The sequence below is a fragment of the Gracilibacillus phocaeensis genome (assembly GCF_900626275.1).
Taxonomy (GTDB): domain Bacteria; phylum Bacillota; class Bacilli; order Bacillales; family Amphibacillaceae; genus Gracilibacillus; species Gracilibacillus timonensis.
In genome coordinates this window covers 749345-864687 of sequence record NZ_LR131145.1, presented here as the reverse complement: position 1 = coordinate 864687, position 115343 = coordinate 749345, and the positions used below count along the sequence as shown (strand labels likewise).

Sequence of the window (115343 nt, the reverse complement as noted above, 5' to 3'; positions counted from 1 at the left end):
TTATCACAGGAGACGCTGCTGTAAAAGAGCAACATGAATTAGCCATCGCTAATCCAGAATTTTGTTTGGATCTGGAGCAAGCAGAACACTCTTTAGTGAAGCTGAAAAATATGCGAGCAGAGCATTATTATTGTTATCATGGCGGGAGATCAAGCGAATGAATAAAGAGTAACAAATAGGAGATAGCACTAATTCTGATAACAAACCAACTTCTAGGTGATCATTACTTTGTTGGCTTGTACCGGAGTGTTCTTTTCTCCTGTTATAAACCGGCAGCACATTTCCGCATTGAAATATTTGTGTTTCTATTGGGTTCAGCCTTTTGAACTTTTCATCTTTCCAATAACCAATTATAATGAAAGAAAAGGAGTTATTCCAAACCTAAGAGGAGCGTCTTATAATGGAAGTTGGAAGAAATGACCCATGCCCATGTGGTAGCGGGAAAAAATATAAAAAGTGTTGTATGAAAAAGGACAATCTGGTCTCATTACAAAAAATCAAGGAAGAAAGATTATATGCGGCAAAACATGAACTTTTAGAGCAGCTAAAGGATTTTGTGTCGGGATCGTGCTTGTCATCAAGAGAGTACTATACTTTAGAATCTGAATTTAAAAAAAGAACACAACATACAATGGATAGGGGATTTTTTCAGTTTTGGCTTTACTTTTTCCATCGTTTCGAGAACGGTAAACGTGGTATTGAATATTTTCTATCAGAGATGGGGGATCAGTTAACATCAGCCGAAAAAGTAATGGCTGAGCGGTGGGCAGCATTACGCCCGCAATTTCTGCAAACTATTAATGAAACAGAACGATCTGTTGTGTTTGAAGACTATCACACCAAGCAAACGTATCATGTGCCAAAACGGACAGAAAACTTACCAGTTGTTTTGCCGTGGATGAGTACAATTGCCTTCTTAGAGCCAATCGAGGACGTCTATTATTTTAATGGCGTAAGAATGCTCGTCAGCCCCGAAAAGTATCAAGAGTCGATTGATTATGTCGAAAGAGTGGCCGAAGAGCAACAAATAGATAGGGAGCAAGTAATGTGGGACTACTTCCCTGAAATTCTGCTCTCACAAAAGGATTTACCAAAGGATAAACAGGAAACACAAGAAGTAGTCTATTATACGTATAAGTTCACAATTGGTAAACCAGAGGCGATGGCGGAGAGTTTGTATCATGACCCTGATTTTGCTATTGAGAAATGGGATGATACCCATAAGAAGCTTTCGTGGGTGAGGGGAGGTAGTATCTATCGAGATAGTGAATGGCCGGAAGACATTACCTTGTATAAAGTAGACGCAACCATTCAACTCGACGGCGATGTCATCACCTGTACGACAACTAAACAAGAGTATTATAATAAATTATTAAATAAGATAAAAAAAGTAAACCATTCCTTTTCCTTAATCGATGAGCAGGAAGAGGTATCTAATGTTCCTAAGAATATCGTACTTGATCAATACTTGGTGCAATCAGCAGAGGAATTTCCGGAATATTTAAGCACCTACGCTTCATTCAGGATTGAATTTATGCTGGATCAGCCTTTGCCTCAGTACGATCATCAATCCGTCCATCAACTTGTGGCTAATGGGGATACCAAATTGGCAGAAACTTGGCTGAAGCATTCTGAATTTGAACTAAATAGAATCGTGCAACAAGACTATGGACAGGTAGAAATTAAGCCAGACTATAATACAGCTCGAAAAGAATTAGACTTTCCGTTATCACCATGGGTAACAGGAGGAGAAAACCGCCAAAGTTCCATCACGCCGATGGCACAAGTGAGTGTATCAGAGAAAGATATCTACGCGTATGAAAGGTTAGGTTTTACCCCAGACACAATCGATGCTTTTTATGTTAAGGATATTGTCGATTTTTATCAAGAAAAAACGAGCGGTAAATCAAAAGGAACCGAAAGAAAGTATCGAAATAGTTTGTATGACATTCGAGAAATAATGGAAATCAAGTCATTGCACAGCTGGACGGAGTGTGAGGAGACATTCTGGAAGCAGTTGTTAACCAACGATATTTATGCCCTTTTTGGTGGAAAGCAACACGTGAGCAAAACCCAACATCAGCATTTACTGACAACCGTTCGGGCGTTTGTACAGTGGCTGTCACTGCAAGGAAAGCTGCATTTGCAACAAGACATCACCACTATTATTCAAGAGGCGGAAAGGGATAGAAACGCATAGGATGATTCCGTCAAACTGCTTGCTGCCATTGGATATTTAAAAAATAGGCCCTTAAGATTGTTATAGAGACATTCCTTCTATGTGATATGAAAGGAACAAGCAATAGGTGGATGAAAAGAAGCAACCTATGGAGTGAGCATTAGTGATAGGCAGTAACGAACCATTCGCTAAAATGACAGGTGGAAAGTATGGGATGGAGGGATTGATGCAATGAACTACCGTGATTTCATGGATCGGATAGATCAACACTTAACAGAGATGTCAGAACAGGAGAAAAATGAGTGGATTCTTCATGTAGCAAGAACAACGAAGGAATCGCAACGTGGAGCCTTTTTAGACTTATTCACCACGAATGAAATAAAAGCAGATTATCCAAGTTTGTCCAGAATTAAAGAAATAGAAACATGGCGTGATGAGGTAGAATCTCAAGATATTTATTTGGAATGTTCCAGCTATCAGATCTATGATGGAGATTTCTGGAGTGATGATTGGGAATATGAATATGAAGATACGTTTGGCATGATCGAGGAGCTGGAAGATGCTTTTCAGTTAGCGAACGATTTGATGTTTCAAAAGAAATACACAGAATCCTATACTTTATTCGAACGGTTATGCAGCCTATCTTTTGCAGTTATTGAAGAGGAGACAGGCGAGTCATTTGAGTTAACATTGGAGGAGCTTGTCGATGAAGGTTTAATCCATTTGAATATAGAACAGACCTTTCTCCATTTGATGTACACTATTTATCAATGCTTTGAAGGGAAGGAAACGGCAAGTATCTTTTATCGGTATTTCACTACTTGGAATCTAGCACGAAATATGAAAGTAGAAGATATATTTGTCGTAGGTCCAGAGGCGTTAAGTGGATTGGATCTATTCATGGAAGACTGGATTGCCTTTTTAATCGAGCAGGATGGAGATTTGACTGGGAAACTGTTGAAAGAAGCATGTATATATCAAGGAGGTAGTGCTCGTCTGATGGAAATGGCCTCTCATGTTTGGAGTAAGCACCCCGTGTTGTATGAATATGCATGTCAACGCCTGTTTGTGGAAGAAAACTGGGAGGAGTGTAAACGATTTGGTTTGGAGGCAATTCGTACATTACCTGAAAAACTGGTAGTCAGAGGGCGTATTGCCGATCTAACAGCAGGAGCTGCTCAGCAGTTGGAAGATGCAGATGCATTAAATGAATGTTATGAATCCGCCTTTTATGCGGAATCCACACTAAATCATTATTTACGATTATTTGAATTGTCAGACTATCAAGCGATCACAGACCAGGCGGCGAAGTTTGCGGAGACATTGCCTGAAGTAGAAGCATGGCAGGGAAGATCTCCAGCGGTGCAATGGCAAACGAATAGGCTCTCTGATCAGCGTAAAATAACGATTCGATTTTTTAATGGGGCATTTGATGAGGTTATGGAGATATGCGTCAAGGATCGAACAACATTAGGATGGAGCAGTAATGTGAAAGGGGCAGTCGTACCGTTGTTTATATTGTTGTTGGACAAAAGTAATCAATTGTCTACAGCTGGCAAACAACTATTAGACAGTGTGGAGGACCGAATTGGATACCAAAAAGAAGAGAAAAGTTTAGCAGAACGGTTATTAGATTGGAAGGAAAAAATAGAAATAACGGACAAACAACGAGAAAGCTATCTGGCTTGGCTGCAAAAAGAAGTGGATAAGCGGACAGAAGCTGTTGTGGGAGGTAAGTATCGAAATAGCTATTATAAGGCTGCTAGACTAATCACGGCTTTGGGCGAAGCCATGGAATCGAACGGCTATACGAACGGGCGAGCGAATCTGATCGCTTATTATCAGAAACAACATTCCCGTAAAAGAGCTTTTAAAGCTGAATTTGCAAGTTTATAATTTGAATACTCCAACCAACTTGTCCTTTTGTCTTCTTTGAACCCTTATGCTATGATAGTGAAGGAAAAAACAGCTTGTGAATGAAAGGAAGCAAAATATGAGTACCAATTTTTGGCGTGATTTACCACGACCATTTTTTATATTAGCACCAATGGAGGATGTGACAGATGTCGTCTTCCGTCATGTCGTAAGTGAAGCAGCCAGGCCGGATGTGTTTTTTACGGAGTTCACTAATTCGGAGAGTTATTGTCATCCTGATGGACGCAATAGCGTGCGCGGCCGCCTGACGTTTACAGCGGATGAACAACCGATTGTTGCTCATATCTGGGGAGATAAGCCGGAATATTTTCGGCAAATGAGTATTGGTATGGCGGAACAAGGGTTTAAAGGTATCGATATTAATATGGGCTGTCCCGTAGCCAACGTGGCAGTGAAAGGAAAGGGAAGCGGCTTAATTCAGCGACCAGAAGTGGCAGCGGAATTAATTCAAGCGGCAAAAGCAGGTGGCCTGCCGGTTAGTGTCAAAACGAGGCTGGGTTACACGGATATTGAGGAGTGGCATGATTGGTTGAGGCATGTCTTTGAGCAAGATATTGCTAACCTCTCGATCCATCTGCGCACCAGAAAAGAGATGAGCAAGGTCGAAGCGCATTGGGAATTAATTGCAGAAATTAAGGCATTGCGTGATGAAGTTGCACCTGACACCTTGTTAACCATTAATGGGGATATTCCTGATCGTCAAACAGGCTGGGAACTTGTTCAGCAATTCGGTGTGGATGGCGTGATGATAGGTCGCGGAATTTTCGCCAACCCTTTTGCCTTTGAGAAGCAGCCGCAAGAACATGACAGCCAAGACTTGTTGGATCTGTTAAGGGTGCATCTTGATCTTTACGATAAATATTCTGCAATGGAACAACGTCCATTTAAGCCGCTCCGTCGCTTTTTTAAAGTATATGTCCGGGGCTTTTATGGTGCTAGCGAGTTAAGAAATCAATTGATGAGCACATCAACAACCGATGAGGTACGTGCCATGTTGGATTACTTTGCTGAAAAGAAGGCGGTTGAGTCAGCTCATTCAGAGTAGAATAATCAATAATCCTTAGAAGTAAGCGATGACGACTATTGTTTATAATAATGGTCGTCACTGCGCTTATGCTTCTATGGTAAGGTATGAAAAAATAGAAATATCGAAGATCCTATCAAACCTTCATTTCAACTAAGGAATGCCATGGAGCCATATATTTGTGGTGGATAAGTATGGCATAAAGATTAGACAATGAAGAAACAAATAGTTCGATAAAAGAAAGCGCATACAAAGTGTGTTTGATTATAAACGCAGCGTCAAATATAAGCGAATCGATTGTTTGGATAAGCGACGACATGTATTTGGAACCTATAGTCTTTTGGATTTTATAGTAGGAAGTGATCATAATGTGGGGGAACTTTCAATCTCATTATTTTAGTAGATGGTTTCTAGTGTTGCTCTCTTTAGGGATTATAATGAGTTTGATATGTGACGATGCATATGCAGAGCGAGAGGCCAAACATAACTTGTACGCCATTAATTATTCTATTGAGATGGATTCAATTTTTAAGGAATATGCAGACCAGACAATCAATAACAGTCAATTAATGGAGTCTGACTATCGAACCAATTCCGTATATGTTTCCAATCCAAAAACGGGGTTCCAAGAAAATATAGATGATAAGATGGCATTTTCCGTTTATACATTTGAAAATACTCATTCTATTGAACCGAGATATGACACGTTTATTGACTATTATTTTACAGATCCTATGGAAGTTTATCATAGAGACAAATTAATGGTTGAAATCAGCGATTTTTTACGTCCGGTTAGTCCAATAAATAGTATAATGTTTACAAAATCGCATCCTGATGATAATTGGGAATTTGTAAAGGAGCTCATTCCTGTTATGAATTCACTCCAAAATTTTACGCTTGAAGGAGATCAACTATCTAATCAGGATGGCTATTCTCGCGTTATCATTCATTTTTCTTCCTATGCAAATGATGATTCTCCAAATAGTGAATTGCCAGAGTATGATATACAGTACACACATGATACAAGTGGTTATATTGCATTTTCGTGGACAACGATCATTACTTTATTTCTAACCTGTCTAATCTTTGTATACTTTTTCATGGTGAGGAAAGGGTTAATAAAAAATCAAATGAATCGTTACGAATGGTAAATAAACGAAAGTTGAAGTTGACAACCATTTCTTCTTCAAAGAATTTACTGGTATAATACATAGTAAAATAATTGCTAGAGAAGAGGCTGATCTCATTGTCTATTAAAGAATACAAAAACGTTGCTTATGGTCTACATGGTAGAAATAAGCTGGACGCTTATATTGTGAAAAACGAGACTGCCCCGTCACCACTCGTGATTTTCTTCCATGGCGGTGGTTATGTGGGTGGCGAGAAAGAAACAGCCGTGTCAACGGAGCTGATGCATGATTGTTTAGCTGCTGGGATCTCCTTTGTCACATGTAATTATCGCTTTATTACTACCGATCCATACCCGGCCCCGATGCAAGATGGCACGCGGGCGATTCAGTTCGTACGGAGTATGGCGAAGGAATGGGGATTTGATGGCCAGCGCATCGCCTCCGCCGGATCATCGGCTGGGGGACATATTGCTTTGTGGAATGCATTAAACGGAGATTTGGCTGACCCAGCAAGTCCAGATCCGATCGAGCGTATTTCTTCTGATGTGACGGCATTCGTAGGGCATGCGACACAAGTCTCTAAAGATCAACGGTTTTACGAGCCAATCTATGCAGGTCCTCATATCCAACCTAATTTAACCCTATTTTATGGGATGTCTAGCCTGGACGAACTCAAGCAACCCGACATTCTTCAGTTGGCGGAGGAAGCATCGGCCATTACGTATATGTCTGAACATGCACCTCCTGCTTTTATGGCCTATGATTTTCCACTAGAAGGGACGACTATTCCAGCGGATGCTTCGGTAGATAAAGTCATTCATCATCCCATGCATGGTTATCTATTAAAACAAAAATATGATCAGTTAGGCATTCCCTTCACATTACGACATGCCGGTGATCCTGTTCAAAAGGGTGAAATCACTCGGTTTTTATCAAACTCCGACAGAAGACTCCCACCTCAAGGAATGTGAAGGGCATAGCCCAATGAGTAGGTGGGAGATGAATGTCGGTAGTATCCTAAATAGTTGAAAACAGCGAACATTTGTGCTATAATATGATTGTAAGTTGCTCTTTGAAAACTGAAGATAGGAGGTTGTTGCAGGAAAATCGTCTGCAACGTAAAATCTTCAACGTTCAGTCGCCCCACACGACCCGAAGTTGCGAAAATCAAGCTAAAGTAGGACGTGTGGCGAGTCGGGCGTACAAGATATAAAGCACGAACCGTTGGGATGACGGGGTTAGCCTGCTTAAAAACTGGTGGATGCACCGGTGTTCGCAGGAATCTCCCACTTCAAATTTTCATTAGAAAATTAAGTGGGGGTAGTTCAAGTTGGTCTGACAGTGGTGCAGGGTATCCCAAACTTTATCTTTTTCCCACAGAAGACTCTTTCCTCCATCGTGTGAAGGGCGAAGCTCAGGCGATAGGTGAGATGCATGTCGGTTAGGCGATAGCCCAAAGGCTTTTTTGTCGCCCGCTTCATACCTTAATGATATAATCCGTCTTAGATAAGAGAAAGGCTGATGTTGTAATGAAATTAGATAATAATCATCATTCTGTATTATCCATGTATTACCATCTTGTGCTCGTTGTGAAATATCGTAGAGAAGTCTTTGATGATAAGGTATCTGACTATGCTAAGGATATGTTTGTAAAGTTAGGCGAGACATATAATATCTCTTTAGTTGAATGGAATCATGATAAAGACCATGTCCATATCCTGTTCCAAGCACATCCTAATACAGCATTATCAACGTTCATCAATGCTTATAAAAGTGCCAGTTCTCGTCTGATAAAATGTGACTTCCCACAAATAAGAAAAAAGCTATGGAAAGAAATGTTTTGGTCAAGAAGTTTTTGCTTACTAACTACTGGCGGTTCTCCCATCCATATTGTAAAAAAATATATGGAAAACCAAGGAATGAAGTGAGGTGAAAACCATGTTAGTCAACAAGGCATACCAATTCCGGATCTATCCCACCAAAGAACAGGAAAGTCTAATTGCTAAAACAATCGGATGTAGTCGTTTCGTATTCAATCACTTTTTAGGGCGATGGAACGATGCCTATCAAGAAACAGGCAAAGGATTAACCTATCATTCTTGTTCTGCTGCATTAACAAAATTGAAAAAGGAATTCGTATGGTTAAAAGAAGTGGACAGCGTTGCCCTTCAATCCTCACTAAAAAACCTTGCTGATTCCTATACACGATTCTTCAAGAAACAAAACAAAACACCACGCTTCAAGTCTAAAAAGAACAAGGTGCAATCCTACACGACTAAAGAAACAAATAACAATATTGCCATTGTAGACAGCAAAATCAAATTGCCGAAACTTGGTCTTGTTCGCTTTGCCAAAAGTCGTGAAGTCGAAGGGCGTATTCTTCATGCAACCGTTAGACGAAATCCTAGTGGCAAATACTTTGTAGCCATTCTAGCCGAAACAGAAGTACAGCCATTGGAGAAAACGGAATCATCTATCGGTATAGACTTAGGTATCGCTGACTTCGCCATTCTTTCTGATGGTCGCAAGATGGACAATAATAAGTTCACATCAAACATGGAAAAGAAACGAAAACGTGAACAGCGAAAGCTTTCAAGACGAGCATTACATGCCAAAAAGAATGGTATTAACCTTCTGGATGCAAAAAACTATCAGAAGCAAAAACGCAAAGTTGCTAGATTACACGAAAGAGTAATGAACCAGCGTGCCGATTTCCTTAACAAGTTAAGTACAGAAATAATCAAAAACCACGATATTATCTGTATCGAAGACTTGAATACCAAAGGAATGTTACGCAATCATAAGTTGGCAAAAGCCATCTCCGATGTATCATGGTCTGCTTTTGTATCGAAATTAGAATACAAAGCGAAATGGTATGGTAAAACAATCGTGAAAATAAGCAGATGGTTTCCGTCTAGTCAGATATGTTCCGATTGTGGACATCAAGATGGCAAGAAATCTCTTGAAATAAGAGAATGGACATGCCCTATTTGTCATGAACATCACGACAGAGATGTAAATGCCAGCAAAAATATCCTAGCTGAAGGCTTGCGAACATTAGTTTTGGCTTAAACAAAAATATGGAACCGTAGGAATCTACGGGGATAGCTTGGTCCATAAGAGAAACCTCTGTTGGTAAAGAAATACACAAACAAGTGCGCTCTGTTCCCAAGAATCTCCCACTTCAAACAATCCGTAAGGGTGTTAAGTGGTGAGTAGTTCAATTCTGATGAATCCGGCAGCAACCCAGCAATCAGGCAACTGCAGCTTTTCTACAGCTTCTAAAATCGACATGATATAATTGTCTTGTTGGAGAATAGAGATTAATCTATCTTCAAATTTCATCATATATATCCCACTCCCACCTTTATTTTATAACATAATAAAGCTGAATGAAATGAGAATGGTAAGATAGAAGTATTGAAAACATGCTTATTAGTAGGCATGCTTCACGACATGGAGGCCGTATACATATAGCCTCCATACCAGAAGTTGATTTGAATCTCTGGCAGGAAAAAGATCAGGAGATGATTCAAAACTTGGAAGCAAAGTATGAGAGCATGGAGTCTTCTGAAGAATGGATCAAGGCGATGAAAGAAGGTTTCCATTTATTCAAGACGTATATGCAGTCCTTATCAGACGAAGATTTTTTGACCAAGAAAACAAAGCCTTTTTATTTAGAAGAGGGAGAGACACAGGCACATTGGCTTGTGGAAGAGGTTTCTCATTTATTTCATCATCGGGGACAATTCTTTAACTATCTAAAGCAGCTTGGCTACGATGTTAATATGTTTGATTTGTATGTGTAAGAATTGTCAGAGTTCATAAAAAACGTGTATCTGGCTGTCAAACTTACCATGGAGTTTGACAGCCAGATACCATAATTGGTTTAGTGGGGGGAGACAAAGCAGTTTCGCGTAGACAATTATTACATCTACATAAACACATTCACGAACAATCCCAGTTATACAACACCTTGCTAAAGTCTCTCTTTTCCAAGTCCTCTTTGGAAATGAAGAAATTGGCTACCCCTACATCGCCCCACATAATATCGTCATCACTATCGAGTTGCAGCAGCAGGGTAGTTGACTCTTGGAAATCGCCGAAGTCACGCGGATCCCCTTGGATGAAGAAAGGATACCCACCAATTCGGTGACCTGAACTATCGAACGTCTCGTAGAAAGCATCCTCTAATGCATCATTTCCATCCAGTTCCTCTAGGATTGCTGCATAGGTCTCACGACTGCGGAAATCGCCGGTGGAGAGGGGTTCAAAACCCGGTTCAAAGGACAAAGCCAGTTCAGCTTCAACGGGAAACATGTCGCTATCTTGTTGGTCTAAAAATGAGAAATTCTGTAGCAATGCTTCCTCGCCCTCTATCACATTGTCATGAAACAGCACACGATAGCCTGATTGATTTAAGTCGCCATCGATGTCAAGGCCGAGCATATCATCAGAGCCATCAATATAGAATTGCAGTATGCCTTTAGGAGGGAAGGAAGGTAATGGCTCTGGTAGGTCTGCAAAATTAATTTGCGCCAGTAACCGTAATGGGTGTCCTTTGGGAGTCTTAGGGTATTCCATCGTCAAAGGGAAATAAGGATTGCCGCCGAATTTGCTCTCCCATAATGAGGTTTTTCTTTCTGTCGTTTGAATGTGGAGCACAGGCTCTAAGGTGCTTTCTAAGATGGGGCGATAGGCTTCGAGTTCTTTAGGAATGACAAATGATGTGTTCGCTGACATGTTGAAACCTCCTCTTATTTTGTTGTTTCTTTAATAATATAGCACATAGTGGGGAATAATCCTACAAGCAACTAGGGTGTCGATAAAAAGTTGAATGAGATATAATAAGGCTTGTCACTATCAATTGCAGAGGAGTAGGTGAAATGGGAAATAATGCATTTAACAAACAGCATGCAAAAAGGTATGATACAGAAGATAGAAGAAAACTCGCCACTATTATTGCGGATAAAGTTAAAACGGTGCTACCTGACAAGAAACAGCACTCCCTATTAGATTATGGTGGGGGAACAGGCCTGGTTACCTTACCATTAGCAGGACATTTTGATAATGTCCTCTTGCTTGATGCCTCACAAGAAATGATTCATGTGGCCCAAGATAAATTGGCTCAAATACCGTACCATCATATCGAAGCAAGGAAGCTTGATCTAATGGAAGATGATCAGTTGGATGTTAACGCTGATGTCATCCTTGTATCATTGGTTTTAATACATGTGCCAGACGTAAAAGCCTTGTTACAAAAATTAAAAAATCGATTAAATGAAGGAGGTCTTTTTCTAATTGTTGATTTTGACAAAAATGAACGAGTAGATCATCCAAAGGTGCACAATGGTTTTACTAGGGAAGAAATAAACGAGCTATTAACGAATATTGGTCTACATGATATCGAAATAAATACGTTTTATCATGGGAAGAACCTATTGGTGAACCAAGATGCTTCGTTATTTATCGCAACAAGCAGGGGATAAATCATTTTTCTTTATAAAAGCCCAACAGAAGCAGATAACCTACCATTAACGCTCGTTATCTGCTTTTGTAAAGGATAAGGCTTGGTGTAAATAAGCGTACAAATCTGCTTCCAACCCTGTTTTTGCGGCAAGATCAGGATTATCGGCATAGAATTTTTCGGCTTGCTGTTGCAATTCATTGTTTTCAGGTAAGAAGCTATTCATCATGCTTTTCCACTTGGTGGCGATTTCGATCACGGATGGATCAGATGGAGGGTAGTGCTTCTCCTTTTTGTCTCTCAATCTGGTTAACAGCTTATAAAACGCCAACTGACTATGCTGTAAGGTAGTTTTATCCATGGTGTGAAAATGGTCCCGCATCCAGTCTAGCTGAGCTTGGTTGAAATACTTGGAACGATCAGCTCTCATGGCATCAAATAGCATGGTTAAACTTTGTAAAGAGATCATGTTATCTGGCGAACTGGAAAACTCTTGCTGCACCTCTTCCAATTGTGTTAAAAGCTGCTGCTGGGCTTCCATGTCTGCCTTTATTCGCTCGGTGTGCATAGCTAAAGTTTCTCTAACAGTGGAGGGAGCCTGTTGTTCTTGGAGCTGTTTGACTTCTTCTAGAGAAAACCCCATTTGCTTTAATGAAAGAATTTCCATCAATGTCTGCAGAGCTTTCAGCGAATATCGGCGGTGTCCTGCCTCGGTGTACAGGGAAGGGCTTAGCAAATTAATTTGATCGTAATATCGTAACGTTCTAATCGATAATCCTGTTATCTCGGCAATTTCTCCGATTTTCCAATATTTATCCATTTCCGTCCTCCTGTAGATAGGTTCTCAACTCTTCCGTGGTGAACAAGTAAGTTTTACCACATATATTGCATGATGCTGGCATTGGTTGTCCTGATTGTATCTGATTTTCTATTTCGCCTTTATTCATGGCATGTAACAAACCAAAAAACATTTCTTTCGAGCAGTCACAGAAAAATTGGACCTCATCATAACCTATTATAGAGAATTCGCCAAAATATTTCCTTAATGTAGCTGCCAACTCGGTTTCCGTCATATTAGATAGCTTACTTAACACAGAGGTTAGCACATCAAAAGCTTCCCCTACATACATTAATAGCTCTTTAGAGGCCTGTGGAAGCAATTGGGCGTATAAACCGTAGCTATTAGCGATCGTATTCTTTTTTGTCCAGTCGATGTTTGTCTTGAACAACGTATCCGTCTGTTCACTTTGTTGGAAATAATGAGAGAAATCTTTGTCAATATCCTGATAAGGCATATCGGTGATTCCGGTAAATTGGTTCATGTTAGAACTTTTTATCATTCTGATCGATCCCTTTTGACCAATTAGCTGTTTAACAGAGGTTGGCTCTTGTGCTAGTAAATGATCATTAGCATAACCACGCAGATTACCCTGGGCGTCTACATCGATATGCATCTTGTTTTTCGGCTGGCTCATAAGCAGGGTCGTGCTCAATCGTTGCTTCTCCTTAAGTGTAGCAGATAACAGGCTGACAACAGAAAGAGAGTTAGCTAGCGTCGCTTTGATAACGTGGTTAGCCTCTTGGTGTATCGGAATGATTTCATTGAGTAATCCTGTGTTATTCGTCAAGTAGAGGCGGACTTGCTTGTCGAAAATCAATGTTTTGATGATGGAAGTGGACATCTATATTCTCTCCTTATGTGATCCTTGTATGGTTAGTATAAATCATGACGTGACGTAAGGTTCAAGAGAGAATCATATGTATCGTGAGGATTTCAAGTGATGGAATCGAGGTAAAATGTAATTACGATTTTCTTTTTGTGATAACATATAAGTACATGCTTTAGAATACTGCAAAAAGATAAGAGGGATACATATGTTTACTTATTTAATAGATCAATTGCAACTACCTGAAAGATTCACACCTTCCGAAAAAATGTTTTGGCAAGATTCGCATATCTCCACATACTTGTTAGTGGCACATCTGGATCCAGGTCATGAAGGTGCGAGCAGAACGGCTAATTTTATCGATCAATCGGTGGCGTTTATCACTCAGACAGCAGCTCAAGCAGACACGGAGACCATCATTGATTTTGGCTGTGGACCAGGGTTATATTGTGAACGATTAGCTGAGGCGGGCTATCAAGTAACCGGGATTGACTTTTCGGAGAGATCCATTCAGCATGCCAAAGCATCTGCACTGGAAAAGGGGCTGAATATTACCTATCGTTATGACAATTATTTGACGGCAACCGTTGATCGACAATATGATTTAGCGACACTGATTTACTGTGATTATGGGGCGCTTAGTCCAGGTGACCGCAAGCAATTATTGCGCCGTATTTGGAACAGCCTGCAAAAGGGTGGAAGACTACTTTTCGATGTATTTACTATAGCTAAATATCAACAGTTTATCGAAGGAAAAGACTGGATGGTCCATGAAGGCGGTTTTTGGTCTCCGCAGACACATGTGAAATTGACGCAAAATGTAAAATACGATGAGGATGTTTCACTGGAACAGACCACCATTATCACCAATGAAACAGTTGAAAGCTATTACATTTGGCATCAATATTTCGCAAAAACATGGGTTATACAGGAAATAGAGGATGCAGGTTTCACACTGATAGATGTTTATAATGATGTAACGGGTGCACCGTATCAAGCGGGGAATGAAACACTCGCCTTGTTGGTAGAAAAAGATGGATAGTACGAAGCTCACTCTTTTTCATCATCCGTTAACATTCGACTGGCATTACATCATCGAATTCTTAACCTAACAAAATAACAACAAAAGCTAACATGAAGCTATTTCAATGGATATCGTTTTCTTTTAAAATAAGAACCAAAAGGAGGTATTAACTAGAATGAACAAACCAAACATTTTACTAATCACTAGTGATCAGCAGCATTGGGACACATTGGGGGCATTTAATAAAGAGATATCGACGCCAAATCTGGACCGGCTGGTGAAGGAAGGAACGACGTTTGATCGAGCTTACTGTCCGAACCCTACTTGTACGCCTACACGAGCATCGATTTTAACAGGACAGTACCCTAGCCAGCACGGGGCATGGACACTCGGAACTAAATTGCAGGAAGATGCCCATACCTTGAATGATGATTTGAAAGAGGTAGGCTATCAAACATCGTTAATTGGTAAAGCTCATTTCCAGCCATTACATAGTACGGAAACATACCCTTCTTTGGAGTCTTATCCGATTCTTCAAGACCTTGATTTTTGGAAAGGGTTTCATGGGCCGTTTTATGGTTTTGATCATGTGGAGCTGGCGAGGAATCATACCAATGAGCAGCATGTTGGTCAACATTACGTGAATTGGTTAGAGGAGAAAGGCTGCACGAACTGGAAGGATTACTTTGCGCCGCCAACTGGAAATATGGATCCGGATACTCGGCACACATGGGATATACCGGAGGAATTTCATTATGACAAATGGATTGCGGAAGAAACGAATAAAAGACTGGAAATCTATAAGGAGCAGGAGGAACCTTTTTTTCTCTGGTCCAGCTTTTTCGATCCGCATCCACCGTATTTAGTCCCAAAACCGTGGGATACGATGTATAATCCAGATGATTTGACGATACCAGAAATGGTGCCAGGCGAACATGATCAAAATCCACCTCACTTTGGGCAGACACAAGAGGAAAATCCGGATTTTTCACACTTACAGGAAACAGGAAAGGCGATTCATGGTTATCTTTCTCACCGGAATATTTCGGAGTATGATCGCAAACAATTGGTTGCCACGTATTATGGCATGATCAGCTTAATGGATAAATATATCGGGAAAATACTAGATAAGTTAGATGAACTTGGTTTAGCCGACAATACGCTGATTGTATTTACCACCGATCATGGCCATTTCTTCGGTCAGCATGGACTGCAATACAAAGGTGGCTTCCATTACGAAGATTTAATCAAGCTTCCCTTTGTTGTAAGGTATCCCAATCATGTGCCAGCAGGTGCAACATCTTCGTCCATTCAATCATTAGTGGATCTGGCACCGACTTTTCTCTCTTTTGCGGATGCGGATATTCCCATTCACATGACTGGCGTGGATCAGAAAGAAGTCTGGCAGGGCGATCAAAACAGGGCTCGAGATCATGCCATTTGTGAGTTTCGCCATGAACCGACCACGATTCACCAAAAAACATTGATCACGGAGAGATACAAAATGACGGTGTATTATCAGCAAACGTATGGGGAAATATTTGATCTGCAAGAAGATCCGTTGGAGTTAAATAATCTATGGGATGGTAAGGCGCATCAAGAATTGAAACAGCAGCTGCTCATGCAGTATATTTGGGCAGAATTAGGCAAGGAACCACTAGCAATGCCACGTGTGTCGCATGCTTAGTAAATAAATCCCAAGCACCAGTGTTGTGATTAACGGCTGGTGCTTGGGTTATTGCCATTCGCTCTATTTTGAAAATGATCGACAACCTCAGATATGCCAATACAGGCAAGGATCACGCCAAAGGTTTGGAATAGTACCAAGGTGCTTTTGAAGGGATCAAATACGAGCACTGCCCCTCCAATGATGAGCAGGATACAAAAAATAATCCAACCCGTACTTTTCATGTTCAGGGCGACGATCAATTGCATCAGACCATTGATGATAATCGCCAAGCCTAATAAGAATGGTAAGATGGAGAAAATATTTGGCGCAAAATAAAGGAAAACAGCAGCTAATAATATTAAAATAATACCACCTGCCAACCCCATTCCATACGTACCAATTTGTTGTTTTATTTTGTGGTCTTGGTAGATCTTTATAATACCTAACAAGGCTAAATACCCTGCGATGATATAACCGATAAAGCGAAGAAAACCCTCTGGATTGATAATAATGGCGGCGCCAATTAATATAAAAATAACCGCACGGAGCAGCGCATGGCGCCGAAAGTTTTCTTTAAAGTTTTTGAACATTCAAGATTCCCTCCTGTCGCACGCATTTTGTTCCGTTGATATTGAAGAAATGAGTGGTTACGTGTCTATCCATTATTTACCCTGAATTTTGTAGATTAATCTTCTTTTGTATGCTGAGCCTATGGTACGATAAAAGATATACAGCTATTATCATACGGAGGAGATAATATAGAATGAAAAAAAACTTAGAAAAAAGGTTAGTATATTTGTATTCGGGTGAATTAGCGGCAGCCATCCTCTTTGCTTTTTTGAGTTATTTAGTACAGAGTAATTATCCGAGCTTACAATTATATTTTTTGATCTCTTTTTGGTGTTCTTTCCTTTTATTGGAGATGATACTACTTCAAGGTGTTTATTACTGGTATGCTAAATTAAAACGATATAGATTAGAGGGTAATTTCAACACTTCTCTCAAAACCGTCCAAATATTAGAAAAGGCAAGAATCTTCAATATCGTAGTCTTTATTACTGCGTTATCTGCGTTCATAATAGATATTTATAGGTGGTTTTCTCATTTACCAATAAGTGGGTTGATGTGGTCTGGGTTTATCTTGCTATTTGCTGTTTTAGAATTTATTAATTATTTTTATCGCCAATTGAGTTATGGTAACAAAGCGGACCTGCAATTTTTACGAAAAACCAAGAAGTTAAAACAATCTTGCTTAAATAAGGATCTTGATCGTTTATTGCGTTAATTGTTTATTTAATTATTTTTCTAGCAAAACGATCGAATATATAATGACTTAATTATTGGAAAAATTATAACCTCATCCATTAATTATATTTACATTAGGTTATAATGGAGATGAAAAGAGGTGTTAGGTTTGGCTTCTATTTGAAAGAAACAAAATGAAGTACGAATTATAAATGAAAACGAGGTGTATCATGAAAAAACATCGTATCTATGCTATGAGCTTTGCCAGTGTCTACCCGCATTATGTGACAAAAGCGGAGAAAAAAGGACGTACCAAAGCAGAAGTGGATGAGATTATTCACTGGTTGACGGGATATAGTCAAGCAGAGTTGGAAGCAATATTGGAAAACGAGAAAGATTTTGACACGTTTTTTGCGGAAGCTCCACAAATGAACCCTGCACGGACCATGGTCAAAGGTGTGATCTGCGGTGTGCGGGTGGAAGACATAGAAGAAGCCCTTATGCAGGAAATTCGCTATCTGGATAAACTTATCGATGAGCTAGCCAAAGGAAAAGCGATGGAGAAGATTTTGCGGAAGGCATAAAGAGTTCCCCAGGCATGCCATCATGCAAGCCAAGGGAAGGAACACTTCTACATATCGTGGGAGGCGTTCTTTTTTTGTCGGGAATGGTTTTTATTTTTCACTTTATGGGAGCCTGCCATTGGCTCGCCGTAGGGTTGTTGAACACTGTTTGGCAAGTCTGGCTGTTCTTGTTGCTTTGGTCCTTTGCGATTCTTATGCTTAGACATCGTCATACCTCCTCCGTTTGCTGTTTAGGGTGTTTTGGCATAGTTTATAAAGGCATTTTCATCTTCAATCAAGCCGCAAACGCCACACTGTATTCTCCTGTCCGGTCCATTATAAGCAAGGTGGAAAACCTCTAATGGTTCATCTTGATAATCATGGACGACAGCGCCCGTATTTGCATCTAATTTTACTGATCTAACCACTTGTTCGATGACATTAAAGCGGGATTTGTTCGTTTTACACTTGGGACAAAGGTAAGGTTGACTCACATAGACCACCTCCAATGGTTTTCACTTACCTTTATCTTTTCAAGTTTATGCTAAATTATACGAACGTTTTACAACTTGGAGATTATTTAACGCCAATAACACGCAATCTTTTATAATCTGCCACCCATTGACCATCTTGATATAGAACTTCTCGCAAGCTTTGTTCGACTTGTTGAATAAGCTGTTCTTTTAGAGTATCTGGTTGCTTTGCTAAAATACTGCCAGCAAACATCTCGATCCAATTGCGTAAGCCATCCTCTCCGGCTAAAGGGGTTGGCCGATCAAAATGATGGGCAAAAGTTACGGTGAACCCGACTTCCTCCATTAATGAGGTGTATTCACCAATGCTTGGGAAATACCAAGGGAATTGTTCTTGCGTATAAGGAATATCCATACGCTCTATTTGCTGAATAATGGCGTCCGTAATCAGCTGAACATTGCCCTTTCCGCCAAGTTCTGCTACCAACCTGCCGCCCGTATGCAGGCTGTTATAGATGGATTGAAGTGCTTGTCTAGGCTGTTTGATCCAGTGGAGTGTAGCATTAGAAAACACGGCATCGAAGGTATCGTGATATGCTAACTCCATCATATCCTGGACTTGAAATATTATATCCGGGTATTTATGTTGTGCTTGGTGTATCATATTTTGGGATTGGTCAATCCCTATGACATGGGCACCGCGTTGATACAGTTGATTTGCCAAATCTCCTGTACCGCAGCCTGCATCAAGGATTTTCTCTCCTTTCTTTGGTGCTAAAAGGTCTATGACACTTTCCCCGTATTGCGATACAAAGGCATGATTCCCATCATATAAATTGGCGTTCCAGTTATCTTTTGTTGGACGTTTCATACGTATTCCTCCTTCGGTGGTGTTAATTGCATTATAGGGGATAAGTTATATAATTGAAATTAAAATAAATATCATATATTAATAACTATTCGTTATTAATGTCAGATGGAGGAGTAGACAATGAATATAAAATGGTTGAAAACCTTTCTTGTTGCGGCAAAATGGGAAAATTTCAGAAAAGCTTCCGAAGAATTATTTCTCACGCAGCCAGCTGTTACTAAACATATCAAACAGCTGGAAAGTCATCTGGATAGTAACTTGTTCGAACGGAGTGGAAAAACAGTAACATTAACTCCGGCAGGCTATCAATTTCTTCCTGTTGCAAAAGAATGGCTCTCCAAATATGAACAAGGAATGGACCGTTTTGAGTCATGGAAGCAAGGATATCAGCGTAAATTAACAATTGCAGTTGCTCCACAGATTGCTTCGTCTTTTTTACCATCGTTATTAAGGACGTTTATTAAAGAAAACAGTGATATAGAAGTATTAATCCATGTAAGTAGCTCTTTCGAAATCGGAAATGAAATTGCGGCAGGGAAGGCAGATCTAGGTTTGAGCCGATTGCAGCCTTCACAAGTGAATCTTAAGGTGGAGAAAATCCATGAAGAATCTGTTATCTTGGTAGGGCCCTGGGGTACACAAAACTGGAATGAACGGGAGGCGTTGTCTACTCACCGTCTCATTACCTATAACCATCCTGATTACTGGGATTCGTTATTGCATGAAGTGAAAAATCATTACCCAAAAGTTCGAACCATGACGGTTAATCAGATGGAAGTGACGAAAAAGTTTATTGCGCAGGCTTTAGGAGTTTCTTATCTACCTGTTTCCACGGTTAAAGAAGAGGTAATGAATCACACCTTATTAGAAATACTACCTGAGAGAGTGATGGCTCCCATGTCTGCTACTTATTTGCTTACAAGGATAGAGACTAGTGAGGTGAAGAGTTTTGTAGCTTTTTTCAAGGAGGCTTTATTGACCATTTAAAGCTTTTGTTTAAATAAGTTATGTTAAATCAAAGAACCTAGATATATAGGTTATTGCATGCAATAATGCTGGAAGAAGTGACATTTTACTTAACAAGACAAGTGTTATTGATCATTCAATCGTTAAAACAATGGATAATCAATTTCAGCAGTACATTCTTCATAAAATTAGTACATATTTTATCGTAGCTATTCCTACTAAAAACCAACTTATATATATGCCAGAGTGGTTCTTTGTCTAATAATTATGTTTTAATGAAAGTGGGAAATAATCGAAATATTATAAAGAACTACCTTTAGCAAAAAGGAGCAGCCAAAATGACACAAACAGATCAGGTAAAGAAATTGTGGGGGAACTTGGATAAGGAGCAACATCAGGAAACGATAGCCTATTTAACAAAAGAAGCAGCGTACTTTCTTTCTCAGCAATCCAGTTTGACTTCTTTTCAAACTTTTCGCCAGTTTCAAAGAGACGGTGAACGCAGTACATACGAGAAGGCTTATTTTGAGCGCAGAAAAAGGTTAACAACATTTGGATTATTAAGCTCTATAGAGCCAGAAAATAAGCAGTATCTGCAGGCGTTAGAAAATGAGATATGGCAAATTTGTCAGGAGTTTACGTGGTGTCTTCCTGCTCATATCGATCAACAGAAGGAGGAGCAAATCTATGTCTCGTATCAACAATCACAGACATTAGAATACACGATTGATTTGTTTGCAGCGGAAACCGCTTTTTCACTCGCAGAAATAATTTATTTACTAGAAGACCACTTGGACCCGTTTTTGATAGAGAAAATAAAAATAGAGATTGATCGCCGTGTACTAAGTAATTTTATCAATAATGGGCCATTCCATTGGGAGAGCGCCAGTCACAACTGGGCCTCTGTATGTGCTGGATCAGTGGGGGCGGCTGCTATTTATATGTTAGAAGACCAAGAGCAGCTGGCGAAGATAATAGATCGAGTTTTAGACAGTATGGAACACTATCTGAGTGGCTTTAAAGCAGATGGGGCGTGCACGGAGGGTTATACTTACTGGCAATATGGTTTTGGATATTTTGTTTATTTTATGGATTTGTTAGAACGAGTGACAGGTGAAAGGTATAAGCTATTTAATTCCAACAAGATACGCAAAATTGCGCAATTTCAGCAGCATATCTTTCTATCCGGAAACCATCTGATCAATTTCTCGGATGCGCCGTCATTTGCTCAGCCAATGCTAGGGTTCACCCACTATCTTCAGCAAAAATTCCCTGAGGTACATCTACCAGTTAAAGAAATTGGTCAAAAAGAGATTGTCGATCATTGTGGGAGATGGGCACCAGCTTTTCGTGAACTACAATGGTATGATGTAGGCAAACAAGGATCGAATTGGCGAGATGCTAATGTCTTATGGGAGCCATCCGCGATTTTGATGACGCGATTCCAGTGTAATGAGGAAACCTATGCGTTTGCTGCGAAGGGAGGACATAACGATGAACCCCATAACCATAATGATATCGGACACTTTCTATTATTCGGCGGAGAAGAAGTATTTTTGAAGGATTTAGGTGCGGGACAGTACAATCAGGCGTATTTCAGTGAGCAGCGCTATGATTTCATCTGTAATAGCAGTTATGGTCATTCAGTCCCCGTCATTAATGGACAGACTCAATTTGCTGGGAAAGAATATCAGGCAACAGTTCAACAGGCAGATCATTGTAGGAATCAAACGATATTTCAATTACATATGCATAAGGCTTACAACGATCCAACTTTATTACGTTTGAATAGAACGTTTATTTTTGATAGAGACCGACACCCTGCCTTAACGTTAACCGATCGATTTCGTTTCACTGATGAGCCATCCTCTCTGATAGAACATTTTATTTTGCTGGATATGCCTTATGTGATAGAAGATAGCCAAATTGTGTTAAAAGGGGCAAAACAATCTCTAAAGATTGTTTATGATTCGAATATGATACCGCAGATAAGGCGTAAGACCTTTACCAATCATCAAGGAAAAGAAGAGGCTTTTCTACAGTTGCAGTTATCTCTAGAGGATCTTAAAACGGAAATAGCTGCAACGATTGTGTTCCAATTTTGTTAGTGCAAGAGTCCATTTAGAAATGATTCACACATAAAGAAACGGGTAAATACCTCTCTTCAAGAATCGCTGCAGCAATCCTGGTAAATGGATAAGATTTTACAGGTGGAGAAGGGCCTTTTATCCTTCCGATAGCATCGGCAAATACTTATTTGATCAGTTAGCGCAACTGACAGAAAGGGGTGAGTTAGTTACTTGCTCTTTTTTTGTGCAAATTAGGTTTCACTATCAACGCAATACATGCCAACCTTGCCATTAGTGGAGACAGTGAATCCCACTAATGGCCTAAGAATACAGAGTCTTTGGTTGAACATGGGGAATCAAGCGCTGTCTTCTTTTCAATCCATCTCCGGATAATAAGGCTGATAAACAGGTCTAGTATAATATGGAGGTCTGATCATAATAGATGGCGTGCTCCATTCATCGTCCAAATAATGCATCTCCAGTTCCTGTCTGCTATTTTCTAATAAACGTACTACTTGCGGGTGAAATTCGATTTCCAATTTAGTTCCTCCTTATAATTGCTGAAAATGGCTTTTGTAATAGGAAACAGCATCACATATGCACTTGCCTAATCATAATCTATGAAAAGGAAGGGGAAATCGTTATGGAAAATCAAAATAATGATCATTATCGACAGGTATCGGCAGAAGTACTGCAACAAATTCGAGCCTATCAAAAATGGTTTGAAGATAATAAAATAGAAGATCCTTATCCATATTATCCGATATACGGAAAAATCACGCGTTATCAAGAGGTACCGCTGACTCAGCCTGAGCAAAGACAACTGGTTCAACCAGGGCTGGAAAGCTTGATGGTGCCCAAGCCGATCATTGAGAACCCGCATTATCAGGGTAGTGGAAAATTAAACGGTAAAGTGGCGCTAATTACTGGTGGTGATAGTGGAATGGGGGCAGCAGTGGCGATAGCTTTCGCCAAAGAGGGTGCCGACGTTGCGATTGCTTATTTAGATGAACACGAAGATGCCAATCGAACGAAAAGGCGAGTGGAGGAACTTGGCCAGGAATGCCTACTGTTGCCAGGAGATCTCCGCGAAAAAAGTCAGTGCGAACATATTGTGACTGAAACGTTAGCCGCATTTCAGAAACTGGATATTTTGTGCAACCATGTTGGTATCCAATTTCAACAGGATGAACTTACAGATATTACCGATGAACAATTTGATCAAACTTTTAAATTGAATGTATATTCTCACTTCTACACAACGAGAGCGGCACTGCCCCATTTAAAGGCAGGAAGCTCGATTATTGGAACCGCATCTGTGGTGGCATATGCCGGGGAACCATTATTAATGGACTATTCAGCTACAAAGGCAGCAATCGTTGGATGGACCCGTTCTCTAGCCAAAAGTATCGCCAAACGTCAGATTCGAGTGAATGCTATCGCTCCAGGAAGAGTCTGGACACCACTTACTCCATCCAGCCTATCTGCCGATCTCAATGCTTTGCATGGCGTGAATCTATTTCACAGGATGGCTCAGCCTTTTGAAGTAGCACCGACTTTTGTCTACTTGGCCTCTGATGATTCCAGGCATGTCACCGGGCAAGTGCTTCACGTAGATGGTGGGGAATCAACCAGTTCTTAACCGTTTGCTCGACATATCATATAAACCATCAGTTCCCATACTGGTGGTTTTAAAATGGAATTGTACTCCAAACAGGAAGGCAGAACAGCGCTACATTTTTTGTGCTTCATTTGCTAACTGTCCTTTTTCTCGTTCTATAGAATCACTAATGGTAATCCGATTTCAAGAAGATCAGCAGTGGATTTGTTCCTGATCTCTTTCAAGGTGGCAATATCCACATTTTTACGATGGTGTTGTCCATTGTATTATCGCTGGTGTTAATCTATATGGAATTTAGTAAAAGGAAAAATCAGTTACAATACAATCTCCAAGTGTTGCCGTTATGGGTTAGCATTGTGAAAATTGGTTTATTACTACTGGTGATTAACTGGTTTGCTTATCAGCTGGCCTTGAATAAAGGGATTCCTACCGTTTTAGTGATTGCCTTGGTTCTCATTATGGTGTATACCTTTATTATGAAAAAGACGGTAATGGGTCGCCATATCTATGCAACAGGTGGTAATAAAAAAGCGGCCGATTTGTCTGGCATCAAAACCAAACGAGTAGTGTTTTGGGTATTTGTCAACAATGGTGTACTGGCAGCACTTGCTGGTCTGATGTTTGCGGCACGTCTCAATTCTGCAACACCTGCAGCTGATAATATGCTAGAGTTGGACGCCATTGCTGCAGTATTTATTGGCGGTGCGTCCATGGCTGGTGGTGTTGGTACGGTGATTGGAGCGATTGTTGGCGGTCTTGTTATGGGGGTTATGAATAATGGTATGTCCCTGATTGGGATCGGTATTGACTGGCAGCAGGCGATTAAAGGTTTGGTACTGCTGATCGCTGTAGGATTTGATGTCTATAATAAAAATAAAGGATAAGTGAAAAATAGAGAGTGTGTTTGTTATCTAAGCACTATTTTATGATATAATAGACCTATCAATAGACTGGCTTCACATGAGGGGTTAGGGTGGCACTGTCGTCCTGTCGGTAGTCTTTAAGTTGGAGACTTCCAAGGGAGGAGGTGACGCCCATGGATTTAGAAGGCACATTGATGTTAATGGTATCCTTTGGGATGCTAATAGCATTTATAATGGCTGATAAGAACCATAAAAAATAATCCCTCATGCAACTGTAGCAGGTAAGTGAGGGATTATTTTCTCACGCCACCTAGCCCCTCTTGTTGGGGTTCGGCCTATTGTGACCGTTCATGTACCAGCATGAGCAGTCTTTTTAGTTATATGTCTTTCTTATAATGATTATACCCTATTTACAGGATTAAAAACAATGGAAAAATATTAGGAGTCGATTCCAAATCAATGTTAGTAGCACTTAGCTGTGAGGTATCTGAATGAATATTTTTGAAAGGAAGTTCTTTGTATGCAAATTGCGATGAGTTATTAGACCTATTTTATAATATAATAGACTTATCAATAGACTGACTTCACATGAGGGGTTAGGGTGGCACTGTCGTCCTGTCGGTAGTCTTAAGTTGGAGACTTCCAAGGGAGGAGGTGACGCCAATGGATTTAGAAGGCACATTGATGTTAATGGTATCCTTTGGGATGCTAATAGCATTTATAATGTCTGATAAGAACCATAAAAAATAATCCCTCATGACACTTTAGCAGGTAAGTGAGGGATTATTTTCACTCGCCACCTAGCCCCTCTTGTTGGGGTTCGGCCTATTGTGACCGTTCATGTGACTGCATGAGCGGTCTTTTTATTATATGTTTCTATATCGTTATTATACCCTATTTGCAGGGTTAAAAACAATGAAAATGTAAAAATCTGCTGTGGGACATATTTTTATCCTTGTGCTAACCGTCCGTAAATTCCGCTATTCATTAGTGGGAGGGGAAGAAAATCTCCCTTTATGAAAAGGCAAGAAATATTAGGATTATCGTAGCATGAGGTGAAAAAATAAGAGATAATAGCAAACAGATATCCATTTATGCCACACGAGAAAATAATGACGAGCTTAGCAACATACAAAAGATCTTAGGGGGAAACATAATGGCTATGGAAATTGAACAGATTTATCAAAAGTTAATTACGGCATGGAATAACCGTGAGGCCCAAGGAATGGCGGATTTATTTGCAGAACGCGGCGTTCAAATCGGCTTTGACGGCAGTAAAATAATTGGGCCAAAGAATATTTTGACGCATTTGCAGCCAATCTTTGCCCAACATCCTACCGCCCCTTTCGTAACAAAAATAAAGGAATGGCGGCCACTGGGAAAAGACTCTGCTATTTTATTTGCGATTGCAGGCATGGTCCCACCTGGAGAAGAAAAGCTTGATCCGGCGTTAAATGCCCATCAAACCATGGTCGTATCCAAGCAAGCCAACGATTGGAAAATTGAGCTTTTTCAAAATACACCTGCAGCTTATCATGGAAGACCTGAACTGGTGGAACTAATGACGGAAGAATTAAGGGAAATAAATGCATAAAAGAAGCTTACCTATTTAAAAACATCAGAAGCACCCCCTATGTTCCTTGATAACATGAAGTATAAGGAGTGCTTTTGTAAAGTGGCTCTCTATTCGGTACTGTTTGTTGTGTCTGTTTCTTTTGCACTCGAACGATAAACCATAAATGACATAATGACGGCAATGAGCGCGATGGCGAAGGCGATGAAATATACTAGCTCTACCCCAGCAACCATCGCCTGATTGATGGTTACTGGATTTTCTGGATTACTAGCATTTTGCAAAAAATGAAGCTGGCGGGCGTTCATAATACTGATGAACACCGAAACACCTATCGCACCAGCAACCGGTTGAAGGGTAGTCATCACAGCTGTCCCATGGGGGTATAATGCCTTGGGAAGTTGGTTCAACCCGTTCGTTTGTGCAGGCATCATAATGGCAGAGACACTCAACATTAATAAAATATATCCGATAATAATAACCCAGACGGGGGTGTCAGCCGTAAGCCTGCTCATCATAAACATCGTCCCGCTTAAAACGAAAGTAGCTGGTATCATCAAAACACGGGGGCCGAATTTATCAAATAGATGCCCCATAAATGGTGACATTGCACCATTAAGGATACTCCCAGGTAATAGTACCAATCCGGCAGCAGCGGCTGTTAATGCTAATGGTCCCTGCATAAAGATTGGTAATATTAGTTCAGAAGCGAACATCGCCATAATGATAATGAGAAACATCAAAACGGCATGTGTGTACATGGGATATTGGAATACCCTTAGATCCATCATCGGATTTTTTAGTTTTAATTGTCTCCATGAAAATAAAGCAATGCTAATTACACCAATAATGATCGTCGTATATACCGTAGGACTGAGAAAGCCTTCGTTACTTTCTCCTGCCGAACTAAAACCAAATATGATCGTTCCAAATCCAATGGAAGAAAATACAATCGAAAGAATATCAATTTTTGGCTTGGTTATTTCCCCTACGTTCACCAAATATTTAGAGGCAAACACGATCGAAAATAGGGCAAAGGGAATGACAGTAATAAACAAGTAGCGCCAGCCTAGGTATTCGACAATCACTCCGGATAGCGTTGGACCAATAGCAGGTGCAAACATAAATACCAGTCCAACGATCCCCATGATTTTCCCGCGTCGTTGTGGTGGATAAAGGAGCAGGAATACATTAAAGATGATCGGCATCAGCAAACCAGTGCCAATCGCCTGCATGAAACGACCAGCAATAAGCATGGTGAAGTTGGGTGCTATCGCACTTATCATTGTACCAATTGTAAAGATAGTCATCACACCGATAAATAATTGACGTGTAGAAAACCATTGTACCAAAATAGCCGATATCGGGATGACAATTCCCATCATCAACATAAAACCCGTTGCCATCCACTGTACGGTCGGTAGCGTAACATCAAACTCTTTCATTAAAGTGGTTAAGGCAATATTCAACAAGGTTTCATTCAGTACGGCAAAGAAAGCCCCTATGATGAGGGAAAGCATGATAGGCATTGTTTTAACGTTTGGATCATCAGCTAAGTATTCATATTTTTGCGATTGGATATTAGTCATATTAAAGTCTCCGTCCTATATTTTTTGTGAGTACTTTTGAAGAATTATTGAAGTAATCCCTCCTGTAATGCAATTTGTAAAAATGGGCTTGGTTTGCCTACTGTGTATAGCTGTAAACTATGCATAGCCCTGGTACAAACCGTGTAGAATAGCCTGCGGAGAGATTCGTCGCCGTATACTTCTGCTGAAGCGTTATACACTATAACGGCATCAAATTCAATCCCTTTTGACAAATAGGAAGGTATGATCACTACACCTTGCTCGTACTCCGTTGCGCCATCCTGTATCCATTTTATATCATCGATTATGCTGGATAAGACTTTATGTGCTTGCCTGCTTTCTTCGTCCGATTTGCAGATAAGCGCAATGCTGTGATAGCCCTGACCTTTCCAATCATCGACTTTATCGGCAATGCGCTTGTGCAATGTGATTTTATCTGCTACATAGGTTAAGATTGGTGTTTCTCCACTTCGTTCAAAAGGAATAATCTTATCTCCATTTGGTACAAGCTTGCGCGTGAATTCAATAATCGGTTTGGTAGATCGATAGCTGCGTGTGATATTGATGATGTCTGTCTTATCAGAACCATATAGTTGAGTAAGTGTGTTGAAATTCACACTTTCGTTAGCATGAGCGAATATGGCCTGATTAAAATCACCCAGTATGGTCATGTTTGCCACAGGAAACAAACGCTTTAAGAATTCGAATTGAAAAGGAGTATAATCTTGCGCTTCATCTACAACAATGTGTTTAATTAGGTTATTTGTCTGAAAGCCTTGGATGCATTCTTTTAAAAATAAGAAGGGGGTCGCATCCTCATAAAATAGCTGATTATCATCCAGTTTCTCAATGGTCATCTGGCAAATCGCTGTCCACTCTCTCAAAGTTATTCCCTCAAGCCAAGCCTCTAGTTGAACTGGGTTGACAAAAAGTTGTTTATAAAGGCCGGTTATATGAATGAACTGTAAGGCCTGTATTCTTTTTCGTAATGGCTTGATTTTTTGGTGGACGATTAATTTTGCTATTTCTTCTGGTTTCACTTCGTAGGCATCGACAGCTTCTCTGGCAAGACCGCGCTTTTCCGCTAGATACCGGCGTGCCTCATGATAGTCTTGATCACTTAGCAGTTCGACTTCGTCTTGTACCCACGACTTGGTTTGTTCGGTTCTTTGCTTTTCTTTTATTTTATCCATGAGCCAATCTCGTAATTTTTCCAATCGATTATAAAAACGCAGAGAAGTGTCGTGGTTATAGAATCTATCTGCTATTTCTTGTGCCGTTGCGATGGTCTCTCCTCTAAATCGAATATGTTTAAACAGCATACCTGATGATTCAAGGGACTTTCGATAGGTTTGGATGGCCTCCAAAAAACGAATAGAGGCTTTAAATGAAATCCCGTCTACCCTTGCTCGGTACGCAGGGGAATCTGTTGTTGTTAAAACATATTCCAGCTGATCATAGGCGTTCTCTACTTGAAACATTTTGCGCAGGCGATGCAGTAAATATTCTTGAAAGGTGACCTGCTGCATGTTTTCTTCGCCCAACTCCGGAAGCACATGGGATACATAACTGCTGAACATTGAGTTTGGTGAGAACAAAATAATCTGCTCGGCATTCAGCTGCTCACGATATTTATACAGCAAATAGGCGATGCGCTGCAGGGCTGCGGATGTCTTGCCACTGCCAGCTGCACCATGAACAATCAACAGTCTCCCGTGATCATGCCGGATAATCTGATTTTGCTCTTGTTGAATAGTGGCGACAATGCTATGCAATTGTTTATTAGTTCCCTTGCCCAGTACTTGTTGTAAAATCTCATCGCCAATGGTAAGACTCGTGTCGAACATCGATTGAAGCGCGCCGTCGCGGATTAAATACTGCCATTTCTTCTGTAAATCCCCATAGATGATAGTACCTTCTGGTGTTGTATACTGGACGGGGCCAGGCTGATGATCGTAATAAATGCTGGAAATAGGGGCTCTCCAGTCGTAAACCAAAAAATCATCGCCATTTGTCTCTGTCAGTGAAGAAATTCCGATATAAATTTGCTCTTGTCTAACCTCTCCTTCTTCTTCCTTAAAATCAATGCGGCCAAAATAAGGACTCTTCTTCATGCGATGAAGTGTGTCCATGCGTTCAGAAGCATATCTATGCTGGCTTTGACTCACAGATAGGGCTTGCGCCTCTTGGCGTAATCCGATAATTGTCTCCAAATAATCATCAAAGGTATCGGTATTCACCTTAATCTCATCCCAGAAATGTTTACGGGTGGCAACTACTTCATTTTTACGCTTGTTAGTTTCTTCTTCTAGCGTGTTAAGTTCCTTTCTGATGGTTTCCAACACAAGATTTAGTCGTTTTTGCTCCTGGACAAATAATGAATTCATAGCAACACTCCTAAATTTTTTGAAAAAGGGTTGACTAGTGCTAATCTTATGTTATATAATTATAGTAGATAAGTTCTGAGAAAAATTAATTATATAACATATAACTTTCTTAATTTACCACAAGATGACTTGATTTTCAATACATTTTTGTGTTTTATTTTTGTTGATTAAACAGTTTATTTATCATTGAAGGTTGAATTTCGCAGTTAAAACAAACAAAAACCTCCTTTATTCCTTCGTATCATGGGAATAGAGGGGGTTTTCTGTTTTGGATAGTTAATAAGAGCGAAAATGATTGATTATCGAATCGCTAAATGTTTAGAATAAATTAAGATGTTGTCCATTGTCCACCGTTAACATGCAGTGTCTGCCCCGTTACGAATCGTGAATCGTCAGAAGCGAGATAAACAAAAGTGGGAGCAATTTCAAATGGCTGTCCCTGACGTTGCATGGGGTTTCCGGCTAATGAAACGGCATCTGCGGAGAAACTGGAAGGAATCAATGGTGTCCATATTCGTCCTGGAGCAATGGCGTTCACTCGAATTCCCTGGCTTACAAGATTATTGGCCAAGGCTCGACTGAAGCTGACAATAGCTCCCTTTGTTGCTGAATAATCGATTAATTGATCATATCCTTCATAAGCGACGACAGAAGCCGTATTAATAATTGAACTGCCTGCTTTTAAATAAGGGAGTGCGGCACGTGTAGTATAAAAGTGGGAGTACACATTCACTTTAAATGTGTCATCAAATTGCTCATCTGTAATATCAAGCAGACTTAATTGTTGAAATTGAATGCCAACATGATTACAAAGCACATCTAATTTTCCAAAAGTGTCCACCGTTTTTTCTACAATATCTATACATTGTTGTTTATCCTTTAAATCGCCTGGAAGCTGTAAACACTGCTGTCCAAGCTCTTCAATTCGAGACTTCGTCCTATCTGCATCTTCTTGTTCATCCAAATAAGCGATGGCTACATCTGCACCTTCTTTGGCAAAGGCAATGGCAGCCGCTGCTCCCATACCGCTGTCCCCTCCAGTAATCAGTGCAATTTTTTCGGCTAGTTTATTACTTCCTTTATCATTCGGATTCTCGATAATGGGTCTGGGCACCATCCATTTTTCTAAACCTGGCTGACGAAATTGACGTTGTTCCGGAACTGTAACCGGCACATCTTGATATTGTGTGATCTGACCATAGTTTGGATACATTGGATAATGGGATCTTGTCGGTTCGTTTTGTTTTTTATGCGTCATGATAATCCTCCTTGAAATAACATGGATGCAATACTTTATGCAAAATAGGCGGATGTAGTGAAACACCATATCGATGGGATTTGAATAAAGTAGGAGGTAGAAGGAAACAAGGAGGTTAACACCATGCAATATTATTATAACCCCGAAGTGAAATTATTGTTAGTGAATCAACCAAATGAGAAAGTGGGAGTGCGATATGAGGCTGGTCAGCATACATTCCAATTGCCGAAAATAGGACCTAGGCCACCTTATTATACTAATCCTAGATATGGGCAGTATTTTCCTATTATTTAGGGGGAGAGGACACCTAGAACAAAGGAGATCGGTCCACAAATGATAAGCGCACAGCAAGCACAGATGTAGTTCAAGACAAGTTTTTAGAATGGGATGAAAAATGTATATATGTGTGGTTAAGGAGTAAAAATTATTGCAGAGGCAATGGCATCTTGTTAGTAAAAACGTATGAATAGAGATACCCAAGTCATACGTTTTTACTGGTAGTAAGTAATGATCAGAACTATACTTCCGGTGGAGATTATTTGCATTTAGGATTTAATTGTTATTTTTAAAAGGAAAGATTGAAATGACTTGTTCGGTTTCGTTTACCAGACGTAATGCCTCGACGTGGAAATCTAGTGCGGTTAATTGAAGGATATTCTTCCATTGCGTCTCCTCTTCTTCCATCCACTCAGATTCTTGCCCTTCTGCAATCGAGTAGCTTATCTCTGCTTGATTATCCTCATTAATCGTTGCGTGATGAATAGTAATCCAACCCGGGATAGCTGACTGCCTTGCCGCATTGTTTATCACATATAATACTATAAGTTATGGTTGATGTGATATAAGAATGAAGGTTAAACCTCGACAAATTGGTAATTACTGCAATATTAAATGAAAATATCTCTGCGAAAAATTAATAAGAAAACTTCACAATATTTGATTCGAATAACCAGGAATTTGCTGGTGGGTGACATAGCGTTGGGTGATGGACCTGCTTACGAATAATTCAGACTTCATTTATTTACAAAACATGAGACAACCAATAAGACTGTAAACGACGTATCGGAATGGGGCAGTGTTGTTTACAGTCTTTTTCTGTACGATAAAAAATGTAATGGTAAATATGTAGACGAAAGACTGATCAGATCTAAATAGTTAATGTGTTTTATTGGGGATCTGGAACATTTTTTATAAGGAAAATGGTAGATGAAGGACATCCTCTATCATGACCGAAACGACCATCAAAATGGCGTATGAAACAATGATTGCAAAATGAAAATGGAGTAGAGTTGAATTAAAGCGGGGCTGAATTACTTTAAAAGAAAGCGGTTACTTTAATTTCGAAAAAAATGACAACAAAGGATTAAGAGTTGTTATAAAGTACTGTGTTTCGAAAGGGTGAGAGAATAGTGGGAGTTAAAACTGCAACAGAGGTGAAAGCCACAATATCCGGTGCAACATCTAATAAAACATGGAAAAAAATGAAAAAGAAATGGCGAATGTATGTCATGATGGCACCAGCAATTATCTTTTTTGCCATTTTTAATTATTATCCAATGTATGGTGTGATTATCGCATTCAAAGAATATAGCGCTTCTGCTGGTATATTAGGAAGTCCATGGGTTGGTTTTTCTCATTTTGAGCGTTTTTTTAATGCCTATTACTTTTGGGAAATTCTAAGAAATACTCTTCTATTGAGTGCTTATCAATTAGCGATGTTCCCTGTTCCAATAATAGTAGCGTTATCAATGAATGAAATTAAAAATAATCTATTCAAAAGATTTACACAAACCATCACATATGCGCCGCATTTCATTTCCGTAGTAGTAATGACAGGTATGCTTGTTGCCTTTTTGAGTCCTTCTACGGGTATTGTGAATAATTTACTTGGCCTTTTTGGTATAGAACCTATTGCCTTTTTAGCAGAGCCGGGCTGGTTCAAAACAATTTTTGTTCAATCTGGTGTATGGCAAACAGCAGGGTGGGGGGCGATTATTTATTTGGCGGCATTGGCAGGTGTAAATCCCGAACTTCATGAAGCAGCTACCGTAGATGGAGCATCGCGTCTCCAAAGAATCCTACATATTAATATTCCAGCGATATTGCCGGTGATTGTTATATTGCTGATTTTAGAAGTTGGAAACCTAATGTCAATTGCCTTTGAAAAAGTTTATTTATTGCAAAATCCTTTAAATATGCAATCTTCTGATGTTATTCAAACATTTGTATATCGATCTGGACTGCTTGAAGGTCAATATAGTTTTTCAGCAGCAGTAGGCTTATTCAATTCAATAATTAGCTTGATCCTACTTGTAACAGTTAATTATATTGCCAGAAAAACAACCAATAACAGTCTCTGGTAGAAAGGGAGTGAAGGGATTTGAAACGAGAGAGTGCAACGGACAAAATTTTTATTATATGTAATACCATATTTATTTTATTTCTTATTGTGATTGTGATGTATCCATTAATTTATATTGTTAGTGCCTCTATAAGTAACCCAACTTTAGTAAATTCAGGTCAGGTATGGTTTTTTCCTAAGGATATTACATGGGAAGGATACGTAAGGGTATTTCAAAATGGAGATATATGGAATGGTTATAAAAATACAATTATATACACAATCGGTGGAGTTATCGTTCATTTGATTATCCTTTTACCCAGTGCATATGCAGTATCTAGAACGGATATTCCTTTTAAGAAAGCAATTATGTGGTTTTTTCTTTTTACTATGTTTTTTAATGGAGGTTTGATTCCGACTTATTTACTAATTAGGGATTTAGGGATGATAGACACTACTTGGGCAATGATTGTACCAAATGCTCTTGGAGTTTGGTCCGTTATTGTTGCTAGAGCTTTTTTTCAACAAAATGTTCCTAACGAATTGGTAGAAGCGGCTGAAATAGATGGCGCAACGGATTTTTATATTTTTTTCAAACTGGTATTACCACTCTCTGCACCTATTATTGCTGTAATGGCACTATTTCATGGGGTTGGGATTTGGAACCAATACTTTAATGCATTGATGTACTTGAATGATTCAAGTTTATATCCGTTACAGTTGATTTTGCGTGAGATTTTAATCCTTAATGAAATGAGTGCAGATATGATGATGTCTGGTCAAGATCTAGAGTCATTTGCGGAACAAGCTAGAATTGCGGATATCATTAAATATGCTGTGATGATTGTAGCAGCACTGCCATTACTAATTGTTTATCCTTTTCTGCAAAAGTACTTTGTTAAAGGCGTATTGGTAGGGTCTATTAAGGAATAGCGTCGTATGAAGATATTAAGCAAGGTTCAATCTATTTGAAATGATGCTATGCACATAAATGGTTTAGAAGATATTTAAATTATAATTAGGGAGTGGAAAAATGAAAAAGCATTATATTGTACTTTTAGTATTATTAGTTATCTTTTTATTAGTTGGATGTTCGAATTCAACAGAGGATAGTTCAGGGACCACGGATGATGAGCAAATTACTATTAATGAAACGGGTTTTCCAATCGTTAATGAGAAGATCAATATTCAAATGGTAGGGCAGAAAAATCCAGTTCAAGCTAATTGGGAAGATATGTCGATCATTCAAGAATATGAAGAAATGACCAATATTCACATTGATTGGGAAACGCCTTCGGGAGATGGATATGAGGAAAAATTCAATCTTTTACTTGCTAGTGGAGACTTATCCAGAGGCTTTTTTCGGAGGGAATATAAGCACTGCTGATCAAATGAAATATGGTTCTGAAGGAGTGTTTCTCCCGTTAGAAGATTTGATAGAAAAACACGCACCCAATTTTTCCAAATTGCTAGATGAAAATCCGGATATTCGTCGGAATATCACGACTCCAGATGGTCATATTTATGCTCTTCCGACGGTGATTGATGTGCCAAGAGACTTAACTGGTCCAAAACTTTGGATAAATCAACAATGGATAGATGAGGCTGGGCTGGATATGCCTGAAAGTGTAGATGATTTATACACTGTATTGAAAGCGTTTAAGGATCGTGACTCAGATGTTATTCCTGTTGGTTCATCAGAATTAAATGATATTAAGTATGGTCTGATGGGAGCATTCGGTTATCTAGGAGGAAACGATTTAAATGTAGTGGATGATCAAGTTGTTTTTGTGCCAGAGACGGATAATTACAAAGAGTTCTTAAAATATATGAATAAACTTTATACAGAAGGTTTATTAGATTCAGAAACCTTTACACAAGACGGTCAGCAATTAAATGCTAAGGGACAGAATATGCGTTTAGGATTATTTATGGACGCTGGGGCATTTCTCAAGGTTCCAGAAGAAGAAAGTTGGGATTACGTTGCCTTACCTCCTTTGACTAGTTCAATCAATGATGAATTAATGTGGCCATCTTCAACAGGATTATCTCAAGGAACTTTTGCTATAACGGACAAAATGCAGAATCCTGAAGCGGCGATAAGGTGGGTGGACTATTTTTACTCGGAAGAAGGCAGTATTTTCATCGGTACAGCTGGTGGTATGGAGGGGACTGATTGGGAATGGACCGATGATACGGAGACAACATGGCAGCAAATTGTACCGGAAGGAAAAAGTATGTCGGAAGCTGGAGCAGAACGAACACCAGCTGCAGGTACTTTTATTCCTCATCTTATGTCACAAGATTGGGTGCATAAAGAAGAGTCACCTCTTAACAACAATATTGATACAGAAGTGATGGAAAATTATGAAGAATATTTTAAAGTTCCTTTTCCTGATATATATCTAACTACAGAACAACGGAATGAAATAACTGCTCTCCAAAGTGATATTGAAAAATATGTAGAACAAATGCAAGCAAGTTTTGTAACAGGAGATGCCTCATTTGATGAATGGTCTTCGTATATAGATACCCTAAAGAAAATGAATGTAGATCGTTTAGTAGAAATAAATCAAGAAGCTTATGATACGTGGCTTGAAAATTAAATAGATTAGAAGAGATAGCATTATTGTGAGGGTTGATTCAATGTAGAAATTACCCAAGATCATTTGAACCAACCCTTTTTAAAATAAATACTATATGAGGAGTTTCAGATATGGAAAAAACGATGGAAAAAACAATACACTCACTATTTCTCAAGCCAACAAATGCTTACAGAGGAAAGCCATTTTGGTCCTGGAACGGCAAACTTGAGAAAAAGGAATTATTAAGGCAAATAGGGGTGCTTAAGGAGATGGGTTTTGGAGGCTTTTTTATGCATTCTCGTACAGGGCTGGTGACAGAATATTTAAGTGAGGAATGGTTTGACTTAATTAATACATGTGCAGAAGAGGCGGAGAAATTAGGAATGGAAGCTTGGCTCTATGATGAAGATCGCTGGCCAAGTGGAACGGCCGGAGGGTTGGTTACCCAAAATCCAGCCTATCGTTTGAAGTTTATACGACTAGAAATCATTTCTTCTGACCAGTTTAACTGGGGTGAGACATCGATAGCAGCTTTTAGTTGTAAATTAGAAGAGTTGTCTGTATTCGATGTAAAACAACTTATGCCAGATCAATCATATAACCTAACTAGTGATCAAATCATTTTACATTTTACGATCGAGGAGATGGAGAAAGAGAGCTTCTATAATGGTTATACATACCTCGACACATTGAATAAACAAGCTACAGAACAGTTTTTAGCACAAACTCATGAAAAGTATAAAAAATACGCAGGCAAACATCTTGGAAAAGCAATAAAAGGAATTTTTACGGACGAACCACATCGAGGATCTTTAATGGATGGATTTGCTATTCAAAATCAGGATAAAGCATGGCTGACGCCTTGGACGTATCGTTTGTTTGATGAATTTAAAAAAAAATACGGGTATGATTTGGTTGCGAAACTGCCAGAATTATTTTTGCATGTCGATGGACAAAAAATTTCACAAGTAAAGTTACATTATACGGAATTATTACAAGAGATGTTTATTGAGAATTTTGCCAAACCCATGCAAGACTGGTGTAGTAAAAATAACTTAATTTTAACTGGTCATGTCTTACATGAAGATAGTCTAACGGCTCAGACAGCCGTATCAGGGTCAGTTATGCGTTATTATGAGCACATGGATTACCCTGGAGTGGATGTCCTAACAGAAAAAAATCAGAACTATTGGATTGTAAAACAGCTTTCTTCAGTAGCGAGACAAGTCGGTAAAAAGTGGCTTTTGTCAGAATTATACGGTTGTACTGGATGGCAGATGTCATTTGAGAATCACAAAAGCGTTGGTGATTGGCAAGCTTTGTTTGGAATCAATTTGCGATGTCATCATCTGTCTTGGTACACCATGGAAGGGGAAGCAAAAAGGGATTATCCAGCGAGCATTTCCGATCAGTCGGCATGGTGGTGTGATTACGACTATGTGGAAACATATTTTTCTAGACTCGGTGTAGTGATGACACATGGTAAACCGGAGTGTGCTGTTCTGGTTATTAATCCAATTGAAAGTGTTTGGTGTCAAGTATACCCGGGATGGTCAGAGAATCTAACAGCGAAATCTCCAGAAGTGCAAAATTTAGAAGCGATGCAACAAGATCTATTTCATTGGTTATCAGGTGCTCAGATAGATTTCGATTATGGGGATGAGGAAATGATGGCAAGGCTATTTACAATCGATGAAGAAGAAAATGAGCCGATCTTACATGTTGGTGACGCTGCCTACAAAGTAGTAATTGTCTCTGGGATGACAACCATTAGAGCAACAACAGTGAATATATTAGAAAAGTTTATTGAAGTTGGAGGCAAGGTTATTTTTGCTGGGGATCCCCCGGAATATATTGAAGCGGTTAAGAATAATTGTACTCAAAGCATGACAGAGAACGCTATACAGATTCCTTTTCAGAAAGATGCATTAATTAAGACATGTTATCAATCTATTCATCCATACATTCAGGTGTTGGATGCAAAAACCAATAAACCGATAGAGAAAGTTTACAGTCAGATAAGAGTAAATGGAGAAGAGAAATTTATATTATTAATTAATATGGATCGCGAAAATAATTTTGATGATGTGCGCATTATTGTAAATGATGAAAACAAATTTATTGAGGAATGGGATGCTGTTACAGGTGAAAAATACTCTTCACCATATGAGGTTACTAATGCAGGACTAGAAATAGCGACAAATTTCGTATCCTCGGGTGAACACTTATATGTCATTACCCCGGAGAAAAATGAACAGCTCTCCACACTAGAAAAAAAGACAGAAGAAATAATCGGGGATATAGAAGGGGACTTTTCCTATGTGTTGAATGAGGAGAATGTTTGTGTATTAGACAGTGCCTCTTATCAGATAGAGGAATCCAATTGGCAGGATGAACAAGAAATATTAAAAATTGATCGTGAAATAAGAGAGAAACTTGGGATGAGGATGAGAAGTGGAGATATGATTCAACCTTGGTATATCAATAAATTCCATCATTCTACTACAGCTAAGAAACATCCATTAAAGTTGAAATTCCCTTTTTATATCCAAGATATACCGCAAGAACCCGTTCAATTAGTGATGGAGCGACCGGATTTATTCAAAATAATGATTAATGGAAAAAAGGTAGAAATAAGCGATAATTTGACGCCCTGGATCGATCATAGTTTTAAAAGGGTACCTTTTCCATTAAGGTATTTAACGGAGGGTGATAACTTTGTCGAGCTAGAAACAGAATTTCATGAAGCGATTAATTTAGAAGCAATTTATCTTATAGGGGAATTTGGTGTATCTATTCTTAATCAAAAAAATATGCTAACTAAATTACCTGGAAAAATAAAGATAGGAGACCTAACTAAACAGGGATTTCCATTTTACAGTGGTAGTGTGACCTATAAATTGGACTATCGCCAAATAGAAAAACCACTTAAACCGTATCATGATTTAGATTATCATAATATACTTCTCTCCTTTTCTGAGTTTGAAGCGGCGTGTATAAAGATACACTCGGAAGACAAGAAAACAGATATGATAGCTTGGCAGCCTTATAACGCAAATATTACGGACGAAGTTAGGGACAGAGATAATATTGATATCGAGGTGATTTTGACACGACGCAATACATTTGGCCCCTTGCATCTTAATCCAGTTCATTCCATAGCTTATGGTCCAGAACATTTTATTACAGAAGGAGAAGCATTTTCTGATGACTATATGCTGATACCATCGGGTTTACTAGCGAAACCACAACTAAAGAAACAATAACAAGATAAACTTCTGCCGTTTATCAAAGTTCCGCTGACTATTAAGAGAATTAAAATATGGTAAGGGGAGGAAAAACAAAATGAAAAGAGTTCATTTGTTTTTAGTGTTCATAATAAGTATTTTTATTGTTGTAGGGTGCACAGACTCAGAAGAAGAGGAGGTAAGTTTGAAATCTAATACAGACAATTTCAATAAGGAAGGCGATCCAATTGTTAATGATGAGATTCAATTAACGATGATGGGCCCTTCCTCACCACTTCAAACAGTGCCATGGAATGAAATGAAAGTATTTCAAGTTATGAAAGAGAAAACAAATATTGACTTTGAATTTAATAACCCTAGTGCTGAGAGTGCAGAAGAAAAGCTTAATCTGGCTTTTGCCAGTAATGAGCTGCCAGATATTTTATTAGGAATGGGCTTAACTATAGAACAAGAAGCGGAATTTGGTTCAGAAGGTCAATTAATACCGTTAGAAGATTTGATTGACGAGTATGCCCCTAATATCCAAAAGGTACTAGAAGAGAAACCAGAAATGCTTAAGTCTATTACTGCGGCAGATGGTCATATTTATTCCCTGCCATTTGTGGATTCAGAATTAGGTTTTCTTTCCTATCAAAAATTATGGATCAACCAAACTTGGTTAGATAATCTTGGATTGGACATGCCAGAAACGGTTGATGAATTTTATTCCGTTTTGAAGGCTTTTAAAGAAGAGGATCCTAATGGAAATGGAGAAGCAGATGAAATACCAATGGCTGGATCCCAGGATGCCAATGTATTAAGCGTTTTACTTGGATCGTTTGGATTCACAGACTACTTGGATGTTACAACAGGAAGTGTAAGATTTGCTCCGATAGAAGAAGAATATAAAGCGTATTTGACATATATGAATAAATTGTATGAGGAGGGGCTCTACGATTCAGAATCTTTTGTACAAGATAAGCAACAAGTGAATGCGAAAGGTGCTAATGAACAACTTGGTGTTTTTTATGATGGAGGACCATTTTTGACTGTGGGTGTTGATCAAAATGAAGACTACGTTGCCCTATCTCCGTTAACATCTGAGTTCCAAAGTGAAAAAATGGCAGCAAGAACGCCGCTCGTTAATACCGGGGTATTTGCTATAACGAGTGAAAATGAGTATCCAGAAGCAACTATTAGATGGGTGGACTATCTTTATAGTGATGAAGGATCCGTTTTATATAATTTTGGGGTGGAGGGCGAAGATTTTGAATATATAGATGATAAGCAGGGAGCAAGATATTTAACACCAGAAGGAATGGAGCGCAATGAATTTGTCAGTAAAATTAAGCCATTAGGAGTTGCCGAACCAAGGATACATGATTATATACAGGAATTATCATTGCATAAGCAAGAAGAGACAGATCCACAAGATGCACATATTATGCAGCAAACATTAGAGCATATTAAACCATTTGCCCAGCCAACTTTTCCAATTGTTCATTTTACGGAAGATGAACTTCAGACATTGAAGTCTGTTAGAACAGATATAGAAGATTATATAGAGCAAGCAGAGGCACAATTTATAACTGGTCGTACGTCTATAGAAAGTGACTGGGATGACTATTTAAATACTTTAGAGGCAATGAACGTGGAAGAGTATATACAGGTGAATTCGGCTGCTTATGAGCGTTGGAAAGAAGTAGAATAATATTTAGCCTGGATGGAACCAGTTTTACTAGCTAATATTACTCATAATCAATGGAATATTCCATTGATTATGAGTAAATGTATTGGAGGTATGTACATTGCTTGGTTATGAATATAAGAAGCGGAAATTAACAAATCTTTGGACAAATGAGCTATCACATAGATTAGAACATGATAATAGGGTACGGACATACCTAACGCCAAAACGAGTGATTTGGAAGACAGAAGGTGAGCAAGCCGATGTTAAGAATCCAGAATGTTTATTAGAAAAAAGAAGCGGACAGATTACTTTAGATACGGGTAATGCGTGTAGGCTAACAAATAACGGTGCAAAGGCAGGTGTTTTACTGGACTTTGGTATGGAACTCCAAGGAGGTGTTCAGATTCTTGCTTGGGGTGGTGATGGTAAAACGTCGAGACTAAGAGTTAGATTTGGTGAATCTGCGATGGAAGCGATGAGTGAATTAGGGGAAAAAAATGCAACTAATGACCATGCAATTCGCGATCAGGAACTAGAAGTAAGCTTTATGGGGATGAGTGAAATTGGTAATACCGGTTTTCGTTTTGTACGTATTGATCTTTTAGATGAAACAAATTTTGTAGATTTAAAATCGGTGCGAGCGATTTTTATCTATCAGGATATTGAGTATAAAGGAAGTTTCACATGTAATGATGAGTTATTAAATCAAATTTGGCAAACGGGTGCTTATACCGTTCATCTTAATATGCAAAATTATTTATGGGATGGAATTAAGCGTGATCGACTTGTGTGGGTGGGAGATATGCATCCAGAAACCTCAACGATACAAACAGTTTTCGGTTATGATGATTCGGTCCCAAGGAGTCTTGATTTAATACGAGATGAGACTAAAATCCCTGGATGGATGAATGGTATACCTGCCTATTCGATGTGGTGGATACTGATTCAAAAAGATTGGTACATGCATAATGGTGATATAGAGTATTTAAAAGAACAAAAAGCCTATTTGCTAACATTACTGTCTTATTTAGATGAATTTATTTTGGAAAATGGTCAAGATAGTATTCCTCATCGTTTCATTGATTGGCCATCATCAGATAATACGAAGGCAGTTGAGGCTGGTGTACATAGCCTATTTATTTTAGCTATGGAGGCAGGTGCTGAACTATGTAAAGAATTAAATGAAACCAAGCTATCAGAAAAGTATATGGAGTCGGTTATTATTCTTCGAAAGTATGTACCAGATTATAATCATAACAAACAGGCCGCCTCATTAATGGCACTCGCAGGAATTACTGACTATACAACGATTAACAATGAGATACTCTCTATAGATGGTGCGAAAAATATTTCTACGTTTTTGGGCTATTATGTACTAATAGCACGAGCACACGCAGGAGATATTATAGGAAGTCTGGAGAATATTCGTGAGTATTGGGGTGGTATGTTAAGCTTGGGTGCTACAACTTTTTGGGAAGATTTTGATGTGAAATGGTTGGATAATGCGGCAAAAATCGATGAAATTGTAGTAGATGGTGAAGACAAGATAGATGTCCATGGCTCTTATGGTGATCATTGTTATATTAAATATCGACATAGTCTCTGTCATGGCTGGGCTTCAGGACCTACGGCATGGCTTTCAGAATTTGTTTTAGGAATAAAGGTTGTCGAGGCAGGTTGTAAAATGATTGAGATTAAGCCCGGCCTTGGAGATTTAGAGTGGGCGGAGGGGAATTATCCTACGCCACAAGGAAACATATTTGTAAGACATGAGTTAAAGAATGATGGTACAGTTAAAAGTTACGTTGAGGTTCCGGATGGTATACAAGTAATTAGCTCATCAGATGTTGAAATAGTAGTGAGTAACCATTAGTTGTTTCAACAAATGTAAAATAACTTCAATGGTTGATTGAAGTTATTTTTTGTAAACTATTGAGGAAGGTGTTGAATCAAAAATTGATTTACGGGTGATAAAAAATAGGGTATGGTCAGTTTTGAGTTTTTACCACTAAAATGACGAAATTACTAAGTAATATGTACACGTTTATATAATCGTTCTATGAAGGTGTTCAAAGATTAATAATGAGAAAAAAATCAATTTCATTGGATTCTTACCACAAATAAAGTATACTTTATTTGTGGGAGGTGATTATGATGAATAAAAAGCCAATGTACGAAATAGTTTATGAATCATTAAAAGAAAAAATATTAAATGATGAATATCCTTTAGATAAGCCATTACCAACACAAATTGAGATTGCAAAGATGTTTCAGACAAGTGAAATAACATCAAGACGAGCATTAGTTGAGCTTGCAAATGATCATATTATTACAAGAATTAGAGGAAAAGGATCATTTGTAAACCCTTCCTTACTACATAAACTTGAAAATGAGCAAAATAAAATTACGAAAATTTATTTTGTGCATAATAAATTTTCTTTTCAACTACTGTCGCATCGATTTTTTGTTGATCTATTAGACGGTATTCACCATACTTGTGAGGATAAAAAAATTAAATTTGAGATGTGGAATTATCAACGCAAAGGTGAACCGCCCAATACCATTGGGGTTGGGCTTGTTATACTAAACGATGATAAAGGTGTGGGCATTAGCTTGGATGTATTAGATAGGTGGAGAAAAGAACAGCGTCCTATTATTACAGCACATTTCTACTATCCTCACTTGGAAATTCCTTATGTTGTAGTTAATAATGTAAACAGTGGATATCTTGCAACACAACACTTGATAGCTAGAGAGCATCGTAATATAGGTATTATTCTTACAGGTAATTCACTATTAGATATGAATCAAGAGTTTATGCTTAGGTTAGAAGGGTATAAACTAGCATTATCGCATCATCAAATACCTTTTCATTCTGATCGTATGGTGATTGTTGGTGGAGAGAGCGAATCAGAAGAAATGGGCTATGAGGGAATGAGGTCCCTGCTAGATTTAGATAACACCATTACTGCAGTAGTAGCTACAAGTGATATGAAAGCATTTGGCGCTATAGAAGCTATTAAAGATGCAGGACTAAGTGTTCCAGAGGATATTAGTGTGGTTGGCATAGATGATCTTCAATTAAGCAAGTATTATTCTCCATCCCTTACCACTATTAATCAAAATTCGTATACTTTAGGGAAAAGATCGGTTGAACTTTTAGAAGAATATGCGATGATAGGTGAAAACGAGCCTAAAAACTTATTAAAAGATGAGATTTACCCTAAATTAATAGTTCGAGATAGTACAAAGGTGCTATCCGATATAAAAAAGTCTGGAGGAATTTAATCCCCTCCAGACTTTTTTAATGAATTAAATATAATACTTTACAAAAATTAAAGTATACTTTATTATATAAACATATACTTAATTTAAGAAAGGCTACTCATGAATAGAAAAGTAAAAGGAGGTTCTGAGAACAAATGATAACGCTTACTTAATGTTGGTGCAAAGGGAAATTTCAATAAACCAGCGTATTTAATGAATGATTCACTAATTGTAATGGATCGTGTTTTTTCGCTATCAGACAATAAGGGACAATATTATAAAACAAATATGATATTTATATGGTTATTTATCTTAAGAAAGAACATTAGTGCCCGGAAGGTGATGAAAAGTATTGTTCATTTAAAACAAGACTGAATAGCTCATACCATAATGGGATAGAATCAAGTTTTTCAATAACTAATTATATAGGGGTAGTGATGAAGTGATTATTAGTAAAGAGAGGTACAATAAAAATATAACGGATCCGATATGGATGGAAAAAGTCATATATAAAGAGACTAATAAAACATCTGTTCAAAGTCAGGAGTTTTTTGAACTTTTGTTTGTGGAAAGTGGCCATATGAAACTGGAAACAAAAGAAAAGGAAAGTAGACTGCTATCTGCTAATGATCTATTTATTGTTTATCCAGGTGAACGGCACTCTTTATCTGTTAAGTCATCGGATCAATTAGAAATGATTAGGTGTAAATTTTCACTAGAGCAAATTCAACTAACCTATATTGCTAAATTTAACTTAACTAGTTTTATGAGTAGCTTAGATATTAAATCGCTATTAAATAATAAAAGTCAGATTAATCCCCATATAAAACTGGAAAAAGACAATGCTCAAAAAATAAAGCAGATATTGCTCAGCATGAAAGAAGAACTGGATGGCAATACTTCTGATTCACTTCCTATTATTTGGTTGCGTTTTGTTGAATTGTTAATGCTATTATCTAGGAATTTCATTAACAACGACAATGCAAAAGAAATAACTCCTTTTCAAACTAGCTACATGAATAATGAAAAGATATTACTCATAAAAGAAATTAACAATTATTTATTAAAGCATTACAATGAAAAGGTTTCTACTGTTGTTGTAGCTAATGTTTTTAATATAAGCGTTCGGCATTTAAATCGTATTTACAAACAGCATACAGGGCTAACTGTAACGGATATGATTCACCAAATAAGAATTGATAGAGCTAAAGATTACTTGATAGATTCAGATGATAAGGTGATAAACGTAGCATTGAAAGTGGGTTATGATGATCCAGCATTCTTTAGTCGTTTATTTCGTCGGAAAGTGGGTTGTTCTCCAGGTTACTACAAAAAGTATAATGCTGGATTTTAGTGTTTCTTTAATGTTGTTTTGGAATTCATAATGGTGACACCCCATCTTACTAAAGTGCAAAATGAATCTGAAAAGGAACAATAAGTGACACATGCACTCATTTACTGGTGGAATAAAAATATAGTATACCGCCAGTAAATGAGTGCATGAAAGCTTGGTTAACTATTTCAATAAGGAATCGTACATCGTCATTGTCGTTTTTGACGTATTTTCAATCTTCATCTCATCAATAATCTCAAAGGTGAATAAACCAGTATAACCCCATTCTAACATGGATTGTGGCCAATTTAATGAGTGTGGAACTGCTTGATCTAGTTCTACTTGAATTGTATCAAAGCCTTGGTTTCCACAAGGTCTGATATGACAATGACTAACCCATGGTAGTAATTTCTTCCAATCATCTGGCTGATAACCTTGTACGATATAGTGACTGGCATCTAATGTCAAACGAAGCCCAGGGAAACGATCAAGTAAACGCATTGTATCGTCTATGTTTTCGGTGAATTGAAAACAATGCGTTTCTACCATCAAATTGACTCCTTGCTCTTTAAATATTTTATAAGCTATCTTTAACTCATCTAATCCTTTATTCCATCCATCATTTGGGTTTCCAGAAGGGAATGTCACTCCTGCAGCACTGTTTAATCGTTTGGCAGCTTTGCATAACGCTAAACATTGGGCTTCTATTTCTGCATGGTTTTTGCCAAAATTAGAATTAATAGAGGCTACACATAGATTGGTTGCTTCTAATTCTTGTTCGATAGCAGTGAGATAGTGTTCAAAGTCTTTTGCAAGTAGTTCTGGAGTAATATCCGTCCAATTATTTAAGATCCCAAGGTCAATCCATTTAAAATTTAGTTCCTTAGCTTTGTTAATAGCAGTTAATACGGGTGTATGAGACCAGGTTAAGGTGCTAATTCCTAGCAGTTGTTTATTCATGAGCAGACTCTCCTAATGTATTTTCTAAATGCTTCTTTATTTCTAAAACGTTTATTTTTGTTTTTTGTAAACCGGATATATAGATGGCGTGATCGACTACCATGACATTCCAGCCATCGTCCCAAGTGGAAGGTGCTTGTTGCTTGTTAATAAAGTGCTTAGATACTTGATGAACAGATGCTCTAAAGCCAAGGGTGTTAGAAGTTACGGTAAAATCTTCTCTCTTTACAAGATTTTCTCCATTAGGTAACCAATGTACTTTACCAATCATGTCATTTTCCCAATCCAGTTCGGTAGTATGAAGTACCTTTCCTGAGTCAAATAAACAGAAATAAGAGAATGGGAGGCTGTTGAGACTTTGCTGCATGGAGGCGTTCACATGGATAGTCAATCCTGATTTAAATTCCATTTTTACAGAAAAAGAATTATTAGGAATATAAACTAAGTTTTCAGCTATCTTAAATTGATCCACTAAGAACTCAGGCCAATCTCTATTTGTATCTTCTGCATATACGGTGGCAGGCATTCCAAAAATCCATATTAACGTTTCCAGAACATGATGAAAGCAGAAAGAATGAGTTTGAACATACATTTCCTGTGCTGTCCCATTTTCTCCTTTTTTTACGATCTGTTTCAATATCGAAAAGCAAGGGAAGTAGTGATAATTGTAATTAATGGCTGTCCAGATGCCAGTTTCTCTTGCAGCAGTTACCATATCAAAGCCATCTTCAAGGCTGGCTGCCAGAATTTTTTCTGAAAATACTGGTATGTTATGTTCTATTGCCTTGAGCCCCATGAGTTTATGAATATGTTCTGGTGTGCATATGTCGACTAAATCTGGACGATCCCATTCAACCAATGCCTCTATTGTTTGAAAAACATTTGCTTTTATTTCCCATTTCTCAACTTTTGACTTTGCTTGTGCCTCATCGACATCAATGACAGCAATGATTTCTACATCATCACATCTTTTCCATCCATCGACATGGCTATCAGATACACCACCAGCACCAACAATTGCGATTTTTATTGGTTGATCCACTTAATGATCCCTCTCTTTTTCTTTTAAAAATTTTAATTGAAGTATAGATAATAACAATTATTCTTGGATTACGAAATGCAGGAGAAGTTCGAACACGATCGTAATTTCCTGCTTTCAGTAAAGGGTTAACCTTGAAAATAATCATTGATAACGATTGCAATGTATCATTGCTTCGATTACACTTGAGGCAGGTTTTAACCATTGTTCAAATGAATTACTCACGTCATCGAAAATCGCTATATGTGTAATACAGCTATTGGTGTCAATTACCCCCTTTTTCAATAGATTCTATAACATAGTGAAAATCTTCAAGCGTAGCATTCCGGCTCGCCATTAAAGTTAGTTCTTTAGAATGAAATAATGACTCAGAAAACGTGATGTCTGCTTTTACCAAACCAACATATGTTAACTTTCCTCGATGAGTAGTGTATTCAAAGGCCTCTATCATTGACGTACTGTTGCCCGAAGCTTCAAATACAACAGCTGGCATACATCTGGTTGTAATCCTTTTCATTTGTTCGATAGGGTGATCAAATAAATAGATAGTATGATCAAAATTTGCCCATTCCCTTGAAAATCGTAATCTCTTTTTGCTTAGCGGTTTGCATAATTCCTAATTCTATCGATTCAGCACCAATAACAAGAACATATTCTCCTTTCTCTAATTGAGAGCGCCTCACTGCGTGTGCACCAATACTCAGAGGTTATATAATAGCAATTTGATCTAACGTTAGTTGGTTAGTTTTAATCAGATGATCGATTGGAACGGATATTTGTTCAGTCATACCTTCATCAAAGTGGCCTCCCATCACCTTTAAATATTTACAACAATTATATAGTCCTTTCTGACAAGTACAACATTTGTAGCATTGCATATATGGAATGACAGCTATCTGATCTCCTTCCATCAACCGCACTAATAACCCCTGCCAATTCATACCCTGAAACTCTTGGATACTCCAAAAAAGGTTGATTCCCTATATAAGCGTGTAGGTCGGTTCCGCATACTCCAATTCGTTTTATGTTTATAATGGCATAACCTTTTTGGAGTATAGGTTTTCTTTTTTTAAAAAATAATTCTGGTTCATAACAAACAATAGTTTCCAAATTTGCTCCCATCCCATAGGGTTCTTTTCATAAAAATTCATAAGTGTGTGACTCTCATCATACGGATAACTACTTCAACCTTGCCTTTGTGTTATATAGTGTTTATTGAATCGTCTGGATAAGGCGCACTTACTTTTTATGATAATCAAAATCATTGCCAAAAGCATTGCTTATCTCGCCATTAATATAGCATATTACGCCATCATATATTCAGTAAAAATATAATTGCAGTTTTGCCTAGGTGTGTATATAATGGCTAACAATATAAGTGCTGTTAAGGAGGATATATGAAAAATAAATTCCATGCTCTTACCTTTAAAACAAAAATGTTCATTACTTTTGGTAGCGCTTTCTTTTTGATGGTAACTATTGTAGGACTTGTGAGCTTCTTATTCTATGTTCATGATATGCGAAAACAAACTAATTCATTATCCAATGAATTATCTACGCAGTTCTCCCAAACTATCGATTTATATTTTGAGGATGTAAACCGTCTCTCTTTGTCTATTTTCGCTGACTCTTACATACAAAATATGTTATGGAATTATAGTTACGATAATGAAATGAATGACGTAGAAGCAAAAGCGAATTTATATCCAATTATATTTAATCAGGTTTATCCGAATAGTCAAGTAGAAGGAGTTACATTATATAGTGCCTCAGGTTCCAAATTTGAATATCGAAAAAGTAGAGGATTAGTTATAAGTCATAATCAAAAGAGAGAGGAGTGGATGGATGAGTTAAACGAACAGGCTAATAATGATTTTATTTTACTGCCAACTCATGATGAAATGTTATCTAATAAGGAGCCAGAACCAGTTGTTTCATTGGTAAGGAATATTTATCAAATACCTAGAGGTCAACAAATAGGCTTTATAAAAATTGATATACATACAGCCGTATTTGATAAATTATTACAAATAGAAGATGTAGATATTATGGATGAATATAGAAATGTATTTATCATAGACTCAGATAATAAGGTTGTGCTAGATGACAAAGGTGAAAGGGAGGGAACGATAATAGATATTGATATACCAGATGAATCAAATGATTTATTGTTGGAATGGAAGAATCATTTCTACCTATTTGCTAATAATATATCTTCATTTACCAAGTGGAACACTGTCATCTTGATAGATAATGCTGTAATGGTTTCAGAACGCAATCGAGTGCTCGTTGTTATAGCTATTGCCGGTATCATCGTGATGTTTATTATTGCTATTATTTCTTACTCATTATCACATAATATTTCCAGACCATTAATTCTTCTTAGGGAAAGAATGGAAAGAGTGGAAAAAGGTGATTTGACTGACCGAATGGAGTTAACTAATAATCAGGAGTTGGATGTACTTATACGAGTGTATAACAATATGCTGGATAGCATTAATAAGTTAATTGTAGAAGTATATGAATCGAGTATTGCCGAGAAAAATGCGAAAATTTCTGCATTGCAATCACAAATCAACCCTCATTTTTTATATAACACATTAAATGTGATGAAATCAGCTAGTCGTGTGAAAGGAGTAGAAGAGGTAGCAGTAATAGCAGAGGCATTGGCAGATCTCTTTAAATATACAACTAAAGATCTAGAAGCAAAGGTACCGCTAGAAAATGAATTAGGACATATAAATAATTATATTAAAATTCAACAGTATCGGTTTGCTGGCAGGTTTAAGAATGTGGTAGTGCTGGATAAAGAGGCTAAGCACGCATTAATTCCCAAATTGTTAGTTCAGCCAATAGTGGAAAATGCTATTATTCATGGTTTGGAATACCGAAGAAAGGATGGAGTCATAAATATTCATGTACTTAGAAATGGGAATCTATTAATAATCAAGGTAAAAGATAATGGTACAGGTATATCACCAGCAAATCTAGCAGGGTTAAAAAAGAGTATACAAAATAGCATACTAAATCCACAGGGGAAAGGTGTGGGTTTAGTAAATGTAGTACAACGAATTAAGCTTCTTTATGGATATCAATATGGTATAGAGTTTGAATCTAATCATTTAGGTACAATAGTTACTTTAACATTACCATTTGAAACGAACGATAAATTATAGATGGGGGAGGTACCGGTGAATATATATGTCGTAGAAGATGAGTACTGGGCGCTGGAAGAATTGAAAATACTATTTGAACGATATAAAAGAGAGCATCAAATTTTCTTTTTTGAGGACGGAGAAGAAGCTTATCAGCACGCATTAATAAATGAAGTAGAATTAGTTATAACGGATATTACTATGCCTGTAATGGATGGGGTAGAACTTGTAAAGCGTATGAAATCAATTAAAGATGATACAAAATTTGTATTATTAACTGTCCATGATAGTTTTGACTATGCAAAGGAAGCAATACAACTAGGGGTGAAAGACTACTTATTAAAGCCGATAAAGAAGGAAGTTTTATATCGAACAATTGATAGCATAATTGATCAAATTTACACACATAAGCTTCAAATAACAGATCAACAATTGTGGACAATCAGTCAATTGTTGGCTAATCCAGAATCAATTAAAGATCATGAAAATTTAAGTCTATTTGAGGATAAGTCTTATTTACTAATATATATTTTACTAAGAAACTGGTCAGCTCCGATAAATAAAAACTCTGTTTGTAAAATTAAATCTGAAATGAGAAATCAATCAGGGTGGTTTTTGCAACTCGATGAACAAAGAATGTTATTGTTACAACCAGAAAATAGAGTACAACATAATTCTGTACTAGAGTGGTTTTACCAATGGAATATGACGGATCAAATTCATCTTTGTATTTACAAAAAGGATAAGAATCAACGATTGATTGATGCATTTCAACAAGCCCACCATCTTATGCAGAAAAATAAAAAATTTGGCACTAGTACTATCATTATTTACGAAGAGAAAGAATCACAGAAAGATTTAAGTAAATGGTGGGACAATATACGAGTGATTGAACAATACTTACAACGCCAAACATTTGCTTCTATTGCACCACAATTAGATATATTAATAGAGTGCATGGAGCTTTTGCAGGTTACACAACGACAATTAAATCAATTTTTGCTTGATATGTATTATGCAATTTGGTTTAAACTGCATCGAAACTTGAAAGAAACCTTTCAAAACGATGAAATAGACAGTTTTTTGTCGGAATTAGACAGACTAGTTACTTTTTCTGATTTACGTCACTGGTTGACTAAATTATTTGATCATCTTATTTTATCAGTAGCTGAGCCGCAAATAGCACCTAAACATTTAATTCCTAAAGTGAAAACATGGATTCATGAGTATTACTTTGATAATATTACTTTTCAGCAATTTGCAGAAGCCCATCATGTCAGTTTGAGTTATCTTTCAAGAGAATTCAAAGAACAAACGAATATGAATTTCACGGAATATCTTACCGCATATAGAATCCAAAAAGCACAGGAGTATTTTAAAAATGGAGTACTCAAAATTTCTGAAGTGAGTGAATTAGTAGGTTATAAAGATTCTAAACACTTCCGAAAAGTATTTCGAAAAATCATTGGTATAACGCCAAAGGAGTATATAAAGAAGCTTTTATGATATTTCTATATAAAAATAAAATAGTGAAAAATAACCCCTGAAATAGTTAAAATCAGCAGTTTTCTCTGGTTTATATTCACCATATAATTGGACTACGGTTTTAATACTTCATTTAGCAAGCTCGGAGGTGGTGCTGAAGAATCAGTAGAAGGTGCTGTTAAGTTAAAGCTGTGGGGGGAGATTGAAAAGTTGTTTCGCAAAAAATGAAAACGCTAACAAATAGCTTAGCTAGAAGGGGTTGCTTTTAATGAATAAGATTAAACAACAGGGTTTTCTATTATTTATTATTACTTTGTGTATGTTTTTGCTAGCAGCTTGCGGTGAAGATTCGACATCATCTAATTCAGAATCTGGGGAGAACACAGCCGATAATGATAGTGATGAGGTAGTCGAGCTAACGATGCTGGTTTCAGAAACTGTTTCTTCAGAACCAGGATTTGCAGCAGTTGTTGAAGCTATAGAAGAGGATTTAAATATAAAAACCAAAATAGAAGTTAGACCAGGAGGGCCAGAAGGTGAAAATGTTGTTAAAACTAGGTTAGCAACTGGCGAGATGACCGATTTAACGTTATTTAATTCAGGTTCTCTATTGATGAGTCTAAATCCGTCGGAATATTTTGTAGACATTAAAGATGAGCCATTCATGGATCGTGTTATGGATTCTTTTAAAGAAGTAACAATGGCAAACGATCAGCAATTCGCAGTTCCTGGTAAATCCAGTCAAGTGGGGGCATGGCTATATAACAAAAAGGTTTATGAAGAATTAGGGCTTGAAATTCCACAAACATGGGATGAGTTAATGGACAACAACAAAAAAATTAAAGAATCTGGCAAAACAGCTGTTATTACAACTTATGGTGAATCATGGACTTCTCAACTACCGATTTTAGCGGACTTTTATAATGTTCAAGCGGAAGTCCCTGATTTTGCTGAGAATTATACAGCAGGTAAAGCCAAATTCACTAATACTCCGGAAGCGTTAAGAGGATTTGAGCGAATTCAATCCCTTTATGAAGGCGGATTTATGAATGATGATTACAGTGTAGCAACCTATGATCAAGGGATGCAAATGCTGGCAGAAGGAACTGGTGCTCATTATCCAATGCTGACACAGGTTCTTCCAATTATTGAAGAGAATCATGGCGAACTTGTGAATGATATAGGAGTATTTCCGCAACCAAGTGACAGTCCAGAAGTTAATGGTTTAACCACATGGATGCCTGACGCTATTATGATTAATAAGGAAAGTGAACATATTGAAGTGGCTAAGCAATGGTTGGAGTATTATATTTCAGATGAAGGTATTGAGGCTTATGAATCTGAATCTAAAAGTATTGGTCCATACGTCTTGGAAGGTGTGGAATTACCAGAGGATGCCTTTCCAGCAGTGGAACAGATGCAGGAGTATTTTGATGAAGGAAATATAGCGCCTGCATTGGAATTTGTCTCACCAATTAAAGGTCCTAATCTTCCACAAATATGTACATCTGTGGGAAGTGGAACAATGGGCTCTCAAGAAGCAGCTGAAATGTACGATGATGATGTTGAGAAACAAGCGAAGCAGCTTGATTTGGGTTGGGATTAAAAGGTAAAGATATATCATGAAAATGAATATTTTTCTTTTTTTTAATCAGTAATAGTAAGCAATCACCAAATATGCATGCTTGGTTCTGTTATTTATGCTGAACCAGGCATGTTATAAGCAGCAAAGGACTTATAAGTTTATGCGTAATGTTCTTCACACTGAGCTCAGCCAATAATAAAAGACGATAAGGTGTTTAAAGGAGTTGAGAATGATTTTATGAATAGGTCAGTGAATAGCATGTACCCTTTTATCTTTCTTGTTCCAGCTTTGTTAATCTATGGAGTGTTTTTTCTGATTCCTACTGGATTGTCCTTTTTTTATAGTTTTACATGGTGGACATTGACAGATTGGGAGTTCATTGGATTGGATAATTTTATTCAGTTTTTTCAAGAACCCTCTTTACGAATTGGTTTTAGAAATACTTTAATTTTTGCTTTCACTACCATGGGAGGTAAAGTTGTTATAGGATTGTGTTTAGCGGTATTTCTAACTTCTAAAATTAGAAATAAAGATTTTCTAAGATCAATTGTTTTTTTTCCAGCACTATTAAGTACTATTGCGGTGGGTTTTACCTTTAGTTCCATGATGCATCCTACTAATGGAGTCATTAACACAGTATTATCTTTTCTTGGTATCACAGGCCCCAATTGGTTAGGTGACCCCAGTATTGCTTTATTGTCTGTTGCCATGACAGATATTTGGAAAGGCGTAGGGATTGCAACTGTTATTTTTATAGCAGGCTTAATGGCAATCCCTAAACATTATTACGAAGCATTGAGGATTGATGGAGGTAATTCATTTCAAGCATTTTGGCATATTACATTGCCATTGTCACGTCCTGCGATGAATACAGTTATTATTCTTGCTCTTATTGGTGGCCTTAAAACCTTCGATTTAGTTTGGGCCATGACAGGGGGAGGACCGGGATTTAGTACGGATCTTTTAGCTTCTATTGTCTATAAACAGTATGCAGCAGGTTTTTATGGTTTATCAACTGCAGGAAATGTTCTGTTGTTTTTATTTGTAGCTTTAATAGCGTTTCCAATCTTTAAATTGCTTAATCGAAATGAGGTGGATTTATGAGTTTGAACGAGATGAATCCAAAAGAATCATTCCAGCAAAATAATAATGAGGAGACATGGAAAAAAGAATTGCAAAATGCAAAGAAAAAGTCTAAACGTGGTTTACAGCTATATGAAGCACTAGCTATTCTGATAGCTTTAATCTTTTTTGGGGTACCTTTTTACTTTGTGATCATTAACTCTTTTAAGGATAGGGCCGGAGCTTCACAATTGAATTTGTCATTTCCAGAAAACTTTCAACTTTTGGAGAATTATAGAGAGGTATTGGCATTAAATGATGGAGTAGTTATTCGAGCTTTTTTTAATAGCACAATTATTACGATGTTTTCGCTGTCTATTATTATTATTATCTGCTCTATGGCTGCTTTTGTATTAGCGAGAAGAGCAGGTTTATCGAAAAAACTCAATTATGTTATTTTAATTGGTCTAATGATTCCGCCCTCTATTGTTCCAACTATTTGGTTATTGCAAAGCTTGGGATTATTCAAAACATTTCCAGGTATTATTGCATTAGAAGCAGGGATACACTTCTCATTTGCTTGTTTACTCTATACAGCTTTTGTAGCAACAATTCCTAAAGAGCTAGATGAAGCGGCTCTTATTGATGGTTGTGGTCCGTTCAATTTATTCTTTCGGATCATTTTTCCATTATTGAAACCTGTTACATCGACTGTTATTGTATTATCATCTATCCAGATTTATAATGATTTTGAGAATATGTTGTATTTTTTTCCAGGAGCTGATAATGCTACAGTACAGCTTACGTTATACAATTTTACTGGTATATATGGAACGGAGTATCATTTGTTATTTGCAGATGTTCTCTTAATTTCTATCCCACCTTTAATATTATTTATTTTCTTTAATAAGAAAATAGTGGATGGTATGACGGCAGGTGCGGTAAAGGGATAATAAAATCCATGTCCCGATCGACCACACCAGCGACTACATGCGCAATGCAGAAGGCAATGAATGTATCTTATAATGAAACCACTTACACAAACATGTGTGAAACAAAAAATGACAGTAGGGAGGAAATGAGATGAAATTAGGTGTGAATACCGTACTATTTGGTGGATTCGACTTAAAGACAGCGGTAAATAATATCAAATTTTGTGGATATGATGGTGTGGAACTTGCATCTATCGTTGGGATGGCAGAGCACCTAGCTGCCGATGCAAATGACCAGCAGTTAGAAGAGATTCGGAAATTAGTAACAGAAAAAGAGCTGGAATTGTATTGTGTAGAAGCTGCTACGAATATTTTAGAGCCAGAAAATCGCGAACGGACAAAACGAGTTTTTGAACGAGCGGCAAAATTAGGGATACCAATGGTTACAACAGGAAGTGCAGGCGAGTCCGATAATGCAGAACTGTTTGAACAATCTGTAAAAGCAGTGGAAGAGCTGACACAAGCGGCTCATGATGTTGGTATTAAGTATGCCTTAAAGCTACATTATGGTCAAAGTGTTTATAATACCTCGTCTGCTTTGCAGCTATTGAAAGCGTTTCAACACCCGTCTTTAGGACTGAATTTTGATGCGACCCATGTAGGACGTGTAGGCGATGATCCAGTTCAAGCTTTGGATGCATTGCAGGAACATATTATTCATACGCACATTCGTGATACATTTATGGAACAATTATCCATTTCTGCTCCGGAATTTCAGACAGCTGGGCGTGGAACTGTTCCCTTGGAGGGTGTAATAAACAAAATGGCAGACATCAATTATCAAGGTGCAACGGTTTTGGAGATCATTGGGGCTAATGAGTATCCATTAGAGCAAGTGACGGCTATTGCAGCGGAGAGTAAAGGTTATTTAACTAGATTAATGAGTGAGGCACAGAACAATAAGGGGGCATAAACAATGCAAAAAGTAGCAGTTGTTGGGCTAGGTAATATCGGAAAAACACATTGTAAGTACTATATGGAAGATCCAAATGTCGAGTTAGTAGCAGTGTGTGATGTTATGGAAGACAAAGTAGAAGAGTTATCCCGGCATTATGGCGTAAAAGGTTTTCTGGATTTAAAAGAAATGTTACGAGAAGCTGAGATTGATGTGGTCAGTATCGCGACGGCAGGATTGGAAAACGGGGGAGATCATTATGAGCCAGCTGTAATAGCCATTGAGGCAGGAAAAAATGTTTTAGTCGAAAAACCAATTTCCAATGACATTGAGAAAGCAAGGGAAATGGTGAAGTTGGCAAAAGAGAAGAATGTCCGCTTAGTAAGTAACTTAAATCATCGCTTTGTCCCTGCTGCTTATAAAGGTAGGGAATTAATTGATAATGATGAGCTGGGAGCACTTCTCTTTGTCAATATGAAATTAACGATTCAAAATCCTGCTGAAACAAGCCCATGGTTTCATTTAAGGGCATTACACCCACATTCGATTGATGTGATGCGCTATTTTGCTGGGGACATCAAGCGGGTGCAGGCATTTATGACAAAGGCGCCAGGAAGGGAAATCTGGTCCACAGCATCCATTAACCTAGAATTTGCTTCGGGTGCTGTTGGTCATTTAACGGGCAGTTATGACATGGCGGGGCGCCATCCAATCGAATATTGTGAAGTTGCGGGAAATAAGGGGAGATTTGTTATTGATAATGTGTATGAGAATTTTACCTTTTATCCTCATCAACAAGACGAATTGTTGGTGTTGCGCAATTCTATTATGACGGGTGTGGGCAGCTTCCAGGAAACATTCAAGAATCGGTTACAACATTTTATTCAGCAAATAGAAGACGGTGTATCACCTGAGGATATGGAGGCTTCTGGAGCGGATGCGTTGGCTGGGCAGGAGGTAATTGAGGCGGCGATTCGCTCGCAGCTGGAAGGCGGTGCAGTTATAGAGGTCCCATCCTTAGCATAAAAGAATCGGAAGGGCGGAATCAGATTGCGACTTACAAGTAGTCAGTATCTCAATAAGAAAGAATTCCCATTTTCTATTAATCGCATAGTACACACGATGCAAGATACTCCTCCGTTACATGGTCACGATTTTGTCGAGTTAGTATATGTGATTGAAGGACAGGGGGAGCATGTATGTGATGGCAGATCCTATCAGTTATTTGCTGGAGATGTATTCATTATCAATCCTGATGAAGAACATACTTATTATATAGCTCCTCAACAAAAAGTGGAGATATTTAATTGCTTGTTTACTCCTGCTTTATTTGATGAAAATTTATTAAGAGGTTTGGGTATTACTAATTCAATGGATTATTTTTATGTGCATCCATTTTTGGATAATTGCGAACGTTTTCATAGGTGCCTTAATTTAAGAGGTGAGGCAGCAGCAGAAATTCAATCTATGTTCGTGAAAATGGCGAATGAATATCAAACAAGACAGAATGGTTTTGAGCCGGTTATTCGCTTGCAATTGGTCCAGTTGCTTATTCAATTATCCCGAATGTATGTGCATGGAGATACTACTTTTCAGCTCAATAGAAAAGAGCTGGAAAGAAAGACACTGATTAAACGAATTGCTGGCTACTTGGAACGCCACTATGATCAAAAATTGACGCTTGCGAATTTATCGTCATTATTTAATCTTAGCTCCCGACACCTTAATCGTATTTTTAAAGAAGAAACCGGAAAAACGATTGTAGAGTACATGCATCATGTCCGTATCTATCGAGCGAAGAAGCTATTGGCCGAATCAGATGCAAAAATTATCTCAGTAGCGTTAGAGGTAGGATATGATGACCCAGCATTTTTTACGAGATTGTTTACTAGAAAGGTAGGCTGTTCTCCAGGTAAGTACCGTGAGAAAAGTGGGACACCGCAGCCAGTATTATCAATCCGGCAATCATAATACGATGAAAGGTCTACAAAACAATTAAAGGAGGAAATCAGTTTGGCAAAACCTAATGTCATACTTTTTGGAATTGATAGTTTGAGACGAGATTTTATGAGCAGTTATGGATACCGTAAGTTGACCACTCCGCATATGGATAAGGCAGCAAGCGAGGGAGTGTTATTTGAACAACATTTTAGCCCAAGTATTCCCACAACACCAGGCTATGCCTCCATGCTGACGGGGTTAGATTGTTTTGGTTCAGACGTCGTTGCGCTACGTCATCAAGGGAAGATAAGAGGAAAGACGCTTGCAGAAGTACTGAACGATGAAGGTTACAATACGACATGTATTGGATTTACAGATAATCCATCTGCGCGAGGATTTCAGCAGTATTTAGATTATGAAGCATGGCAGCCAGATGAAACAGGTAGGTGCCCGAAGGCTGAGAATTTGAATGCAGTAGCCATTCCAGAATTAAAAAGACTGCACCAGGAAGATCAGCCTTTCTTCTTATTTATGCGGCATATGGATCCTCATTCGCCGTATCTGCCACCAAGGCCATTTGAAAGAATGTTCTATGATGGAAATGAGAAGGATCCGAATGAACATTCTATGGAGGCAGTTTATCAGTTTAAGCCGCATGCTGATTTCTTTAAGTCATGGATTCCTGAAGGAGTAACCGATCAACGATATGTGACCGCACAATATGAAGGTGCTGTAGCATATATGGATGCTTGTATTCAAAACATTTTCGCAACTATTGAGGAATTAGGGATTGAAGAAGAGACTTTGGTGATTATTACCTCTGACCACGGAGAAACATTGTATGAACATGATTGTTATTTTGATCACCATGGAACCTATGATAATTGCTTGGTCGTGCCGCTAATTTTGAAGTTTCCTGGCAAACTCCCATCAGGCAAAAAGGTGACAGACGTTACGTTGATTAAAGATATTATGCCAACTATTCTTGATTTACTCGATATCGATGTCAGCCTACCAATGGATGGACAATGTTTATTGCCACTTATAAATGGTGGAGCATATGAGAAAATATCGGAATTTTATATCACGGAATGTACTTGGATGAGGAAGCATGGCTGGCGCACAGCTGAGTGGAAGCTGATTGAAGCTTTGGAACCAGATTTTCACTTTAAGCCTGCCACGGAGCTGTATAATTTGGTTCAGGATCCTGGAGAAAATCATAATCTGGCCGAACAAGAGCCAGAAATGGTTGAGTTATTGCGGCGAAGAATGAATGCCTATATTCAGCAAAGAGAGCAAGAAACAGGGAGAATCAATCCGATGGTAACCAATGATAATTATCACGGACTAGGAACGGGTCCTTTCAAGTCATCGCAGGAAGCTTATGATAAGTTATACCTTGGATCGATTACAAAGGCAAGGACGTTGCAAGCAAAGGATTAATGATTAATAAGTCATGACATTTATACTGGTGTCATGGCTTTCGTTTAGCTGTACGTGAAAAGTTGGCTATTGGTTTATGCTAGGGGAAAGGAGGGCATGAAAATGGCAGCATACGGTATACTGCGCATTCCAGAGTGGATATTAAAATTCGCTTATGTAACCTTACTCTGGATAGTTTCTTCCATATTGGGCTTATTCGTGCTAGGGTGTTTTCCTGCTACAGCTGCGGTATTTGCTATATCGCGGCAATGGTTATTAGGCAATATCGATATATCCATCACAAAGAAATTCTTCACCTATACAAAACGGGAATTTTGGCGGGCGAATCTGTTAGGTTATTTAGCATTACTGGTAGGTTTGACTTTGTATATATACTTTCAATTAATAGTGGGGGTGGATGGTTGGCTGTTTTCGGTTTTTGGGTATTTACTAGTTATCATCTCGTTGTTGGCTACATTGACTTGTATCTATTCTTTTGGATTAATGGTTCATATTGATTTAACCATCTTTACATTAATAAAGCATGCTTTTTTGTTAATGATTGTTTCCCCTTTAAGTAGTCTAATGATTATTAGTGGCTTGATTATTTTACAATTTATCTCGTCCTATTCGCCAGCCTTTTTGGTTATATTCGGCCCCGGTGCAGCTATTTTTCTGTTTATGTTTTCTGTTTATTTTGCCCTTTTGCATGTAGAGAAAAGAAGAGAAAAGCCACATGTGAATACTGATCGATGAGAAGCAAGATGTATAAGAGAGCGGGCAAATCACATTTACCCACTCTATCTATTAATCTTTATGCTGTAGCTTGGCATGTAGCAATTGATCGTATCTTTCCTTGGAAGGGTTCTTCTGCCATTCTTCCCAGGACAGTCCGACTTGTTGTAATACCTTTTCTATCCGTTTCTTGAAGGGAAGCCCTTCTTCTTTTAGCTGTTTTTCTAAAGGATCTTCTTGGCCGGTTAGTGTTTCTTCTATCCATACGTGTAGTTCTTTCTCGAATTGCTCTGCTGTATCTGGTTGTTCTTCTGCGAGATTATGCGTTTCATATGGATCGATTTTGATATCATAAAGCTCTCTGGGTGGTCTATCAAACAACCCACTATCCCATGTTTTAATGAATTTAAATTGGTCGGTCCGAATTCCTCTTGCGGCTTGCCAGGCACATTCACTTAAAAAGATAGTAGAATGCGTCCCATCTTCTTGTCCTGAAAGGGAGGGCCACAGACTTTTTCCGTCCATTTGGTAGTCGTTAAATTGTTTTTCTTTAGCTTGGGTCACGCCTTCCAAAATGGTTGGGAGCAAGTCGACATGTTGAACCATGCCCTTGACGCGTTTATTTTGCTGGATATGGTGCGGCCATCTCATAATAAGCGGGACGCGTACTGTTACATCATATAAGCCGCAATGATCCCAGTAGATTTGATGCTCTGTCAAACTCTCCCCATGGTCTCCGAATAAAATAAGCAGCGTATCCTCTTTTATTTGTAACTCTTCCAAGTACTGATCCAGTTCTTTGATCTTATCATCTAAATAACGCACCTCTGCATCATACAATGCATTGACATAACCAGCATCCCTTATATTTCCAATATGATCAAAATGGTGCTGCTTAAAGAATGGGTAAGCGGTATGATTGTATGCAGGATTCATGCTATTATTTGCTTTATCGTAGGAGTTTTTTTCGGCACCATAAAAGGGTTCAATATACTCTTTTGGCGGCAAATAAGGTGTGTGGGGATCCCAATAATGAAGAAAAAGGAAAAAATCTTCATCGGCGTGCTCTTTCAGCCAATCCTTAGCCAAACTGGTTACTAACTCACCATCAATCCACCTTTTGTCTCCCACACTATTAATATAATATCTGTATCCGCGTGCAAACCATTCTTTCAATTGGTACAAATTATCGACAGCAGCAGTGGTGAAGCCTGCTTGTTTTAGGATAGTAGGTAGCCATTGAGGTGTTTTATTTAAATGGGTAAGATTAGAACCATGAGACACAATTCCGTGGTTTAAACCAACCTTGCCAGTGAAAATAGACGTGTGTGCTGCTTCTGTAGGGATATCAGAAGCAAAAGCTTGTTCAAATAAGGCACCTTCTGACGCTATTTTATCTATATAAGGGCTGGTAGGTTTATGATAGCCATAACTTCCTAAACGATCGGCACGTAATGAATCTAAAGAAAGCATGATAATTTTCATAGGGGAATCCCTCCAAACTATTTATCATTAGTATAAGACACCTTACTGTGGAATGCGCTACTGATTCAGACATATTCATGGTCAATCAGGACAACATGTTTAAAGAACAACAGTCAGAAGAGGCTGGATGTATACATTTATCAAACGGCTTTACTTTTTAAGTCAATGGAGACCCCTGACTAGAACTTATCCGAGAAGGTCTCCACCATTCAAATGTTAAAGTTATGTTTGAACAGCCTCCAGAACGGCTTTTAAAATGAGCTCAGTTGCTTCTTCAATGGAATATTCACTTGTATCAATGGTTAAATGAGGTTGTACTGGGACCTCATAAGGGCTGGAGATGCCTGTGAAATTCGGGATCTCTCCGGCACGTGCTTTTTGATACAATCCTTTCACATCACGTTTTTCACATTCTTCTAGAGGTGTACTTACGTATATTTCAATATATTTACTGCCAATAATGTCGTTTGCTTGCTGCCGATCGTTTTGATAAGGCGAAATAAAGGAGGCAATCGTAATTAAACCTGCTTCATTCATAAGCTTGGCGACTTCAGCGATGCGGCGAATATTTTCCACCCGGTCGCCTTCCTTAAATCCCAAGTCTTTATTTAAACCATGCCGCACATTATCTCCATCTAAAAGCATGGTATGATGACCTAAAGTAACTAATCTTTTTTCTACCTCATTGGCAAGTGTGGATTTGCCAGAGCCAGATAAACCGGTAAACCAAATGGTTAGCGGTGTTTGCTGTTTCTGCTTAGCTCTTATTTCTTGTGATACATCCGTTTCTTGCCAAATGACATTTGTAGAACGGCGGAGTGGATATTTGATTATTCCACAAGCAGACGTCGTGTTGGAAACTCTATCTATTAAAATAAAACTTCCTAATGTTTTGTTATGTGCAAATGTATCAAAGACTGCTTTCTCTGCTAAGGAAATATCACATGTAATCAATTCATTTTTGAAAATTCGATCGGATGGAATTTCTTTTCCAGTATTAATATCTATTTTGTGTTTAATCGACATGACCGTTCCAGGCAAGGTGAGGGTTCCGAGTTTGATCAAATAATTTCTTCCTTCTATTAATTCTGTATCATCCATCCATAGGAGTGTCGCTGTAAACATATCTGTGACGTGTATCTGATCAGAAGTAGTTAATACACATCCACGAGATACGTCTACTTCTCGGTTTAATTGAATGGTGACTGGTTTACCATAATGGGCTCGTTCTGTCGTTTGATCTGTGGTAAGAATGGAAGTCACGTTTGCTTTTTCTTTACTAGGGAGAACCATTAACTCGTCACCTATGCGAATGCCTCCAGCTGCCACTTGTCCTTGGAAGCCACGAAAATCATGATTGGGGCGGCTGACTCTCTGAATGGGCAGTATAAATTCCTCTTGTGCTTCCTCTGTGTGTGTATCTATCTTTTCTAAATAAGGTAATAACGCCGGCCCTTTATACCATAATGTATTAGTGGAGTGAGTAGTAATATTGTCCCCGTTTGTAGCAGATACAGGAATCACTTGAATACCATCTAAGTTCATTTGGTAAGTCATTTGCAGGAATTCATCTTTAATTGCTTGAAATCTCTTTTGATCAAATCCAACTAGGTCCATTTTGTTGATGGCTAATATGAAATGTTTGATGCCCATCAAAGAACAAATTCTGGCATGTCTTTTAGTTTGAGGTACGATACCTTTGGTGGCGTCCGCTAGAATAATGGCTAAGTCAGCATAGGAGGCTCCAACTGCCATATTTCTTGTATACTCTTCATGACCAGGGGTATCGGCTACAATAAAAGAGCGCTTTTCTGTAGTGAAATAACGATAAGCTACATCGATCGTAATACCTTGTTCACGCTCAGCAGTTAAACCATCCAAAAGTAAAGAATAGTCGATTTCTCCAGCGCGGCTTCCTACTTTTGATTCTAATTCCAGAGCCTTTTCTTGATCAGCAAATAGAAGTTTGGCGTCATATAACATATGCCCGATGAGAGTGGATTTGCCATCATCTACACTGCCACATGTAATAAATTTCAATAATCCTTTCATTTTTAGAAATACCCCTCTCGTTTACGTCGTTCCATACTACCTGTCGCTTCCTGATCGATTACACGGCTGGTTCTCTCTGATGAAACAGCTCCCAATGTTTCTTCGACAATTTTATCAAGCGTGTCCGCTTCGGATTCTAGAGCTCCAGTTAACGGGTAACAACCTAGCGTACGGAAGCGGATTTTTTTGTTTACAATTTTTTCGTGTGGTGCTAACGGCATTCTATCGTCATCCACCATGATCATATTGTCATCACGATAAATGACTGGCCGTTCTTTCGCGAAATAGAGAGGAACAATATCTATTTTTTCCTGCAGAATATATTGCCAGATATCCCTTTCTGTCCAATTAGACAGAGGAAATACGCGCATGCTTTCTCCTTTATGCATTCGTGTATTATACAATTTCCACATTTCTGGCTTTTGATTTTTGGGATCCCAGGCATGATTCTTATTGCGAAAGGAAAAAATTCTTTCTTTGGCACGTGATTTTTCTTCGTCACGACGTCCGCCACCAAAGGCTGCATCAAACCCATATTTATCTAAACCTTGTTTCAAAGCCTGTGTCTTCATAATATCGGTATAGCTTGCACCATGATCAAATGGGTTGATACCTTGGTTCGCACCTTCTTGATTTGTATGAACAATCATTTCAATATTCAATTCGTGTGCCTTCCGATCACGAAAGGCTATCATTTCTTTGAATTTCCAGGTGGTATCAATATGCATAAAAGGAAAAGGTGGCTTCTCTGGGTAAAAAGCTTTCAATGCTAAATGCAGCATCACAGAGCTATCTTTTCCAATTGAATAAAGCATGACAGGATTAGCACATTCTGCTGCTACTTCTCTCATAATATATATAGCCTCTGCCTCTAATTGATCAAGATGGGGGTGTGTATTCATTATTTTTCCTCCTCCGTTGTATAAGGCTACCTTTATTAATACAACATGTGAAGTAGGAGGTCGAGGTCAAAAGGGACAAAGTTTGTTTGAAAATGTCTGGAATGTCTGTACAAAGAGGTACTGGCCTTCTCAAAGCAGAGGATAATAGTTCCCTTTTTGCAACGCTTTTTCATATAACAAAATAGTTGAATCAACTGTATTCCATTTACTTTCACACCTCCCTTGTTGTAAACTAAAAGCACCATTACGCTAAAACCATCATTAGGGGGAACAAACCATGTCAATGATCAACGAAACACAGCGCGAGGAATTATGGAAAACGCTACAAACCCGCTTTGAAACGAACATGCATCGTCATCAAGGGTTGGAATGGAACGCTATTCAAATAAGGTTAGAGGCTGACGACAACAAACTATGGTCGCTTCATGAGATGGAAAGAACAGGTGGTGAGCCGGATGTTGTTGGCTACGATGAACAAAAAGATGTCTATATGATTTATGATTGTGCCGCAGAAAGCCCTAAAGGCCGGAGAAGTGTTTGCTATGATCATGCAGCACTGGAATCAAGGAAAAAGCATAAACCAGAAAATAGTGCAGTAGGTATGGCGCAGGATATGGGAATTGTCTTGTTGACAGAAGCACAATATCGCCAGTTGCAAGAATTGGAAGAAGTCGATAAGAAGACTTCAAGCTGGGTGCAGACACCATCTGATATTCGAGAACGTGGTGGGGCGCTTTTCTGTGATTACCGTTTTGGACATGTGTTTTTATATCATAATGGGGCAGAATCTTACTATGGTGCCAGAGGATTTCGTGGGGGATTAGAGGTCTAATCGTGTTTTAAACAAGCGCACAACTTATGTCATTGTGCGCTTATGGGCGATAAATCACGTTTTAAAACGTTTGTCGATCCATTATTAACCATTCCTTAAAATGCGGTGTATCCACCATCAACGATAATATCGCTGCCGGTAACGTATTTACAGCTGTCACAGACTAAAAATAACAGTGGCGGAATCAGTTCTTCCGGTTTGGCCATTCGTTTCATTGGAATCAACTCGGACCAAGTGTCTCTTAATGCTTCTGGCGTATTCACCGACATGTTGGTTGCCACATAACCTGGGCTTAGGCTGTTCACCTTAATTCCGTATTCTGCCCATTCAACGGCTAAAGATTTGGTTAAATGAATCAGTGCCGCTTTGGAGGCATTATAGGCAGCCTGCATTTGCGGTATGTTGACAATGGAACCGGACATCGAGGCAATGTTGACGATGTTGCCTTCCGTTCCCTTGTCAACCATTGCTTGTGCCACATACTTGCTTATGACAAATTGTGCATTAACATTTAGATTCATCACCTTGCTGAATTTCTCTGAAGTGGATGCCAGTGATCTCTCGTGAATGCACATGGCAGCATTGTTCACCAATATATCAATTCCACCTGTCTGTGCGAGAATTTGCTGAATCGCCTGTTCTATCTGCTCCTCTTTTGTTATATCTGTCTCGATCCAATGGGCTTCTCCGTTTACCATGGAGATTTCTTCTACTACATGTGTTGCAGAGCTCCTTGAAAGAATAAACACCCTTGCCCCAGCTTGTGCTAAACCAATAGCAAGCACTTGACCAATTCCCATACTTCCGCCTGTAATTACCGCTGTTTTTCCTGACAGACCAAACAACTTTTCCAAATACATGCTCTCACTCCTTTTGTGAATGCGTTTCCAAAAGTGTCTAGTAATAGTATACTAGAATTCGCCTGTTTTGGGGATTTTCCAGCTTGGATCCATCCTTGTCTTGAGTCTGTCATGGAAATAATACTGGCTATTCTAAATGAAATACAAGTTTCAGGTTTGTGGTAACGGGGCTATTATCTGGATTAGTTTTCATAACAGGCTCCATGTATTCCCACCATTTTTGGTTAATGTCCGTTTTCGCTAATTGCTGCCATTTATCCTCGCTTTCTATCTCGATATAGCCGAAGAGTTGATGAGTAGTTTTTTCTAAAAAAATCGAATAATTACGTCCACCATGAGCTTGGATGGCTTCGACCATTTCTGGCCAAATTTCTTCATGTCTTTTTTGATATTCTTCATGCATATCCGGGTATACTTCCATTACAAAGCCTTTTTTGATCATGTTATCTCCTCCTGCTAGTGCTGTTTTCTTTAGAGAATACAGGAATAGGAGGATGATAGGAATAACGTTAATTGCCTATTTTGTGTCCTTTTTTGCGTGTGAAGGAAGAAAAATGGTGATAGTGGAAGGGAATCAGTGGAATGGTAAAAACAGCGCTTTTCCTATCCAAAAATAGTGTTATTGCTTGAAAAGATGGAGAGGGGCATCCTACAATAAACAGCAATTAGCTTGGAATGAATTTGTTTTTAGCATAATGGGAGGAATTTAAATGAGCAAACGTGTAACTCGATTTGTTTTTTTGGCTGTTATCGTTTGTGCAGTGGCATGGCTCACTATCCGATTTATAGGGAATGATCCTAATGAACAAGTAGGCGAGCTGCCTGGAAATACAGCTACAGATGAGGAAGGTCAAATGATGAGTAACCCCGAAGCGGCGCTTGAAGAGGTATTTCGTCAGGCAGAGCAGGGAAAAGTTGCGGATTATCCGTTTGTTGTTGGCGTATCCACTGGGGAGGAAGTGGAAGCCGCTTGGGGAGCTCCTGATCATACTTCGGATACCGATGTTGGGCGTTTTTTGGAGTATTCCGAGCAACAGGCAGATGTGGGAATGACAGAGGATACGGTGACGGATATACGTGCAGCAGGGGAGACGCTTTCTGCAATTGATTTGGAGATGATTCAGTCATATCAACAGCCAGATGATACACGTTATTATCAAGATGAGGATCATGATCAGGTTATTCTGGTTTACGAATTGGATAATGGTTATGTTTTAAAATGGGTGTTGCCAGAGCCGACTGATCAGGAAGCTAACCCGTCGGTAGATCATATTTCATTATCGAAAGAAATGGATGAAACGGAAGAGATGAGTCTAGATGAAAAAATCGGGCAAATGATTTTTAGTGGGGTAGATGGAACGGAAATTACAGAGGCAACCACTGATATGATTCAATCATATCATGTAGGGGGTATCATTCTATTTGGTCCTAATATCGAAAATAGGGAGCAAACGACCGATTTCTTAGATGATATAAAAGGTGCCAATGCAGAAAACGAGTATCCCTTATTGCTTGGGGTGGATGAAGAAGGCGGCAGTGTGACTCGTATGCCTGAAGGAATAAACAGTTTACCGGATAGCCGTTCGATAGGGGCATTGAATGATCCAGATCTATCTTACGAGGTAGGCACTATCCTTGCAGAGCAGATGCGGACATTGGGCTTTAACTTGGATTTTGCCCCCGTGCTTGATGTGGACAGTAATCCCAATAATCCAGTGATTGGTGACCGTTCATTTGGAGACAATCCTGATATCGTCTCGAATTTAGGGATTCAAACGATGAAGGGGATTCAAGAAAATGGAGTGATTTCGGTTGTCAAACATTTCCCTGGTCATGGTGATACAGGTGTGGATTCCCATTTGGAGTTGCCAAAAGTCGATAAAAACCAAGATGAACTAGCGGAATTGGAATTGATTCCGTTTCAGAACGCTATTGCACAAGGAGCAGATATGGTGATGATTGCGCATATCTTACTGCCTCAAATGAAATCCGAGTATCCTGCTTCGATGTCAAAATCAGTTATTACGGATATGCTGCGCGAAGACATAGGTTTTAATGGTGTCGTAGTGACCGATGATCTGACAATGGGGGCGATTACCGATCATTATAGTATAGCAGAAGCAGCGGTTCAGTCCGTCAAGGCAGGTGGAGACTTATTACTGGTTGCCCATCAGCCGGAGCAAATTGCTACTGTGGTGGAAGAGTTAAAGTCAGCAGTTGAAAATGGCGAAATCAGCGAAGAAAGAATCGATCAGAGTGTAGAGCGTATTATTCAGTTAAAAGAAAAGTATCAATTGTCTGACAGCCCCACACCAGAGCATGATATCGAATCGGTTAATGAGCATGTGGAGACAATTAGGGAAGTGATATCTTCCAAGTGACATCAATAGCTCCTAGGATTTTTTGTGTGTTCTGAAATAAGCCGCTTTTCACATAGCCCATTGTTTCGAGAGGTTACATTCGTTATAATAAAAGTTATGTGATAATGCTTGTTTGTAATGGTGCTGTATAGGAGATGGCTGTAGTGTTTAATCGGTTAAAGATGCTTTTTCATATTCCGTATTTTTGGCTTTTTATTATTTGTATGCTATTGGTGGGGACAAGTATATCGATCACTGCCCCATACCTTTCGATATATGGAACAACCGTGATTGGGATGAGTCCATCTGCTTTTGGAGTATTTATGGCCGTTAGTTCTTTCGCTGGAGTGATTGCGAATACGATTATCGCTAACTATTCGGACAATGGTATGAGTCGAAAGTGGTTGATTTTGGCAGCCTTACTCTCTTCCGCTTGTGGTTATACCTCGTATCTTATTTTTGAATCTTTTATCGGATTATTATTGTCTGTTAGTTTTTTTAATGGATTGGGAGCGGCAGCGATGCCGCAAATGTTTGCCTATGCAGATGAGTCGGCTAATGCTAGTAAGTCGCAAGATAAGACTTTTGCCAAATCTACTTTGCGATCTTTATTCTCGCTAGGCTTTCTCATTGGCCCGTTGTTTGGCACGCTACTTCTGGGGGCTTTTAACTATCAGGGGCTCTTTCTAGGAACTAGTTTTATTTTTCTTATCCTTGCTTGCATTGTCTTTCTATTTCTACCTAAACGGAAAGCCTCTGTAAAAAAATCAGTGCACAGTAAGCCAAACCTTTTCTTTTCATCAGAAATGAAAGGAATGATATGGCCATTTATAGCATTTACGCTGTTATTTGCTGTTAACTCTGTTAACGGTATCAATACACCGTTGCTTATTATCAATGAATTACAGGGTACACCTGCCAATGTCGGGGTAATGGTTGCTTTATGTGCTGGTTTGGAGATTCCTCTTATGCTGACATTTGGGGCACTAAGCACAAGAATCTCCAATCAATGGATTACGCTTATTGGCTGTGCTGCTGCTTTGCTGTACTACAGTATTTTGGCATTGTCTACTGATACATGGCAATTAATCGGAGCACAGATTTTTCAAGCCACCTTTGTCGCTGTGGTGATGGGGAATGGCTTAAGTTATTTTTCCAATCTATTACCCCATTCGGCTGGTGTTGCTGCGACAATGTATGCCAATGCTTCTACCTTAGGAAGATTGGGAGGCAACTTATTAGCAGGGTTTGGTGCTACATTGGTTGGCTTTCGTTACATAAATTGGTTTTGTCTGGTGGTATTAGTGACCTCTATCTTTCTTCTATTCAAAAAAGATAAACGTTAGAATATGGTCTGTTTAGAATACAGTGGTTACGGGAATTGCCTAATATAATGACACCTATTAACATAGAAAGGGAGATGTCCATTGAAAGAAATTACTGCTATTTTACAACGTTTAAATGAACGTGAGCCATTACCGCGACTTTTACCGGAGCAAGTATGGGATGATCAGTTGAGTGAAGAAATTAATACGTTAGCCGCAGAGGAGATTCGCCCGGAAGGAGAAGCACCACCTTCTCCGCAGACCGTGGAAGCGGTGCGCAGCAGTCTGCTGTTGTTAAATGATGACTTGTATAGCTCTCATACGATTTCACAAAGCCTGGATAATCCATTAGGCTCTTATTTGCATGGCGTTATGCATCGACGGGAAGGGGATTTCCCCAATGCAAAATACTGGTTTCGTAAGGCGGGAGAGCACCCGATCCATGCCCTGTTATATGACGAAGGACGGAAAATGGATGCAGATTTAGAGCAACGAGGGACATGGGATCCAGCTGCGATGGTTGATGAAGTAGAAGAAGTACATCGGAACGCTGCAGAAGATAGCGATAAAGGCATGGCATTGCGAAAACTGCAAATGTTAGAGATGCAAATGCTCATTGGTTTTAGTGTTGGCAGTGAGTAGGTAGGCATGGGATAGAGTACCTCTTTAGCTGGGATGGCTTAAAGAGGTTTTTTCTATTCGCGAATGAATACTGAAACCTTTCCCTGGTAGCTTGCGTATATGGTTAAGAGGTTATATGGAAGAAGGAGGAGAAAGCGATGTTGCACTTGTTTAAACGCTGGAGACGCCAGAAGTCGATCAAAAAAGTAAAGCAGGGGGATGGGCATGCGCTCAAACCGTACCGTTTTTATGAAGTTTTATATCGTTCATTATTCTACATAACGCTGCCTGAAGCGGATGGCAGCAGTCATACGTATACTATCGATATCAATTATTTCAGTGAAGAACCTTCGGCTGATCTGTATCGTGATGGTAAGCATCATGCTTTCTCTGCCCTTCCAGCCATTTTTCCTGTTCCAGGAGGTGTGATCGAAGTGGCGACGACCACCTATGGTGCGAAACGCATGCATTATGTGGCCGATGACGAGAGCGGGGAAGAGGTGTTAACCCCCGATCGTCGTTCAGCAGAAGGGCTAAGGTTAAGATTTGATGCCCGTTTTCCCAAGGTCAGTTCGCTGATTGGCTTAATGGCAGTTATCGTCTTGTTGCTATCCCTTGTCATTGGTTTGCCTCAGTTAATTTCCTTGATTTCGCATATCCCGTATATTGCTGAGCGCTGGGGCATTTTCGAAGCGCCTTTCTTCCTGCCAGATTGGCTGAATATAAGTCTGCTAGTTGCAGCGACCATCGCCGCATTGGAACGTGCCTTAATGTTGCGAAATCATTGGTTAATAGATATGGAGACTAATTGGTGGGATGAGTAGTTCCCATCATTTGTCTGTTTGCAGGGTATGGAATTTAATGTAACCTATTATATGAAATAAAAGCATAAGATTGCTTTTTTCAAAAAACCGCTTACGTATCATGGAGAAGTGAAATAATGGATGAATCGAAGGATATTCGTTGGAAACAAAAATTTGAAAACTTTGAGAGATCATTCAAACTCCTAGAAAAATACGCTGCTACTCCCATATCGACGGAATTGGAACGAGCAGGCATTATTCAATTTTTTGAAACAACTTTCGAATTAGCATGGAAGGTATTAAAGGATTATTTAGAAGCAGAGGGAATCATGGTTAAAAGCCCAAGAGAATCGATTAAGCAAGCGTTCCATGTTGAAATAATTGAAAACGGCTATCTGTGGATGGAAGCATTGTCCAAGCGATATTTAATCGCAAATACCTATGATCAAGAATTGACAGAAAAACTAGTGAGAGAAATACAAGAAAAATTTTTGCCTATGCTTAGAAAACTATATCTTACATTACTAAAGGAAGTATCATAATGTTTGGTTTATTGGAAAGTGATATTCGTGAAATAAATAATACATTGCAAAGTTTTAGTGAAATTGAGCATGGAATCATTTTTGGAAATCGAGCAATGGTTAACTACAAAAGAGGGTCTGAATAGATCTTGCCATTAAAGGAACAAGCATTAAGCCCAATACGCTATATGAATTATTTGATTTACTGAATGAGGGATGTTCTCTGCTCTATTTTTTGACTTGATTCACTATGAGGCGACCTCTAACCCAAACTTAAAAACTCATATTGATATAGAAGGTAAAATAATTTATAAGTGTGATGAAAAAAAGTTGATAAACGAAGTAGAGATATTATAGAGTATAATCACTGTGAAAAGTGATGAAAAGCATTAATCTTAATAGTTTTTTAAGCCTCCTTGATTGGCTTAACGCTTTTCGATATTACTGTTAAAATCAGAAAAAGATATGATTACCTAAATGTAATAGGAACCATATCTTTTTCTTGCGTGTTACTATTCCTTCATCAACAAAACATCAAAAGGCGCAAGCTCATGTTGGTCCTTAATTGTTTGATTCGTTAAGTAGTCTGTTTGGCCAGCAAACATTTCAGGAATTTGCACATCCTCGTTTGTAAAATTAATGATAAAGGTGAACGTAGACTCTTTTCCTTCCCGTGAGATGATTTCTAGTTTTGTATCGGGAACCTGCCTCTCGATCTCTGTATGACTCACCACTTCATTTAGCAGCGTTGCTAAAAGAGAATCATCCAATTCTGTTCCAAAGTAATACACCTTTCCGTCTTGATAGTCATTGACCGTTACAGCTGGTGTCCCTTTGTAAAAGTTGGAATCATAGTTGGCTAATGCTTCTGCGGTTTCCAAATGGATAATATCACTAACAAGTGTGCCAATACCGGTTTGACCGTCTTTCCATGCGATTTGATTACTCTGTTCAGGTGCTAAAGCGTCAATTTCTTCTACCCAAATGCCACAAAGCTCGCGGAGAGGGCCTGGATAGCCGCCAAGATAGACATTATCGGATTGGTCCACGAGTCCGCTCATAAAGCCGGTAACGAGAACACCGCCATTGGCGACATACTTCTCGATATTTTCTGCTACTCCCTCTTTTACCATATACAACACAGGTGCTAGTACCAATTGGTAATCCGAAAAATCGTCGTCAATGGAGACCAAATTAACAGGAATATTTTGGTAATAAAAATATTGATAGATGTGATGAATTTGGTCAACATACGTTAAGTCTTTGTTCGGACCACTAGTATATTCCAAGGCCCAGTAGTTATCCCAATCAAAGATTAGGGCTACTTTACTTTTGATATTAGTCGCAAGCAGCTCTTTTCCTATCGCTTCAAGTTCTTCACCGATTTGTTTAACCTCGCGGAATACACGGGTATTGGTGGTGCCGCTATGGGCAATTACTGCTCCGTGGAACTTCTCACAGGCCCCAATCGAACGACGCAATTGGAAATATTGAATCGTATTGGCGCCATGGGCAATTGTTTGATAGCTTTGTGCACGTAGTTGCCCAGGCTTCTTCAATGAATTATATGGCTGCCAATTTTGTTGACTCGGGGTTTGTTCCATCAACATAAAAGGTTGTTTCTTTAAGCCACGCATTAAATCATGACGTAGCGCTACTTCACTCCATGGTGTGTCATAAGCAGGATAGCTGTCCCAAGAAACAATATCCATTTCTTTGGCCCATTTAAAATAATCTAAGTAACGGTACGTACCCATTAAATTCGTTGTGATCGGTGTATCCTTATCCCATTCTCTAATGGCATCCCGCTCCATCTTGAAGTTCTCCAGCATACTATCTGAATTAAATCGGCGGTAATCAATCGAGATACCAGCAAAAGCGGTATTTTCATAAGAGATACCTTCGCTTAAGGCGTTAGGCAGGACGATCTCATCCCACTCATAGACCGTGTGTCCCCAAAATTCCAGGTTCCAGGCCTTGTTCAGTGCCTCAATCGTTCCATATTTATCTTTTAGCCAGACGCGAAAGGCCTTTTCACAATTTTCACAGAAACATTCTCCACCATATTCATTATTAATATGCCAATAGGCGAGCTGCGGATTATCACCATAACGCTCTGCCAGCTTGGAGGCTAGTCGCCTGGCGAATTTTTGATAAATCGGACTATTCGGACAAGCGTTATGACGTTGTCCAAATTTGTGATGTCGTCCTTCAAAATCGGTTCTGCCTACTTCGGGATATTTCTTGAACATCCAAGCGGGCAGTGCCGCAGTGGAGGTAGCTAACACAATTTGGTATTTTTCTCTTGTCAGCATATCCATGATATCATCTAACTCGGAAAAATCATATTCATGTTCGGAAGGTTGGATTTTTGCCCATGAGAATACATTGACCGTGGCGCTGTTAATTCGGGCGTCTTTAAAATAGACCATATCTTCTTTCCATGTGGCACGATCCCATTGATTAGGGTTGTAATCCCCACCATATAGGAAATGTTGTATTTCTTTCATTTATTATCACCCTATCTTTTGTTATGATAGTATTATTATAAAAGAGTGAAAGCGCTATTTGTATAAATAAATGAAAGAGTTTATATGAATTTAAGAAACCGAGGTGACAGTATGCCTATTTTTTTTCAAGTAACCAGCAGTTCCTTGCCGATTGCGATCGCTAGTATTGGGAATCAGTGGGAGCAAGAGAGCATTGTTCGGCCTGATGGCTACCCTCATTTTCACTGGCTGCAGACAGAAGCAGGCTATGGGGAAATCAGTATAGATGGAAAAATCATTCGATTGCCAAAAGGTAAAGGGGTGCTGATCCGCCCTTTTGTGTCTCATTATTATTATGCAAATCAAGGATGGCTAACTAAGTTTGTCACTTTCAATGGTACGTTGAGTGATCATTTGGTGAATATGGTAGGGAAGGGGCATTATATAACGGATGAGTATACGGGTGCTTTCCCTTTTGGAGCTTGGATTGACAGAGTGATTGCTCAGCATATGTCTGGCGATAAAAATCCATTAGAGTTATCCACTTCTGCTTATGCCTTTTTGTTGAACTTAAGTCAAAAAGATCGTATCACCGAGTATAGTGACGATCCTTTGTATCTTCACTATATTTCACCTACGCTTCGCACCATTGAGCATCAATTTGACGAACCATTGACCTTAGAGGGGTTGGCTGGTGATTTGTTTGTTAGCCCACAATACCTGTCAAGGATTTTCAAAAGGTTTACCGGAGATACGGTTATTTCCTATCTGCAAGCTTATCGAGTGAATAAGGCGAAGGAGCTGTTGATTAACCATTCTGCTTTAAAGATTCAAGAGATCGCTCATTTGACTGGATTTTCAGATGCCAGTTATTTTGTCGCTTTTTTTAAAAAGACAACGAAATACACCCCGTTACAGTTCAGAAGATTATATCTGAATCGACATTTGCAGTGAGGGGTGGTAGTGCAGCAGCATTCCATACTTTTAAGTGCTTGTAATGATCTACCGATTGACACGCTAAAAGAACAGTTAACAATAGAAGGGAGGAAACGACTCATGTCTATTGCTGAACAATTAAGAGAAGAAGGCGAGAAAAAAGGCGAAAAGAAAGGGAAATTAAAAGTAGCCAAAAAGTTATTACTATTAAATATGGATGAAACACAAATTATGGAAGCAACAGATTTGACCATGGAAGAAATCGAACAAATCAAAAAAGAAATAAAATAATAAAAGGCATTCACAGCTCCATGTGAATGCCTTTTTTGGTCTTAAGTATGTGAGAAAAGTAAGTTCGATGTCTCTTCTTTGGGATAACATTCCTCCAATATAAATGGTTGCACCGTCCCTAACGAAAAATTACAAACTCTCCTTACGATTAAACAAATAAACACTCCCCGCCAGCAGCAATATCGAAGTACCAACTAAAAGGACAAGATTGATGATCAGATCAGTGGAGATTTGTTCTTGGTAGAGCATTTCTTGAATTAGATTGGATAAATTATTGTAAAACCAAGGCATTTTATGTTGGAAAATGCTATTGATAATCGATAATATGATGAAGGTGATCACCGTTAAACCACAGCTCAAGACTTGCGAGCGCAGCAAGGAAGCGAATACCATCGTTACACTGATAACAAATACAAACCAAATCGTAAAAAAGCAAATCGCGAGTATGGTATAAGGGAGGCTTAGCGCTCCAAATAACAAGTCTACATAATACCAACTTATCAGTAATCCAATAACAGTGGCAATGGCAAATACGAATATTTTCGCCAGCCATTTTGCCCCTAAATAGTTGATGGTTTTTACTGGCTTCACCAATATAAGCTCGAGCACGCCGCTCTTTCGTTCCCCGCTTACGGTCGATAATGTTAACAAAATTGCAATCAGGACGCCGAACATACTGAGCTGACTAAGGCTCATCATAAAGGCATCAACGGGGAGGACATCTGGCATTTCAAAAGTCGCTCCTTCCGGCATTCCGCCAACTTTTTCTAGAATAATCGGCAAGTAATAGGTAGTGATCGGATCCATAATGCTCAGCACAATAAAAACAATAGGAATCCAAATTAGGCTGTAATTTCGCGTATGCATGAGTAGTTCTTTTTTAAAGACGGTTTTAAGTTGTCTCATGGCCGATCACCTCCATAAACATTTCTTCCAGTGACGTCTGATGGACAGAGAAATAATCCAATGACCAGCCTTGTTCGAGGGTGAGCTGAAGGATTGCTTTTTTTACTGTCTCAACATCGGTAACTTCAACAACAAGGTGACCCTTTTGTTCATGTACCTCCGTCACTTCACTAATCGACTTTATTTGGATTTGCAGTTCTTGCGAAGCCTCGGTAAAATGCAGATCAATGACCTGCCGCTGATATTTCTTACGTAAAGTTTCCAATGTCCCTTGTTCTACAACACGCCCTTGATTCATCACAATCAAGCTATCGCTGATCTCTTCTGCATCGGATAAAATATGGGTGGAAAAGAGAATGGTCGTCTCTGTTTTTAGTTCTTCTAATGAATTAAGCAGATCGCGTCTGCCAACAGGATCGAGTGAGGAGACTGGCTCATCAAGCAACAGGAATCTTGGCTGGTGAATCATTGCTTGGGCAATCCCTAAGCGTTGTCGCATCCCACCTGAATAGGTGTTAATCCGCTTATTGGCAGCTTCTGCAATGCCGGTTTTCTCCAGTAACCTGTCTGCTCGTGTGCCTGCCTCTTCTTTCGATAGATAACTTAGTTCACCTACATAAATCAGAAATTCGCGTCCAGACATCCATCCGTGGAAATGTGGATATTGTGGTAGGTATCCAATATAGCGGCGTAGGTCTTCATTTTCTCTAATCCCATCAAAGCGGATCGTGCCTGCAGTTGGTTTGATTAAGCCGCTAATCATACGTAGGGTAGTGGTTTTACCTGCGCCGTTTGGCCCCAATAGGGCGTAGGTCTGACCTGGTGCCAATTCTAGATTTAATCGATGGACAGCTTGTTTCTGTCCATATGTTTTGTTTAATTGGTCAATGATCAGTGTCATTTAATCCTGCCTCCTTCCGAAAATGAAGAATAGAATCGGTCCAATTACGTTTAATAGGATAATGACGATTAACCAGACCCATTCATTTCCTTTTAACATATTATTTTGCCTTGCCTTAAACCAAGCGAAAAGTGCAATAACCATCAAGATAAACTGGATAATGATAAATGGTGCTAATATCTGAATCAATTCTTGGATAGTTTGGTCGTTCATTGATAGTCCTCCTTCTGCTCCTGTTTATACACCACATAGGAATAAACGGTTAAGATAATGGCGATCAGCAGTGCTCCAGTGATAATAAAATATACAGCTAGGTTTAGATCAATAAACGGAATGATAAAGAAACTAAGTCCTGCTAATATAAACAAACGAGAGCCTAAACGGTTGGTTTTTTGCCACACCTTTTCGCTGGATAATGTCCAAGGTGTCCGTATTCCCATCAACCAATTGGATTTGACTGCTTGCATGTAGTTTCCCATGACGATAAAGAGGGCCCCTACAGCTAGTGGAACAATAATCTCCACATTCCAATCCATGCCTAAACTTTGCACAACTACTAATACATTGACGAAAACCAGTAGTAACATTGTGGCATAGATAACAACTCGATAAGCCCTGGACTGAAGTAAATATCCTTTTCGTTTGGGGTCTAGCTTAGGTATCCATACAAACATGATATAGATGAGGATGAGCAGTCCCATGTTTATAAGTACTCCAATCGATTTCGGTGCAGACCAGGTCACCGAACCATCTGTTCCCCAATGCATGGGAAGATCGTTCGGTAAGTATGGGTAACTAATAAACCACATTCCTAAAGTGGCGATTATGAGTGCAATAGCTCCTAAATGTTTATACATCGTGGGCATCTCCTTTGTGTGTAAATGTCATCGCCCAACTAATTAGCTCTTGAAAAACCGTAATGTTAAGATGGTAATAGATAAACTGTCCTTTTTTCTCATCATCGACCAAGCCGGCCTGTTTCAATAAGCGTAAATGTTGCGAAATACTCGGTTTGGACATGTCAAACTGGTCGGCAATTTCGCCAGCTGTTAAATCTCCTTTTTTGAGCAGGTCAAGAATTTCACGCCGAGTTGGGTCTGCTAAGGCTTTAAATGCTTCTTTCATAAGAAAGTGATTCCTTTCTTCATTTAAGTATTTAAGTAATTAACTAAATAATAAAATAAAAAAGAATGATTGTCAATGAGTTTAGCTTTTTCACATTAATCGTGTAAAAGTCAAGAGGTGGGAGGCTGTACGAGCGCATGTACGCCTCCTATCGCTTCGTTAGAAAAATGGAATAAGATAGAATGGGAGGATAAATAATAGAGCTAAACCAATTATCATTTTGCTCGTCTTTGAAGAAAATGGTTTGTGATGACGCCAACGATTAGACTGGATCTTATTACGAAAGAGCCATAGCGTGATAAGAAAAACCCCTGCCACTTGCAACCCCATAAGGACAAAGTAAGCTTTCTGATGAGTAATTTCTATGATTTCTTTACCCGTCAAGTTTGATATGACTGTTTCGTTTATGCTACCAAGCAAGAAGAGCAGGATGGCAAATAGTAAAATAGCAGCAAAAAATTCAACGATTCCGAGTAATAACTTTGACATACATTCATCTCCTTTAACGTTCTAGTGTATCATATTTTTCCATGCTAAAGAACAGTATACGAAATAGTGTATATAAGATACAATGGAGCACATAAGGAAGGAGAGAGCGTATGCATATTCATTATCCAGATGGATTGGTTAAGAAAGATAAGATCGGCGTAACAGCGCTATCGAGTGGCGTTGAGGAACCATTGCATCTCTTGTTACAGCAGGCTAAAAAACAGGTAGAGCTATTAGGGTATCAGGTTGTATTTGGTGATACAATCTGGCAGGAGAGACAGGCTCGAAGTGCTCCCAAAGAGAAACGAGCACAAGAATTTATGGCATTTTATCAAGATCCTCAGATAAAGGCGATTATTCCCCCATGGGGTGGAGACTTTGTAATGGAGGTATTGCCTCTAATAAACTGGCATGCCTTAAGAGATATGCCGCCGAAATGGTTATTGGGATACTCTGATATCAGTACGTTTAATTTTGTTTACACTATGTTGACAGGCAACGCTTCTGCTCATGGTATCAACTTTAATGAAATGTCTGCTCCTCAATTAGATAAAACAAGCCTTGGCTGGCATCATGTATTAACTGCTAAAGAGGGTGATACCATTCATCAAGTCTCCTCTGAACAGTTTCAATCATCGTGGGAAGAGGTCTTTCGCCACCCAGCTACAGGTTTTTACCCAGACACCAAAACAGAATGGAAAAGTAATAAGGGAAATGTTAGGTTCTCTGGCAGATTATTAGGTGGTACATTAAACACTATTCAACTGCTTCATGGTACACCTTTTGATCAGTTGCATACTTTTATGGAGGATTTCGCCTCTGAGGATGGGATCGTTTGGTATTTTGAAAGTGTGGGAATGAGTGCAGCGGACATGTATCGAGCATTTTGGCAAATGAAGGTGAATGGATGGTTTGCCCATACAAACGGAGTGCTCATCGGCAGGCTCAATGGTTATCAAGCAACCAAAGACTATCAGTTATTAGATGTGTTACAAGATATCTTTTCTGACATACACATTCCCTTTATATATGATGTGGATGTAGGGCATATGCCACCTCAAGTAACGCTGGTGAATGGAGCATTAGCAACGATTACGTATCAGGACGGAGCAGGAGAGATCGAATTGTCGTTTGTTTAAGTGATGAAGGGAAGAGGCACCTGTATAACTAATTTTGCTCTTGAAGGGGAGGCTTACGGTTAGTTGCATGGTGGTAAAAAAAAGAATAAAAAAGCATTAGATAACGATGAAAAGGGAGCTGAATCGTAAGGACTCGCAAATGTGTGATGACTATTGATATGCATAACCATCCTTTTTAAAGGAAGAGTGGAGACGAGGAAATGACATTCATGGATATGCTGTTCTTTGGGACGGCTGTTATATACAACAAGTTTTATGTCGTATATAACGATATTTCGTAAACTGACAGACAAGATACCAAAACAAGTTGAATAAAGAGATCTCTGTTGTGCTGCTTGCAGTAGTAGATATCTTTGCTTTTTCATCAAAACTCACGCTTGCAATCCATTATTTTTCATGATATTATCTTTTTAGTAAACGTTTACGTTGGAAAAGGGGTATGTATAATGACTGTGACGATTAAGGATGTAGCTAAAAAAGCGAATGTATCCATTGCAACCGTTTCAAGAATCCTCAATCATAAGCCTGGATTTTCGAAGGAAACGGAAGATAAGGTATTGCAGGTTATTGAAGAATTAGGATACTACCCCAATGGCGTAGCGCGTGGGTTAATTAGTAAGCGAACTCATACTATCGGTGTGTTAGTACCGGAAATATCCAGTATGTTGATGTCCGATTTTATTAGTGGCATGGAACAGGTCACTCATGCCTATGGATCAAGTGTCATCGTCTGTCACACAGAGCAACAAGGACAGAAAACGACCCAATATTTGCAGTTACTACAAGAGAAGCAAGTAGATGGGATTGTATTTACCAGTGAAGTGTTATTGCAAGAACATTATCAATTAATGAAGGATATGGGAAAGCCAATTGTCCTTTTGTCAACAGAATCTTATGACTATCCTGTACCATATGTAAAAGTGGATGATCGTCGTGCTGCTTATAGTGCAACGGAATACTTGATTCAAAATGGGCACAAAAAAATAGGTATGGTAAGTGGTAGCAGGGAAGATAGTATTGCAGGTCAGCCGAGGATAGATGGTTTTACTGCAGCGATGCAGGCCCATGATCTACCAGTGACAGAGACATCTATCGTTCCCACTGGTTTTACGTTTGAAGAAGGTGTAAAAGGATTCACTAAGTTAATCGGTCAGTTCCCGGATATCACTGCTGTTTTTGCGGCTAGTGATGAGGCTGCTTTAGGTGTGCTCTCTGTCGCTTATCAGATGAATATCAAGGTTCCTGAACAGCTTTCGGTGATTGGTTATGATAATCTTAGAATGGCTGAAATGAGTACACCGCCATTAACAACAGTAGCACAGCCTTCTGTGGAAATGGGGAAAAAGGCAGTGGAGATGATTTTTCAAATGTTGGGCACGCATAAGACGGTAGAGAGTCGAATTTTTCCACATACCGTCATTGAGAGACAAAGTGTACAATCATTAACCACATAACTATGGGTGTGCTGGTTGCGTAAACGTTTACTCACATAGTAAACGTTTACGCTAAAAAGGAATGAAAAAGCGTGTGTTAAATGCTTGAGATCTTCACAGCACTTTTGAGGTATCTTTTAATCGGATAGTGAGGATGATAGGAATAATAACATCGAATAAATGAGATAGGATGGAGGATTTTAGATGAAAAGGATAACGAAAGGAATAGCGTCTGCAGGAGTCATCACCGCTTTATTGTTAACAGGTTGCAGTAGCGGAGGCGATGATGGACAAGTAACAATTGAATTATTCTCCAATAAATCGGAGAATTTTGACACGTACAATGGTTTAATTGAAGAGTTCGAGCGTCAGCACCCTGATATTAATGTAGAACTAGAAGCCCCACCAGAAGCTGAGACCGTACTGAAAACCAGATTAGTAAAAGAAGATGTGCCAGATGTGATGTCGATAGGTGGAAATGCGACATATGGTGAACTGGCTCGTGCAGGGATTTTTCATGACTTTTCGGAGTCGGATGTGTTGGATAAGGTGCAGCCTTCTTACTTAGAAATGCTTGGGTTGTTAGTAGGATCAGAGGATGATGGTATATACGGTGTTCCCTACGCAACTAATGCAAATACCGTTATCTATAATAAGCAAAAAGTAGAGGAATTGGATATAGAGATTCCTCAAACATGGGATGAGTTTATTGCGGCATTAGAGACAGCTGACGAAGCAGGCGAACTGCCGATTAATTTTACCTTGCAGGAGGCCTGGACTGCTATGCCGATCTGGAATGGTATTGCAGGTAACGATGTATCAGAGGAATTTCCTGAGCTTAAGAATGAGGGACAGGCCACCTTTGTCGAAGCATATGACAGTGTCGCTGATAAAATGTTGCAGCTGTTAGATTATGGGCGTGCCGATAATTTTGGTATTGGTTATAACGATGGCAACAACAGCTTTGCCAATGGTGAAGGGGTCTTTTATATTCAAGGTAACTGGGCAATTCCGGATGTTTTAAGCGCCAACCCTGATGTGGAACTCGGTACCTTTGCGTTGCCATCTAGTAATCAAGCGGAAGAAAATGATTTAGTTTCAGGTGTGGACGTTGCCTTGACGGTTAGTGAAGATACAGATCATAAAGAAGAGGCTTTAACGTTTATCAATTTTATGGCTGAACAGGAAATCGCTCAACGTTATATCGATGAACAGAGTGCCTTTTCTGCCTTTCAGGGAGTGTTGCAGGAAGATCCAATATTTGATGGGATCAGAGGGAACTTTGAGGAAGATCGTTTGACTGGCTTTCCGGATCACTTTTATCCTGCAGGGTTATCTGCCGAAAATTTAATTCAAGGCTTTTTGATTGATAAAGATAAACAAAGTGCATTGCAAACATTAGATAATGAATGGGACAAGGTCATTAATCGTTAAATGAGCAAGTTATTTAAACAAATTTCAAATCAATATACAAAGGAGAGGTTATCGTGGCGAAAAAAAATCGCACCTATCTATTGATGGTTATTCCAGCCCTCGTCATCTTTTTCACCTTTCATACGTATCCCGTCTTAATGGGTATATTTTATAGTTTTACCGACTATGCAGGATATGGAGAGTGGGATTTTACAGGATTTAGCAACTATTTGAATGTGTTTCAGGACGGACGGGCTTTAAGCTCCTATGGCTTTACCTTTCAGTTTGCCATCGCGTCTACCATTCTTGTCAACATTGTCAGTTTACTTATTGCATTAGGGTTGAACGCTAATATTAAATTTCGTAAGACCTTACGTGCAACTTACTTTATCCCTTTTATATTAAGTGTGTTAATTGTAGGTTATATCTTTAAGTTTATGTTTACGCATTTACTGCCAGACTTGGGAGAAGCACTGGGGATTGGATTCCTATCCTCTAATATTCTTGGTAATCCAGATTTGGCATGGCTTGGCGTTGTTGCTCTAGCGGTATGGCAGTCAGCTGCGTTTAACACATTGCTTTATTTAGCAGGTTTGTCAACGATTGATAATGAATTATATGAAGCGGCTAACATTGATGGAGCAGGACCATGGGCTAAGTTTTGGAAGATCACTTTTCCATTAATCGCGCCATTTTTCACGATTAATATGGTGGTAGCGATGAAGAACTTCCTCATGGCATTTGATCAAGTAGTGGCCTTAACGAATGGTGGTCCTGGACAAGCGACAGAATCGATATCCTTATTGATTTATCGTGGTGGTTTTGAAGGCGGCGAGTTTGCCTATCAATCAGCCAATGCCGTGATCTACTTTATCGTGATCGTTGTCATTTCAATCTTTCAACTACGAGTACTTGAACGAAGAGAGGTGAAGTAACATGATGGGAAAAACAAATTGGAAGGTAACCACTTTATTAATACTTGGTTCGATTTTTATCTTCTTTCCATTGTATTTAACGATAACCATCGCATTTAAAACACCCGAAGAAATGTCAGGCAACTTGTTAGCTTTGCCGCAATCTTGGTCGTTTGATAATTTTGCAACAGCGATTGAGATGACCAATTTCTTTCGTGCATTAGGAAACAGTTTGACCGTTACCGTAATTACCGTGGTGCTTGTGTTGTTAACACATTCCTTGGTCGCTTATGCGATTGCACGAAATATGCACAAGAAGTTTTATAAGTTTCTCTATTTCTATTTTATCAGTGCCATGTTTATTCCGTTTCCGATTATCATGTTACCGATTGTGAAACAAACCAGTATACTGGGGCTCGATAATTTGCTCGGATTGGCATTTCTTAATGTAGTAATGCAGCTTGCCTTCAACGTGTTTGTTTATGTTGGCTTTCTTAAGACAATACCAACGCAGCTAGAGGAAGCAGCAACCATCGATGGGGCAAGTACTTGGCAGACTTTCTGGAGAATCATTTTTCCGCTAATGAAACCGATGCATGCGACAGTCGCCATTCTGACAGCTTTATTTGCTTGGAATGACTTTATGCTTCCGTTGGTTATCTTAAGTGATACGAGTCAGCATACATTACCGTTAGTACAATATGCTTTCCAAGGGCAGTTCAGTACCGATTATAACTTGGCTTTTGCTTCATACTTGATGGCGATGCTGCCAATGATTATTGTCTATATCTTTGCGCAAAAATGGATTATCGGTGGTGTAATGAGGGGATCACTTAAATAAAGCATGAAGATTTTTAAAGCATCTTCCGCACTTTTATTTGGAAGTGCCAGCACCTATAATAGAAATAGATAGCTTACAAATGGAGGAAGATGTTAGATGGACATGACGGAACTATTTTCATTAGAAGCAAAACTACAACGTTATTTAGAGGTAGAAGCTGCCTTAGCTTCGACACAAGCTGAACTAAAACTTATTCCTGAGACCGCAGCACAAAAAATCAGGCAATCCGCTGATGTGTCGTTGCTGGATTTGGAGAAAATCAAAGACGGTCAAGAAAGAACCAGCCATTTTATGGTGCCAGTGATCGAGGAATTCGCTCGTGTGGTTGGCGATCCTGAGGGAGGTTATGTCCATTGGGGAGCCACCACGCAAAACATCGAACAAACTGGTGATGTATTAGGCATGAAATATGCTGTGCACCAATTAGTGAAGCAATTAGTTGCTGTTGCGGGAGACATGGCGCAGCTGGCAGACAAGCATGCCGATACGATCATGGCAGGCAGAACACATCAGCAGCAAGCCGTACCGATTACGTTTGGCTTTAAGGTGGCGACATGGATAGATCCTTTATTGCGGCATATGGAACGCTTGGAACAATTACAGCCAAGGTTATTTCAATCGATGACTGGTGGAGCAGTAGGAAATTTTGCCAGCTTAGGAGAGATAGGACCTGCCGTTCAATCTGGTGTTGCCGAAAAATTGGGACTTTCACCGATGGCAGTGCCAGCTAGAAATATTGTTGATCATTTTACCGAATATATGCTGTTGCTAGGCATGGTATCATCGACTTTTGCTTCGATCGCTGAGGAGATTTCACGGTTAATGGCAAATGAGTTTGGCGAAGTCAGTGAGAGCTTACCAGCAGGAGATGTGGGAAGCTCGACGATGCCTCAGAAACGCAATGCTAAGCGTTGTATGGATATTGTCACAAAAGCAGCACAAGTAAGGGCGCTAGTACCTACATCATTGGAGGCGATGATCCAATCTCATGAAGTCGATGGTACACGTTCGGCAATGCTGAATCAGGCGATCGAGCAATCAACTATTTTATCAAGTGAGATTTATCAAGCCATGCATGTAGTGCTTCAAGACTTGGAGGTTTATCCAAAGCGAATGAGAACCAATCTGGATCTTACCAAAGGGTTAATTAATGCAGAGGCGGTTATGATGGAACTGGCGGAAACGATGGGGCGTCAACATGCCCATGCGATTGTTCATGACGCGGCCCATCAAGTTGCTGCTAGTGAAGGCGAGCTCACTTTTTATCAAGTATTGCTGGCGAATTCACAAATTGACTATTATTTTAGCAAAGAGGAATTAAAGACATTGCTTGATCCAGCTACCCATACGGGTTTGAGTACACAATTAGCTAGAGAAGCAAGTAAACGTGCCAGCAGTATAGCGAATAATAAGTAAAAAATGGAGGAGATAGAGATGAAACAAGCATGGTGGAAAGAAAGCGTCGTATATCAGATTTATCCTCGCAGTTTTAATGACAGCAACGGTGATGGCATTGGAGATATTCCCGGTATTACGGAAAAACTGGATTATCTCCAAGACTTAGGAGTGGACGTGATTTGGCTGTCCCCTGTCTACCAATCACCAAATGATGATAATGGTTATGATATTGCGGATTATCAAGCGATTATGGACGAATTTGGCACAATGGCCGATTGGGAAGAAATGTTGGCAGGGATTCATCAGCGAGATATGAAATTAATGATGGATCTAGTGGTTAATCATTCTTCTGATGAGCACCGCTGGTTTCAGGAAGCAAAGAAAGCAAAGGATAATCCATATCGAGATTATTATATCTGGCGTTCTGGCAAAGATGGTGGAGCACCGAACAATTGGGAATCCTTTTTTAGTGGTTCCACATGGGAATACGATGAAGCAAGCGAAGAATATTTTTTACACCTATTTAGTAAAAAACAGCCCGATCTGAACTGGGAAAATCCACGCCTTCGCGAAGAAATATATCAGATGATGCGCTGGTGGATGGATAAAGGGGTAGACGGCTTCCGCATGGACGTCATTAATCTGATTTCGAAGGTGCCAGGATTGCCTGATGGTGCTAAACCGGAGGGACATAAGTATGGAGATGGTTCACCGTACTATATGAACGGTCCGCGCGTACATGAATTTTTACATGAAATGAATCAAGAGGCCTTGTCTAAATATGATGTGATGACAGTTGGGGAAACACCGGGTGTTAATGTAGAAGAAGCCAAAAAATACACCAATCCAGAACGGGAAGAACTGCAAATGGTCTTTCAATTCGAACATATGGATCTCGATTCTGGTCCAGAAGGGAAATGGGATTTGCGTCCCTTGCAGTTACGTGACCTGAAGGACAGTATTTCAAAATGGCAAAATGGTCTTCATGGTGTTGGCTGGAATAGTCTCTACTTAAATAATCATGATCAGCCTCGCGTCGTTTCACGCTGGGGAGATGATCAGATATACCGCGTCGAATCCGCGAAGATGCTCGGAACCTTTTTGCATATGCTGCAAGGGACACCTTATATTTATCAAGGGGAAGAAATCGGGATGACCAATGTCCGCTTTGATTCGATTGACGACTATCAGGATATCGAAATCTTGAACATGTACAAGGATAAAGTAATCGAAGGGGATGCAGACCCTGATCAGGTGATGGAATCGATTTATGTTAAAGGGAGAGATAATGCTCGAACCCCTTTCCAGTGGGATGATTCCGCAAATGCTGGTTTTACAGATGGCACACCATGGCTGAAGGTGAACGGTAATTATCCAGAAATTAATGCCAAGCAAGCAGTCGACGATGAACAATCTATTTACCATTATTACCGTCAGTTGATCCAATTACGCAAGACGCACCCGATTATTGTTTATGGAGAGTATCAGCTGATTTTGGATGATCATGAGCAGATCTATGCTTATCTGCGTCATGATGAGGGGGAAAAACTGCTGGTAATCACCAACTTTAGTGATCAATCCGTTGATTTCCAATTACCAAGTGATGTGTCCTTTCAAGCAGAGGAGCTGCTGATTAGTAATTATGATCAGACAGCCGCTGATTCATTGCCAGCCTTTACATTAAAACCGTATGAGGCAAGGGTTTATAAAGGGGTTTAATGGAAACGGCAGGAGGTGGCGAGGCCATCTTTTGCCGTTTTATTACATGTTTTGTGTTGGTATATAAGGATACTCTAATTCTTTTTTTATTGTGAAGTCGTGTCAGTCAGGTCAAGCAATTAAATTTTGTTTAGACGCATGTGAGATGGTTAATAAAAATGAAAGCGAATTCTCTTTAAAAAAGCAATAAATTAAAGTCTATAGCATGACAAGAAAATTAGAATTACTTAACTGGATTTTAATCAATAACAGTCAAAGGCGTGAAACATAAGAATGGTGAACTTAAGCTTAGGAGAAGAGAGTGAGAATGATGTATCAAATTTTAATTGTAGATGATGAAAAAGCTGAAAGAGATGTCATTCACTTCTTGTTAAATAAATATAACTTTCCATTTCAAATTAAAGAGGCAGCAAATGGCAAAGAGGCATTGGATGTTTTAAAAAAAAGTTCTGTAGATTTATTGATTACAGATGTTAAAATGCCTTTTATAGATGGAATAGAGTTAGTCACATGCGTGAGAAAGCTATTTCCTAAGATAGAAATAATTTTTTTTAGTGGACATGATGATTTTAGTTATGTAAAGAAAGCGCTTATATTAGGGGCAGATAATTATATTTTGAAACCAGTAAAACCTAGTGAATTCAAAGAAACAATGGAGAAAGTATCTGAAAATCTTCAAACTTATAAGACAGAACAAGAAGATAAAAAGTTCAATGAAGAGTTTATTAAAAAACATATTTTGTATCGGATAATCAATCAAACACCGATTGAAATGTTAGAGAAGGAGCATGCTTATTTGAATTTTTCTTTTTTAAATGATTATAATCGAATGCTTCTTATTCATTCAGATCAATCTTTCTGGAATACATTATCTGAAAGAGAAAATTTGCAATTTGATGAGGAAATAAGCAAAATCATACCTAATACTACTTATGATTTGATCCATTTAAATCCCAGTCAAGTGATCTTACTTTTTAAAGATAATCCGAATAAACTAATTTCTTACAGGCAATTGGGTGAAAATATCCATCAGCAATTATATAAAGTATATGGAATTAATTGCTTTTTTTCTGTTAGTGAAGAGATGAAAACAAAAGATAGTATCTTTCAAACATATAACCAACTGGATCAATATCTAGATGACCGTTTCTTTCACCCGCATACGTATGTTTATCCAATCGATTCGATTACTACAACCACTCGATCATTTATGGCAGAAGATGAGGCGCTAATAATCAATATAGAAAATGCCATCCAGCAAATGGATACCAATAAATTAAAGGAGCAAATTAATCAATTGATACACAAACACGAGAAGCATATGGGAACTTCCCACGTCTATATTCGGTTTTTATTTTCGAAGCTATTTCAAAACTTGGCCAAGGTATTACCGTCCTATCAAAGTGAAAAAATAAACAAAGAAATTGAATGTTTGTATACTTATACACATTTTAAAGATATTAAACACTCGATAACAAAAATTACTCAACAAGTGGTCCAAAAACTAAATGAAGAAAAAAATTCTTCCAATAATAATATTCGTATCGTTCAACAATATATTCATGATCATATTGATGTCGACCTCAGTTTGGAGTTGTTAGCAGAAAAAGTATATTTATCTCCTGGTTATTTAAGTGATAGATTTAGACAAGAAACAGGTTTTGGAATTAACAAGTATATAAAAAATGTCCGGATGGCCAAAACAAAAGAATTATTACGTGATACAAATAGAAAGGTTAATGATATAAGTAAGGCAGTTGGTTATAATAGTGTTTCTTATTTTATCAAGAATTTCCGTGAACATTATGGTGTAAGTCCAAAAAAATATCGTGAAATGAATAAAACAGAGGATGGAATGGAATAAATGAGCAAAATAAAACAAGGCTTTATTAATTTAAAATTCAGAAAAAAGATACTCACCATTTGCGTGATCGCCTGCGGATTGCCCATGATTATGTTAGGAAGTATTTGGTATAAACAGGTGCAAGAACTGCTTGTCACACGAGAAAAAGAGAATTTAGATGAGACTCTTAATCAATCGATGCAGAATATAGATTACAAAATTAACAACTATTTTGGTTTGATTAATCAAATCGCTTGGAATGATGAAATACGGACAGGACTTACAGCAGATTATAACAATAACTATCAGATGTATCAGTTTTATGCAGATACCCTTCATCCACAGTTATTTACTACTTTATCGTTACAATCAGATATTCAGTCATTGACGATTTACACAGATAACCAAATGAATCCATACGGTCGTTTCCTTCGACCACTATCAGATATTAGGGATGAAAAATGGTTTGATGAAATGGTAGAGTCAAGGGAAGTTGATATGACGGTTCCTACTGATAAGAATTTCCTGAAAATATTTTATCGTATATTTGATAACAGCAACAGACCATTTCATAACATTATTGAAATGAATATTGACTACGAGCAGTTTTTTTCACCATTCGCTGATCTATTCGATGAAGATTATGGTGTAGTCATTTTAGACAGCAGCGACAAGCCTGTATATGTGTATAATGATTTCTCTGATGAATCTTTCTTAAATTCGGATAAGATAAGTGAGATAATTAATGGCGAATTGGATAAGGAATTTGTCGGTGAACAAGCAACTCTGTCCTCTTATCAGTGGACCGTTCACTTATATCGTCCCATGTCTAATATCTCTGCTGCTACATTCCCAATGAGGCTAACTGTTATTATGGTGATATTATTTGCTGTAGTGATCATGTTACTGTCTATTTTTTTATTAGCCAAAGTAGTGGTACGTCCATTGGAGAAATTGTCGAAGAATATGGAACAAGTCGAAAAAGGCGATTTATCCGTTACATTCCATAATCAAGGGACAGATGAGATAGGGAGTCTTATTCATCAATTTGGTCAGATGGTTTATAAAGTAAATGATATGATTAACCAAGTGTATAAGAGTAAAATTGCTGAACAGAAATATGAAATGAAGGCATTACAGGCTCAAATCAATCCACATTTCTTTTATAATAGCCTTTCATTGATTAATAGCAAAGCAATCATGGCCGATCAAGAAGAGATAAGTCAAATGGCGCAACATTTATCGACTTTTTACCGGACGACATTGAATAAAGGGAAGAGTATAATCCAAGTAAAAAATGAAATAGATAATGTAAGATCATACATTGATATCCAACGATTAATGCACTCGGATTCCTTTGAGGTAAATTATGATATTGACTCAAATATTCTTGATTACTCGATGTTAAACTTGCTCTTGCAGCCCTTAGTGGAAAATGCAATTATGCATGGACTTGATCATAAAATTATAGAAGGGAAAAGAGTCTTAGAAATCAAAGCTACACAACAAAACAATCAATTATTTTTTGAGATAATGGATAACGGTAAAGGGATTAATCAGAAAACATTAGATACGATTCTCACAAAAAAAACAACAGGCTACGGCGTGAAGAATGTTCATGATCGGATCCGGCTTTATTATGGTGAGACTTATGGTTTAAGTTACCAAAGTGAATTAAATAAATATACTAAAGTATTAATGAAGATACCAATTATTCAGAATAAGTAATGTATGTACTTATATATGGGCATAATTGTATTTAAAGTAACTGTGTTCCACAAGTCACTGCTTGTGGAGTTTTATTGTTTCAAGATAAAAATTCATGATCGAAATATTCCGGAAAAAGTTATATGAAAACGGATTATTTTATATTTTAGATTGGGCACCTATCCATTAAAATAAACGTATCTAAACTCCATGGCCATGATTTAGAGAAGAACAATACTAGGGAGGCACGAAAATGATAGCGAATTCACTAAGGAAGTTTGGTTTACTGTTTTTATTATTTATTTTATTTGGAACGTTAATAGGCTGCGTGCAAAGTTCTTCTGATGGAGAGGAAACTACCACAGAAGACGGTAAAACCGTAATTAATATTGGACGAACGACAACAGCGAATCCAAAGTTTCCTGAAGGTGACACCTATGAAGACAATGCATATACACGTCTAGTTGAAGAAGAGTTAAATGTAGAAATCCGCAACTCTTTTGAGGCAGAAGGAGAAGATTACGACAGACAAGTTGCTTTAGCTATTTCAGGTGGGGATCTGCCAGATATGATGGTAGTTAGTACACGGGACGAGCTACAAGATTTAGTTGATAATGACTTGGTAGAAGATTTAACAGATGTATATGAAAATAATGCAAGTGACTATATAAAAGATATTTATAGTTCTTATGATAATCGACCATTATCTGATGCTACATTCGACGACCAATTAATGGCAATTCCAGGAACGATTGGATCTACTGCACCACAAATCGTTTGGATTCGATCCGATTGGCTAGATGAATTGAATATAGAATTAGATGCGGATGGGGATAGTGTTATCACCTTAGATGAGTTGGAAGAAACGGCAGCAACTTTTGTCGAAAATGATCCTGGAGATTCTGGCAATCCAGTAGGTATACCATTGGCACCTTATTTGAATGCTGGAGATTATGGAGGAGCAGCATTTACCATGAACTCGATTGCTGGCGTTTTTGATGGGCATCCGCGAAAACATATAGTCGGTGAAGAGGGAAATGTAACACATGGGAGCACATCGGAAGGGACAAAAGAAGGACTGGCTGTATTACACGATTGGTTTGAACAAGGAATCCTTGATCCACAATTTGGAACAAGATCGTTCGATGATATTCTTACATTACTCACCAACGGGCAAGCAGGTATTGCAACTGGTCCATGGCATTTGCCAGATTGGGCATTATCAACAGTTAAAGAGATGGACGATAATGCAGAATTTGAAGCATATGCATTAGGTGATGAGAATGGGAATGTAAATGTATTCAGAGAGGATCCGACTGGTTCTTTTGTAGTTATTCGTAAGGGATATGAACATCCTGAACTGGCAATAGAGATGTTAAATCTTTTCTATGATGATTTAAAAAATGAAGCAGACATGGAAACAAATTACCCCGAAGTTGCTGATTACCTTGAACAAGGAGTCGATGGCTCTGCAAGACCATTAAATATTGAAGTGAATTTTTCGGATAGTTCGTTATCCGACTATCAAGATGTTAAAGCAGTAATCAATGGAGAAATGTCCATTGATGAAATTGTTAACCCAGCAGTAAGATCCAATGCGGAAGCAGTTGAAGCCTATCTGGAGGACCCTGAAAACGCAACAACATCCAGTTGGTCTCAATATCATTCTCGTATGTTAGGCTGGGGCTTAATGAATAAGTTAACAGAAGAAGATCGATTTAATTGGGTGGAACCTGCTTATGTGGGTACAACGCCAACTATGGAGCAAAAAGGAGCTAATTTATTAAAAATGGAAGAAGAAGATTTTATTAAGATAGTAACAGGAGCAGAACCAGTGGATTATTTTGATACCTTCGTAGAGAAATGGCACAACCAAGGTGGAGATGAAGAATTAGCAGAAGTGGAAGAGGAATTAGCTAAACAGGAATAAGCAATGGAAGAAGGGCTGTGTACACAGTCCTTCTGATTGGGAGGTATGTAAGGTGAAGGTACATAATCAGCAGATACGAGAACGTAAAAAAGATGTGAAAAAGGAAAGACTTACTTATCACGCTATGTTAATTCCCGGTATGATATTTCTGCTTATTTTCAATTTTACACCAATGTTTGGTATCATTATGGCTTTTCAAGATTTCGTACCGGCAAGAGGCTTTTTTGGCTCAGAGTTCCTAGGATTGGATCATTTTCAGTATATGTTCAATCTTCCTGACATAGGAAAGGTCTTTCGTAACACCATTGTGATTGCATTAGGAAAAATAATTTTCAGTTCATTATTAGCTATTATTTTTGCGATTTTATTAAATGAAATTCGATTGAAATTCCTAAAAAAATCAGTGCAGACGATTGTATATTTACCACACTTTTTATCATGGGTTGTTTTGGCAACAGTAGTTGTTAATTTATTTAATCTCGATGGAACGGTAAATCAGATTATGAGTTTTATAGGGTTAGAGAAAATTAATTTCCTAGGAAGTAATACATGGTTTCAACCATTATTAATAGGCTCCGATGTTTGGAAAGAATTTGGCTTTAACTCAGTCATTTATTTAGCGGCTATTGCTTCAGTTGATCCAGGGTTGCACGAGGCGGCCAGTATGGATGGGGCTAATTGGTGGAAACGTGTTTGGCATATCACCCTGCCAGGTATGCTTCCCATTATCTTACTATTGGCGATCTTAAGTCTGCCTAGTGTATTAGATGGCGGGTTTGATCAGGTATATAATCTCTATTCACCAGTAGTTTACGAGACGGGAGATACGATTGATACTTATGTCTATCGGGTGGGCTTAATTGGACGTGATTACAGCTTTGGAGCGGCTGTTGGTCTGTTTAAATCAGTGATTGGATTGATTCTTATTCTATCTGCCAACAATATAGCCAAGAAATACACCGATAGAAAATTGTTCTAAGGAGGGTCTAAGATGGTGGAAGGGAATACACTTTCCAGTAAAATTGGGAAATTAATCATCTATTTTATCGTAATATTTTTAGGTTTAATATGTCTGTTGCCTCTGTGGAATATCGTTGCAATTTCTTTTAGTAGCGGGGAAGCAGTAGCAGCTAATTTAGTAGGACTGAAGCCGATTAACTTTTCAACGAGGGCTTATGAAATGATTATGGAGGATGCGCAGTTTTGGCGTTCTTTTGCAATATCTGTCCAACGAGTGGTATTAGCCCTCATCATTAATCTGATATTGATTGTGTTAATGGCTTATCCATTATCTAAGACGAAACAAAAGTTTAAGGGAAGAAATATTTATATGAATATAATTATTTTTGCAATGCTGTTTAATGGTGGTTTAATCCCAACTTATATTGTGATTCGTAATCTCAATCTTTTGGATACGATTTGGGTATTAGTCTTACCGGGAGCTGTGCCAATTTTTAGTGTTATTTTGATTATGAACTTTTTTGTTGGCGTGCCAAAATCACTGGAAGAGGCAGCCATTATTGATGGAGCCAGTCCACTACAAATTTTGCTCAGAGTTTATATACCAGTCTCTTTACCAGCTCTGGCCACTGTAGCATTATTTAGTATTGTAGGCGGGTGGAATGACTTTATGACAGGGTTAATTTACATGACTCAGGTTAGCAATTACCCGATTATGACTTATATTCAGTCACTTACCATTGATATCGCTGAGTTAGTAAGGTCAGGAACAAATAGCGATGCCCTACAAAATATTGCAGAAGTTTCTAATCGAAACCTAAATGCTGCTAAAATTGTTGTTTCCACCATTCCTTTATTAGTTATTTATCCTTTTCTGCAAAAATATTTTGTAACAGGTATTGTGGTAGGGTCAGTGAAAGAGTAATCGAGGAGATGATTAAATGGAAGGCATATTAAGATTAGATGGGCCAGTTTATCGCTTTTTAATGAGAGGGGTAGAACTAGCTCTATTGAATGTACTATTTGTTTTGTGCAGTGTCCCACTGTTGACAATGGGGGCATCTATGAGTGCACTTTATGCTGTCACGTTAAAAATGGTTCGAGGAGAAGAGGGGCGAATAGTACATGGATTTTGGCAAGCGTTTAAATCTAATTTTAAACAGAGTACCATAGTATGGGCGACGTTAGTTATCACAAGTATAATTTTAGCGTTAAATTATATACTCTTCCCTCTATATACAGGTGATTTTTCTGTGTTTATCTTAATGGGATTAATCTTGTTTTCCCTCATTTGCTCTATTTATTTTGTGTTTATCTTTCCTTATATAGCTCGATATACATGTACGCTAAAAGAAGCCTATGTAAGCATATTAAAGCTATGTCTAGCTAATTCTTATGTAACTTTGTTAACTTGCTGTCTAGTATTGGGACCAGCTATTTTGGCACTTTTTTCGCCTGCCTTTTTAGTGATATTTTTTTATCTATATATATTTATCGGCTTTGCTTTTGTAGCTTATATCTCTTCCTTTATGATGCGAAATTTATTTGAGAAATATGAAGTTAAATGAATCTAATTTCTATGCCTTTTCATGCTGATATAATCAATCCTTTCATTCAAAAATAAAATATAATTGTATGGAGGTCATAATGTTAAATCACAAAATCAAACGCATTATGTTGTTTATTGTCTATATAGTAGCTAGTTTTATTATCTTATTAGGGTGTACTTCTAAAGAAGAAAGTAGGGAAGAAATGAAGAAACCTCAAATTAATGCTGTTCAAACAGATAAAGCTATGTATGATCCTGGTTCTGCGGTTCACTTAGAAATAACGGTGGAAAATTTTGAAGATTATGCAATTCAGAATCTCAGTCTGGAATTAACCTCATCACATTTAGAAACAACCGTTGATGACGACATAAGTACTACTTTTGACTTAGAACCAAATGAAGAGAAGGTAATTCAAGTTGACTGGCATTCTCCAGGAGAGGATTTCAAGGGTTATCTTTTAGATTTAGAATTGGTAGATCAGGAAAATGAAGTGATAGATACAGATACAAAAGCTGTAGATGTGTCGTCAACTTGGACGAAATTTCCTCGATATGGGTACGTATGGGATTTTACCGAGGGAGTTAAGACAACAGACAAGATAGACATATTAAAGAATAGAAATATTAATGCATTGGAATATTATGATTGGAAGTACAAGCATCATAAGCCGATTCCAGATGATCGGGAGCAAGAGTCTTGGCTTGATTGGTCAGGTAGACCGATTTTTGCCGAATCTATACGTAATTATATTCAAGATGCTCAGGCAGCTAATATGGTAAACCTGCCATACAACATGGCTTATGCTGCAGTAGATGGATATGAGGAAGATGGAGTTGAGCAAGATTGGGCTTTATACTATTCTAATGATAACGATAGTGGAGAAGGTCATTTTAAATTTAATATGTCTGGTTCGGCTTATTTATATTTTTTTGATATGAGTAATGAGGACTGGCAAAATTATATATTTTCTAGAACAAATGAAGTGTTTGAGATGTTTGATTTCGATGGCTGGCACTCTGATACGGTTGGTGAATGGGGAGAAATGCAAACAGAGGATGGGCGTACGTTATATGTGAAAGATACGTATACGGATTTTTTAAACCGAGCAAAAGCATCTTTACCAGAAGATAAATATTTAGTCTTTAATCCGGTCGGTGCACAAGGGATAGAAAATGTGAATATTAGTGATGTAGATGTGCTTTATACCGAAATTTGGCCATGGGATCGCGATCTTGATGGTGAGCTATATGATGATTATTATTCATTAAAAAAGGTGATTGATCTTTCTAGAGAACAAAGTGATGGCAAGTCTTTAGTTGTCCCAGCTTACATGAACTATGATTATGGGGAGTTAAACTCAGGAGCTACTTTCAACACTGCCTCTGTGATGCTAACAAGTATTTCCGCATATGCTGCAGGAGGATCACGTATGGAATTAGGGGACGGGAACCATATGTTAAGTAACGAATATTTTCCAGCTCAGCATCTTTCTATGGATGAAGAACTTCAAAATAGAATAGAACAATTATATGATTTTGTAGTGATTTATGAAAATTTATTGAGGGATGGCCAAAAAAATATAGATAATCGTATTGATATAATGGATTATGATAATTCAATAAATGGAGATCCAGATAGCGTTTGGACATATGCGAAAGAGGATGATGATTATGAAATCGTGCATATGATCAATCTTTTGGGTGTAAATAATAATGATTGGCGAGCTAACGAAGGAGTAAAGGAAACCCCAACTTTAATTGATAATTATCAGGTTAAATATTATATAAACGAGGAAGTTGAATCAGTTTGGCTTGCCTCCCCTGATATGAATCAGAATCGTAGTGTTGAGCTTTCTATGGGGACAGGTACAGATGAAGATGGAGATTATGTACTTGTTGAGATTCCGTCTCTTGAATATTGGAATATGCTGTATATGAAAAAGAAATAAAGGTCATCGTCCAAATTTAGCGTTGATTTCTTTTGGAACTGCAGGTAGATGAGTAATCATCGCCTGCAATTTTATGATTTGTTTTTTTATGTTAGTATATAAGAGAATCGAATGGAAGCAATTGATTTTTGCATGAAGCGAAGTTTTATTTCTCGGGGAGGAATCATTGCATGAAACGAGTGTTTCTACTTGTTGTTCCTTTTCTGTTAGGTGTTTCACTGGCAGGATGTGAGGCTGGTGACCAACAGAATCATACAGATGTCGATAATTTGGAAGAGCAAGAAGGTGTTGTTGTAAGTATCAGGGATCCTGAGGAACCGAACGATGATGATGCTTACGCTGAATGGTATTACATGTTAGTGATACCTGATATTGAAGGTGTTGATATTGCCGAAAAAACAAAAGATGAATTAGAAGATTTAGCTCGGGAAAATGACGGTGCCTATTATAATGTTCCACCAGATTTGTATAAGGAGAATGATTTTGATACAGGAGCAAAGGTAAAGATGTATTGGAATGGAAATCAAGGAGAATCTAGTCCACCGGTCCGAGAAGCTGAAAAAATGAAGTTTATGCAAAAATAATACCAATTAAAGAATTTACATGCAGTGATCCAATTATTTTGGTTTTTTATATGTGAACAAAAGGCAGACAATCAGTTATAGGAACGAGGGGCTCATTGAAACGGAATTTCAGGAGGTGGCAAGGCCATCACCTGCCGTTTTATGTTTAGCGCGATTCCTTTTTCTTGAGTAAACCATTAAGAGTAAAGAAAGTAAGTAATAGGACTGCTAATAGCAATACGCTGATATAATAAGACATAGAAGTGAAGTAGGGTAAAGCTAAGCATAATATCATCATGATAGTAATGCTCATTTTGAGGATAAGGAATTTCCCTTTATAATCTTGTCGCATCATTCATCTGTTCCTTTCTGGTAATAAATAGATGGATTCACACATGCTAATTTTATGGTGATATAATTAGCAGTACGAGATGACTAGAGATTTATCGAGGAGCATTCCTGTAATGAAGAAATTTGAGGATTGAACAAAGAAGAGCCCTCTTGGTATAGTACAGGATGTTATGATCATGACTCCGAAATGAGATAAATACCAAGGAGGACTCTCCAATGAATTATAATCAAAATCACAAAATTTCGCAAACCACACCATCTACCCTGGTGGTAGGCATTGACATTGCCAAAGACAAACATGTAGCACGAGCGCAGGACGATAGAGGCTATGAATTTGGAAAGCGGCTGCTCTTTGAGAATCGCATACACGGCTTTGAACAATTACTAGACTGGATGTTCAAGCTCCAGAAGAAACATGAAAAAAGCCACGTCATCATCGGGGCAGAGCCAACAGGCCACTATTGGATGAGCCTAGGCTATTACCTCATGAGTCAGCACTATGATTTTGTATTGGTGAATCCAATGCATGTCAAGAAATCGAAAGAACTGGATGATAATTCCCCAACGAAAAATGATACCAAGGATGCCCGTGTGATTGCAAAGCTGGTGAAGGATGGACGATACTCTATACCCAATCTTCTCGATGGTAGGTATACCGAACTAAGAGAAGCTGTTAAATGACGAGATCAACTCATCCAACAACGGACGATCACAGAAGGACGCAGTCAAAACAATATCCAGCGCTACTTCCCAGAGTTTAACGATGTGTTCAAAGACTGGGATGGAAAAAACGGCTCTCTACACGTTAAGGAATTTCCCATTCCCATGTGATATTCGGGATCGAACACCAGAAGAAGTACTGGCAGAATGGAAAACGGTCGTTAAGCGTGGTGTTGGTATCCAACGTGCCGAAAAGCTAGTAGACAAAGCAAAGAAAAGCATTGGGATCGAAATAGGCTTACGTTTTTCCAAAAAATAACTGCACCGCTTGTTAGATCACTATGAGCTGTATATGGAGCAGTTAACAGAACTGACCCAAGAGATAGAGGCTCTTTTAGAAGAGATCCCAGGAACAAAGGAAATCTTGGCCATCAAAAGACTAGGTGTCACTACGGTAGCCGCCTTTTTCGCGGAAGTAGGTGATGTATCGAAGTATCATCATTCGCAACAATTGGTGAATATGGTTGGTTTATCCTTGCGAGAGCTTAGTTCCTGGAAATTCAAAGGGGAAACCAAGATAACGAAACAGGGACGGAAAAAGCTGCGAAGGGCGATCTATTTAGCTGTTCACCCGCTCGTAGCCAACCATCCGACGTTTCAAGCCTTGCATACGTATTATACGACCCGCCCTGACAACCCTTTAAAGAAACAACAATCGCTCATTGCGCTGTGTGGCAAGTTATTACGTGTCTTATTTGTCATTGGTCAAAAGCAGTGTGCATTTGACGGAAGTAAATTATTGAAAGGTTTACCTCAGGTAAAGGCATTACAGGCAGCTTAAGCTGTAGAAAAAGAAAATCGAAACAGATGTCCTTGGAAACTTAGAACTTACAAACACCAACAATGCAGAGTCGGAGCTTATTTTTTCCATTCGGGCCCAAGACCCAGCCAAGGAGCTTATTCCGACCTCCGCCTTGTGGATATGGAGGACGAGGGAATGTATGGATACCAATCCCGAGATACATGGGAGGGTGAGCGACCATAAGAAGCGTGGAGTTATCAAGCATGGTTATTCCTTTTTTAACCAAATAATTCCTGTTTGGTCGTTAGGATACCTCGTAGTCAGAATATTCTGACTACGAGGTATCACTATCCCCAAACTATTCTACACCCAAATGGATGTTTATGAAATTCCAAGAAAACAAGAGCATTTTAAAGATATTTTAATTATATAGAGGGAGGGATAAACCTTGTTATTAACGCTCATAGTTATTTTAATTGTGCTTTTCTTAGCCACTAGTATTATTGAAAAAAGACTGCAAACGATGGAAAAACAAAATGCTCAAATAATTGAATTATTAAAAGAATTAAATGATAAGGACAGTTAGAATGGAAATAAAAGTTTAGTTTCCTCGTGTTTTCCATTGTGATAGCAATCTCTTTTTGTTTTCCTTCAACAAAATATTTTTATCAATGCCAATCCGCAAATTAACTTACATATTTAGTTTATACTGGTTATTCTGTTAAAATGAGTACCTACCTTTAATTTCGGATAGTGGGCATTGTAATAGAGAGGTTTCAAATACAACACAACATAGTAAAGATGTCTAAATGTAGAAAACAGCAAAACACTAAAGTAAAGAATATTTTAAAACATGTTTTTATATAGTCCTTTTTGGTGATTTGTGGTTATATATTGTGCTATACTATATATTATTGAGTTTAAGAAAAAATTTTGGTAAACAAAGTGAAGTATTGCGGAGAATGAGAAACATTATAATATTAAGTTTTTGAAAGCATTTATGTCATCCCGTTTCAGTTGTGAATTCATATAATAATGAGATGGTTTTTTAGGTGAGTTAATCATGAATTTGATGTATATATATTTGTCTATTTTAATTTTGATTATCAGGTTATAGTAATTAAGGAAGTGTGCATATGAAACCAAAGATAAGAGATGTCGCTAAGGTTGCTGGTGTTTCACCAGCAACCGTGTCAAGAGTCCTCAATGATAGAGGTTACATTAGTGAGAAGACTAGAGAGAAAGTCTACAAGGCCATGAAGGATATAAACTACTTTCCAAACGACTTAGCGCGATCCTTGTTTAGTAAGCGAACTAATTTAATAGGAGTAATAATTCCAACCATAAACAATCCATATTTTGGTGAGTTAGTTTTTCATATTGAAAATATTTGTGCAGATTTAGGTTATAAGGTTCTATTATGCAATAGCTTAAATAGAAAAGATAAGGAAAAAAAATATTGGGAGATGCTAATGCGTAATCAAGTTGATGGAGTAATCGTAGCTACACATAACAGAGGGCTTATGGATAACCAGGAACAATATAATTTACCGATTGTTGCTATTGACCAATATCTCTCTGATAAAATCCCTATAGTTGGCTCCGATAACTATGGTGGTGGTGAGTTAGCAACCAATTATTTGATTGAAAAAGATTGTAAAAAAGTCGTACACCTTAGTGGACCTTTAGATTTGAAAACGCCAGCTAATTTAAGAAGAAAGGCATACGAAGATGTGATGAAAAAAGCAGAAAAAACTCCTATCACATATGAAATTAAAGATGTTTTCAACCAAAAGATTCAATTAGATATTATCGAAAAACTTTTGACAGAACACCCTGATGTCGATGGAGTGTTTACAAGTGATGATTTAATGGCTTCGACATTATTAGAAGCAGCAAATAAAAGGGAGAAGAATATTTTGATAGTTGGTTATGATGGTGCAACAACTACTCGTTTGTTAGTACCAAATTTAATAACTATTCAACAACCTGTTCAATTAGTGGCTGAAACCTCTATAAAAGCGCTTGTAGAAATAATTGAAGAAGGTGAATTGAAGTCACTTCCTTTTAGAACAAAATTACCTGTGAATTTAATTTTCTGAAATTAACTATCTGAGCGAAATAGAAAGTTTTATACCATAATAAATTAAAAAAATTGAAACAATAAATACTAATTAAGAGATATAGGTACTTCTATAAACGAAAGAAATAGAAAATAGAAGATAATCAGAAATAGGATACTGTTGTATGACTAATTAAGCCGTCATACGAACGACTTTGGAACTCTTTTTGAAGTTTTAAAAGAGATTTTGTTGTTTTGAAAAAAACTTCAATGTCCATCTCATCCCCCATAAATTCGAATAATTTCTTGATCACTAAGAGTACAATCAGTGCTTAGAATAGCTAACCATTCGCTCTATTTATTTCGATTTCGAACAAAGACCACTTTAATAGGCACGCCATTCGCTTGTGTGGTATGAATGGAACGAAGACCGCTTTTCTTTCCACCTGTTGGTTTCGCCAAACGATAAAGTTCCTTTAAGCTTACACGTTGGCCATTGATAAGGTAACGCTGTTTCAAGTTCTTTACCATGCCAATGACGTCCAACCCTTGCTCTTTTATTTCCTTAACGAGCGGCTGATACGTGAACCAAGAGTCCACCAGCGCATAGGAAGCCTCCATACCACTTTCATTGCTCGTTCAATCATACTTGGTATTTGCTCAGGTGCGGTTTATGCCATTAATCTGGCTTTTCTTCGAGCTCAATAAAGAAAAGCCCACTGGAATGAACGTTGCACCATCTGACCAACCAAGCGTGAGCATACGGAACCCTTTATAAAAGCGCAGCTTTTGAGATTCATGGTCAAAACAGCAAGCTAATAATTCCACTGATTTACTGCGATTACGATCATACGAAGAATCGTCGACAATCAATACTCTCGAGCGATCATGTCTCGTTAAATTCGTTACTTTTTAATGGTATGAGCGCTTAAAAATAGTAGAAACCTTCTCCAAACAAAGGTAGAGATAAGCGCAGGTAAAGCCGATAGACTTTGAAACACCAGCCTTCCTAAGATGTTTAAACACGCCTAATTCTTTAAATGTGGAAGAAAGTTCATTTGGTAGTTGATTATTTTGGACATTATTCGCTATCATATAGGAGACACCTCTTCTGTATTGGTAGTGTTTTCTAGTCCATTCACTATACCAAAAGTTGAGGTGTTTTTTATACCTATCTTGATTGTCAATGAGCATATTTGAACAGTAATAAGCTTTACAGCTAGTTATATTAAATGTTTTTTCTAGCTGCGAAAGTTGAGTGAATTAAATAAAGATTAAGCTGGTTTAATTAAAATAATTATACCAGCTTAATCTTTTTGAGGTTTTTAACCTTTTGTAGATCCAAGTGCCATTCCTTCAATTACAGATCTATTCAAAATAAAGTAGATAATCAAAACAGGTAATGTAGCAATTACCATTGAAGCAAAAGTCGATCCCCAATCTGTTGCACCATATTGACCAATAAAGTCTTGTAGTCCTACAGGAAGAGTCTTCATAGTTGCCTCGTTAATAAAAGTGTGTGCAAACACAAATTCGTTCCAGATAAATATACTATTAAATGCAACAACTGTAACAATTGTGTTTTTTGATAATGGTAATATTATTTTACGAAAAATAGTATATATATTACAACCATCTATTGTTGCGGCCTCGATCATTTCGTTAGGGATATACTTATAGAAACCAACAAATAAATAAATTGAAATTGGTAATGCAAATCCTACTTGAGGTAGAATGAGTGAAATATGTGTATTAAGCAAACCTAAAGTATTGTATAGTGTGAATAGAGGAATAAGAGTTGCTTGAACTGGAATCATAATACCAAAAAGGAAAAACAGTAAAAGTAAATTACTAGATTTAAATTTCATTTTTTCAATTGCAAATCCTGCTGAAGAACTCAACAAGACTATCAGTATAATAGTTATTACCGTTACAATTGAACTGTTAATAAAGTATGTCCCTATCTGACTCGTTTCCCAAACTTGTATATAATTATTAAAATTAAAAAAATCTTCAGGCAATGTAAAAGGATTTCCATTTTGGATTTCAGTCTCATTTTTGAGACTCGATAGAAAAATCCATACTATTGGATATACTTGTATGATCAAGAACCCTATTACCAGAAATGCAAAAAAAGAAATAGATGTTTTTTTCATAGTTATCCCCTCGCTTATTTTAATTGGGTCATTGTTGACCAATATATTTGCGTAATAATCCAACTATAATTAGGCTTTGTAAAACAATGAAAACTGCAATTGCACTTCCATAACCGTATTGCATTGTTGAAAATGCTTGATTATACATGTAAGTGGTTAAAAGCTCAGAGTTATAACCTGGTCCCCCTCCAGTGAGGATAAACGGAATATCAAACCCTTTTAGTGCACCAGTTATTGACATGACTAGAGCAATTAGAACAATAGGTTTTATCAATGGGAATTTGATGTAGCGAAAGATTTTAAATTCATTTGCTCCATCAATTTCAGCTGCCTCGATAACCTCTTTAGGAATCGATAGTAAAGCAGCATATAGTATAACCATATATAATCCGATAAACCTCCAAGCTTCAGGTAATGAAACAGCTACAAGAACTGTTTCAATTTCAGATAGCCAGGCAGTTTGTAGTGTTTCTAAACCTAAAAATCCTAATAAATAATTAATCATACCCATTGGGTTAAGCGAATACATAGTACGAAATAATTCTGCAATTGCAACTGAACTAACAATTGCAGGTATAAAGTATAAAGTTTTAAGTAGATTTCTAAATTTATTTATTTTAGTTAGAGCAAATGCTGCAACTAAACCTAAAGCAATTTGTATAGAAACTACTATAAACAAAAATATTATATTATTTAGATATGCTTTCCAAAAGGCATTATCACTTAGGAACATTTTTTTATAGTTGTCCAATCCAATAAATATTTTATCGAATATACCATCCCAAGAAAAAAGGCTCAAATACATTGACCAAATGATTGGAACAAAAACGGTTAATAGGTAAACCAGAAGTGCAGGAAGGATGAAAATTAGAATAGCTGTTTTGTTTTTCAATACTCTGTCCATAAAAATACACCTTTCCAAAATAGTTTAGAGGAGATTACTTATGAGAACTTCAAATAAGCAATCTCCTTATTCTTAATTTTGTATGTTTTCTTGGAGAATTTGATCCATATTATTAACGAACTCTTCTGGCGAAATGGTACCGTCAGCTAAAAGAATAATCTCATTACCAAATGCTTCATTTGAAGCTGGATCGAGCCGTGTATCCCATGGAAAGGCAATATCTTCTCCATAAGATTGCATATCTTTGTTTATTTTCTCATGTAAGCTCGTTTTAAAATTTTCATTATCATGTGCAATTGGTGAGAACTGTCCAGTTTCAGAATAAATTTCGGGATAACGTTCAATTAAATACTTCAAAAATTCTTCACTTGTTTCATTGAAGGTATTTTTGTTAAAGGCAAGCCCTATACCAGAATGAGTAAAATATTCATTTTGAGCTGTTGCTGCTTCAGTTGAAGAAATCATTGGTAACGTAAAGTAATCAAGATTTTCTTCATTCATTCCATCGTTTAAAATATTCATTGTTTCCCAAGACCCCATATAATACATAGCAGTTTGTCCGCTACTAAAAAGTTGTCTAGCAGTTGTATAATCTGTAGAAGAGAACCCTTCTTGAAAATATTGTCCAATTTCCTGAACGAATTCTGCTGCTTCTAAACCAACTGAATCAGACATGGAAGCTTCACCTGATGTAAGTTGATTGAGAAAGTCATTTCCAGTCTCTCTAAAAGGAATGAATGCAAGGTAACGAAGCACAGGCCATTTATCTACACCCCCCATTGCTATAGGGGTTACATCATTTTCTTTTAGTTCCTCAGAAACCGTAAGTAACTCTTCAAATGTAGTTGGAGGTGACAGAGAGTACTCCTCGAATATTTCTTTATTGTAGAAAAACATTTCCATATTATATTCAATTGGAAGTGTATAAATATTTCCATCATCAAACTGTTGATAAGCAAGTGCTTCCGGAATAAAATCGTCATATAACTCTTCTTCCTCCAAAAACTCACCTATGTTAACGAGATCATCATTTTCTACAAGTCTTTTAGCAAACGCATCTGGATCGGTGTCAAACATATCTGGCATTTTATTTCCAGCTATTAATGTTCTAAGTTGTTGAAGGTAAGCGGGCCTATCACCAGTTCCATCGATCTCTAATTCAAAATCTGGATGGTCTTTTTGAAATTCTACGGCAATTTCTTCAATGCTACCTAGAATATCATCATTTCCTGAACGGGCTTGTAGCCAAAAGAGACTTTCTTCATTACTTTGATTGCTTTGCTGGGTAGATTCATTGTCTGAGTCTGAATTGCATGCACTTAATACAAAAGTAACTAATATAACCATCGATAAAGTTATAATGAGCCTAAGTTTACTCATTTTCATTGCACCTCTCTTTTATATAATGTAAAGTCTTCAAATTTCACATTTCCCTCGTTGACGAAAACACCCCAATTTGGTTTTGTTAAGTCATACATCCTAAAATTCATCGCAACTTGGTTATTAATATAGATAACTCCCATTGTCCCTTCCACTAATATTTTAATTGAATAAGACGTATTTAACTTGAAATGGAAAGGACGTTCAAGTTCAATCGCATGTGGTATATCTCCCCCAACTTGCCATTGCTCTGTTCCCCAGTCTTTTCTAGGCCACTGATCAAAAACTAATCGATTTCTTTGTGGTTCTATTCGCAAGTAATAAGCTTCATTTAAGTCATCACTAGTTTTTAGCATAATACCGCAACCTCGTGTTTGTTCTAACAATGTAATATTTCCTGTAAGAAAAAAATTATCAGATGTATCTTGACCTGCCGCACAAATAAATGAATCCAATCCTTCCAATTCAATTCCATTGCTCATGCTTGAAGTTTTGCCAAGGACTTTAGGATAATCTGCTTTTTTTGGCTGAGTAAATGATTTCTCGATGGAAGTTGGAAGTTTGACATCAAGGGTGCCATCTCCATTTTGAACTAATTCATGGATGACCATAGAGCCAGCCCATTCCCAATCCCCGTTGTCATACTCTCCTTTTTTTGTAGGATTCCAAGCACAGGCAAAACGTTTATTTCCATCAGAAACGGTCTTCGCTGCATAAAATGCTCGTCCATCAAATGTATCTCGTTCTGGAGCTATCCAAGGACCTTCCAAATTTTTGCTCATACGGTAATGTGTGGTGAATTGTTCAGAAAAAGTAGAATAAACTAAATACCACCAATCTCCTATTTTAAATAAATCAGGACATTCATGTGTCATATATAGATTTGGAGCCCAAAAAGGGTCGTCTACTTCCCAACTCGATAAATCTTTTGATTTACATAACGCAATACAGCCTCTCCTACGGTGTGGTCCTGTTTTTAATCGTGCTGCCAGTAACATCCAATATTCTTCTTTTTCTTCATTCCAAAAAACAAATGGATCTCTCCAGTCATGTAATTCATAGATTCCTCCTGGTGAAAAAAACGTGTCATCTTTGATTTTCTTCCAAGTCTTTAAATCTTTACTTATTGCATGCATAACTGCTTGAACTGTCCTTCCATCGCTACAAAATTCCGTATTAGGATTTACACCTGTATAAAACATATGAAAAATTCCGTTGACTTCAATAATATCTCCAGTATAGGCGTAAAAATCCTGGTCTTTATTGTTGCCTCTAGGAATCGTTTCAATTGCTTCTGAGTAATGAACGAAATCTTTTGTGTGAGTTTCATACCAAGTAGTATCTCCGTATACTCCATTTCTTCGCTCATCATGAAGATAGTATAAATAAAAAGTATCTTCATGATAGTATGGTATAAGGTCTCCTACCCATGCCCCACTAGGCCTATAAAATAAATTATTCATAAAAATCCCTCAGCTTTCTAATTTTTAGTAAAACGTTTTCAATTTGAGAAAATTCAGTATTGATCTAGTGTCTAGCAATTAATTCTTTGATCAAATAGAATCCCTCCCTTCGATTTTCAGTATGTTGAATTAAAAAGGGAACCATTATGTACCATGATTAAAAATTTAAGATAAATAAATTAATACAATGCAAGAAATGATATATATCATCCGGTTTCATAAATAATTTTATATCATCCGGTTTCATGTGTCAACCGGTTTCATATTTTTATTCTCCAAATTGTTATTTGAATACTTAAGTTTCGCACCCTGAAAAATCAATAAAAAAACCGATTCCCAAAAGCGAAAAAAAAACCGCATGAACACGGTGTTTTTGGTATAATTTAGCTATCAACCAAAATAACCAAAAAGGACGTGTTATCACGCGGAAAAAGTTAAAGAAATCGAAAATGTATTTGAAAGTCACGGATTTTCGATTGATTCTATTACACAATAAGCGATGAAGAAATTCAACTTCCGCTCGCTTATTCATGAAGCTGGATTCAAAAAAGAACAAGGTTTTTCCATCACAGATATTTTGTTGTTAATGCTCTTGCTTCCGCTTATGCTCATTCATAGTGTGAACAATCTTTACGAAAGCAATTTCCATACGATGAAAAAATGAAAAAGCACGTATTCTATCGTGTGAAAAATAATGAGCGTTTGCCTTGGCGCAAGCTGTTGTTTGGTGTGTCCAAGCAATTCCAAAAACTGGTCAACCCAAACAAATATGTTTATTTTATTGTTTTGGAATTTCATTGGCTTGCATTTATCCTTTTCTTATTAACGCCTGATTTGTCTATGCTCGGGTATATGAAAAATAACAAGATTGGCTCTATCATCTATAACCTCTTTCATACCTACACGATACCAATGCTCTTGATTATCTTGAGTGTAGCGATTCATCACACGGTTTTGTTGTTGATTAGCTTGATTTGGGTAGCTCATATTGGGATGGATCGATTGTTTGGTTATGGGCTAAAATATCCGACAAAGTTTCAGGATACCCATTTAGAGCGCATCTAAAACATGAGAAGGGACTTTGGCTTTGTGCAAAGCTAAAATCCCTCTATCACAAGGAATCTTGGTCGATAACACGAAAATCATCGACCATACGATGAGAATTTTCTTCTGTGACAAGATCAAAGTAATAATTAGAATTTGGCACGGAGAAGCTTCCCTCCTTTGCATCGGAAGTCACGGTGAGCATGTAGTTTTGATCTTCTGTAGGAACCTCAAATGTTGCACCAGTCGTATTATTTAATGCGATATTAGCCGTTAGTTTGCGAGGAACAAATCCACCTTCTCGCTCTTTAATGTCACCCACAAAAAAATTCTCCTTATTTTCAGCTAAAAAAAGCTGCTGATTATCGGTTGTATCGATCAGTACGAAGAAACCATTTATATGATATTGATTAAAAATATCATGAATGGCTGCTTGTTGCGTTTGATAGATCTGTTCGCTGCTTTCCTCTTTTGTACAGCCACTTAAAAATAGGGTCCAAACGAGTAAAAACAAAATAGCCTTTTTCATATCGTCACCTACTTTTTTCCTTTTTATCAATGTTCCCTTACCTTCATGATAACATAAACAATGATGCCAACATCGGTTTAAATTTCGTTTAAAAAAAGAGAAAGTCTATCGCTTTTTCCCTTTTTCTTGATATGATGACAGGGATGGAGTATGAGAAATGGAGGGTGACATAGATGGCACAGATATTATATATTGAAGATGAACAGGAAATTGGCCGATGGGTGAGCGATGAATTAACAATAAGAGGTCATGAGGTATGTTGGCTGCTATCAGGGGAAGGAATGGATGCCCATTTGCCTCATATGGATCTTGCCATTTTGGATATTATGTTGCCAGGATTAGACGGATTCTCCATCGGTAAGCGAATCAAAAATGTCAATGACGATATCCCGATTATTATGTTATCGGCACGTTCGACTGTAGAAGATAAAATCGAAGGATTAAGCTTTGCTGATGATTATCTGACCAAGCCTTTTTATCCGGAAGAATTGGCAGCCAGAGTGGAAGCGTTACTGCGCCGTTTTCAAAAGCAGCAGGATGTTCTAAAAATTGGTCATTTGGAAATCGATACGCAGTCTATGATGGTTATCGACACACATACAAAACAAGAGATCATCCTAACGGGCAAGCAATTTTATCTGTTTCAATATTTTATTCGTCATTTAAATCAAATATTAACGAAAGAACAGCTATATGAAGGGGTATGGAAAGAGCGATATATTGAAGGGGATAAGACATTAATGGTGCATATTCGTCATTTGCGCGAAAAATTGGAAGAGAATCCCGCCAAGCCAGTGATTATCGAGACCATACGTGGCATTGGCTATCGGGTGAAGCGATGAAACGATTTCTGCGATCCTTGTTTGCTAAGTATCTACTGTTTATTTTTATCGCCCTGTTTTTGGTGTATGCGGCGTATCTTGTGATTGTCTGTTCTTTCCTTTTGCTAACGGAAGATGAAAAATTAGCCCAAGAGGAAAGCTTCGAGCAGTTGGAAGAGGAGTGGCATCAAGCAGCTAGCCAAGTGGAGGAGACTTCAGCGGAGAGCATCCAACAAATTTTTGCAGATTGGCAAAAGGAATACCCGGAGGCTGCTATGTTTTGGATTAATGGGGATGGTGTGCTGACAGCGGAGCATAATCTTAACGAAGATATCCCTTTAGAATGGGACGCTGGCTATACGGTCCGATTTATTAAAGATCATTATGACAACGACCCATTTACGGTGGTTGCGTTCTTGGGAGAAGGAGAGAGTGACGGTTTTGTTGTCTTTCAGCTGCCGCGTCAAGTTTTGCACTCACCCGCTCAAACGGTGACAGAGCGATATGGTTGGGCGAGTATCTTTCTGACATTTGGCGTAGTCATTCTCTTTTTGATCCTGTTCTTTTGGTTTTTCAGGGGCATAAGAAAGCGATTGGTGCAGTTGGAGGAAGCGATGGCCATTCGTGATACCGACGGCTTGCCCATTTTAATTGAAGTTAAAAAACAGGATGAGATCGGTGATTTAGAAAAATCCTTTAATCAGATGGTAAAAGAATTGCGCGAAAGCAAGCAGCGTGAACAAGAAGAAGAGCAGCTACGCAGAGAGTTGATTGCCAATTTATCGCATGATTTACGGACGCCATTAACCAAAATCAATGCCCAAGCCTTTACTTTGGAAAAACAGAACCTGCCAGCAGAAGCCCAGCGGTCGATACAATTAGTGGAGAAATCAATCCGCGATATTGATAAACTAATTGAAAACCTAATGTCTTATACCCTATTAATGGCGAGTAAATATCAAAAGGAAGTAGAAGAAGTAGATATTATTCGCCATGTGCGCCAATGCTTAGCGACGTGGTATTCGGTATTTGAGCGGAAAGGCTTTACCATCGATATGGAAATTGAGCCATTTTCACAAAAAAAGTGGGAGATAGATCCCCTTTGGTTTAGCCGCATTCTGGATAATCTATTACAAAATGTGCTGCGTCATGCCGGTGATGGTAAATATGTATCGGTGAGTACGGAGTCAACAGTGGCGTATGATGCCTTTGTTATCTCGGACAGAGGAAAAGGGATGCAGATGAATAGCAATCAGCAAGGAGCCGGTATTGGTTTGTCGATTGTTGATATGATGGTGAAAGGCATGGGGCTTGATTGGAAGATAGATTCAAGTGAACGAGGCACAACGATTAGGATTATTAAGTATCGCTGAATGACCGAATTCACGTATTGACAAAATCTCTTAACCTCTTAATAATAGAAAGAGTATTAAAACAGAGGGGAGATCATGTGCATGAATAAATTCATCAAAGATTTAGTGATGGTTATTATTGGTTGTTTAGTCTATGCCCTTGCGTTGACACTGCTTGCGATACCAAACCAATTGGCAGAAGGTGGAGTGCCAGGTGCCTCGCTTATTTTACATTATGCTTTTGGCTGGTCTCCAGGGATAGTGACCTTTATATTAACCGCAATTGTGACGACGATTGGTTTCCGTTATTTACCGAAACGATCGATCTTTTTATCCATATTGACGGTTCCTTTGATTTCCTTTTTTATATACAGTACAGAGAATCTAGTTGGAAATTTGGGTGATCCTCTTATTTCCGCCATTTTCGCAGGGGTATTTATCGGTTTTGGTACAGGTCTTATTTTCCGGACGGGAAGTGCCATGGGAGGAACGAGTTTAATCGCCAGGATGTGTCAAGATAGGCTTGGCTGGAATTTAGTACGGACTAATTTTGTATTCGATATTGTGATTGTGCTTTCTGGCTTGCTTGTTATAGGTCCGCTAAATACGATGTATACGATTGTGGCCTTGTTTGTAGCTAAAAAAGTTACCGATATAGTGATGGAAGGGTTAGATCCACGGAAAGCAGTCAGTATTATTTCGGGAAGGGCGCCCCAGATTGCCGATGAAATCATTGCCCAAATGAACATTAGTGTGACGGTATTTAAAGGTTATGGTGGTTATCTAAAACAAGACGCCGATATGACCTATGTGATTATTAATAAGTACCAATTGATGCGTTTGAAAAGAATCATTTCTACTGTTGATGAGAACGCATTTGTTGTTATTCATGATGTGCGTGACGTATTAGGCGGCAGTTTTGCCTGGGATGAGACGAGAAAAGGTGGAGTTAGATAAATGGATTGTGAGCGAACTTTTTTTGATAAGGGTTCGTTTTTTTTCATCGGGAAATGCAAGCGGTGAAACGATGCCAATCCAGCTTTGGAGTCTGCACGTGCAAAATCTAACGGACAAAAAACGGCTGACCCGCAAAGTTTTGTCCGTAAGAATGGATCTAACGGACAAAAAACAGCGGAATCGCAAAGTTTTGTCCGTAAGAATGAATCTAACGGACAAAAAACGGCCAACCTGCAAAGTTTTGTCCATAAGAATGAATCTCGCGGACTGAGGAGAGCAAATCGCGTGCCACAGTCCATAAGAACGAATCTCGCGGACTGTGGAAAGCAAATCTCATTCCACAGTCCATAAGAATACTCAGCTTTGCACTCCGTTCACTGCTGAAATGCAGATAATCCCCATTTTTTAAACAAACCTTAAACAAAATGCCACCTCCATTTTAACCTTGAACCTCTATCATAAGAATAGAGGTGATAAACATGGAATATATCGTAGAGACCAAACGATTAACTAAAAAATTCGGGAAAGAAATGGCGGTAGCGGATCTGGAAATGAACATACCAAAGGGAGAGATATATGGTTTCCTTGGGCCGAATGGAGCAGGGAAAACGACGACAATTCGTATGTTATTAGGCTTAATGCGTCCAACGTATGGTTCCATTCAACTTTTCGGTAAAGATTTGAAAAAGGAGCGAATTGATATATTAAAACGGGTCGGCTCCTTAGTGGAAAACCCGTCTTATTATCCCCATTTGACAGCCCGTGAAAATTTAGAAGCCATTCGAAAAATCCTTGATGTGCCTAAAAAACGGATTGATGACGTATTAGATTTGGTTCGACTCCAAGGTGCAGCCAATAAAAAGGTGAAAGGTTTTTCATTAGGGATGAAGCAACGCCTAGGAATTGCGGCTTCGATGCTGCATAAACCAGAGCTATTAATCTTAGATGAACCCACGAATGGCTTAGATCCATCTGGTATTATAGAAATGCGCCAGCTGATCAAAAGTCTGCCACAGCAATATGGTATGACGGTGGTGATCTCTAGTCATCTATTATCGGAAATCGATCAGATGGCTACGACAGTTGGTGTTGTCTCCCGGGGCAAGATGATTTTTCAGGATTCGATTGAGGCAATGCGCACATTCGCGAAGCCTTTGATCCAATTGAAAACAAATGACAATGAAGCAGCATGGCGAGCACTGCTGGCAAACGGCCAGCAAGCAGACTTAACGGAAAATAGTGTCGCCATCCATATGCAAGGAGATGAACGTGTTGCGGCAACGGTCAAATATTTGATCGAACAAGGCCTGTCTATCTAT

105 protein-coding genes and 5 pseudogenes (2 of these 110 running past the window's edge) are annotated in these 115343 nt (G+C 38.3%); 73 read left to right on the top strand and 37 right to left on the bottom strand.

Annotated features, from left to right (window positions below):
- The 8 genes from E0E32_RS20160 to tnpB all read left to right on the top strand — a co-directional run.
- Window positions 1–161, top strand: partial view of an MBL fold metallo-hydrolase gene (locus tag E0E32_RS20160; RefSeq protein ID WP_130860659.1) — the 3' portion only. 526 nt of this gene lie to the left of the window's left edge; only the last 161 of its 687 coding nucleotides appear in the window; its start codon lies beyond the left edge, outside the window; its stop codon occupies window positions 159–161.
- A gap of 239 nt (window positions 162–400) precedes the next feature.
- Window positions 401–2200 carry a YecA family protein gene (locus E0E32_RS20155; RefSeq protein WP_130860658.1) on the top strand — a complete coding sequence of 600 codons (1800 nt, stop codon included), beginning with the start codon at window positions 401–403 and terminating at the stop codon, window positions 2198–2200.
- 210 nt (window positions 2201–2410) lie between these two features.
- The gene (locus tag E0E32_RS20150; RefSeq protein ID WP_130860657.1) at window positions 2411–4075 is read left to right on the top strand and encodes a hypothetical protein; all 1665 of its coding nucleotides are present in this window, start codon (window positions 2411–2413) and stop codon (window positions 4073–4075) included.
- A gap of 97 nt (window positions 4076–4172) precedes the next feature.
- Window positions 4173–5159 carry a tRNA dihydrouridine synthase gene (locus E0E32_RS20145; RefSeq protein WP_130860656.1) on the top strand — a complete coding sequence of 329 codons (987 nt, stop codon included), beginning with the start codon at window positions 4173–4175 and terminating at the stop codon, window positions 5157–5159.
- 416 nt (window positions 5160–5575) lie between these two features.
- Window positions 5576–6289 (top strand): hypothetical protein, encoded by a 714-nt coding sequence (locus tag E0E32_RS20140; protein WP_165445108.1) that lies wholly within the window; start codon window positions 5576–5578, stop codon window positions 6287–6289.
- Between the two features lie 95 nt (window positions 6290–6384).
- A complete protein-coding gene (locus E0E32_RS20135) occupies window positions 6385–7239 on the top strand; it encodes an alpha/beta hydrolase (RefSeq protein ID WP_165445107.1) in 855 nt (284 codons plus the stop codon).
- Window positions 7240–7797: 558 nt separating this feature from the next.
- Complete coding sequence (gene tnpA / locus E0E32_RS20130) at window positions 7798–8196, top strand: IS200/IS605 family transposase (RefSeq protein WP_130860653.1); 399 nt, start codon at window positions 7798–7800, stop codon at window positions 8194–8196.
- Window positions 8197–8206: 10 nt separating this feature from the next.
- The gene (tnpB, locus tag E0E32_RS20125; RefSeq protein WP_130860921.1) at window positions 8207–9340 is read left to right on the top strand and encodes an IS200/IS605 family element RNA-guided endonuclease TnpB; all 1134 of its coding nucleotides are present in this window, start codon (window positions 8207–8209) and stop codon (window positions 9338–9340) included.
- A gap of 132 nt (window positions 9341–9472) precedes the next feature.
- Here the strand turns inward: tnpB and E0E32_RS22440 are convergent, their stop codons facing one another.
- Window positions 9473–9616, bottom strand: a complete 144-nt coding sequence (locus E0E32_RS22440) for a nucleotidyltransferase family protein (protein ID WP_165445106.1) — start codon at window positions 9614–9616, stop codon at window positions 9473–9475.
- Window positions 9617–9696: 80 nt separating this feature from the next.
- On the opposite strand from E0E32_RS22440, the gene E0E32_RS20120 reads away from it, so the two are divergent.
- Complete coding sequence (locus tag E0E32_RS20120) at window positions 9697–10077, top strand: DinB family protein (protein ID WP_130860652.1); 381 nt, start codon at window positions 9697–9699, stop codon at window positions 10075–10077.
- 139 nt (window positions 10078–10216) lie between these two features.
- On the opposite strand, the gene E0E32_RS20115 is transcribed toward E0E32_RS20120, so the two are convergent.
- Window positions 10217–11011: a YwqG family protein gene (locus tag E0E32_RS20115; protein ID WP_130860651.1), complete on the bottom strand. Its 795-nt coding sequence runs from the start codon at window positions 11009–11011 to the stop codon at window positions 10217–10219.
- A gap of 143 nt (window positions 11012–11154) precedes the next feature.
- Here E0E32_RS20115 and E0E32_RS20110 point away from each other — a divergent pair, with 143 nt between their 5' ends.
- Window positions 11155–11757: a class I SAM-dependent DNA methyltransferase gene (locus E0E32_RS20110; protein WP_130860650.1), complete on the top strand. Its 603-nt coding sequence runs from the start codon at window positions 11155–11157 to the stop codon at window positions 11755–11757.
- A 45-nt stretch (window positions 11758–11802) separates the two neighbouring features.
- Here the strand turns inward: E0E32_RS20110 and E0E32_RS20105 are convergent, their stop codons facing one another.
- Window positions 11803–12555 (bottom strand): MerR family transcriptional regulator, encoded by a 753-nt coding sequence (locus E0E32_RS20105; RefSeq protein ID WP_130860649.1) that lies wholly within the window; start codon window positions 12553–12555, stop codon window positions 11803–11805.
- Window positions 12548–13417: an Hsp33 family molecular chaperone HslO gene (locus E0E32_RS20100; protein WP_130860648.1), complete on the bottom strand. Its 870-nt coding sequence runs from the start codon at window positions 13415–13417 to the stop codon at window positions 12548–12550. The genes E0E32_RS20105 and E0E32_RS20100 overlap by 8 nt, the downstream gene beginning before the upstream one ends.
- A gap of 193 nt (window positions 13418–13610) precedes the next feature.
- Here E0E32_RS20100 and E0E32_RS20095 point away from each other — a divergent pair, with 193 nt between their 5' ends.
- Window positions 13611–14444 carry a class I SAM-dependent methyltransferase gene (locus E0E32_RS20095; protein WP_286172013.1) on the top strand — a complete coding sequence of 278 codons (834 nt, stop codon included), beginning with the start codon at window positions 13611–13613 and terminating at the stop codon, window positions 14442–14444.
- A gap of 157 nt (window positions 14445–14601) precedes the next feature.
- On the top strand, window positions 14602–16113 hold the full coding sequence (locus tag E0E32_RS20090) for a sulfatase family protein (RefSeq protein ID WP_130860647.1): 1512 nt from the start codon (window positions 14602–14604) through the stop codon (window positions 16111–16113).
- Window positions 16114–16142: 29 nt separating this feature from the next.
- Here E0E32_RS20090 and E0E32_RS20085 read toward each other — a convergent pair whose 3' ends face one another.
- Window positions 16143–16685 carry an HdeD family acid-resistance protein gene (locus tag E0E32_RS20085; RefSeq protein WP_130860646.1) on the bottom strand — a complete coding sequence of 181 codons (543 nt, stop codon included), beginning with the start codon at window positions 16683–16685 and terminating at the stop codon, window positions 16143–16145.
- Between the two features lie 173 nt (window positions 16686–16858).
- Here E0E32_RS20085 and E0E32_RS20080 point away from each other — a divergent pair, with 173 nt between their 5' ends.
- A complete protein-coding gene (locus tag E0E32_RS20080; protein WP_066189994.1) occupies window positions 16859–17380 on the top strand; it encodes a general stress protein in 522 nt (173 codons plus the stop codon).
- A gap of 190 nt (window positions 17381–17570) precedes the next feature.
- Complete coding sequence (locus tag E0E32_RS20075) at window positions 17571–17924, top strand: DUF2200 domain-containing protein (RefSeq protein WP_066190000.1); 354 nt, start codon at window positions 17571–17573, stop codon at window positions 17922–17924.
- A gap of 47 nt (window positions 17925–17971) precedes the next feature.
- Here E0E32_RS20075 and E0E32_RS20070 read toward each other — a convergent pair whose 3' ends face one another.
- The 3 genes from E0E32_RS20070 to E0E32_RS20060 form a co-directional block, all read right to left on the bottom strand.
- On the bottom strand, window positions 17972–18130 hold the full coding sequence (locus E0E32_RS20070; RefSeq protein WP_066190006.1) for a small acid-soluble spore protein P: 159 nt from the start codon (window positions 18128–18130) through the stop codon (window positions 17972–17974).
- A 24-nt stretch (window positions 18131–18154) separates the two neighbouring features.
- Entirely contained in the window at window positions 18155–18397 is a 243-nt protein-coding gene (locus E0E32_RS20065) for a DNA alkylation repair protein (RefSeq protein WP_066190009.1), read from the bottom strand.
- Between the two features lie 82 nt (window positions 18398–18479).
- Complete coding sequence (locus E0E32_RS20060) at window positions 18480–19247, bottom strand: class I SAM-dependent methyltransferase (RefSeq protein WP_130860645.1); 768 nt, start codon at window positions 19245–19247, stop codon at window positions 18480–18482.
- A gap of 120 nt (window positions 19248–19367) precedes the next feature.
- Between E0E32_RS20060 and E0E32_RS20055 the strand changes: the two genes are divergently transcribed.
- Both E0E32_RS20055 and E0E32_RS20050 read left to right on the top strand, forming a co-directional pair.
- Window positions 19368–20234 carry a LysR family transcriptional regulator gene (locus tag E0E32_RS20055; RefSeq protein ID WP_130860644.1) on the top strand — a complete coding sequence of 289 codons (867 nt, stop codon included), beginning with the start codon at window positions 19368–19370 and terminating at the stop codon, window positions 20232–20234.
- Between the two features lie 317 nt (window positions 20235–20551).
- On the top strand, window positions 20552–22321 hold the full coding sequence (locus E0E32_RS20050) for a heparinase II/III domain-containing protein (protein ID WP_130860643.1): 1770 nt from the start codon (window positions 20552–20554) through the stop codon (window positions 22319–22321).
- Window positions 22322–22656: 335 nt separating this feature from the next.
- Here the strand turns inward: E0E32_RS20050 and E0E32_RS22435 are convergent, their stop codons facing one another.
- The gene (locus E0E32_RS22435; protein ID WP_165445105.1) at window positions 22657–22821 is read right to left on the bottom strand and encodes a hypothetical protein; all 165 of its coding nucleotides are present in this window, start codon (window positions 22819–22821) and stop codon (window positions 22657–22659) included.
- A gap of 104 nt (window positions 22822–22925) precedes the next feature.
- Between E0E32_RS22435 and E0E32_RS20045 the strand changes: the two genes are divergently transcribed.
- From E0E32_RS20045 to E0E32_RS20035, 3 genes and pseudogenes are all read left to right on the top strand, one after another.
- On the top strand, window positions 22926–23924 hold the full coding sequence (locus E0E32_RS20045) for an SDR family oxidoreductase (protein ID WP_130860642.1): 999 nt from the start codon (window positions 22926–22928) through the stop codon (window positions 23922–23924).
- A 161-nt stretch (window positions 23925–24085) separates the two neighbouring features.
- A pseudogene (locus E0E32_RS20040) lies at window positions 24086–24787 on the top strand (ABC transporter permease subunit); the annotation flags it as partial.
- Window positions 24788–25922: 1135 nt separating this feature from the next.
- Window positions 25923–26360: an SgcJ/EcaC family oxidoreductase gene (locus tag E0E32_RS20035; RefSeq protein WP_130860641.1), complete on the top strand. Its 438-nt coding sequence runs from the start codon at window positions 25923–25925 to the stop codon at window positions 26358–26360.
- 89 nt (window positions 26361–26449) lie between these two features.
- Here the strand turns inward: E0E32_RS20035 and E0E32_RS20030 are convergent, their stop codons facing one another.
- From E0E32_RS20030 to E0E32_RS20020, 3 genes are all read right to left on the bottom strand, one after another.
- Window positions 26450–27928: an MDR family MFS transporter gene (locus E0E32_RS20030; protein ID WP_130860640.1), complete on the bottom strand. Its 1479-nt coding sequence runs from the start codon at window positions 27926–27928 to the stop codon at window positions 26450–26452.
- A 44-nt stretch (window positions 27929–27972) separates the two neighbouring features.
- Entirely contained in the window at window positions 27973–30315 is a 2343-nt protein-coding gene (gene helD / locus E0E32_RS20025; protein WP_130860639.1) for an RNA polymerase recycling motor HelD, read from the bottom strand.
- Window positions 30316–30643: 328 nt separating this feature from the next.
- Window positions 30644–31573 (bottom strand): SDR family oxidoreductase, encoded by a 930-nt coding sequence (locus tag E0E32_RS20020; protein ID WP_066190044.1) that lies wholly within the window; start codon window positions 31571–31573, stop codon window positions 30644–30646.
- A gap of 123 nt (window positions 31574–31696) precedes the next feature.
- On the opposite strand from E0E32_RS20020, the gene E0E32_RS22430 reads away from it, so the two are divergent.
- On the top strand, window positions 31697–31867 hold the full coding sequence (locus E0E32_RS22430) for a hypothetical protein (RefSeq protein ID WP_165445104.1): 171 nt from the start codon (window positions 31697–31699) through the stop codon (window positions 31865–31867).
- 258 nt (window positions 31868–32125) lie between these two features.
- On the opposite strand, the gene E0E32_RS20015 is transcribed toward E0E32_RS22430, so the two are convergent.
- The gene (locus E0E32_RS20015) at window positions 32126–32383 is read right to left on the bottom strand and encodes a hypothetical protein (RefSeq protein ID WP_130860638.1); all 258 of its coding nucleotides are present in this window, start codon (window positions 32381–32383) and stop codon (window positions 32126–32128) included.
- A gap of 671 nt (window positions 32384–33054) precedes the next feature.
- Between E0E32_RS20015 and E0E32_RS20010 the strand changes: the two genes are divergently transcribed.
- The 9 genes from E0E32_RS20010 (at window position 33055) to E0E32_RS19970 (ending at window position 46037) form a co-directional block, all read left to right on the top strand.
- Window positions 33055–33936 carry an ABC transporter permease gene (locus tag E0E32_RS20010; RefSeq protein WP_130860919.1) on the top strand — a complete coding sequence of 294 codons (882 nt, stop codon included), beginning with the start codon at window positions 33055–33057 and terminating at the stop codon, window positions 33934–33936.
- A 17-nt stretch (window positions 33937–33953) separates the two neighbouring features.
- Window positions 33954–34847 (top strand): carbohydrate ABC transporter permease, encoded by an 894-nt coding sequence (locus E0E32_RS20005; RefSeq protein WP_130860637.1) that lies wholly within the window; start codon window positions 33954–33956, stop codon window positions 34845–34847.
- A gap of 100 nt (window positions 34848–34947) precedes the next feature.
- Window positions 34948–35301 carry a hypothetical protein gene (locus E0E32_RS20000; RefSeq protein WP_130860636.1) on the top strand — a complete coding sequence of 118 codons (354 nt, stop codon included), beginning with the start codon at window positions 34948–34950 and terminating at the stop codon, window positions 35299–35301.
- The gene (locus E0E32_RS19995) at window positions 35222–36520 is read left to right on the top strand and encodes an extracellular solute-binding protein (RefSeq protein WP_165445103.1); all 1299 of its coding nucleotides are present in this window, start codon (window positions 35222–35224) and stop codon (window positions 36518–36520) included. Before E0E32_RS20000 ends, E0E32_RS19995 begins: the two co-directional genes overlap by 80 nt.
- Window positions 36521–36630: 110 nt before the next feature.
- Window positions 36631–39765, top strand: coding sequence for a glycosyl hydrolase (locus E0E32_RS19990; protein WP_130860634.1), 3135 nt, complete (start codon window positions 36631–36633; stop codon window positions 39763–39765).
- A 79-nt stretch (window positions 39766–39844) separates the two neighbouring features.
- Window positions 39845–41437, top strand: a complete 1593-nt coding sequence (locus tag E0E32_RS19985; protein ID WP_130860633.1) for an extracellular solute-binding protein — start codon at window positions 39845–39847, stop codon at window positions 41435–41437.
- Window positions 41438–41534: 97 nt separating this feature from the next.
- Complete coding sequence (locus E0E32_RS19980) at window positions 41535–43289, top strand: alpha-L-rhamnosidase-related protein (protein WP_130860632.1); 1755 nt, start codon at window positions 41535–41537, stop codon at window positions 43287–43289.
- Between the two features lie 281 nt (window positions 43290–43570).
- On the top strand, window positions 43571–44704 hold the full coding sequence (locus E0E32_RS19975) for a GntR family transcriptional regulator (RefSeq protein WP_286172012.1): 1134 nt from the start codon (window positions 43571–43573) through the stop codon (window positions 44702–44704).
- A 421-nt stretch (window positions 44705–45125) separates the two neighbouring features.
- Entirely contained in the window at window positions 45126–46037 is a 912-nt protein-coding gene (locus E0E32_RS19970) for an AraC family transcriptional regulator (RefSeq protein WP_130860630.1), read from the top strand.
- Between the two features lie 162 nt (window positions 46038–46199).
- Here the strand turns inward: E0E32_RS19970 and E0E32_RS19965 are convergent, their stop codons facing one another.
- The 5 genes and pseudogenes from E0E32_RS19965 to E0E32_RS22750 all read right to left on the bottom strand — a co-directional run bounded on the left by E0E32_RS19965 (window position 46200) and on the right by E0E32_RS22750 (window position 49137).
- Window positions 46200–46976, bottom strand: coding sequence for a sugar phosphate isomerase/epimerase family protein (locus E0E32_RS19965; protein ID WP_130860629.1), 777 nt, complete (start codon window positions 46974–46976; stop codon window positions 46200–46202).
- Window positions 46969–48018, bottom strand: coding sequence for a Gfo/Idh/MocA family protein (locus tag E0E32_RS19960; RefSeq protein WP_130860628.1), 1050 nt, complete (start codon window positions 48016–48018; stop codon window positions 46969–46971). Before E0E32_RS19960 ends, E0E32_RS19965 begins: the two co-directional genes overlap by 8 nt.
- A gap of 262 nt (window positions 48019–48280) precedes the next feature.
- Window positions 48281–48562, bottom strand: coding sequence for a zinc-binding dehydrogenase (locus E0E32_RS22760; protein ID WP_286172034.1), 282 nt, complete (start codon window positions 48560–48562; stop codon window positions 48281–48283).
- Window positions 48563–48569: 7 nt separating this feature from the next.
- On the bottom strand, window positions 48570–48698 hold the full coding sequence (locus tag E0E32_RS22755) for a hypothetical protein (protein WP_286172011.1): 129 nt from the start codon (window positions 48696–48698) through the stop codon (window positions 48570–48572).
- 24 nt (window positions 48699–48722) lie between these two features.
- A pseudogene (locus E0E32_RS22750) lies at window positions 48723–49137 on the bottom strand (alcohol dehydrogenase catalytic domain-containing protein).
- A gap of 275 nt (window positions 49138–49412) precedes the next feature.
- Here E0E32_RS22750 and E0E32_RS19950 point away from each other — a divergent pair.
- The 10 genes from E0E32_RS19950 (at window position 49413) to E0E32_RS19905 (ending at window position 61308) form a co-directional block, all read left to right on the top strand.
- On the top strand, window positions 49413–51191 hold the full coding sequence (locus tag E0E32_RS19950; RefSeq protein ID WP_130860627.1) for a sensor histidine kinase: 1779 nt from the start codon (window positions 49413–49415) through the stop codon (window positions 51189–51191).
- Between the two features lie 15 nt (window positions 51192–51206).
- On the top strand, window positions 51207–52676 hold the full coding sequence (locus E0E32_RS19945) for a response regulator transcription factor (RefSeq protein WP_165445102.1): 1470 nt from the start codon (window positions 51207–51209) through the stop codon (window positions 52674–52676).
- Window positions 52677–52923: 247 nt separating this feature from the next.
- Entirely contained in the window at window positions 52924–54261 is a 1338-nt protein-coding gene (locus E0E32_RS19940) for an ABC transporter substrate-binding protein (RefSeq protein WP_130860625.1), read from the top strand.
- Window positions 54262–54477: 216 nt separating this feature from the next.
- Complete coding sequence (locus E0E32_RS19935) at window positions 54478–55344, top strand: carbohydrate ABC transporter permease (RefSeq protein WP_130860624.1); 867 nt, start codon at window positions 54478–54480, stop codon at window positions 55342–55344.
- Window positions 55345–55355: 11 nt separating this feature from the next.
- Window positions 55356–56255 (top strand): carbohydrate ABC transporter permease, encoded by a 900-nt coding sequence (locus E0E32_RS19930; RefSeq protein ID WP_130860623.1) that lies wholly within the window; start codon window positions 55356–55358, stop codon window positions 56253–56255.
- A gap of 130 nt (window positions 56256–56385) precedes the next feature.
- Complete coding sequence (locus E0E32_RS19925; protein ID WP_130860622.1) at window positions 56386–57207, top strand: sugar phosphate isomerase/epimerase family protein; 822 nt, start codon at window positions 56386–56388, stop codon at window positions 57205–57207.
- A gap of 3 nt (window positions 57208–57210) precedes the next feature.
- Complete coding sequence (locus tag E0E32_RS19920; RefSeq protein ID WP_130860621.1) at window positions 57211–58215, top strand: Gfo/Idh/MocA family protein; 1005 nt, start codon at window positions 57211–57213, stop codon at window positions 58213–58215.
- A 24-nt stretch (window positions 58216–58239) separates the two neighbouring features.
- Window positions 58240–59160, top strand: a complete 921-nt coding sequence (locus E0E32_RS19915) for an AraC family transcriptional regulator (RefSeq protein WP_130860620.1) — start codon at window positions 58240–58242, stop codon at window positions 59158–59160.
- A gap of 42 nt (window positions 59161–59202) precedes the next feature.
- Window positions 59203–60573: a sulfatase family protein gene (locus E0E32_RS19910; protein WP_130860619.1), complete on the top strand. Its 1371-nt coding sequence runs from the start codon at window positions 59203–59205 to the stop codon at window positions 60571–60573.
- A 102-nt stretch (window positions 60574–60675) separates the two neighbouring features.
- Window positions 60676–61308, top strand: coding sequence for a YesL family protein (locus tag E0E32_RS19905; protein ID WP_165445101.1), 633 nt, complete (start codon window positions 60676–60678; stop codon window positions 61306–61308).
- A 51-nt stretch (window positions 61309–61359) separates the two neighbouring features.
- On the opposite strand, the gene E0E32_RS19900 is transcribed toward E0E32_RS19905, so the two are convergent.
- The 3 genes from E0E32_RS19900 to cysD form a co-directional block, all read right to left on the bottom strand.
- A complete protein-coding gene (locus E0E32_RS19900) occupies window positions 61360–62772 on the bottom strand; it encodes a sulfatase-like hydrolase/transferase (RefSeq protein ID WP_130860617.1) in 1413 nt (470 codons plus the stop codon).
- Between the two features lie 222 nt (window positions 62773–62994).
- Complete coding sequence (gene cysC / locus E0E32_RS19895; RefSeq protein WP_130860616.1) at window positions 62995–64824, bottom strand: adenylyl-sulfate kinase; 1830 nt, start codon at window positions 64822–64824, stop codon at window positions 62995–62997.
- 2 nt (window positions 64825–64826) lie between these two features.
- Window positions 64827–65726 carry a sulfate adenylyltransferase subunit CysD gene (gene cysD, locus E0E32_RS19890; RefSeq protein ID WP_130860615.1) on the bottom strand — a complete coding sequence of 300 codons (900 nt, stop codon included), beginning with the start codon at window positions 65724–65726 and terminating at the stop codon, window positions 64827–64829.
- Between the two features lie 277 nt (window positions 65727–66003).
- On the opposite strand from cysD, the gene E0E32_RS19885 reads away from it, so the two are divergent.
- Window positions 66004–66558: a DUF4256 domain-containing protein gene (locus E0E32_RS19885; protein ID WP_066190053.1), complete on the top strand. Its 555-nt coding sequence runs from the start codon at window positions 66004–66006 to the stop codon at window positions 66556–66558.
- Between the two features lie 95 nt (window positions 66559–66653).
- Here the strand turns inward: E0E32_RS19885 and E0E32_RS19880 are convergent, their stop codons facing one another.
- Both E0E32_RS19880 and rhaM read right to left on the bottom strand, forming a co-directional pair.
- Entirely contained in the window at window positions 66654–67418 is a 765-nt protein-coding gene (locus E0E32_RS19880; RefSeq protein ID WP_130860614.1) for an SDR family oxidoreductase, read from the bottom strand.
- A gap of 127 nt (window positions 67419–67545) precedes the next feature.
- Entirely contained in the window at window positions 67546–67860 is a 315-nt protein-coding gene (rhaM, locus tag E0E32_RS19875; protein ID WP_066190055.1) for an L-rhamnose mutarotase, read from the bottom strand.
- 268 nt (window positions 67861–68128) lie between these two features.
- On the opposite strand from rhaM, the gene nagZ reads away from it, so the two are divergent.
- The 6 genes from nagZ to E0E32_RS22745 all read left to right on the top strand — a co-directional run bounded on the left by nagZ (window position 68129) and on the right by E0E32_RS22745 (window position 73194).
- Window positions 68129–69799 carry a beta-N-acetylhexosaminidase gene (gene nagZ / locus E0E32_RS19870; protein ID WP_130860613.1) on the top strand — a complete coding sequence of 557 codons (1671 nt, stop codon included), beginning with the start codon at window positions 68129–68131 and terminating at the stop codon, window positions 69797–69799.
- 143 nt (window positions 69800–69942) lie between these two features.
- A complete protein-coding gene (locus E0E32_RS19865; RefSeq protein ID WP_066190060.1) occupies window positions 69943–71124 on the top strand; it encodes a sugar efflux transporter in 1182 nt (393 codons plus the stop codon).
- Window positions 71125–71205: 81 nt separating this feature from the next.
- Complete coding sequence (locus tag E0E32_RS19860; RefSeq protein WP_130860612.1) at window positions 71206–71745, top strand: hypothetical protein; 540 nt, start codon at window positions 71206–71208, stop codon at window positions 71743–71745.
- 137 nt (window positions 71746–71882) lie between these two features.
- Entirely contained in the window at window positions 71883–72548 is a 666-nt protein-coding gene (locus E0E32_RS19855; protein ID WP_130860611.1) for a hypothetical protein, read from the top strand.
- Window positions 72549–72664: 116 nt separating this feature from the next.
- Complete coding sequence (locus tag E0E32_RS19850; protein ID WP_066190065.1) at window positions 72665–73069, top strand: HI0074 family nucleotidyltransferase substrate-binding subunit; 405 nt, start codon at window positions 72665–72667, stop codon at window positions 73067–73069.
- The gene (locus E0E32_RS22745) at window positions 73069–73194 is read left to right on the top strand and encodes a hypothetical protein (RefSeq protein WP_262361287.1); all 126 of its coding nucleotides are present in this window, start codon (window positions 73069–73071) and stop codon (window positions 73192–73194) included. Before E0E32_RS19850 ends, E0E32_RS22745 begins: the two co-directional genes overlap by 1 nt.
- Window positions 73195–73560: 366 nt before the next feature.
- Here E0E32_RS22745 and E0E32_RS19840 read toward each other — a convergent pair whose 3' ends face one another.
- Window positions 73561–75558, bottom strand: a complete 1998-nt coding sequence (locus tag E0E32_RS19840; protein WP_130860610.1) for a beta-galactosidase — start codon at window positions 75556–75558, stop codon at window positions 73561–73563.
- 84 nt (window positions 75559–75642) lie between these two features.
- Between E0E32_RS19840 and E0E32_RS19835 the strand changes: the two genes are divergently transcribed.
- Window positions 75643–76491, top strand: coding sequence for an AraC family transcriptional regulator (locus E0E32_RS19835; protein ID WP_130860609.1), 849 nt, complete (start codon window positions 75643–75645; stop codon window positions 76489–76491).
- A gap of 102 nt (window positions 76492–76593) precedes the next feature.
- Complete coding sequence (locus E0E32_RS22425; protein WP_165445100.1) at window positions 76594–76764, top strand: Rpn/YhgA-type helix-turn-helix domain-containing protein; 171 nt, start codon at window positions 76594–76596, stop codon at window positions 76762–76764.
- 129 nt (window positions 76765–76893) lie between these two features.
- Here E0E32_RS22425 and E0E32_RS19830 read toward each other — a convergent pair whose 3' ends face one another.
- The 6 genes from E0E32_RS19830 to E0E32_RS19805 form a co-directional block, all read right to left on the bottom strand.
- Window positions 76894–77670 carry an ABC transporter permease gene (locus E0E32_RS19830; RefSeq protein ID WP_130860608.1) on the bottom strand — a complete coding sequence of 259 codons (777 nt, stop codon included), beginning with the start codon at window positions 77668–77670 and terminating at the stop codon, window positions 76894–76896.
- Window positions 77657–78571, bottom strand: coding sequence for an ABC transporter ATP-binding protein (locus E0E32_RS19825; protein ID WP_130860607.1), 915 nt, complete (start codon window positions 78569–78571; stop codon window positions 77657–77659). The genes E0E32_RS19830 and E0E32_RS19825 overlap by 14 nt, the downstream gene beginning before the upstream one ends.
- Window positions 78572–78784 carry a PLD nuclease N-terminal domain-containing protein gene (locus E0E32_RS19820; protein ID WP_130860606.1) on the bottom strand — a complete coding sequence of 71 codons (213 nt, stop codon included), beginning with the start codon at window positions 78782–78784 and terminating at the stop codon, window positions 78572–78574.
- Window positions 78781–79428: an SdpI family protein gene (locus tag E0E32_RS19815; RefSeq protein ID WP_165445099.1), complete on the bottom strand. Its 648-nt coding sequence runs from the start codon at window positions 79426–79428 to the stop codon at window positions 78781–78783. Before E0E32_RS19815 ends, E0E32_RS19820 begins: the two co-directional genes overlap by 4 nt.
- A complete protein-coding gene (locus E0E32_RS19810; RefSeq protein ID WP_130860604.1) occupies window positions 79421–79696 on the bottom strand; it encodes an autorepressor SdpR family transcription factor in 276 nt (91 codons plus the stop codon). Before E0E32_RS19810 ends, E0E32_RS19815 begins: the two co-directional genes overlap by 8 nt.
- Window positions 79697–79855: 159 nt before the next feature.
- Window positions 79856–80185, bottom strand: coding sequence for a hypothetical protein (locus tag E0E32_RS19805; RefSeq protein ID WP_130860603.1), 330 nt, complete (start codon window positions 80183–80185; stop codon window positions 79856–79858).
- A 110-nt stretch (window positions 80186–80295) separates the two neighbouring features.
- Between E0E32_RS19805 and E0E32_RS19800 the strand changes: the two genes are divergently transcribed.
- The 18 genes and pseudogenes from E0E32_RS19800 to E0E32_RS19720 all read left to right on the top strand — a co-directional run bounded on the left by E0E32_RS19800 (window position 80296) and on the right by E0E32_RS19720 (window position 103458).
- Complete coding sequence (locus tag E0E32_RS19800; RefSeq protein ID WP_130860602.1) at window positions 80296–81324, top strand: S66 family peptidase; 1029 nt, start codon at window positions 80296–80298, stop codon at window positions 81322–81324.
- A gap of 446 nt (window positions 81325–81770) precedes the next feature.
- Complete coding sequence (locus E0E32_RS19795; protein WP_130860601.1) at window positions 81771–82778, top strand: LacI family DNA-binding transcriptional regulator; 1008 nt, start codon at window positions 81771–81773, stop codon at window positions 82776–82778.
- A gap of 183 nt (window positions 82779–82961) precedes the next feature.
- A complete protein-coding gene (locus tag E0E32_RS19790; RefSeq protein ID WP_130860600.1) occupies window positions 82962–84191 on the top strand; it encodes an ABC transporter substrate-binding protein in 1230 nt (409 codons plus the stop codon).
- 53 nt (window positions 84192–84244) lie between these two features.
- Window positions 84245–85105 (top strand): carbohydrate ABC transporter permease, encoded by an 861-nt coding sequence (locus tag E0E32_RS19785; RefSeq protein ID WP_066190111.1) that lies wholly within the window; start codon window positions 84245–84247, stop codon window positions 85103–85105.
- 1 nt (window position 85106) lies between these two features.
- The gene (locus E0E32_RS19780) at window positions 85107–85925 is read left to right on the top strand and encodes a carbohydrate ABC transporter permease (protein WP_066190114.1); all 819 of its coding nucleotides are present in this window, start codon (window positions 85107–85109) and stop codon (window positions 85923–85925) included.
- Between the two features lie 96 nt (window positions 85926–86021).
- A complete protein-coding gene (locus E0E32_RS19775) occupies window positions 86022–87341 on the top strand; it encodes a class-II fumarase/aspartase family protein (protein WP_130860599.1) in 1320 nt (439 codons plus the stop codon).
- Window positions 87342–87359: 18 nt separating this feature from the next.
- On the top strand, window positions 87360–89042 hold the full coding sequence (locus E0E32_RS19770) for a glycoside hydrolase family 13 protein (RefSeq protein WP_066190119.1): 1683 nt from the start codon (window positions 87360–87362) through the stop codon (window positions 89040–89042).
- 307 nt (window positions 89043–89349) lie between these two features.
- A complete protein-coding gene (locus E0E32_RS19765) occupies window positions 89350–90906 on the top strand; it encodes a response regulator transcription factor (RefSeq protein ID WP_130860598.1) in 1557 nt (518 codons plus the stop codon).
- Window positions 90907–92613: a cache domain-containing sensor histidine kinase gene (locus E0E32_RS19760; protein ID WP_130860597.1), complete on the top strand. Its 1707-nt coding sequence runs from the start codon at window positions 90907–90909 to the stop codon at window positions 92611–92613.
- 232 nt (window positions 92614–92845) lie between these two features.
- Entirely contained in the window at window positions 92846–94522 is a 1677-nt protein-coding gene (locus E0E32_RS19755; RefSeq protein ID WP_130860596.1) for an extracellular solute-binding protein, read from the top strand.
- Window positions 94523–94646: 124 nt separating this feature from the next.
- Window positions 94647–95501, top strand: coding sequence for an ABC transporter permease (locus E0E32_RS19750; RefSeq protein WP_130860918.1), 855 nt, complete (start codon window positions 94647–94649; stop codon window positions 95499–95501).
- A gap of 12 nt (window positions 95502–95513) precedes the next feature.
- Entirely contained in the window at window positions 95514–96407 is an 894-nt protein-coding gene (locus tag E0E32_RS19745; RefSeq protein WP_130860595.1) for a carbohydrate ABC transporter permease, read from the top strand.
- A 16-nt stretch (window positions 96408–96423) separates the two neighbouring features.
- On the top strand, window positions 96424–97050 hold the full coding sequence (locus tag E0E32_RS19740) for a YesL family protein (RefSeq protein ID WP_130860594.1): 627 nt from the start codon (window positions 96424–96426) through the stop codon (window positions 97048–97050).
- 79 nt (window positions 97051–97129) lie between these two features.
- Complete coding sequence (locus tag E0E32_RS19735; RefSeq protein ID WP_286172009.1) at window positions 97130–98980, top strand: glycoside hydrolase family 66 protein; 1851 nt, start codon at window positions 97130–97132, stop codon at window positions 98978–98980.
- Between the two features lie 170 nt (window positions 98981–99150).
- Entirely contained in the window at window positions 99151–99564 is a 414-nt protein-coding gene (locus tag E0E32_RS19730; RefSeq protein WP_130860593.1) for a hypothetical protein, read from the top strand.
- 546 nt (window positions 99565–100110) lie between these two features.
- Window positions 100111–101395, top strand: a pseudogene (locus tag E0E32_RS19725) (IS110 family RNA-guided transposase).
- Between the two features lie 409 nt (window positions 101396–101804).
- A complete protein-coding gene (locus tag E0E32_RS22420; protein ID WP_165445098.1) occupies window positions 101805–101942 on the top strand; it encodes a hypothetical protein in 138 nt (45 codons plus the stop codon).
- A gap of 550 nt (window positions 101943–102492) precedes the next feature.
- Window positions 102493–103458 (top strand): LacI family DNA-binding transcriptional regulator, encoded by a 966-nt coding sequence (locus E0E32_RS19720; RefSeq protein WP_130860592.1) that lies wholly within the window; start codon window positions 102493–102495, stop codon window positions 103456–103458.
- Window positions 103459–103772: 314 nt separating this feature from the next.
- Here the strand turns inward: E0E32_RS19720 and E0E32_RS22915 are convergent, their stop codons facing one another.
- The 6 genes and pseudogenes from E0E32_RS22915 to E0E32_RS19695 all read right to left on the bottom strand — a co-directional run bounded on the left by E0E32_RS22915 (window position 103773) and on the right by E0E32_RS19695 (window position 109321).
- The gene (locus tag E0E32_RS22915; protein WP_434059223.1) at window positions 103773–104018 is read right to left on the bottom strand and encodes a hypothetical protein; all 246 of its coding nucleotides are present in this window, start codon (window positions 104016–104018) and stop codon (window positions 103773–103775) included.
- 84 nt (window positions 104019–104102) lie between these two features.
- Window positions 104103–104513, bottom strand: a pseudogene (locus E0E32_RS22910) (IS4 family transposase); the annotation flags it as partial.
- Between the two features lie 230 nt (window positions 104514–104743).
- Window positions 104744–105526 carry a carbohydrate ABC transporter permease gene (locus tag E0E32_RS19710; RefSeq protein ID WP_286172008.1) on the bottom strand — a complete coding sequence of 261 codons (783 nt, stop codon included), beginning with the start codon at window positions 105524–105526 and terminating at the stop codon, window positions 104744–104746.
- Between the two features lie 76 nt (window positions 105527–105602).
- Window positions 105603–106478, bottom strand: coding sequence for a carbohydrate ABC transporter permease (locus E0E32_RS19705; RefSeq protein ID WP_130860591.1), 876 nt, complete (start codon window positions 106476–106478; stop codon window positions 105603–105605).
- Between the two features lie 72 nt (window positions 106479–106550).
- The gene (locus E0E32_RS19700) at window positions 106551–107864 is read right to left on the bottom strand and encodes an ABC transporter substrate-binding protein (protein WP_130860590.1); all 1314 of its coding nucleotides are present in this window, start codon (window positions 107862–107864) and stop codon (window positions 106551–106553) included.
- Window positions 107861–109321: a family 43 glycosylhydrolase gene (locus E0E32_RS19695; RefSeq protein WP_130860589.1), complete on the bottom strand. Its 1461-nt coding sequence runs from the start codon at window positions 109319–109321 to the stop codon at window positions 107861–107863. Before E0E32_RS19695 ends, E0E32_RS19700 begins: the two co-directional genes overlap by 4 nt.
- A gap of 442 nt (window positions 109322–109763) precedes the next feature.
- Between E0E32_RS19695 and E0E32_RS22905 the strand changes: the two are divergent.
- A pseudogene (locus E0E32_RS22905) lies at window positions 109764–110095 on the top strand (IS4 family transposase); the annotation flags it as partial.
- On the top strand, window positions 110072–110386 hold the full coding sequence (locus E0E32_RS19690; protein ID WP_130860915.1) for a DUF4260 domain-containing protein: 315 nt from the start codon (window positions 110072–110074) through the stop codon (window positions 110384–110386). The pseudogene E0E32_RS22905 and the gene E0E32_RS19690, both read left to right, overlap by 24 nt.
- 46 nt (window positions 110387–110432) lie before the next feature.
- On the opposite strand, the gene E0E32_RS19685 is transcribed toward E0E32_RS19690, so the two are convergent.
- On the bottom strand, window positions 110433–110894 hold the full coding sequence (locus E0E32_RS19685) for a hypothetical protein (protein ID WP_130860588.1): 462 nt from the start codon (window positions 110892–110894) through the stop codon (window positions 110433–110435).
- Window positions 110895–111067: 173 nt separating this feature from the next.
- Between E0E32_RS19685 and E0E32_RS19680 the strand changes: the two genes are divergently transcribed.
- From E0E32_RS19680 to E0E32_RS19665, 5 genes are all read left to right on the top strand, one after another.
- A complete protein-coding gene (locus E0E32_RS19680) occupies window positions 111068–111736 on the top strand; it encodes a response regulator transcription factor (protein ID WP_066190135.1) in 669 nt (222 codons plus the stop codon).
- Complete coding sequence (locus E0E32_RS19675; RefSeq protein ID WP_130860587.1) at window positions 111733–113088, top strand: sensor histidine kinase; 1356 nt, start codon at window positions 111733–111735, stop codon at window positions 113086–113088. The genes E0E32_RS19680 and E0E32_RS19675 overlap by 4 nt, the downstream gene beginning before the upstream one ends.
- Window positions 113089–113169: 81 nt before the next feature.
- Complete coding sequence (locus tag E0E32_RS19670) at window positions 113170–114024, top strand: YitT family protein (protein ID WP_130860586.1); 855 nt, start codon at window positions 113170–113172, stop codon at window positions 114022–114024.
- On the top strand, window positions 113996–114295 hold the full coding sequence (locus E0E32_RS22410) for a hypothetical protein (protein ID WP_165445096.1): 300 nt from the start codon (window positions 113996–113998) through the stop codon (window positions 114293–114295). The genes E0E32_RS19670 and E0E32_RS22410 overlap by 29 nt, the downstream gene beginning before the upstream one ends.
- Window positions 114296–114503: 208 nt before the next feature.
- Window positions 114504–115343, top strand: the 5' portion of a protein-coding gene (locus E0E32_RS19665) for an ABC transporter ATP-binding protein (RefSeq protein WP_130860585.1). Its footprint extends 72 nt past the window's final position; 840 of the gene's 912 nt are visible here — the first part of the coding sequence; its start codon is at window positions 114504–114506; its stop codon lies beyond the right edge, outside the window.

Excerpts from the sequence above, each read along its gene's own strand:
- E0E32_RS19685 (WP_130860588.1), bottom strand. The coding sequence starts at position 110,894 with ATGAAAAAGGCTATTTTGTTTTTACTCGTTTGGACCCTATTTTTAAGT.
- tnpB (WP_130860921.1), top strand. The coding sequence starts at position 8,207 with ATGTTAGTCAACAAGGCATACCAATTCCGGATCTATCCCACCAAAGAA.
- E0E32_RS20145 (WP_130860656.1), top strand. The coding sequence starts at position 4,173 with ATGAGTACCAATTTTTGGCGTGATTTACCACGACCATTTTTTATATTA.
- E0E32_RS19840 (WP_130860610.1), bottom strand. The coding sequence starts at position 75,558 with ATGAAAGAAATACAACATTTCCTATATGGTGGGGATTACAACCCTAAT.
- cysD (WP_130860615.1), bottom strand. The coding sequence starts at position 65,726 with ATGAATACACACCCCCATCTTGATCAATTAGAGGCAGAGGCTATATAT.
- E0E32_RS19820 (WP_130860606.1), bottom strand. The coding sequence starts at position 78,784 with ATGAACGACCAAACTATCCAAGAATTGATTCAGATATTAGCACCATTT.
- E0E32_RS20105 (WP_130860649.1), bottom strand. The coding sequence starts at position 12,555 with ATGGATAAATATTGGAAAATCGGAGAAATTGCCGAGATAACAGGATTA.
- E0E32_RS20075 (WP_066190000.1), top strand. The coding sequence starts at position 17,571 with ATGAAAAAACATCGTATCTATGCTATGAGCTTTGCCAGTGTCTACCCG.
- E0E32_RS19985 (WP_130860633.1), top strand. The coding sequence starts at position 39,845 with ATGAAAAGAGTTCATTTGTTTTTAGTGTTCATAATAAGTATTTTTATT.
- E0E32_RS20150 (WP_130860657.1), top strand. The coding sequence starts at position 2,411 with ATGAACTACCGTGATTTCATGGATCGGATAGATCAACACTTAACAGAG.
- E0E32_RS19800 (WP_130860602.1), top strand. The coding sequence starts at position 80,296 with ATGCATATTCATTATCCAGATGGATTGGTTAAGAAAGATAAGATCGGC.
- E0E32_RS20050 (WP_130860643.1), top strand. The coding sequence starts at position 20,552 with ATGACACAAACAGATCAGGTAAAGAAATTGTGGGGGAACTTGGATAAG.
- E0E32_RS19740 (WP_130860594.1), top strand. The coding sequence starts at position 96,424 with ATGGAAGGCATATTAAGATTAGATGGGCCAGTTTATCGCTTTTTAATG.
- E0E32_RS20155 (WP_130860658.1), top strand. The coding sequence starts at position 401 with ATGGAAGTTGGAAGAAATGACCCATGCCCATGTGGTAGCGGGAAAAAA.
- E0E32_RS19940 (WP_130860625.1), top strand. The coding sequence starts at position 52,924 with ATGAATAAGATTAAACAACAGGGTTTTCTATTATTTATTATTACTTTG.
- E0E32_RS22425 (WP_165445100.1), top strand. The coding sequence starts at position 76,594 with ATGTCTATTGCTGAACAATTAAGAGAAGAAGGCGAGAAAAAAGGCGAA.
- E0E32_RS19780 (WP_066190114.1), top strand. The coding sequence starts at position 85,107 with ATGATGGGAAAAACAAATTGGAAGGTAACCACTTTATTAATACTTGGT.
- E0E32_RS20085 (WP_130860646.1), bottom strand. The coding sequence starts at position 16,685 with ATGTTCAAAAACTTTAAAGAAAACTTTCGGCGCCATGCGCTGCTCCGT.
- E0E32_RS20070 (WP_066190006.1), bottom strand. The coding sequence starts at position 18,130 with ATGTCTAAGCATAAGAATCGCAAAGGACCAAAGCAACAAGAACAGCCA.
- E0E32_RS19995 (WP_165445103.1), top strand. The coding sequence starts at position 35,222 with ATGAGGAAAAATTCAATCTTTTACTTGCTAGTGGAGACTTATCCAGAG.
- E0E32_RS19935 (WP_130860624.1), top strand. The coding sequence starts at position 54,478 with ATGAATAGGTCAGTGAATAGCATGTACCCTTTTATCTTTCTTGTTCCA.
- E0E32_RS19770 (WP_066190119.1), top strand. The coding sequence starts at position 87,360 with ATGAAACAAGCATGGTGGAAAGAAAGCGTCGTATATCAGATTTATCCT.
- E0E32_RS20035 (WP_130860641.1), top strand. The coding sequence starts at position 25,923 with ATGGCTATGGAAATTGAACAGATTTATCAAAAGTTAATTACGGCATGG.
- E0E32_RS19790 (WP_130860600.1), top strand. The coding sequence starts at position 82,962 with ATGAAAAGGATAACGAAAGGAATAGCGTCTGCAGGAGTCATCACCGCT.
- E0E32_RS20060 (WP_130860645.1), bottom strand. The coding sequence starts at position 19,247 with ATGAAACGTCCAACAAAAGATAACTGGAACGCCAATTTATATGATGGG.
- E0E32_RS20030 (WP_130860640.1), bottom strand. The coding sequence starts at position 27,928 with ATGACTAATATCCAATCGCAAAAATATGAATACTTAGCTGATGATCCA.
- cysC (WP_130860616.1), bottom strand. The coding sequence starts at position 64,824 with ATGAAAGGATTATTGAAATTTATTACATGTGGCAGTGTAGATGATGGC.
- E0E32_RS19835 (WP_130860609.1), top strand. The coding sequence starts at position 75,643 with ATGAATTTAAGAAACCGAGGTGACAGTATGCCTATTTTTTTTCAAGTA.
- E0E32_RS19760 (WP_130860597.1), top strand. The coding sequence starts at position 90,907 with ATGAGCAAAATAAAACAAGGCTTTATTAATTTAAAATTCAGAAAAAAG.
- E0E32_RS22440 (WP_165445106.1), bottom strand. The coding sequence starts at position 9,616 with ATGATGAAATTTGAAGATAGATTAATCTCTATTCTCCAACAAGACAAT.
- E0E32_RS19810 (WP_130860604.1), bottom strand. The coding sequence starts at position 79,696 with ATGAAAGAAGCATTTAAAGCCTTAGCAGACCCAACTCGGCGTGAAATT.
- E0E32_RS19730 (WP_130860593.1), top strand. The coding sequence starts at position 99,151 with ATGAAACGAGTGTTTCTACTTGTTGTTCCTTTTCTGTTAGGTGTTTCA.
- E0E32_RS19795 (WP_130860601.1), top strand. The coding sequence starts at position 81,771 with ATGACTGTGACGATTAAGGATGTAGCTAAAAAAGCGAATGTATCCATT.
- E0E32_RS19880 (WP_130860614.1), bottom strand. The coding sequence starts at position 67,418 with ATGTATTTGGAAAAGTTGTTTGGTCTGTCAGGAAAAACAGCGGTAATT.
- E0E32_RS19755 (WP_130860596.1), top strand. The coding sequence starts at position 92,846 with ATGATAGCGAATTCACTAAGGAAGTTTGGTTTACTGTTTTTATTATTT.
- tnpA (WP_130860653.1), top strand. The coding sequence starts at position 7,798 with ATGAAATTAGATAATAATCATCATTCTGTATTATCCATGTATTACCAT.
- E0E32_RS19855 (WP_130860611.1), top strand. The coding sequence starts at position 71,883 with ATGTTGCACTTGTTTAAACGCTGGAGACGCCAGAAGTCGATCAAAAAA.
- E0E32_RS19920 (WP_130860621.1), top strand. The coding sequence starts at position 57,211 with ATGCAAAAAGTAGCAGTTGTTGGGCTAGGTAATATCGGAAAAACACAT.
- E0E32_RS19815 (WP_165445099.1), bottom strand. The coding sequence starts at position 79,428 with ATGTATAAACATTTAGGAGCTATTGCACTCATAATCGCCACTTTAGGA.
- E0E32_RS19700 (WP_130860590.1), bottom strand. The coding sequence starts at position 107,864 with ATGAAAATGAGTAAACTTAGGCTCATTATAACTTTATCGATGGTTATA.
- E0E32_RS19825 (WP_130860607.1), bottom strand. The coding sequence starts at position 78,571 with ATGACACTGATCATTGACCAATTAAACAAAACATATGGACAGAAACAA.
- E0E32_RS19805 (WP_130860603.1), bottom strand. The coding sequence starts at position 80,185 with ATGTCAAAGTTATTACTCGGAATCGTTGAATTTTTTGCTGCTATTTTA.
- E0E32_RS20100 (WP_130860648.1), bottom strand. The coding sequence starts at position 13,417 with ATGTCCACTTCCATCATCAAAACATTGATTTTCGACAAGCAAGTCCGC.
- E0E32_RS19765 (WP_130860598.1), top strand. The coding sequence starts at position 89,350 with ATGATGTATCAAATTTTAATTGTAGATGATGAAAAAGCTGAAAGAGAT.
- E0E32_RS20080 (WP_066189994.1), top strand. The coding sequence starts at position 16,859 with ATGAAAAAAAACTTAGAAAAAAGGTTAGTATATTTGTATTCGGGTGAA.
- E0E32_RS20140 (WP_165445108.1), top strand. The coding sequence starts at position 5,576 with ATGAGTTTGATATGTGACGATGCATATGCAGAGCGAGAGGCCAAACAT.
- E0E32_RS19965 (WP_130860629.1), bottom strand. The coding sequence starts at position 46,976 with ATGAATAAACAACTGCTAGGAATTAGCACCTTAACCTGGTCTCATACA.
- E0E32_RS19905 (WP_165445101.1), top strand. The coding sequence starts at position 60,676 with ATGGCAGCATACGGTATACTGCGCATTCCAGAGTGGATATTAAAATTC.
- E0E32_RS19680 (WP_066190135.1), top strand. The coding sequence starts at position 111,068 with ATGGCACAGATATTATATATTGAAGATGAACAGGAAATTGGCCGATGG.
- E0E32_RS20045 (WP_130860642.1), top strand. The coding sequence starts at position 22,926 with ATGGAAAATCAAAATAATGATCATTATCGACAGGTATCGGCAGAAGTA.
- E0E32_RS22430 (WP_165445104.1), top strand. The coding sequence starts at position 31,697 with ATGCAATATTATTATAACCCCGAAGTGAAATTATTGTTAGTGAATCAA.
- E0E32_RS20055 (WP_130860644.1), top strand. The coding sequence starts at position 19,368 with ATGAATATAAAATGGTTGAAAACCTTTCTTGTTGCGGCAAAATGGGAA.
- E0E32_RS19830 (WP_130860608.1), bottom strand. The coding sequence starts at position 77,670 with ATGAGACAACTTAAAACCGTCTTTAAAAAAGAACTACTCATGCATACG.
- E0E32_RS19990 (WP_130860634.1), top strand. The coding sequence starts at position 36,631 with ATGGAAAAAACGATGGAAAAAACAATACACTCACTATTTCTCAAGCCA.
- E0E32_RS19735 (WP_286172009.1), top strand. The coding sequence starts at position 97,130 with ATGTTAAATCACAAAATCAAACGCATTATGTTGTTTATTGTCTATATA.
- helD (WP_130860639.1), bottom strand. The coding sequence starts at position 30,315 with ATGAATTCATTATTTGTCCAGGAGCAAAAACGACTAAATCTTGTGTTG.
- E0E32_RS20095 (WP_286172013.1), top strand. The coding sequence starts at position 13,611 with ATGTTTACTTATTTAATAGATCAATTGCAACTACCTGAAAGATTCACA.
- E0E32_RS19925 (WP_130860622.1), top strand. The coding sequence starts at position 56,386 with ATGAAATTAGGTGTGAATACCGTACTATTTGGTGGATTCGACTTAAAG.
- E0E32_RS20115 (WP_130860651.1), bottom strand. The coding sequence starts at position 11,011 with ATGTCAGCGAACACATCATTTGTCATTCCTAAAGAACTCGAAGCCTAT.
- rhaM (WP_066190055.1), bottom strand. The coding sequence starts at position 67,860 with ATGATCAAAAAAGGCTTTGTAATGGAAGTATACCCGGATATGCATGAA.
- E0E32_RS19670 (WP_130860586.1), top strand. The coding sequence starts at position 113,170 with ATGAATAAATTCATCAAAGATTTAGTGATGGTTATTATTGGTTGTTTA.
- E0E32_RS20110 (WP_130860650.1), top strand. The coding sequence starts at position 11,155 with ATGGGAAATAATGCATTTAACAAACAGCATGCAAAAAGGTATGATACA.
- E0E32_RS19750 (WP_130860918.1), top strand. The coding sequence starts at position 94,647 with ATGTTAATTCCCGGTATGATATTTCTGCTTATTTTCAATTTTACACCA.
- E0E32_RS19720 (WP_130860592.1), top strand. The coding sequence starts at position 102,493 with ATGAAACCAAAGATAAGAGATGTCGCTAAGGTTGCTGGTGTTTCACCA.
- E0E32_RS19745 (WP_130860595.1), top strand. The coding sequence starts at position 95,514 with ATGGTGGAAGGGAATACACTTTCCAGTAAAATTGGGAAATTAATCATC.
- E0E32_RS20010 (WP_130860919.1), top strand. The coding sequence starts at position 33,055 with ATGAAAAAGAAATGGCGAATGTATGTCATGATGGCACCAGCAATTATC.
- E0E32_RS22410 (WP_165445096.1), top strand. The coding sequence starts at position 113,996 with ATGAGACGAGAAAAGGTGGAGTTAGATAAATGGATTGTGAGCGAACTT.
- E0E32_RS20090 (WP_130860647.1), top strand. The coding sequence starts at position 14,602 with ATGAACAAACCAAACATTTTACTAATCACTAGTGATCAGCAGCATTGG.
- E0E32_RS19775 (WP_130860599.1), top strand. The coding sequence starts at position 86,022 with ATGGACATGACGGAACTATTTTCATTAGAAGCAAAACTACAACGTTAT.
- E0E32_RS20000 (WP_130860636.1), top strand. The coding sequence starts at position 34,948 with ATGAAAAAGCATTATATTGTACTTTTAGTATTATTAGTTATCTTTTTA.
- nagZ (WP_130860613.1), top strand. The coding sequence starts at position 68,129 with ATGAGCAAACGTGTAACTCGATTTGTTTTTTTGGCTGTTATCGTTTGT.
- E0E32_RS22745 (WP_262361287.1), top strand. The coding sequence starts at position 73,069 with ATGTTTGGTTTATTGGAAAGTGATATTCGTGAAATAAATAATACATTG.
- E0E32_RS19950 (WP_130860627.1), top strand. The coding sequence starts at position 49,413 with ATGAAAAATAAATTCCATGCTCTTACCTTTAAAACAAAAATGTTCATT.
- E0E32_RS19695 (WP_130860589.1), bottom strand. The coding sequence starts at position 109,321 with ATGAATAATTTATTTTATAGGCCTAGTGGGGCATGGGTAGGAGACCTT.
- E0E32_RS19705 (WP_130860591.1), bottom strand. The coding sequence starts at position 106,478 with ATGGACAGAGTATTGAAAAACAAAACAGCTATTCTAATTTTCATCCTT.
- E0E32_RS19975 (WP_286172012.1), top strand. The coding sequence starts at position 43,571 with ATGAATAAAAAGCCAATGTACGAAATAGTTTATGAATCATTAAAAGAA.
- E0E32_RS19850 (WP_066190065.1), top strand. The coding sequence starts at position 72,665 with ATGGATGAATCGAAGGATATTCGTTGGAAACAAAAATTTGAAAACTTT.
- E0E32_RS19930 (WP_130860623.1), top strand. The coding sequence starts at position 55,356 with ATGAATCCAAAAGAATCATTCCAGCAAAATAATAATGAGGAGACATGG.
- E0E32_RS19900 (WP_130860617.1), bottom strand. The coding sequence starts at position 62,772 with ATGAAAATTATCATGCTTTCTTTAGATTCATTACGTGCCGATCGTTTA.
- E0E32_RS20120 (WP_130860652.1), top strand. The coding sequence starts at position 9,697 with ATGCTTATTAGTAGGCATGCTTCACGACATGGAGGCCGTATACATATA.
- E0E32_RS20020 (WP_066190044.1), bottom strand. The coding sequence starts at position 31,573 with ATGACGCATAAAAAACAAAACGAACCGACAAGATCCCATTATCCAATG.
- E0E32_RS19675 (WP_130860587.1), top strand. The coding sequence starts at position 111,733 with ATGAAACGATTTCTGCGATCCTTGTTTGCTAAGTATCTACTGTTTATT.
- E0E32_RS19885 (WP_066190053.1), top strand. The coding sequence starts at position 66,004 with ATGTCAATGATCAACGAAACACAGCGCGAGGAATTATGGAAAACGCTA.